Source organism: Massilia timonae (assembly GCF_001866515.1).
GTDB classification, from domain to species: Bacteria; Pseudomonadota; Gammaproteobacteria; order Burkholderiales; family Burkholderiaceae_D; genus Telluria; species Telluria timonae.
Map to the genome: position 1 here is coordinate 2,251,723 of NZ_JRYB01000001.1, position 113,120 is coordinate 2,364,842.

The following is a 113,120-nucleotide window of genomic DNA, read 5'->3' on the forward strand; positions in this document are numbered from 1 at the left end:
ATGGAACAGGGTGGCGCCCGGCTCCTGGTCGAACTCGGCGGCCAGCGTGTCATCGGCGCTTCTTGCCTCCAGCGCCAGCACGCGGCTGGCGTGCAGCTTGCCGCGCGCGCGGATCTCGTCGGCGATGTTGCGGATCTCGACCAGGGTGCCCTGATACTTCTGGGGGGCCACATAGGTGCCCGAGCCCTGGCGCCGCACCAGCACCTGCTCGGCCGTGAGTTCGCGCACGGCGCGGTTGACGGTCATGCGCGAGACGCCGAACTGGCGCACCAGCGCCTGCTCCGACGGCACCAGCTCGCCCTCTTTCCAGCGGCCGGAGGCGATTTCGCCAACCAGGTAATCCTTGATCTGCTGGAAAATGGGCGACTTTTCCTGCATGCTGTCTTGCGCGGTCTGTGCTTCCAAACTCAATCTCCGAATGCCTGGCCTGTCGTGGCCACGCCTGATTCTAGCATCGGGGATTCGAAAGCAAGACCCGGAGTGCGGCCTGGCGGCGGCGGCTTCAGGATGTCGCTATTGCTGAAGGAGGACACCATCATGACGACATTGGATAGCGACGAGATCGACAGTATCGGCGACGATGCGCGCTGGGACGCCGTACAGCGGCGCGATGCCGGCGCCGACGGCAGTTTTTATTATTCGGTGCGCACCACCGGCGTCTATTGCCGGCCCTCGTGCCCGTCGCGCGGGGCCAAGCGCGCCAACGTCGCCTTCCACGCCAGCAGCCAGGCGGCCGAGGCGGCGGGCTTCCGGCCCTGCCTGCGCTGCGCGCCGCACCTGCCGCCGCTGGCCGAGCGCCAGGCGCAGGCGGTGGCGCGCGCCTGCCGCCTGATCGAGGAGTCGGAGGACGAACCGGATCTGGATGCGCTGGCCCAGGCCGCCGGCATGAGCCGCTTCCACTTCCACCGCGTGTTCAAGGCCCGCACCGGGATCACGCCCAAGGCCTATGCGGCGGCCAGGCGCGGCGCCCGGGTGCGCCAGGAACTGGCGGGGGCCGCCTCGGTCACCGACGCCCTGTACGGCGCCGGCTATGGCTCCAGCGGGCGCTTCTATGCGGCGTCGAACGAGGTGCTGGGCATGCAGCCGTCGAACTACCGCGCCGGCGGGCAGGGCGAGACGATCCGCTTCGCCGTGGCCGAATGCTCGCTGGGCGCCATCCTGGTCGCGGCCACCGAACGCGGCATCTGCGCGATCCTGATCGGCGACCAGCCGGAACCGCTGGTGGAAGACCTGCAGGCGCGCTTTCCCAGGGCCGAGCTGCGCGGCGCCGAAGAAGGCTTCGAGCGCACCGTGGCGCTGGTGATCGGGCTGGTCGAGCAACCGCGCATCGGCCCGTCCCTGGACCTGCCGCTCGACGTGCGCGGCACCGCCTTCCAGCAGCGCGTGTGGCAGGCCCTGCGCGCGATTCCTCCGGGCCAGACCGTGACGTATGCCGAACTGGCCGAACGGGTCGGCCTGCCCGATGGCGCGCGCGCCGTGGCCGGCGCCTGCGCCGCCAATCCGGTGGCGGTGGCGATTCCCTGTCACCGCGTGGTGCGTACCGGCGGCGCGCTGTCCGGCTACCGCTGGGGCATCGAGCGCAAGCGCGCGCTGCTCGAGCGCGAGGCGCAGCAGTGACCGTCATCGATTGGGATGACGTCGGCGCCCAGCTCGACGACGCCGGCTGCGCCGTGATACCCGGCCTGCTCGATGCGCGCCACTGCGCGCGCTTCATTGCCGCCTACGACGAGCGGCAGCGCTTTCGCAGCCGGGTGGTGATGGAGCGCCACGGCTTCGGCCGCGGCGAGTACCAGTATTTCGGGTATCCGCTGCCGGAGCCGCTGGCCGCATTGCGCGCGACCCTGTATCCGCCGCTGGCGCGCATCGCCAACCGCTGGCAGGCCGCGCTCGGGCTGGACGCGCGCTTTCCAGGCGAGCATGCCGACTTTCTCGCACGCTGCCACGCGGCCGGCCAGTTGCGCCCGACCCCGCTGCTGCTGCGCTACCGCGCCGGCGACTACAACTGCCTGCACCAGGACCTGTATGGCGAGCAGGTGTTTCCGCTGCAGGTGGCGGTGCTGCTGTCGCGTCCCGGCGAGGATTTCACGGGCGGCGAATTCGTGCTCACCGAGCAGCGGCCGCGCATGCAGTCGCGCGCCGAAGTCGTGAGCCTTCGTCAAGGGGACGCCGTCGTGTTCGCGGTCAACCAGCGGCCGGTGCAGGGCACGCGCGGCGTCTACCGGGTGGCGATGCGGCATGGCGTCAGCCGCGTGCGGCAGGGCCTGCGCCATGCCTTGGGGATCATCTTCCACGACGCCACCTGAAGGGCCGCCGCCCTCATGCAGTACACTCTCCACACCGTGCCCACGAAGCGCGGAAAACCATCTATCGGAGAGAAGAAAAAGCATGCGCGCGCGCCAGATTTCCCTGCAGTGTTCCCTATTTGTCCTGGCTGCCCTCGGCAGCCTGTCGGCACACGCCGACACCCTGGTCGACAACGCCAACGGCTATACCCTGAACGGGAAGGGCGAGCTGGTCCAGTTCACGGCGATCGCCTTCGACGACAAGGGCCGCATCATCGCCGTCGGCAGTGGCGCCGACGTCGCCGCCAGGGCGCCGAATGCGAAGCGCATCGACATGGGAGGCCGCACCCTGCTGCCGGGCCTGATCGACGCCCACGGCCACGTGTTCGGCCTGGGCCAGCAACTGACCCAGCTCGACCTGTTCCACAGCACCTCGCTCGACGGCGCCCTGAAGTCGATCGGCGACTACGCGCGCGCCAACCCAGGCCACGCCTGGATCCGCGGCCGCGGCTGGAACCAGGAGAACTGGAAGCTGGGCCGCTTCCCGATGGCGCAGGAGCTCGACGGCGTCGTCGCCGACCGCCCGGTATGGCTGGAGCGCGTCGACGGCCACGCCGGCTGGACCAATAGCCGCGGCCTGGCGCTGGCCGGCATCACCAGGTCGACCCCGGACCCGGTCGGCGGCAAGATCGTGCGCGACGCCAACGGCGAGGCGACCGGCGTGCTGGTCGACACCGCCCAGGAATTGTTGACCAAGGTGCTGCCGCAGCAGACCGAGGCCGAGGGTCGCGTCATGCTCGACCGCGCACTGGGCGAACTGGCGCGCGTGGGCCTGACCAGCGTGCACGACGCCGGCGTCGACGTGGCCCAGGACCGCCTGTACCGCGCCTATGCGGACCAGGGCAAGCTGACCACCCGCGTGTACGGCATGATCGCCGGCACCGACAAGGACTTCGACCAGCTGGCCGTCAAGGGTCCATTGAAGGACTACGGCAACGGCATGTATGCGCTGCGTTCTGTGAAACTGTATTCGGACGGCGCGCTGGGCAGCCGCGGCGCGGCCCTGATCAAGCCGTACAGCGACGAATCGCACTCGCACGGCCTGCTGTTCTACAAGACCGCGCAGATGGACGCCATGATGGCCAAGGCCATGCGCAAGGGCTACCAGGTCAATGTGCACGCGATCGGCGACGCCGGCAACAAGCAGATCCTCGACATCTACCAGAAGGAATTGAAGGCGACGGGCAGCGCGGCGCAACGCCACCGCATCGAGCACGCCCAGGTCGTGCTTCCTTCCGACATCCCGCGCTTCAAGACGCTGGACATCATCCCGTCGATGCAGCCGACCCACGCGACCTCGGACAAGAACATGGCCGAGACCCGTATCGGACCCGATCGCATCAAGGGCGCCTATGCCTGGCGCAGCTTCCTGCACCAGGGCTCGCGCATCGCCTGCGGTTCGGACTTCCCGGTCGAGTCGCCGAACCCGTTCTTCGGCATCCACGCGGCCGTCACGCGCCAGGATGCGCAGGGGCAGCCGGTGGCCGGCTGGTATCCGAACCAGGCGATGTCGCTCAAGGAAGCTTTCCGCTGTTTCACGCTCGATGCCGCTTATGCCGGGCATCAGGAGAAAGACCTGGGTTCGCTGGAGCCGGGCAAGCAGGCCGACTTCATCGTGATCGATCAGGACCTGTTCCGCATGCCGACCTACGACATCCACAAGACCGGCGTGCTGGAAACCTGGGTGGCGGGACGCCAGGTCTTCAAGAAATGATTTGACGAGGTTGTATAGACAACCTAGACTTCAGAGCAGCTTTGCGGCGCGCGCCAGTGGCGTGCGCCGTATCCACGACCGAAGGAGCCGCCATGTCCCAAGATACCCGTCCTCTCGACGACCCGCGTTTCGACCCGACCCGCGTCATTCAAGCGCCACGCGGCAGCCAGCTCAGCTGCAAGAGCTGGCTGACCGAAGCCGCCTACCGCATGATCCAGAACAACCTCGACGCCGAGGTCGCGGAAAACCCGCAGCGCCTGGTGGTCTATGGCGGCATCGGCCGCGCCGCCCGCAACTGGGAATGCTATGACCAGATACTGGCGTCGCTACGCGCGCTCGAGGATGACCAGACCCTCTTGATCCAGTCCGGCAAGCCGGTCGGCGTGTTCCAGACCCACCCGGATGCGCCGCGCGTGCTGCTGGCGAACTCGAACCTGGTGCCGAAATGGGCCGACTGGGAACATTTCAATGAACTCGATCGCAAGGGCCTGTTCATGTACGGCCAGATGACGGCCGGCAGCTGGATCTATATCGGCACCCAGGGCATCGTGCAGGGCACTTATGAAACCTTCGCCGAAGCCGGGCGCCAGCACTTCGGCGGCGACCTGGCGGGCCGCTGGGTGCTGACGGCGGGCCTGGGCGGCATGGGCGGCGCCCAGCCGCTGGCCGCCACCTTCGCCGGCGCCGTCTCGCTGACCGTCGAATGCCAGCAGAGCAGCATCGATTTCCGCCTGCGCACCCGCTACCTGGACAAGCAGGCGCGCGACATCGACGAAGCGCTCGCCATGATCCGCCAGCACAAGGACGCGCGCGAGGCCATCTCGATCGGCCTGCTCGGCAATGCGGCCGAGGTGCTGCCGGAGCTGGTGCGGCGCGCGAAAGAGGGCGGCCTGGCGCCGGACCTCGTCACCGACCAGACCTCGGCCCATGACCTGATCAACGGCTACCTGCCGATCGGCTGGAGCGTCGAACAGTGGAAGGCGGCGCAGCAGGACCCCGCGCAACACCCACGCCTGAAGGCCGAAGCGGCGGCATCGTGCGCCATCCACGTGCGCGCCATCCTCGACTTCAAGGCGCTCGGCGCCCATGCCGTCGACTACGGCAACAATATCCGCCAGGTGGCCAAGGACGAGGGCGTGCAGGACGCCTTCGACTTCCCGGGCTTCGTGCCGGCCTATATCCGCCCGCAGTTCTGCGAGGGCCGCGGCCCGTTCCGCTGGGTGGCGCTGTCGGGCGACCCGGAAGACATTTATAAAACCGACGCCAAGATCAAAGAGCTGTTCCCGCACGACGCGCGGGTGCACCGCTGGCTCGACATGGCGCGCGAACGGATCGCCTTCCAGGGCCTGCCGGCGCGCATCTGCTGGCTGGGCCTGGGCGAGCGCCACCTGGCCGGCCTGGCCTTCAACGAGATGGTGCGCACGGGCGAGCTGAAGGCGCCGGTGGTGATCGGCCGCGACCACCTCGACACCGGCTCGGTGGCCAGCCCGAACCGCGAGACCGAGGCCATGCGCGACGGCACCGATGCCGTCTCGGACTGGCCGCTGCTGAACGCCTTGCTGAACACGGCCGGCGGCGCCACCTGGGTCTCGCTGCACCACGGCGGCGGCGTGGGCATGGGCTACTCGCAGCATTCCGGCGTGGTGATCGTGGCCGACGGCACCGAGGCCGCGGCCAAGCGCCTGGCGCGGGTGCTGGTCAACGACAGCGCCTCGGGTGTGATGCGTCACGCCGACGCCGGTTATGACAGCGCCATCGACTGCGCCAAGCGCAATGGCCTGAACCTTCCAATGATCAAATAAACGCAGCAGCAACCATGAACGACACTATTCAACGCCTCACCCTGCAACCCGGCGAACTGGCGCTCAGCGACCTGCGCGCCGTCTGGGCCGGCCACCAGCGGCTGGACCTGGCCGCCAAGGCCTGGGACGACATCGCGGCCTCCGCCGCCACCGTGGACGCCATCGTCGCCAAGGGCGACCCCGCCTATGGCATCAATACCGGCTTCGGCATCCTGGCCAAGGCCCACATCCCGGTCGAGCAGCTGGCCACCCTGCAGCGCAACCTGATCCTGTCGCATGCGGTCGGCACCGGTGAGCTTCTTTCGGACACCATCGTGCGCCTGATCCTGCTGACCAAGATCGGCAGCCTGGCGCGCGGTTATTCGGGCGTGCGTCCGGTGATCGTCGAAACCCTGATCGCCCTGTACAACGCCAACATCATGCCGGCCATTCCCTGCCAGGGTTCGGTCGGCGCCTCGGGCGACCTGGCGCCGCTGGCCCATATGACGCTGGCGATGCTGGGCGTGGGCCAGGTGCGCCACGATGGCGTGCTGGTGGAGGCGAGCGACGCGCTGCGCGCGGCCGGCATCGAACCGGTGACGCTGGCGGCGAAAGAGGGCCTGGCCCTGATCAACGGCACGCAAGTCTCGACCGCGCTGGCGCTGCACGGCCTGTTCATGGCCGAACGCCTGCTGGAGGCGGCGATGGTCACCGGCTCGCTGTCGGTCGATGCGGCGCGCGGCAGCGATGCGCCGTTCGATCCGCGCATCCACGCGGTGCGCGGCCAGCCGGGCCAGATCGCGGCGGCGAAGATCTACCGCGAACTGGTGGCCGGCAGCGCGATCCGCGCCTCGCACCTGGTGGGCGACGAGCGGGTGCAGGACCCGTACAGCCTGCGCTGCCAGCCGCAGGTGATGGGCGCCGTGATGGACCTGATCGCTAACGCCGGCCGCACCCTGCTGATCGAAGCGAATGCCGTGACCGACAACCCGCTGTTGTTCGAGGGCGGAGAAATCATTTCTGGCGGCAACTTCCACGCCGAGCCGGTGGCCTTCGCCGCCGACACGCTGGCGCTGGCGATCGCCGAGATCGGCGCGCTGGCCGAGCGCCGCATCGCGCTGCTGATCGACGCCAACCTGTCCGGCCTGCCGGCCTTCCTGGTGCGCGAACCGGGGTTGAACTCGGGCTTCATGATCGCCCACGTCACCGCCGCCGCGCTGGCCTCCGAAAACAAGTCGCTGGCCCATCCGGCCAGCGTCGACAGCCTGCCGACGTCGGCCAATCAGGAGGACCATGTGAGCATGGCGACCTTCGCTGCGCGCCGTCTCGACCAGATGGCGCACAATACGGCGGTCATCGTCGGGATCGAGCTGCTGGCAGCAAGCCAGGGCATCGAATTCCACCGCCCCTTGAAAAGCTCCGATACGCTGGAATCGGTGCATGCCCAGCTGCGCCAGCACGTCGCGCCCTACGATGCCGACCGCTTCTTCGCGCCCGATATCGAGGCCGCGCGCAGGCTGGTGGTCGACGGCGCGCTGTCGGCGTCGTGCAAGGAATTGTTTACCGTACTGCACCCGTAAACACAAAGGAGGCAAGATGGAGTTCCGGTTCAAGGCAGGCAGGCTTCCCATGCTGGTGTCGATGCCGCATGCGGGCACCGACATCCCCGACGAGGTGGCGGACACGCTGGCGCCCTGCGCCGCGGCGCGCGCCGACACCGACTGGCACTTGCCGGAACTGTACGGCTTCCTGGAAGAGATGGGCATCTCGACCATCTCGGCGCGCTGGTCGCGCTATCTGATCGACCTCAACCGCCCGCCCGAGAACACCAACCTGTATCCGGGCCTGGACACGACCGGCCTGTGCCCGCTCGACACCTTCGGGCGCGAACGTCTTTACCGGGAGGGCATGGAGCCCGACCAGGCCGAGGTGGGGCGGCGCCTGGAACGCTACTGGCGGCCATATCACGCGCAGCTGCGCGCCGAACTCGATCGCCTGAAGGCCGAACATGGCCGCGTGGTGCTGTGGGAAGCGCATTCGATCGCCTCGATCGTGCCGCGCTTTTTCGAAGGCAAGCTGCCCGACCTGAACTTCGGCACCGCCGAAGGCAAGTCCTGCGACCCGGGACTCGAGGAGGCCGTCCTGGGCGTGGCGCGCGCCCAGGAGCGCTACACGATCGCCCTGAACGGCCGCTTCAAGGGCGGCCACATCACGCGCCATTACGGCCAGCCGTCGCACGGCGTGCACGCGATCCAGCTCGAGAAATGCCAGTGCCTGTACATGAACGAGGCGGCGCCGTTCGACTACCGTCCTGACGTCGCCGCTCAATTGCAGCCGCTGCTGCGCGACATGGTCAAGGCCGCGGTGAACTGGGTGCGTCCATGACGACAGCCCTGTTCGCGCGCCATGCGCTGCTGCCGCAAGGCTGGCAGCGCGACGTCCTGCTCGAATGGGATGCGCACGGCGACCTGACCCGGGTGGCGCCCGGCGCCACCGCTTCCCCCGGCATGCGGCACGCGCAATACGTCCTGCCCGGCATGGTCAACCTGCATTCGCACGCCTTCCAGCGCGCGCTGGGCGGCCTGACCGAACGCGCCGGCGACGGGCCGGACAGCTTCTGGACCTGGCGCGACCTGATGTACCGCTTCGCCGCCCGCATCACCCCAGGCCAGATCGAGGCCATCGCGGCCCAGTTGTTCGCCGAATGCCTGCGCCACGGCTACACCTCGGTGTGCGAGTTCCACTACCTGCAGCGCGACGCCGACGGCGCCGCCTATGCGCGCCCCGCCGAGACGGCCGAGCGGGTGGCCGCGGCGGGACAGGCGACCGGCATGGGATTGACCCTGCTGCCGGTGCTGTACAGCCATGCCGGTTTCGGCGAAAAGCCGCTGGCGCCGGCGCAGGCGCGCTTTCGCACCGACGTCGACGAGGTGCTCGGCATCGTCGAGGCCCTGGGCCCGCTGCGCGGCGGCCAGCTGGAGGTCGGCGCCGCGCCGCACTCGCTGCGCGCCGCCACCATCGATCAGATCCGGGCGCTGGCGGGCGGCTTGCCGCCTGGGCGTCCGCTGCACATCCACATCGCCGAGCAGCAGGGCGAGGTGGAGCAGTGCCTGGCGCATGCCGGCCGGCGCCCGGTCGAATACCTGATGGACCACGTCGCGCTCGATGCGCGCTGGTGCCTGGTGCATGCGACCCATGTGAACCAGACCGAAGTCGTGGCGCTGGCAAGCAGCGGCGCGGTGGCCGGCCTGTGCCCGACCACCGAGGCCAACCTGGGCGACGGCCTGTTCCCGCTGGCGCCCTTCATCGAGGCGGGCGGGCGCTTCGGCGTCGGCAGCGACAGCCACGTGTCGCAAAGCCCGGTCGAAGAGCTGCGCTGGCTCGAGTACGGCCAGCGCCTGTTGCACCAGCAACGCAACGTGGCGCACACCCGCGAACGGCGCGACGTGGGCGACTATCTGTGGCAGGCGGCGCTGCAGGGCGGCGCCCTGGCGACGGGGCGCCGCGTCGGCCTGCTCGAGGCTGGCCGGCGCGCCGACCTGCTGGTGCTGGACGAGCAGCATCCGAACCTCGATGGCGTGATTGAATCCGAAGTGCTCGGACGTGTTGTATTCTGTGGCAACGACAACCTGGTGCGCGACGTGCTGTGCGGCGGCCGCTGGGTGGTGCAAGACGGGCGCCACATGGCGCAGGACGAGGTCGCCCAGCGCTACCGCCAGGCGCTCAGGGATTTGCGCGCAGTGACCCAGGAGGTGTGAAATGACAGTCTTGATTCCGTTTGCAGGCTTGGCCCCGGCGCCATGGAAGAACGGCGGCGGCAGCACGATCGAGATCGCGATCGGCCCGCCTGACGCCGGCTTCGACGATTTCGACTGGCGCGTCAGCCTGGCGACCATCGCCGAGGACGGCGCGTTCTCGCGCTTCCCCGGCGTCGACCGCACCCTGGCGCTGGTCGACGGCCATGGCCTGACCCTGCAGATCGACGGCGAGCCGACCCTGATCAGCGACGCCGAGCCGGTGATCGCGTTCGACGGCGATTCCGAGGTGCAGGCGCGGCTCAATCGCGGGCCGACCCTGGACTTCAACGTCATGTCGCGCAGCGAGCGCTGCTGGCACCAATTCGGGCGGCGGCGCCTGAGCGGCGACTCCACCTTCGTCGCGCGCGCCGAGGTGACGGTGCTGTTCCTGGCCGAGGGCGACAGCCTGCAGCTGGCCAGCGACGACGAGCGCATCGGCCTGGTGCGCTACGACGCCGTGATCCTCGACCAGGGCACGGTGTGGTCGCTGGAAGCGGGGCAAGCCACGATCTTCATCGTCGACGTCCACTATTATTCGGAAGACGACGACGCAGAGATGTATGACTGAGGGGCGGCCCGACTGCGTCTTCACCAACGTCCACCTGGCGACGATGGAGGACGGCTACGGCGAGCTGCCGGACGCCGCGCTGGCGGTCAAGGATGGCCGCATCGCCTGGATCGGCAAGCGCCTTGATGCCCCGCCGGCAAGCCGGGTGCACGATTGCGGCGGCGCCTGGATGACGCCGGGCCTGGTCGACTGCCATACCCACGTGGTCCACGCCGGCAACCGCAGCAACGAGTGGGAAGCGCGCCTGAACGGCGCCACCTATGAAGACATCGCGCGCCAGGGTGGCGGCATCATGTCCACCGTGCGCGCCACGCGCGCGGCCAGTGTCGACGACCTGGTCGCGGCCAGCCTGCCGCGCGTGCGCGCCCTGCTGGCCGAGGGCGTGACCACGCTCGAGATCAAGTCGGGCTATGGCCTCGAACAGGGCGCCGAAGAACGCATGCTGCGCGCCGCGCGCCGCATCGGCGAGCTGCTGCCGGTGCGGGTGGCGACCACCTTCCTCGGCGCGCACGCGCTGCCGCCGGAATTCGCCGGCCGCCAGGACGACTACGTGACTGAAGTGTGCGAGCGCATGCTGCCGGCGCTCGCCGGGCAAGGCCTGGTCGACGCGGTGGACGCCTTCTGCGAACGGATCGGTTTCACGCGCGCCCAGACCGAGCGCGTGTTCGACGCCGCGCGCAAGCTCGACCTGCCGCTCAAGCTGCACGCCGAGCAGTTGTCGGACCAGGGCGGGGCGGAACTGGTGGCGCGCTACGAAGGCCTGTCGGCCGACCACCTGGAACATCTGAGCCCGCAAGGCATCGCGGCGATGGCGCGCGCCGGCACCGTGGCGGTGCTGCTGCCGGGCGCCTATTATTTTTTGCGCGAGACCGTGATGCCGCCGGTCGACGCGCTGCGCGAAGCCGGCGTGCCGATGGCGGTGGCCACCGACTGCAATCCCGGCACCTCGCCGATGACGTCGCTGCTGCTGGCGATGAATATGGCGTGCACCTTGTGGCGCCTGACGCCGCGGGAAGCCCTGCTCGGCGCGACCGCCTATGGCGCGCTGGCCCTGGGCCTGCAGGCCGAGATCGGCACCCTGACGGTCGGCAAGCGCGCCGACCTGGCCTTGTGGAACATCGCCCGTCCCGCCGACCTGGCGTATGCGATCGGCTTCAATCCCTGCCAGGCCGTGGTCAATGGCGGCGTCCTGCGCGCGCCCCAACTTCCCGTGTAATTTGGCAACACTTGTCCCTTTGTCGCAACACTCGCAGCCACGGTGGGTAAGTGCTTGATCACCCTCAAGCCTGGCTTTCTTGCCTGGCCGATGATGGATTCAACACGCGATAACAACAAACGGTTACTACGGCAGTTACAGCGGTAAGCAAATGTAAGCCTTAATGGATCATTAAGAATGGCCAACTATAGTCATTCATGTGATTCCCATCTCCCCTCCCCATTTGCCAAAATGGGTTTGCCCACGGTGCCAAGGCCCGTGGGTTTTTCTTTGGGGCGTCGCTTTTATCGCGTGATTCAGCTGCGCTGCGCGAGCGACAGCAGGCTGTCGCCGGTGACGCGGCAGATGCGCCAATCCGGCATGACGTCCGCGCCCATGGCTTGGTAAAACTGGATGGCCGGTTCGTTCCAGTCCAGCACCGACCATTCGAAACGTCCGCAGCCGCGTTCGACCGCCAGCTGCGCCAGGCGTTGCAGCATCTGCGTGCCATAGCCCTTGCCGCGGTGCGCCTGTTTTACATACAGGTCTTCCAGGTACAAGCCCTTCTTGGTGAGGAAGGTCGAGAAGTTATGGAAGAACAGGGCGAAGGTGACGACTTCACCGTTTTCTTCACCAACAATCGCTTCGCACGATGGGCGCGCGCCGAACAGGCCTTCGTGCAGCAGGGCTTCGGTGGCGACCACCATGTGTTCGAGTTTTTCGAACACCGCCAGCTCCACGATCATGGCGTGGATGTGGGCGACGTCTTGCGGCTGGGCGGGGCGGATGGAAAAGGCGGTGTTAACATTCATGGCGATTCGATGGCATTGTTCAGGTTAGCGGATTGCACGCTCCTGGCGGCAGGCGCGCGCACGGCCCAGGCGACGCTGGCCAGGCACAGCACCATGCCCAGGAATTCGAGGAGGCCGGGGCGGTAGTCTTCGAGCTGGACCGACAGCAGCACCGACAGCACGGGCGTGACGACGCCGATGTAGACGGCCTTGTTGGCGCCGATGCGGCCGATCAGCGTGAAATAGGCGAAGAAGGCGATGACCGAGCCGAAGATCGACAGGTAGACCAGGCCCGCCCAGTAAGTGGGGCTCTCGGGCAGGGTAAAGGCATTGCCGTTGGCAAGCGACCATACCGCCACCATCGACGCGCCCCACAACATCGACCAGGCCATCGTCAGCGGCAGGTTGGACGATTGTTCCTTGACCTTGTTGACCACGATGCTGCCGGCCGAGCTGGCCAGGGTGGCGGCCAGCGCCAGCACCACGCCGGCCAGGAAATGGCCGTCGCCGCCCGTCTTCAATTCTTGCCAGGCATCGCTGATCGAGTGCCAGAACAGCAGGGCCACGCCGACGGTGGCGACGGCGCCGCAGGCCCAGGTGCGGCGACTGATGGTAGTGCCGAAGAAGACGCGGCTCCAGATCGGCGTCCAGAACACCATCAGCGCGAACATCACCGCCACCAGGCCCGACACGATGTGCTGCTCCGATTCATAGGTGCAGATATACGAGATGCCGAAGGTCAGCCCGCCCTGCAGCGCCATCCAGCGATGGGTGCGCCAGGGCAGGCGCAGGCTGTCGCGGCGCACCAGGCAGATGGCGAACAGGGCGGCGGCGGCCAGGAAGAAACGGTAGGCCACCGACACGGCGGGAGCGGTATGTCCCAGCTGTAAGGTGATGGCCCAGAAGGTCGAGCCCCAGATCAGTGAGGCGACGATGAAGAGGACGGGAGAAGACATTCGCGGGAGTATAGTCCTCCCGCTTTGTTCCTGCCGGCATCTTTTACAGCGATGGGGCGCTCCGCTGTATCAAAAGCGCAACATCGCCGTCTGGTGATCAATAGGCCAGCCGCATTCGCCGATACAGGAAGCTCAGCACGAACAATGGCCCGATCAGCAGGAAGCGCAGGTCGTCGAAGAACGATGGTTTCTTGCCCTCGATATGGTGGCCGATGAATTGCCCGATCCAGGCCAGCACGAACACCCCGATCGAGGTCACCAGCACGGTGCCTTCCGGCAGCATGTTCAGCAGCCCCAGCATCACGGCGGCCATCGCCGCCATGCCGAGCGCGAACGGCCTGGACAGCCTGATGTAATAGACCAGCGCGGCGCCCACGACAGCCAGGGCCACAAGCGGGTGAATTGCCCACAGGATGCCCAGCAGGCTGAACACGATGGCGGGGATGCAGACGAAGTGGATCAGTTCGTTGACGGGATTGCGGTGGCTCTCGGCATAGCGGGCCAGCAACACGTCGATATCGCGCGGCGTAGAGGAAAATTCCATGACGGCGGTCTCCAGTTGTGTAACGACGATTCTACGCCCGCATCAGTCTCCTTGTCCGGTCTGCCGCGCATTCGACGGCAGCGCCGGCACGGGCGCCGCGGTGTCGGCCGGCTGCAGGCGCAGGTTCGGATGGTTCGCGAACAGTTCCGAGATCCATTCGACGAACACCCGCACCTTGGCCGACAGGTGGCGGTTGTGCGGATAGACGACGTGCACCGGCAGCGGGTCGCAGCGCCATTCGGGCAGCAGGCGCACCATCTTGCCGGTGGCCAAGTGCTCGTTGAGCAGGTAATCCGTCATATTGATCACGCCCAGCCCCGACAGGCCGGCCTGGATATAAGCGCTCGAATCGTTCAGGGCGATCACGCCGGGCAAGGTCATGTCGATGCGCTCGCCGTCGCGGGTGTAGTCCCAGCTGGAGATCTTGCCATTCCTCGCCGAGAAATAATTCACGCAGCGGTGCCGCTCCAGGTCGCGCGGGTGCATCGGCATGCCGTAGCGCTCCACATAGGCGGGAGAGGCGCAGGTGACGAAGTTGATCACCCCGACGCGGCGTGCAATGAGGTTGGTATCGAGCAATTCTCCGCCGCGCACGGCGCAATCGACGCCTTCTTCGACCAGGTCGACCGGGCGGTCGGTGGTGCCGAGTTCGAGCGTGATGTCCGGATAGCGCTCGAAGAAGTCGGGCAGGGCGGGAATCAGGATCTCGGTCGACAGGCCGGTCGGCGCATCCACCCGCAGCCGTCCGCTGGGGCTGAAGCGGTGGCGCGACAGCGATTCCTCGGCGTCGCGCACGTCGGACAGGATGCGCACGCAGCGCTCGTAATAGGCAGCGCCGTCCGAGGTCACCGACACATGGCGCGTGGTGCGGTGCAAGAGCTTGGAGGCAAGCGAGGTTTCCAGCGCCTGTACCAGGGTCGACACCGTTGCCTTGGGCAATTGCAGGGTCTCGGCGGCGCGCGTGAAGCTGCCGGCATCGACCACTTGCACGAATACTTCCATGGCCTGGAGTTTGTTCATATCGTCTTCTTCGGATTAAAACAGTGCGATTGTTCAGCAATCCGAACAATCAATTCAGTATTGCCATCTTTATCTGATTGTAGATGAAGACTATTATGTGTGCATCGCAACAATGTATTGACCAGGAAGACGGAGCCGGCCATGAGCCATCGGAACATTCAGAACGGAATCTTTACCACGGTAGCAGTCGCCCTGAGCGGCGTCGCACTGGCGGCACTGCTCTGCACCGATGCCTACTCGCGCGCCGCCGGCGCCGAGGCGCGTGGTTTCCATGCGCTGTCCCTGGAAATGCAGATGAGCTGCGCCGGCGATTGCGCCGACGTCGACGAGCGCATCGTCCAGCTCCAGAAAGATGGAGCGGCCCGATGAGCGCCGTGCTGGACGCCGTCGACCGCAGCCTCAAGGTACGCGACCTCGAGGCAGGCGGCGCCGCCGGCCCCCTGGCCGCGCGGCTGTATGCCGCCGGCCCGGTCGCCAAGCGCGACCTGCTGGTGGTGTACTTCCACGGCGGCGGCTTCGACAGCGGCGACCTGGACGAGTGCGACGACTTCCTGCGCAGCCTCGCAGAATGCGACCACCTGCCGCTGGTGCTGGCTTCGACCTATACGCTGGCGACCGTGAGCCCGTTCCCGGCCGCGGTCGAGGACGCCCATGCGGTGCTGCAGTGGGCCAAGAAGAACAAGACCAAGCTGGGCTGGAACGGCAAGCTCCTGGTGACGGCCGGCATCGAAGCCGGCGCCAACCTGGCGGCGGTATGCGCGCTGATGTCGCGCGACCGCGGCGGCCCGGCCCTGGCCGGCCAGATCCTGGTCATGCCGATGCTCGACCCGGCGCTCTCCACCGGTTCGATGCGCCAGATGACCTATTGCGCCGATCGCGAGAAGGCGGCCACCGTCTGCGCGGCCGCCTATCGCGGCTACCTGCCGCATGCGGCCGACCGCTCGCATCCGTATGCGGCGCCGCTGCACTCGAGCCGTCTCAAGAACCTCGCGCCGGCGCTGATCCTGTCGGCCGAAGACGATCCATTACGCGACGAGGCTGAACAATACGGCGCCAAACTGATCAACGCCGGCATTTGCACCACCGTGCGCCGCATGGCCGCACCCGACCTGCAGGATCCGAACGGGCGCAACGAATGCGCCTGCAAGGTGCAGGCGATGCTCGAAATTTCCAGCTTCCTCGCGCGGCTGGAAGGGCGTGGAGGCGCCTGACACCTCAGCATCAACCACCTGATCCCGGCCACGCCGGATACAGCAAGCGTATCGCAAGACACCGTGCCCGGCGCACCGGTGGGGGACCCGTTGTAACTGCGTCTTATGCAGTCTTGATGGGTAAGTAAGAGTCAATCGAAAATGGAGGGTCGCCATGAATCACAACGAGCAGGCACAGAACCGGCAGTTGCAGGCAGCGCGCGACTGTCCCTGGGGCTAGGCCCGGCGCCGCCGGCATGAACTGACCGGCCGCGTTTCACTTATTTCCTGATTTTTTCCGCGCCACGGCGCGGAAGGGGATGTTTTTCGCCAGCGTTTCGCTCGACTCGACAAGTCGACGACGCCGGACGGGGTTTTATTGTCTTTTCAATCGTCGTTAATAAGAAAGGTTAATCATGAATAACCAGCCAAAACAGGGCAAACTACCGGGCAACCTGCGCGTGATCGTGGCCGCACTGGCTCTCAGTGGGCTCGTCGGCGCCGGCCTGACCGGCTGCGCCGATGCCAACAGCAACGATGCACCGGCAGCGCCGCCCGCGCCGCCGGTGTCCGCCGCCGTGGTCGTGCAAAAGCCCGTCCTCGAGACCCAGGAATTCTCGGGGCGCCTGGAAGCGATCGACGTGGTCGAGATCCGTTCGCGCGTCTCGGGCTACATCACCGCCGTCAACTTCAAGCCCGGCGCCGAAGTCAAGAAAGGCGACGTCCTCTTCGTGATCGACCCGCGTCCTTACCAGGCCGAGGCCGACCGCACCCAGGCCGCCGCCGCCGCCGCCCGCGCCAGGGCCGACCTGGCGCGCCTGGAACTGCAGCGCGCCGAGCGCCTGCTGGCCGATAAAGCCATCGCCCAGCGCGAATTCGACGAACGCGACGCCGGCCAGAAGGAGCTCGACGCCAGCGCCCGCGCCGCCGCCGCCGAGTACGAAGCCGCGCGCCTGAACCTGGCCTATACCCGCGTCACCGCGCCGATCGACGGCCGCGTCTCGAAAGCCGAAATCACCCTCGGCAACCTGGTCGATGCCAGCGCCGTGCTGACCTCGGTCGTGTCGCTGGACCGCATCTACGCCAGCTTCGACGGCGACGAAAGCACCTATCTGCGCGTGAGCCGCCGCACCCATGCCGGCCAGCCGGTCGACGTGAAGGTCGGCCTGGCCGGCGAGGAAGGCTTCCCGCACAGCGGCAAGCTGGAATTCGTCGATAACCAGCTCGACAGCCGCAGCGGCAGCGTGCGCATGCGCGCCACCCTGGCCAATGCCGACCGCCAGCTGGCGCCCGGCCTGTTCGCCCGTGTCCAGATCGCCGGCGGTGCGCCGAGCCAGCAGATATTGATCGCCGACCGCGCCATCAACACCGACCAGGACCGCAAGTTCGTGTACGTGGTCGACAAGGACGGCAAGGCCGAGTACCGCGCCGTCAAGCTCGGACCGCTCGACGACGGCCTGCGCGTGGTGCGCGACGGCTTGAAGCCGGGCGAGAAGATCGTCGTCAACGGCCTGCAGCGCGTGCGTCCCGGCGCGCCGATCGCCGCGCAAACCGTGCCGATGGTGGCCCCTGCGGCCGCAGCCCCGGCGGCCAAGGACGCCAAAGTGGCGCTGGCCGACGTCAAGGAGTAATCGAACATGAACTTTTCCAGATTCTTTGTCGACAAGCCGATCTTCGCGGCGGTGCTGTCGGTGATCATCTTCGTCGGCGGCCTGATTTCGATCTTCCAGCTGCCGATCTCGGAATACCCGGAAGTGGTGCCGCCGTCGGTGGTGGTTCGCGCCCAGTATCCGGGCGCGAACCCGAAGGTGATCGCCGAAACCGTGGCCACGCCACTGGAAGAACAGATCAACGGCGTCGAGGACATGCTGTACATGTCCTCGCAAAACACGTCGGATGGCGCGCTGATGCTGACCGTCACCTTCAAGATCGGCACCAACGTCGAACAGGCCGAGACCGCGGTGCAGAACCGGGTCCAGCGCGCCTTGCCGCGCCTGCCGGAAGAGGTGCGCCAGATCGGCGTGACCACGGTGAAATCGTCGCCCAACATCACCATGGTGGTGCACCTGAATTCGCCCAATGGCCAATATGATGACCTGTACCTGCGCAACTACGCGGTGCTGAACGTCAAGGACCAGCTGGCCCGCATCGAGGGCATGGGCGAGGTGCAGCTGTTCGGTTCCGGCGAATACGCGATGCGGGTCTGGCTCGATCCGCAGAAGGTGGCCGAGCGTAACCTGACCGCGGGCGACGTGGTCGCGGCGATCCGCGAACAGAATGTGCAGGTCGCGGCCGGCGTGATCGGCCAGGGGCCGGCCAAGGACGCCGACTTCCAGTTGACCGTCAACACGGTGGGCCGCCTGCAGTCCGTCGAGGAATTCGGCGACATCGTCCTCAAGACCAATGCCGACGGCGGCACGACCCTGCTGAAGGACGTGGCGCGCCTGGAACTCGGTTCCAGCTCGTATGCACTGCGTTCGCTGCTGAACAACAAGTCGGCGGTGGCGATTCCGATCTTCGCCGCCCCGGGCGCCAACGACCTGCAATTATCAAGCAACGTGCGCGCCACGATGGACGAGCTGGCGAAGGACTTCCCGCAGGGCGTCGAGTATTCGATCGTGTATGACCCGACCCAGTTCGTGCGCGAGTCGATCGATTCGGTGATCAAGACCCTGCTCGAAGCCGTGGTGCTGGTGGCGCTGGTCGTCATCATCTTCCTGCAAACCTGGCGCGCTTCGATCATCCCGCTGCTGGCGGTGCCGGTTTCGGTGGTCGGCACCTTCGCCGTGATGCTGGCCTTCGGTTTCTCGATCAACACCTTGTCGCTGTTCGGCCTGGTGCTGGCGATCGGCATCGTGGTCGACGACGCGATCGTGGTGGTGGAAAACGTCGAGCGCAATATCGCCAACGGCTTGACGCCGCATGACGCGACCATCCAGGCGATGAAGGAAGTGAGCGGCCCGATCATCGCGATCGCGCTGGTGCTGTGCGCGGTGTTCGTGCCGATCGCCTTCGTCGCGGGCCTGACCGGCCAGTTCTACCGCCAGTTCGCCCTGACCATCGCGATTTCGACCGTGATCTCGGCCTTCGTGTCGCTGACCCTGGCGCCGGCGCTGTCGGCCTCGATCCTGCAGCCGCATCACGCGCCGAAGGATCGCCTGACGCGCATGATCGACGCAGTCCTGGGGCGTTTCTTTGCCGTGTTCAACCGCTTCTTCGCCCGTTCGTCCGAGAAGTACGAAGGCGGCGTGAAGGGCGTCCTGCGCCGCAAGACCGCCGCCATCGGCGTCTACCTGGCGCTGGCCGTGGCCGCCGTGTTCATGTTCAAGGCAGTGCCGCCGGGCTTCGTGCCGCAGCAGGATAAAGCCTACCTGATCGGCTTCGCCCAGCTGCCGGACGCCGCGTCGCTCGACCGCACCGAAGCCGTGATCCGCCAGATGTCGGCGATCGCCAAGGAGATCCCGGGCGTGGAATCGTCGATCGCCTTCCCGGGCCTGTCGATCAACGGCTTCACCAATGCGCCGAACGCCGGCATCGTGTTCACCAGCCTGAAGCCGTTCAAGGATCGCAAGGGCAAGGACATGAGCGCGGACGCCATCGCGGCCGAGATCAACAAGCGCATGGGCGCCGTCGAAGACGCCTTCGTGCTGGTGCTGTCGCCACCGCCGGTGAACGGCCTGGGCACCACCGGCGGCTTCAAGATGATGATCGAAGACCGCGGCAACGTCGGCTACGACGAGTTGAACAACGCGGTGCAGGCGCTGCAGGCACGCGCCTGGCAGACCCCGGAGCTGGCCGGCGTGTTCTCGGGCTTCCAGATCAACGTGCCGCAGCTGTTCGCCGACATCGACCGCGTGAAAGCCAAGCAGCTGGGCGTGCCGCTGTCCGAGATCAACCAGACCTTGCAGGTCAACCTGGGTTCGGTGTACGTGAATGACTTCAACCAGTTCGGCCGTACCTACCAGGTGCGCGTGCAGGCCGACGCCGAGTTCCGTTCGCACCGCGAGCAGATCGAGCAGCTGAAGGTGCGCAGCAACAGCGGCGAGATGATTCCGCTGTCGTCGGTGATGCGCGTGAAGGACACCTATGGTCCGGACCGCGTGACGCGCTACAACGGCTATGTCGCGGCCGAGATGAATGGCGGCGCGGCACCGGGCGTGTCGTCGGGCCAGGCGCAAGCCATCATGGAACAGCTCGCGAAAGAGACGCTGCCGAAGGGCGTGTCGTACGAATGGACCGAGCTGACCTACCAGGACATCCTGTCGGGTAACACCATGATCTATGTGTTCCCGCTGTGCGTGCTGCTGGTGTTCCTGGTGCTGGCCGCCCAGTACGAAAGCTGGACCCTGCCGCTGTCGGTGATCCTGATCGTGCCGATGTCGATCCTGTGCGCGCTGGCCGGCGTGAAGCTGTCGGGTGGCGACAACAATGTCTTCACCCAGATTGCCCTGTTCGTGCTGGTGGGGCTGGCCTCGAAGAACGCGATCCTGATCGTGGAGTTCGCGCGCGAACTCGAAGACCATGGCCGCACCGTGATCGACGCCGCCCTGGAAGCGAGCCGCCTGCGTCTGCGTCCGATCCTGATGACGTCGATCGCCTTCATCGCCGGCGTGGTGCCGCTGGTGTTCTCGAGCGGCGCCGGCGCCGAGATGCGCCACGCGATCGGCATCGCCGTGTTCTGGGGCATGCTGGGCGTGACCTTCTTCGGCCTGTTCCTGACGCCGCTGTTCTACGTGCTGCTGCGCATGCTGGCCAAGCGCTTTGAAAAACCTGCGAAGGCGCCCGCCGTGGCGCACAACGCGGAAGGAGTACATTGAGATGAATAATCCGTTCATTCGACGCGGCGTAGCCCCGTTGCTGGCAGCCTTGTTGCTGACCGCCTGCGCCACGCCCGATTTCGTCCAGCCGCAAGTGGCGACCCCGGCCGCCTTCCGCGAATCGCAGGCCCCCAAGGCGGCCGACGTGGAAGTGGCGGGCATCGACGGCGCGCGCTGGAAGCCGGCGCAGCCGGCCGAAGCCCAGCCGCGTGGCCAGTGGTGGCTGGCCTTCAACGACCCGGCGCTCACCGCGCTGATCGAGGAAGCCGCCGCCAACAACGCCAACCTGTCGGTCGCGGCCAGCCGCGTCAAGCAGGCGCGGGCCATCGCCGGCATCGCCGAAGCCGACCGCATCCCGCAAGTGGGCATCGGCATCGGCGCCCAGCGCGCGCGCCTGTCGCCGCTGGAGTCGGGCCAGGCGCAGGGCAGCGATACCGAGGCCCACACCAGCTACACGGCGCGCCTGTCGGCCAGCTACGAGGTCGACCTGTTCGGCCGCGTGGCGGCCAGCGTGTCGGCGGCGCGCGGCGACGCCGCGACCTCCGAGGCGAACTTCCGCTCGGTGCTGCTGGCGCTGCAGGCCGACGTGGCCCAGACCTATTTCAGGCTGCGCGCGCTGGACGCCGAACTCGTGACGGTGGACCAGACGGTGCGCCTGCGCGAAGAGAGCGTGGGCGTGACCCAGCGCCGCTTCGACCTGGGCGACATCGGCGAATTCGACCTGTCGCGCGCCCGCACCGAGCTGGCCACGGCGCGCGCCGAGGCGATCGGCGTGCAGCGCCAGCGCGCCACCACCGAGCACGCGCTTGCCGTCTTGCTGGGCAAGCCGGCGGCCGACTACGTGGCCGGCCCCAGCCCGCTGCTCGATGCGAGCCTGATGCCGGCGATTCCCGCCGGCCTGCCGTCGTCGCTGCTGGAGCGCCGGCCCGACATCGTCGCCGCCCAGCGCGCGATGGAAGCGGCCAATGCCCGCATCGGCGTGGCGCGCGGCGCCATGTTCCCGGCGCTGACCATCAGCGCCGATGGCGGCGGCGTGGGCAGCGTGTTCTCCGAGGTCTTCAAATGGAGCAGCCGTTCATGGGTGGTCGGCGCGCTGGCATCCATGCCGCTGATCGACGGTGGCCGCAACCGCAACAACGTGGTGCGCAGCGAGGCCGCGCTCGAGGAATCGGTCGGCGCCTACCGCCAGAGCGTGCTGGTGGCGTTCGCCGAGGTCGAGGACAGCCTGGCCGGCCTGCGCATCCTGGCCGGCCAGTCGGCCCAGATCGACGCCGCCGTGGTCTCGGCGCGCCGTTCGGCCGACCTGGCGCAGAAGCTGTATGACGCGGGCCGTTCGAGCTACCTGGAACTGCTCGACGCGCAGCGCAACCTGGCGGCGGTGGAACGCAGCGCGGTGCAGCTGCGCGGCGACCGCGCGCTGACCACCGTGGCGCTGATCCGGTCGCTGGGCGGCGGCTGGGATGCGCCGCAGGCGGAAACCACGACGCTGGCCCAGCGTTGATCTGATTCTTTACCTCCTGGCAGATTGTTTGCCCTTTGCGGCGGTGCGTGCGAGCGTACCGCCGCTTTTTTTGCTTGGTGTAGCAAAACTACACATTTCACCCGGATTCAATTGACACGTTTCTCGCTCCCGCAGAGACTCATCCTGTCGAACTCATCGGCAGCGAAGATTCTTGGAGGAAAAAGGTAGTTTATCTACCTTGACGGCCGCTTCCGATGGGCGTGACAGCACGCTGATTTTTGAAGAAACCAATCCAACTGCAAAAAATCGGAGGAGACATAACAATGAAGAAAAGCATCATCGTCATGCTGGCGGCAAGCGCCCTGGCCGTCTGCGCCGGCGCCAGCGCCGCCACCCCGCCGGCCCAGTCCGGCAACAGCCAGGCCGTCCTGCTGCAAGGCTTCCATTGGAATTCGTCGGGCTACCGCAGCCCGAACTGGTACAACACCTTGCTGGGCAATGTGGGCGACCTGAAAGGCATGGGCTTTACCCACGTCTGGTTCCCGCCGCCCTCGGATTCCGCCGCCTCCCAGGGCTACCTGCCACGCCAGCTCAACGTACTGAGTTCCAGCTATGGCAGCTCGGCCGAGCTGACCAACGTCGTGCGCGCCTTCACCAACAACGGCATCAAGGCGGTGGCCGACATCGTGGTCAACCACCGCGTCGGCACCACCAACTGGTCGGATTTCACCAATCCCAACTGGACCCTGCACACGATCGTCAACAATGACGAATGCAACTGCGGCCTGGGCAATCCCGACACGGCCCTCGGCTTCGACGGCGGTCGCGATCTCGACCACCGCAATGTGGGCGAAGTCCAGAACGGGATCATCAACTGGCTCAATTACACGCTCAAACCGGTGGGCTTCAGCGGCATGCGGATCGACTACGTGCGCGGCTTCAGCCCGAGCTATGCCGGCCAGTATGCCAACGCCTTCGGCGCCGAATTCTGCGTCGGCGAGCTGTGGAACGATATGAACCTGAACAATATCGACGCCCACCGCCAGGAAATCATGAACTGGATTAACGGCACGGGCAACAGCTGCGGCGCCTTCGATTTCACCACCAAGGGCCTGCTCAACGATGCGCTGGCCAACGGCAACTACTGGCGCCTGCGTGACGCTTCAGGCAAGCCACAGGGCGCGCTGGGCTGGTGGCCGGCGATGTCGGTGACCTTCGTCGACAACCACGATACCGGTCCGTCCGAAAGCTGCGGCAATGGCCAGAACTACTGGTCGGTGCCATGCGGCTCGGTGATGGAAGCGTATGCCTATGTGCTGAGCCATCCGGGCATCCCGACCGTGTATTACCCGCACATCTACAACTGGAACCTCAAGACGCCGATTGCCGCGCTGATGGCGGCGCGCCGTACGGCGGGCGTGCATTCGACGTCGCCGGTGGCGATCCAGCAGGCGACCCAGGGGCTGTATGCGGCGATCATCAGCGGCAATACGCGCCAGCTGGCGATGAAGATCGGGCCGAACAGCTGGAGCCCGGCGGGCAGTGGGTGGACGCTGCAGACCTCGGGGAATAATTACGCGGTCTGGATCAAGTAAAGCCGCATGTTCCGACCGGCCGTCGCGCATGGCGGCCGGCTGTCCCTGCAGTGAGCGCAGTGCGTGCACGGCGCCGCTACAATGCAGCCATGTCAATCCCACCTTCTTCCCTGCTGACCGGCCTCGCTCCCGTGCTCGATGCCGGCGTACGCATTCTCGTCCTGGGCAGCTTTCCCGGCGCGGCCTCGCTGGCCGCGGGCCAGTATTACGCCCATCCGCGCAACCAGTTCTGGCGCCTGATCTCCAGCGTCGTGGGCGAGGACCTGGCGGCGCTGCCTTACGCCGAGCGCCTGCCGCGCCTGCTGGCGCATGGCGTCGGGCTGTGGGACGTGCTGGGCGAATGCGAGCGGGTCGGCAGCCTGGATTCGGCGATCCGCAAACCCGCCGCCAATGACTTCGACCGGCTGCGGGAACTGTGTCCGCGGCTTGTCACGGTCGGTTTCAACGGCCAGGCCTCGGGCAAGTTCGCGCCGCAATTCGCAGCGGCTGGCTATCGCACCGTCGTGTTGCCATCGAGTTCGCCGGCGCACATGGCGATGTCGTTCGAGCAGAAGCTGGATGTGTGGTCGCGATTGCGGGACGACGAGCAGCGCGGCCCGACGGTATCGCAGTCGCCGCTGTTCTGATGACGCCAGCATGGCGGGCGGCGCGGTCAGCGCAGCCGCGTCCCCGTCGTCGCCACCCTTCTTAAATGCGCCAGCTTGGCCGAGTACACCTCGCGCATATCCCCCCGCGTGCTGTGATCGACCGCCAGCGCGATATGCTCGCGCGCATCGCCCAGGTGCCCGAGCTTGAGGTGCGCGATCCCGAGCCAGAACCTGAACTCGTCGTTGTAGGGCGAGCGTTTCACCTCGCGCGCGAAGAGCGCCACGGCCGCGTCGAAGTCGCCGGCCTTGAGCGCCGCCATGCCCTTGTCGAAATAGTGGTACGGCGGCGTTGGCTCGATCGCGGCGATGCGTTTGGCCAGCGCCTGCGCTTCCAGCGGCCGGCCCAGCGTCACCAGCAGCGGCTCCAGGTTGCGCAGCACCGCCAGGTTCTCGGGCTCGCGCGCCAGCGCGGCCTGATAGGCGCGCTCGGCCAGCGCCAGCTCGCCGTGGCGGTGGTAGATCACGGCCAGCGTATTGAGCGTGGTCGCGGTGCCGGGACGCGCCGCCACCGCCGCGCGCGCCCACCAGTAGGCGTCAATGATGCGGTCCTGTATCAGCGCTTCGGCGGCGCGGTTGTTCAGGTAGAGGGCGACGACGTCTTCTTCTTCCAGCGCGCGGGTGCGCAGGCTCGCCGCTTCCTCGCGCGGGATGAAGTCGACCACCAGCACCCGCTCGGGATCGTAGCCGCGCAGGACCTCGGACGCATGTTGCCCCAGGCCGATGTTGATGTGGGCGCTCGACAGGTAGATGCCGGCGCTGCGGCTCCAGCTGTCCGCGACCTCCACGCTCTGGAAGCGCACCGGCATGCCGAGTTCCTTCGCGAAGGCGGCCGTCATGATGACCAGCGACAGGCAGTTGCCCATGCGCGCCTCATAGGTTTCGCTGGCGGTGCGCGTGATGCGCGATTCGTATTCGAGTTTCAGGTCGGTCTTGCTGTACAGCGCGTCCAGCAGGCCATGGCGCATGCCCTTGCTGCGCAGGCGCTGGGTGAAGGCGGCGCTGTGCAGGTAGTCGCGCATCGCGGGACTGAGCGCGAACAGGCCCTGCGCGCCGACCGGTTCGGACGGCGGCGCGAAGCGCTCGTCGGCGAACAGCGCGGATGATGGCGGGGAGGTGGGAGCGGTGCTGGCGCAGCCGCCCAGCAGCAGGGACAGCGACAGCAGTCCGGTCACGAGGCGCTTCATGTCTCCTCCCTGTACGCGCGGGTATTTACATCCCAGTATCCGCTCGCGTCAGGCAGAAGTCAAAAGGCTTCAGTCTTCGTGGAAGGCTTCCAGCAATTCGTCCAGGATCTCGGCGGTTTCTTCGCTCGACAAGCCCAGATAGGCGCAGGCCGCGGCGCCGCCCTTGTTCCACTCGGTCGATTCGGCGTGGCCCTGGTAGCGGCAGATCGCGTTCTCGGCCAGCAGCGACAGCGCGACCAGCGAGCGCACCGGCGATGCCGTCGACGCGTCTTCGATCACGGCGTAGTCATGGTGGTGCAGGATGGCCCACGACACGTGGTCCGACAGCCCCCAGTTACGCGCCAGCAGGCAGCCGACGGCGGCGTGGCTGGTGTCGTGGCGCTCGACTTCGAGCGCGGTGAAGGGACGGACCGCTTCGAGCGAGGCCGCGCCATAGGTGACGTTGTAATCCTTGAAACGCTCCATCAGCAGCGGCACGCCGGTGTCGCAGAACAGGCCGAAGGTGTGGGCCACGTCCGCTTCGCCCATGCGCAGGCGGCGCGACAGGAACACCATCGCCTGCGCGCGGCGGGTGGAGATGTCCCAGAAGCTGGCCAGGGCCGCGCTGTTGGCGGGAATCGCCTGGCGCGCCAGCAGGCCGGTCATCATGGCCGCGACCTGGTTAATGCCGAGGAACAGGATGGCCTGCTCGATCGACTTGGCCTTGCGCCGGCCGCCATAGATGGCCGAATTGGCAAGTTTCAGGAGGGCGCCGGACATGCCGACGTCGCTCGCCACGATCTTGCCGATGGCGTCCAGCGACGGATCTTCCGCCGCCAGTTCGCGTTGCAGGTCGGCGAGCAGGCTGGGCCGAGGCGGGATGCGGATCGATTTGATCAGGGCATCGACCTGGTCGATCTGCGGAATGGGCTCGACGACGGTGTTCATGGAGATGGAGGCGCGAATAGGCTTCGCGGAAATGCGGAGGACGCTGCCACTATACCCGAGTCATTTCGTTATTGCAGCAAGGCAATGCCATTATCACTCTATTCTTGTGTCAATTTCACCAAAACGGCGGGTCATGCTGTCCCGCGCTAGAATCGGCGCATGGCTATTTCTACAATTGCAGGGATCGATTTTTCAAAGCCGGCAGAGACGGTTGCGCAGCAGCTGATCGGCGTCACGGTGCTGGTCGACGGCGTCGGCGGCCGGATTGTCGAGACCGAAGCCTATGACCATGAAGACCCGGCCTCGCACGCGTATTCCGGGCCGACCGAGCGCAATGCGTCGATGTTCGGGCCGCCCGCGCATGCTTATGTCTACCGGTCGTACGGCATCCACTGGTGCCTGAATTTCGTGTGCCAGGAGGCCGGGCACGGCGCCGGCGTCCTGATCCGGGCGCTCGAGCCGGTGGCGGGCCTGGACCTCATGCGGGTGCGGCGCGACGCGCTGGACGAGCGCCTGCTGTGTTCCGGGCCGGGCAAGCTGTGCCAGGCGCTAGGCGTGACCCGTGCGCACAATGGCATGGCGTTGTCGGAACAACCATTCGAGCTGCTCCCGGCAGAGCCGGGGTTGGCGCTCGTGGCCGGGCCGCGCATCGGCATTTCGAAGGCGGTCGACGTGCCGTGGCGGTTCGGGCTGGCCGGCTCGCGTTTCGTCAGCCGGCCGTTCCGCTAGCCGAACCATATTTCAGGCGCGCCGCCGCGCGGGCGCCGCGGGCAGGGCGCGCACCGGGCCGCCGCGCATCGCGCTGCCCGATGCGCGCCGTTCGCCCACGCCCTGGAAGCCGGATTCCGGCGCTTCTTCCGCGCTCGCCTCCTCTTGCGTTTCGACGCCCGCCGCATCGGCGTCCAGGCCAGGCGCGACGCGGAAGATCGCCACCGCCTTCGCCAGGTTCACGGTCTGCTCGTGCAGGCTTTCGGCCGCCGCCGCGGCCTGTTCGACCAGGGCCGCGTTCTGCTGGGTCATGCCGTCCATCTGCCCGACCGCGCGATTGACCTCGGCGATGCCGTCGGCCTGCTCGGTGCTGGCGATGCTGATGCGGCCGATGATGTCGTTCACCTGGCGCACCGAGGACACGATGTCGCCCATGCTGGCGCCGGCTTCGCTGACCGAGGCGTTGCCGCGCTCGATGATGTTCACCGAATCGGCGATCAGGCCCTTGATTTCCTTGGCCGCCGCCGCCGAGCGCTGGGCCAGGGTGCGCACCTCGGAGGCCACCACCGCGAAGCCGCGTCCCTGTTCGCCGGCGCGCGCCGCTTCCACCGCCGCGTTCAGGGCCAGGATATTGGTCTGGAACGAGATGCCGTCGATGACGCCGATGATCTCGACGATCTTGCGCGAGCTGGCCTGGATCGATTCCATCGTCGTCACCGCCTGCTGCACCGCCTGGCCGCCGCGCGACGCCAGTTGCGACGCTTGCGCCGCCAGCTCCGAGGCCTGGCGCGCATTGCTGGCATTGTCCTTGACCGCCGTGGTCAGGGTCTCCATGGTGCTGGCGGTCTGCTCGAGCGAGCCGGCCTGCATCTCGGTGCGGGTCGAGAGGTCGAGGTTGCCGCTGGCGATTTCCTGCGACGCGGTGTCGATCGAGCGCACCGCGTTCATCACGCTGTGCAGGGCGGCGTTCAGGCGCGCGATGGTGTGGTCCAGCGCCCGTGCGGTGTCGTCGATCTCGTCGCGGCCTTTCGCATGCAAGGGCGGCGCGTCGAGCCGGCCTTCGGCCAGTTCGCCGACCGTGCGCGCGATCGCGTTGATCCCGCCCAGCATCGAGCGCCGCACCAGCATCGTCACCGCCAGCGACAGCCCGATCGACAGCAGCACCAGGCCGGCCATGCTCAAGCCCAGGCTGCGGAACTCGGCCTTGGCGGCGGCGTGGGCATCCTCGCTCATCTTTTTCTCGAGCTGGGCCAGGCGCGTCAGTTCGGCATCGAGCGCGACGAACTGCTGCTCGGCCTTCTGCATCGAGTTGGTGGCGATCGACTGGTCGACCGAGGCTATCTCGATCGTCTCGCCGACCGCCTTGCGGTAGCGCGTCAGCGCCGCTTGCGAGGCCTCGATCGGCGCGCGCTCGTGCTGTTCGGCCTCCTGCGCGAACTTGCCCAGCTGGTCGCCGATGGCGGCATGCCTGCGCTGGATGTCGGCGGTCAGGGCGCTCAGCCGGTTCTGGGCGAAGCTGCCGTTGACCCAGGCCAGCAGCTGGTAGGCGTTGGCATGCGCGAAGCGCGCTTCGCCGGCGACGTCGGCCACCGCCTGCAGGCGCGCGGCGCGCACCTGCACCATGTGTTCGAGCGAGGCATTCTGGCGCACCATGCCATAGTAGGCGGCCGCCGAAAGCAGGGTCAGCAGGACGAGCACGAGTCCCGGGGCCAGCAGCAGTTTCTGGCCTATCCGCAGTTTGTTCAGCATGGGAGTCACTCCTAGAGACGCGTGCGGCGGACGGATTCACCGTCCACCGCACGCCAACGGCAATCACTTCTTGTAGATGCCGGCTTCCAGCACCACGTCGTCGACCAGCAGGATATAGGTGGTCTTCGGCTCGATCTTGCCGGTGGTCGGGTTCTTGTACTGGTAATCGACCCAGCCCTTGCCCTTGGCCGCAGCCAGCTCGATGATCTCGCGCCGGTATTTCTTGCCGTTCGCATCGGGCACGTCGGTCAGGTCCTTGCCGACGATCGACGGGTTGTACGGATGGGCCAGCACGATGCCGGTCTTGACGTCGCGCAGGTCGACGTACAGCGAGCCCTGGACGAAGCTCGGATCCTTGGCGTTGATGAGTCTCATCATCTCGGCCTTGCCCTTGGTCTTGATGACGGTGGCGCCGCGCTCGGCCATCGCGATGGCGTCCTTCGCGGTCGGTTCGTTGGCATGGGCGGCGGTGGCGGCCAGCCCCAGGCAGAGGGCGGCGGCGGTGGCGATCATCTTCATGGGTGGCTTTCCTTTCGGGTGTGTTCGGTAGGATATTTCTCAAGTGCACGCACTAATGTACCGAGCCGTGACGGTGCCGGATTGCGTTCGCACAACGGCAGGAGCTGCGCGCCGGTCGCGTTGTGTCCTTGCCTCATTTCGCCAGGTTGCGTCGCGGGTTTGTTCTAAACACGGTCCGAGAAACAGTGAGGTTGATTGAAGGCAATTCCTGTTGCATACAGGCTCCCTAATATGAGTGCTTCCCGGCAACTTGCCGCCTGTCATCTCACTGGAGAATTCTCGTGACCACGACTGCATCGACGCCTTCCAAGTTCAAGCCGTATACGCGCCAGTCCATTGTTACTGCGCGCCAATGGGAATGGCTCACACCCGAGCTGCAGGAAGCCGTACAAGTGGTATCGCACGTGCTGCCGTTTCGCACCAATGCCTATGTGATGGATGAGCTGATCGACTGGAAGCGCGTGCCCGACGATCCGATCTACCGCCTGACCTTCCCGCACCGCGACATGCTGCCGGCCCATGAATACGAGCAGCTGCGCGAGCTGGTGCTGCACAAGAAGGACGACGCCGCCATCGCGCGCCTGGTGCACGACATCCGCATGCGCATGAATCCGCACCCGGCCGGCCAGATGACGCACAACGTCCCGCGCGTGAACGATGCGCCGCTCAAGGGCCTGCAGCACAAGTACAAGGAGACCGTGCTGTTCTTCCCCAGCGCCGGCCAGACCTGCCACGCCTACTGCACCTTCTGCTTCCGCTGGCCGCAGTTCGTCGGCATGGACGAGATGAAGTTCGACGCGCGCGAGTGCGGCGAGCTGGTGTCCTACCTCAAGATGCATCCGGACGTGACCGACGTCCTGATCACCGGCGGCGACCCGATGATCATGAACACCCGCTCGCTGGCCGAATTCCTCGAGCCGCTGCTGGCGCCCGAGCTGGAACACATCCAGAACATCCGCATCGGCACCAAGTCGGTCGCCTATTGGCCGCAGCGCTTCGTGTCGGACAAGGACAGCGACGACCTGATGCGGCTGTTCGAGAAAGTGGTGGCGAGCGGGAAGAACCTGGCCATCATGGGCCACTACAACCACGCGGTCGAACTGCGCGCGGCCGTAGCCCAGCAGGCGGTCAAGCGCATCGTCGGCACCGGCGCCACCCTGCGCATGCAGGGCCCGCTGATCCGCCACATCAACGAAGACCCGAAGAGCTGGGCCGAGCTGTGGACCACCGGCGTGCGCCTGGGCGCCATTCCCTATTACATGTTCGTCGAGCGCGACACCGGCCCGCGCGACTACTTCTCGCTGCCGCTGGCGCGCGCCCACGAGATCTTCCAGGAGGCCTATTCCATGGTGTCGGGCCTGTCGCGCACCGTGCGCGGGCCGTCGATGAGCGCCTTCCCCGGCAAGGTCGTGATCGACGGCGTGGTGACCATCAATGGCGAAAAGCTGTTCGCCCTGCAGTTCCTGCAGGCGCGCAATCCCGAGTGGGTGCGCCGTCCGTTCTTCGCCAAGTTCGACCCCAACGCCACCTGGCTCGATCATTTGAAGCCCGCGTTCGGGCGCGACCGCTTCTTCTTCGAGGTGGAAAGCGGCGGTCCGCTGCGCGGCCCCGGCGGACGGGTGATCCCGCTGGTGCCGGCCGGCCAGCGCGGCGAAGCCCAGCCCGACGCGGCCTGATGTCAGGCGCGGGTCCGACGATGCAACCAGGCGCCCTGGCGTCCGTAGCGCCCCTGCGCCTGTCCGGCGTGGGGGTGTTCTTCTACGTGTTCCTGCCGTTCGCGCTGGGGCACTTCCTGTCTTCGCTGCTGCGCAACGTGAACGCGGTGCTGGCCTCGCACCTGGTGGGAGCGCTGGCGCTCACCCCTAGCAAGCTCGGACTGCTGACCAGCGCCTTCTTCTTCGCCTTCGCCCTGGTCCAGCTGCCGGTCGGGATGGCGCTGGACCGCTACGGGCCGCGCCGGGTGCAGGTGGCGATGATGCTGCTCGCGTCCTGCGGCGCGCTGCTGTTCGCGAACTGCAGCGGCTTTTATGGCCTGCTGGCGGCGCGCGCCATCATGGGCTGCGGCTTGGGCGGCTGCTTCATGGCGGCGGTCAAGGCGATCTCCACCTGGATCGCGCCGGACCGGCTGCCGTCGGTGCACGGCTACCTGATCGCGGTCGGCGGCATGGGCGCCGCCAGCGCCACCATGCCGGTGCGCGCCGTGCTGGAATACACCGACTGGCGCGGCCTGTTCTGCCTGCTGGCGGCGCTGGTGGCCTGCACCGGGTTGTTGATCGCGCTGCTGTATCCGAAGGCCGAGGGCCCGGCCGCGCAGCGCGGTCCGCTGCTGCCGGCCCTGCGCGAAGTCTGGCGCGCGCCGAGCTTTCGCGCGGTCGCCTCGCTGGTCTTGATCCCGCATGCGGTGTTCTTCGGCGTGCAGGGCCTGTGGGTCGGGCGCTGGCTGTCCGATGTGGGGCGCTACCCCGAGCCCGCGGTCGCCTATCTGCTCTACCTGGGGATGGCGGCGGTGGTGTTCGGCGCGATCGCGGTCGGCATGGTCACCGAATGGGCCGGGCGGCGCGGCATGCCGCCGCTCGACGTGGCGGCGGCCGGCATCACGTTTTTCGTGCTGGTGCAGGCGGCCATGGTCATCGGCTACCGGCCCGGTGTCGCGATGCTGTCGGTGATGTTCACGCTGGTGGGCACGATCACCGGCATCGAGTACGCCATCGTGGCGCAGTCGATGCCGCGCGAATTGACGGGACGCGCCGCGACTTTCCTGAACCTCTTGATCTTCATCGGCGCCTTCCTGGTGCAGGCCGGCTTCGGGCTGGTGATCGGCCTGTGGCAGCCCGACCTGCTCGGCCGCGCGCCGCCGGAAGCCTATCGCGCCGCTTTCGCCCTGCTGGTGGCGATCCAGCTGCCCGGCCTGTGGCGGTTCGCGCGCCGGCGCACGGCTGAGCGTTCTCAGCCGTAACGTGCATGGGTGGCTTTGTCATATACACTTCCCCAGTCCATACTCTTGGGGAAAGTCATGCGCAAACCACTCCCGTTCATGTGCGCAGGCGCCATGCTCCTGCTGGCCGCCTGCGGCGACAAATCGACCTTGCCGGCCGGCGCCGACATGGGTTCGCAGCCGACCCTGAAGGAGCCGAACAAGACCCTGATCCCGACCGTTCACATCGCCCCGGCCAAAGGCTGGCCGGCGAACACGACGCCGGTCCCGGCGCCCGGCCTGGCGGTGAACGCCTTCGCCACCGCGCTCGACCATCCGCGCTGGGTCTACGTGCTCCCGAACGGCGACGTGCTGGTGGCCGAGACCAATGCGCCGCAGCGTCCGGCGAAGAGCGGCATCGGCAACTGGGTGACGGGCAAGGTCATGGCGCGCGCCGGCGCCGGCGTGCCGAGCGCGAACCGTATCAGCCTGCTGCGCGACGCCGATGGCGACGGCGTGGCCGAGCTGAAGCGCGTGTTCCTGAAAGACCTGAATTCGCCGTTCGGCATGGCGCTGGTGGGCGACACGCTGTACGTGGCCAATACCGATGCGGTGGTGCGCTTTCCGTACAAGCAGGGGGTGACCGAAATCCTCGACAAACCGCAGCAGGTGGCGCCGCTGCCGGGCGGTCCGCTGAACCACCACTGGACCAAGAACATCATCGCCAGCAAGGACGGCACGAAGCTGTACGCGACCACGGGCTCGAACAGCAACGTCGCCGAGAACGGCATGGACCAGGAGAAGGACCGGGCCGCGATCCTGGAGATCGACCTCGCCAGCGGCAAGACGCGCGTGTTCGCGTCGGGCCTGCGCAATCCGAACGGCATGGCCTGGCAGCCCGAGACCGGCGTGTTGTGGACCGTGGTGAACGAGCGCGACCTGATCGGCAGCGACCTGGTCCCGGACTACCTGACCGCGGTGAAGGACGGCGGCTTCTATGGCTGGCCGTACAGCTACTTCGGCAAGAACGTCGACACGCGCGTCAAGCCGCCGCGTCCCGACCTGGTGGAAAAGGCGATCGTGCCGGATTACGCGCTGGGCGCCCACGTGGCGGCGCTGGGCCTGGCCTTCTACGAAGGATCGCTGCTGCCGGGGCAGTACAGGAATGGCGCCATCATCGGCAACCACGGCTCCTGGAACCGCAAGCCGCGCTCGGGCTACAACGTGGTGTTCGTGCCGTTCAAGGATGGCCGGCCGAACGGCAAGCCGCTCGACATGCTGACCGGCTTCGTCAACCAGGATGGCGAGGCCCATGGCCGGCCGGTCGGCGTCGCGGTCGACAGGAAGGGCGCGGTGCTGGTGGCCGACGACGTCGGCAACGTGATCTGGCGCGTGGCGCCGGACGCGGGTTGATGCGCCGTCAGGCGCATCCACTGACCAGCAGGACCGGCATCCCGGTCCACGCGATCGCCACGAAGGCCAGCACCGCGCTGGCCGCCGCCACGTAATCCACGAACTCGGTCGACCCCTGCCGCAGGCGCTTGCCGGCGGCGGCGCCGCTCCACACGCACACGGCCAGCGCCAGCAGCGTGGCGCCGCCCAGCAGCCACGGGTTCGGCCCTTCCGGCCGCCAGGCGCCCGGCGTGCACTGGGCCGCGGCCACGATATAGCTGAAGCCGAAGTGCGCGGCCCAGGCCAGGAGGGGAAGCGAGGCGCGCGTGGCGCGCCGGAAGAATCGGTCGTCCATGTTCAATCCATCACCAGCAGCAGGCCGCGGATCACCACCATGGCGGTGATGCCCTGCAGGGTCACGTAATGCCAGATCAGCGCGATATTGTCGCGCGTGGCGCGGTTTTCGGGCTTGACCAGGCCGCGCCAGGCGCGCACGCACAGGTAGGGCGCGGCCAGCAGCAGCACGAACAGCATCACGCCCTGGAAGCCGAGCATGATCGCGATCGAGGCGTTCCAGGCATCCTTGGTGCCATCGAGGTGCACCAGGCGCCAGCTGTGCACGTCGAGCAGGAAGGCGGCCGTGGTGCAGGCCAGCGCCGCCAGCGTGGTCCAGGCCATGCCGTGGCCCTTCAGGCGGCCGCCGAACCAGACCAGGGCGGAACCCGCCAGCAGCAGGGCGGCGGCGGCGATGGTGTACGTTCCGTCGGGCAGCGAGGCGCCCGGCGGCGGGCAGATCTCGAGCCGCATCGAGGTGTGGATGTAGGTGTAGGCGAAGGACCAGAAGATCCCGTAGATCACGATCAGCATGATGAAGGTGCCCCACCACGAATGCGAGGCGACGCCGACCGCGCCGATCGGCAGCCTGATGCCGCCGCCGATCGGGGCGTGGCTCATGTTGACGCTGCGGTCCGATTGCCACAGCCAGCCGATGATGCAGGCGACGGCGACGACGCCGCAGATAGTGGCCAGCGCCATCGCCTTCACGGTCAGCAGCAGGAAGAAGCCGGCCGTGCCCGCGGCGCCGATCACGGTCAGCCAGCTGTCGCCGGGCAGGATCATCAGGTAGTTGGGCGTCGCGCTCACCGGGCTGGTGGCGATCGTCTCGCGGCGGCCGGTGACGGTATTGGGCAGGTAGTGGCGGCCTTCTTCGACCTCCTTCGACAGGGTCGGCTGGTCCCACAGCGGGTCGTCGGACGTGACGATCGGGATGCTGCGGTTGCCGTAGTCCTCGGACGGCAGCCACTCGAGCGTCGCCGCATTCCACGGATTGCCGACTTCCTTCGTTGGCCGGCGCAGGGTGCGGGCGGCGTCCACGATCATGCCCACGATGCCGAGGGCGAACATGAAGGCGCCGACGGTCGAGAGCATATTGAGCCAGTCCCAGCCCATCTCGTGCGAGTAGGTATAGACGCGGCGCGGCATGCCGTACAGGCCGGTGATGTGCATCGGGAAGAAGGTGATGTTGAAGCCGCCGAACAGCAGCCAGAAGATCGGCTTGGCCCAGCGCTCCGACATCTGGTTGCCGTTGATGAGCGGCAGCCAGTAATAGATGGCGGCGAACACCGGGAACACCATGCCGCCGATCAGCACGTAGTGCAGGTGGGCGACGATGAAATAGGTGTCGTGCACCTGCCAGTCGAACGGGACCACGGCCACCATCACGCCGGTCAGCCCGCCCAGCACGAAGATGAACATGAAGCCGAGCATGAAAAGAGTAGGAGCATTCAGCTTGATGCGCCCACTCCACAATGTGGCGATCCAGCCGAACACCTGGATGCCGGTGGGGATCGCCACCGCCATGCTGGCCGCCGAGATCAGGCTCATCTCGAGCACGCCCAGGCCGGCGGTGAACATGTGGTGGGCCCACAGGCCGAAGCTGAAGATGCCGACGCCGACCAGCGCCACCACGATCACGCGCCGTCCCACCAGGCGGTTCTGGGCGATGGTCGGGATCATGGTCGAGATCATGCCGGCTGCCGGCAGGAAGATGATGTAGACCTCGGGGTGGCCGAAGAACCAGAACAGGTGCTGCCAGATCAGCGGGTCGCCGCCACGCTCGGCATCGAAGATCGGCATGTTGAAGGCGCGCTCGAGTTCGAGCAGCGCGGTGCCGGCGATCACGGCCGGGAAGGCGATGATGATCATCACGCCCACCACCAGCATGGCCCAGGCATACACCGGCATGCGGCGCAGGGTCATGCCCGGCGCGCGGGTGAACAGGATGCCGACGATCAGCTCGATCGCGCCGGCGATCGCCGAGATCTCGATGAAGCCGATCCCCAGCAGCCAGAAGTCGGCGTTCAGGCCGGGCGAATACTTCATGCCGGTCAGCGGCGGATACATGAACCAGCCGCCGTCCGGCGCCAGGCCCCAGAACAGGGTGCAGAAGAAGGCCAGGCCGCCGAAGGCATAGGCCCAGAAGGCGTAGGCCGACAAGCGGGGGAAAGGCAGATCGCGCGCGCCCAGCATATTGGGCAGCAGGTAGACCGCGATCGCCTCGACGATCGGGATCGCGAACAGGAACATCATCACGGTGCCGTGCATCGTGAAGATCTGGTTGTAGGTGCTGGCGGCCACCAGGTCGTTGTCCGGCACCGCCAGCTGCACCCGCATGATCAGGGCCAGGATGCCGGCCAGGATGAAGAACAGGATCGCCGTCCCGATGTACATCAGGCCGATATTGGTGTTGTTGACCGACTTGAAGAAGCGCCAGCCGCTGGGCGTTTCCCAGATCTGTTCGAGGCGGGTCAGCTCCAGCGGTGGGCGGGGCAGGGGATTCGGCAAAGCGTCGTCGCGCGTCGTCATTTCAGGTGCTCGAGGTAGGTGGCCAGCGCGCGCAGGGTTTCGCCGTCCAGGTCTTGTGAAGGCGGCATGAACACGCCCGGCTTGATGGCTTGCGGGTCGGCGATCCAGCCGGCCAGCGTGCCGCGGTGGTTGCGCAGGGTGCCGGCCGCGATCTCGCGGCGGCTGCCGACGTGGGTCAGGTCGGGCCCGAGGCGCGAGGTGTCGGCGATGCGCGCCTGCTCCGAGAACGGCGGCACGTCGGTGACGCCGCGGATCGTGTGGCAGGCCTGGCATTGCTGCGCCAGGAAGGCCTCGCGGCCGCGCTGCAGCACGGTGGTGTCGGCCGGCAGGCTTGGCGCCGCCTGGCGCGCCAGCCAGGCGTCGAATTCGGGGCGCGGCAGGGCGATCACGTGGAAGGCCATGCGCGCGTGCTGCTCGCCGCAGTATTCGGCGCATTGGCCGCGGTACACGCCCGGCTTGTCGGCGCGCAGGGTCAGGCCGGTGACGCGGCCCGGGATCATGTCGCGCTTGCCGGCCAGCGACGGCACCCAGAAACTGTGGATGACGTCGGATGCCGTCATGCCCAGGTAGACCGATTCGCCGACCGGGATGTGGATCTCGTTGGCGCTGATGATCTCGCGATTGGTGGCCGGGTCGCGGTAGCGCACCTCCCACCACCACATCTTGCCGGTGACCGAGATCGTCAACGCATCGTGTGAGGTCTGCGGCGCCAGCTGCGCGCTGCGCCAGGTGCTCCAGGCCAGGAGGGCGGTGAGCACCACGACCGGGAAGGCGATGCCGGCGCCGAAGATCCAGACGGCGGGCCGGATCGGGCGCGCCTGGCGCCGCATGGCCAGGGTCAGCAAGGCCATCACGAAGATGAAGATCAGCGTGCCGCCGACGAACAGCACCCAGCTGAACTGGTGGATGATGGCGGCGTCGGCGCCGGCCGGGTGGAGGACGGATTGCAGGTCGTTCATTTCAGGGTGTACATGAAGGCCGCCATGTGGCGCGCCTCTTCTTCGGAAATGCCGAGCGCCGGCATCAACGTGCCGGGCTTGACCGCGGGCGGATTCCGCAGGAAGCGGACCATGTTCTCGGGCTGGTTCGGGATGCTGCCCGCGATATAGCTCAGGCGGCCCATGTATTGCAGCGACGGACCGGCGTCGCCGTTCGTGCCCTGTACCTCGGGAATGAAATGGCAGGCAGCGCACTGGTATTGCTGGGTCAGCAGGCGGCCGCGCTCCGGATCGCCCCCTTCGACGCGGCTCCGCTTGTCCTGGCTGCCGCAACCGCTCGCCAGCAGCGCGCACAGCAGCACGGCGCTGGCGCGTAGAGGGAATGGACGGCCGTATTGACAGATATTCATGCGCACGGTTGGTTTTTCGTGAAAAAGCTGTGGCTTTTATAATACAAGAAATTAGATGTCATTTTTTTAACTGAACGCCCTAGGTTATGCTATCCAATCGCGCACGACTTATTGTCAAGACCATGGTGCTGACCCTGCTGGGGGCAGGGCTGATCGGCGCCGCCATCGGCCTGATCGTCCTGCGCGGCGGCTTCTACAATATCGCCGCGACCGCGCAGCACTACCCGCTGATCTACACCGTGTTCGAGGAAGGCTTGCAGTACTCGGTGCAGAACCATGCGCGCGACATCCAGGTGCCCGCCGGGCTGGGCGCAGCGGAGCAGGTGCGGCGCGGCGCCGCCGTCTACGGGGCCAACTGCATCCAGTGCCACGGCGGGCCGGGCGTCGCGCCGCTCCAGCAGGGCATGAGCATGCAGCCGGTGCCCGGGCCGCTGGTGGACGCCGACCTCAATTGGGAAACGCGCGAGCTGTACTGGATCACCCGCAACGGCATCAAGATGAGCGGCATGCCGGCCTGGGAATACCACTTGAGCGATAACGATATCTGGGCCGTGGTGGCGTTCGTGTCGGCCATGCCGAACATGACGCAGGAAGACTTCCGCCGCATGACCTCCACCGAGGCCGCAACCGTAACCCAGGGGGAGGCGCCATGACAGCAGCACGCATTCCCGCCATGATGGCGCTGGCCATGCTGGTGGCGGCCTGCGGCCCGACGCGGCCGGCGCCCGGCATCCAGGGCGACCCCGAACGCGGCAAGATCGCGCTGACCCAGTACGCCTGCCACTCCTGCCATACGGTGCCGAGCATCGCCGGCTCGAAGGTCTACGTCGGCCGTCCGCTCGGCGACATGGCCGAGCGCCGCTACATCGCCGGCAAGGTGCCCAATACCCAGGACAACCTGGTGCGCTGGATCATGGATCCGCAGGCGATCGATCCGGGCAACGCGATGCCGAACATGGGCGTGAGCGAGCGCGATGCGATCGACATCAGCGCCTATCTGCTCAGTCAATAGCCGATCCTTGGTATCATCGCCGGTTTGACGCGGACCGCCACGGTCCGCGCGTTCACGACCGAGGAAGAATCATGAGATTGGTGCGCTATGGCCGCCCGGGCAAAGAGAAGCCGGGCCTGTTCGACGAAGAGGGCCGCCTGCGCGACCTGTCCGGCATCATCGACGACATCGATGCGTCGGTGTTGGGCGACAAGGCGCTGCGCAAGCTGGCCAAGATCGACCACAAGACCCTGCCGCTGGTGCGCGGCAATCCGCGCCTGGGCGTGCCGGTCAAGGGCGTCGGCAAATTCATCGGCATCGGCATGAACTACGCCGACCACGTCGCCGAAACCAAATCCACCACCCCGAGCGAGCCGGTGTTCTTCACCAAGGCGATCAGCTCCCTGAACGGCCCGGACGACGCGATCGTGCTGCCGAAAGGCGCGAAGAAGACCGACTGGGAAGTCGAGCTGGGCGTCATCATCGGCGCGCGCGCGCAATACGTGAGCGAAGAAGAAGCGCTGAAGTACGTGGCCGGCTACTGCGTGGTCAACGACGTCTCGGAGCGCGCCTTCCAGTTCGAGATGGGCTCGCAGTGGGATAAAGGCAAAGGCTGCGACACCTTCGGCCCGGTCGGCCCGTTCCTGGTCACGCGCGACGAGATCTACGACGTGCAAGACCTCGACTTGTATCTGGAACTGAACGGCAAGCGCATGCAGACCGGGAACACGGGCAGCATGATCTTCAGCGTGGCGCAGATCGTCAGCTACGTGTCGCGCTTCATGACCCTGGAGCCGGGCGATATCATCACCACCGGCACCCCGCCGGGCGTGGGCATGGGCCGCTCGCCGCAGCGCTTCCTGAAAAAGGGCGACCAGCTGCGCCTGGGGATCGCGGGCCTGGGCGAGCAGCAGGCCGAAGTGGTCGCCTTCCCCAAATAAGCGTCGCCCCCGCGAAGGCGGGGGTCCAAGTACATCTTTGACCCTAATCCGGCATGCGCCACGCGCCCGCCTCGGGCACGCTGGTGCGCGCCGTGTTCATCACCATCGCGAGCAGGGTGTAGTAGCCGTTGATCCCGATGAGGTCGACCACGCCCTGATCGCCGAACAGCGCGAGCGCGTCGGCATACACCCGGTCCGACACCGCCTTGTGCTCGTGCAGCTCGACGCAGAAGTCGTGCACCACCGCCTCGTCCACCAGCATGTCGCCCGGCCGCTCGCGCGCCGCGATGGCCGCGATGACCGACGACGGAATTCCCACCTGGGCCGCGATCGGCGCATGGATGGCCCACTCCACCTGCTGGTCCCACTGGCGCGCCGTGACCAGGATCGCCAGTTCCGACAGGCGCGCCCCGATCGCGCTGCGGTAGCGCAGGTATTCGCCCATGCGCTGCGCATGGCTCATCAGCTCGGGACTGCGCAGCAGCGGCACGAAGGGGCCGTAGACGGCGCCGCGCGGGCCGGCGACGATTTCCCGCGCGGCGGCGCGCTGGGCGTCGTTCAGTTCATGGTCGGGGATGGGGCCCAGGCGCTCGCTCATGTGCGCACTCATCTGTTGCTCCAATAATGATCCTAAGAAAATATTCGCACGGTCTGCGCTAAAAATCAAAAGAAGCCGACCCTCCCGCGCTTATCGTCAAGTGTCGTCCCTATCGGAGATCGGAGGTAAGCTTTCATGAGCCACATCATCCACCGCAGCCTGCGCCAGGTGCCGCCCCTCGCGGCCGGCGGCGAGGGTATTACGCTCGTCGACACCAACGGCAAGACCTATCTCGACGCCAGCAGCGGCGCCGCCGTCTCTTCGCTGGGCCACGGCCACCCGGACGTGATCGCCGCCATGCACCGCCAGATCGACCGCTGCGCCTATGCCCACACCGCCTTCTTCACCACCGACGTGGCCGAGCAGCTGGCCGCGCGCCTGGTCGAGGGCGGGCCGGAAGACATGGGGGGCGTCTATTTCGTCTCCGGCGGCTCCGAGGCGATGGAGACCGCGCTCAAGCTGGCGCGCCAGTACTGGGTCGAGATGGGCGAGCCGCAGCGCACCCGCTTCCTGGCGCGGCGCCAGAGCTATCACGGCAACACGCTGGGCGTCCTGGGCGTGGGCGGCAACGAGTGGAGAAAACGCGCCTTCGCCCCGCTATTGAAGGATGCGCTGCGGGTGTCGGCCTGCTACGAGTACCGCGGCCGCGCCGACGGCGTCAGCGTCGACGACTACACCGCCGGCCTGCTGGACGAACTGGAGACCACCATCCTGCGCGCCGGCCCCGAGAACATCATCGCTTTCGTGGCCGAGCCGGTGGTGGGAGCGACCGGCGGCGCGATCCCGCCCACGCCGGGCTACTTCCAGGGCGTGCGCGAGATCTGCGACCGCCATCGCATCCTGCTCATCGCCGACGAAGTCATGTGCGGCATGGGCCGCACCGGCACCATGTACGCGATCGAGCAGGACGGCGTGGCGCCCGACATCGTGGCCGTGGCCAAGGGCCTGGGCGCCGGCTACCAGCCGATCGGCGCGGTGCTGGCGCACAAGGCAATCGTCGAATGCCTGCGCAGCCGCAGCGGCATGTTCCAGCACGGGCACACCTATATCGGCCATCCGGTCGCGGCGGCCGCGGCGCTGGCGGTGCAGCAGGTGATCGAGCGCGACGACCTGCTGGCGCGGGTGCGCAGCCGCGGCGCGGTGCTGCGCCGCATGCTGGGCGACGTGTTCGGGGTGCACGAGCATGTCGGCGACATCCGCGGACGCGGGCTGCTGCTGGCGCTGGAGTTCGTGCGCGACCGGGAAACGAAGGAGCCGTTCGCGCCCGAGCGCAAGCTGCACGCGGCGATCAAGGCCAAGGCGATGGCGCGCGGCCTGCTGGTCTATCCGATGGGGGGAACGATCGATGGGCAGCACGGCGACCATGTGCTGCTGGCGCCGCCCTTCATTGCGACGCCGGCGGATCTGTCGGAGATCGTGTCGCGCCTGAGCGATGCGGTGGAGGCGGCGCTGTCGACGTGACCGCGCCGCCGATGGAGTCAGGCGTCAGGCGACGACCTTGCGAATCCACTTCGCGATGTCCTGCACCTCTTCCAGGCACAGCGTGTGCTGCATCTGGTAGGCATGCCACTCGACCTGGTAGCCGAGCGATTCGAGCACCTTGCGCGAATCTTCCGCGCGTGCGAACGGCACCACCGGATCCTGCACGCCATGCGCCATGAAGATCGGGGTGGACAGGCTGGCGTCATGGCGCTCGGCGCCGGCCACGCCCGCCAGCGGCAGGTAGCCCGACAGGCACATCATGCCGGCCAGCGGTTCCGGGTGGCGCAGGCCGGTCTGCAAGGTCATCGCGCAGCCCTGCGAGAAGCCGGCCAGGATGATGCGCGAGGCCGGGATGCCGCGTTCCTTTTCGCGCGCGATCAGCGCCTCGACCTGCAGCTGCGAGGCGCGCAGGCCGGCTTCGTCTTCGCGCCGCACCAGGTCGGTGGCGACGATGTCGTACCAGGAGCGCATCACGTAGCCGCCGTTGATCGTCACCGGCATCGTGTTCGCATGCGGGAACACGAAGCGGATGCCGGGCAGGCCCGACAAGTCCAGTTCGCGCACGATCGGCACGAAGTCGTTGCCGTCGGCGCCCAGGCCGTGCAGCCAGACGATGGCAATGGACGGGTTCGGCGCGGTTTCGATCTCGATATTCTCAAGCAGCTGGCTCATGGCTTCCTTCAATTAGGCGACAGGCGGACGCAATGCCGATTTGGGGCGGAAAGTCTTGCTCACCGCCGGATTGGTTTCCATGTACGGGCCGCCGATCAGGTCGATGCAATAGGGGACGGCCGCGAAGATGCCGCCGACGACCGTGTTGCCGGCGTCGTCCTTCAGCCCTTCGAGGGTTTCCTTGATCGACTTCGGCTGGCCGGGCAGGTTCATGATCAGGGCCGCGTGGTCCGCCGTTTCGCGAATTACCGCGGTCTGGCGCGACAGGATCGCGGTCGGCACGAAGCGCAGGCTGATCTGGCGCATCTGCTCGCCGAAGCCGGGCATCTCCTTGGTGGCGACGGCCAGCGTGGCCTCGGGCGTGACGTCGCGCCGCGCCGGGCCGGTGCCGCCGGTGGTCAGCACCAGGTGGCAGCGTGCGCTGTCCACCAGGTCGACCAGGGTCGCTTCGATACTGGCGCGGTCGTCGGGGATCAACCGGGTTTCGACGCGAAATGGCGTGGTGATCGCTCCCGCCAGCCACTCGTTCAGCGCCGGGATGCCCTTGTCTTCGTAGACGCCGCCGCTGGCGCGGTCGGAGACCGACACCAGGCCGATCACCAACTCCTGATTACTCGTCGTCGGATTCGTCATCGTTGCCTTCTTCTTCGGCGTCGGCGTCGGCTTTCTTCTTCTTGCTCAGGTCCTTCAGGATCTGGAAGATCTCGCGGTAGGCCTTTGGCGGCTTGGATTCGGCCACTTCCTTGCGCGCGTTGCGGATCAGGGTGCGCAGGTGCTGGACGTCGAGCTCGGGATTTTCTTCGAGCAGGACGGTCAGGGCCTTGTCGTCGGCCAGCAGCTTCTCGCGGCGGCGCTCGAGCGCGTGCAGGGCGGCGGTCTCGGACTTCGAGGCGCCTTTCCAGCTGTCGATGGCGCGCTGGATGGCGGCGACTTCTTCCTCGTCCAGGGTGCGCATCTTCTTGCCCACGAACTGCAGGGCGCGGCGGCGGCCTTCGTGGTTGGTGATGGTCTGGGTTTCGAGGATGACATCGCGCACGTCTTCCGGCATCGGCACGCGCTTGACGCGGTCGCGCGGCGCGTCGACCAGTTGCTCGCCGAGCTTTTGCAGCTCGTTCGACTGGCGCTTGAGTTCCGACTTGGAAGGACGGTCGTATTCGGGTTCGAACTCGTTCGACTGGAAGCCGACCGAGCCGCGATTTGGATTAGGCATGATATGAATGGATTTGATTGGCGCGGGGCCGATCAGTGAAAACTGTAAACGGCTGCTATGATAACTGTTTTAGGGCCTGCCACGAAAAACACCTATGAACGACAACGCTTTTACCCACACCCAGGATCAGCTCAAACAGCTGGCGCGCGACGTGCTGGCGTTCGCCCGCGAGCAGGGCGCGACCGACGCCTCGGTCGAGATCAGCGAAGGGAGCGGTTTGTCGGTTTCTGTGCGTAAAGGCAATATCGAGACGATAGAGCAAAACAAGGACAAGGGCCTGGGCGTCACCGTCTACGTGGGCCAGCGCCGCGGCAATGCCAGCACCTCCGATTTCTCGACCTCCTCGCTCAAGGCGACCGTCGAGGCGGCGGCCAACATCGCCCGTTTCACCGCCGAGGACGATTGCGCCGGCCTGCCCGACGCCGATCTCCTCGAGCTCGCGCCGCGCGACCTGCGCCTGTTTTACCCGTGGCAGATCGGCACCGAAGAAGCGGTGGAGCTGGCCAAGCGCTGCGAAAACGCCGCCTTCGAGGTCGACAAGCGCATCACCAACAGCGAAGGCGCCAGCGTCTACGTCCAGCAATCGCATTTCGTCGGCGCCAACTCGCGCGGCTTCATCGGCGGTTATCCATTCTCGCGCCACACGATCTCGGTGGCGCCGATCGCCGGCAAGGGCAATCAGATGCAGCGCGACGACTGGTACACCTCGTCGCGCAATCCCAAGGAGCTGGCCAAGCCCGAGAAAGTGGGCCGCTACGCCGCCGAGCGCGCGCTGGCGCGCCTGAACGCGCGCAAGCTCAATACCCGCACCTGCCCGGTGCTGTTCGAGGCGCCGCTGGCCGCCGGTCTCCTGGGCGCCTTCGTGCAAGCCGTGTCGGGCGGCGCGCTGTACCGCAAGTCGACCTTCCTGCTCGATACCCTGGGCAAGCAGGTGTTCCCGTCGCACATCCAGATCGTCGAAGACCCGCACCTGATCGGCGCGGTCGGTTCGGCGCCGTTCGACGAAGAGGGCGTCAAGACCGTGCGCCGCAAGGTGATCGCCGACGGCGTGCTGCAGGGGTACTTCCTGTCCTCGTATTCGGCGCGCAAGCTGGGCATGCAAACCACCGGCAATGCCGGCGGCTCGCACAATCTCGAGATCGTCTCCAAGGACACCCGCCGCAGCGACGATTTCGAAGGCATGCTGCGCAAACTCGGCACGGGCCTGCTGGTCACCGAGCTGATGGGCCAGGGCGTCAACTACGTGACCGGCGACTATTCGCGCGGCGCGTCGGGCTACTGGGTCGAGAACGGCGTCATCCAGTATCCGGTCGAAGAAATCACCATCGCCGGCAATATGCGTGAGATGTTCCAGCAAATCGTTGCCGTCGGTAACGACACCCTCGTACGCGGCAACAAGACCACCGGCTCGATCCTGATCGAGAAGATGGTCGTGGCCGGCAACTGAAGAGGAGAGCGCCATGGGCCGATTCGTCCGCATCGACAAGGAAAGCAGCCCCAAGACGGTGCTGCTCAATCTCGACCTGGTGGCCACCGTCGAGCTGGCCCCGCAATCCGACCTGCTCAGTTCTAGCGGCGCGGACAGCCGCAAGGTGTATGCCACCTTCCTTGCGCCCGATAAAACCGCGATCGCGACCCTGCACTTCGACAGCAGCGCGGATGCGAACGCCTGGGTCAACACCCATCTGGGCGTCGCACTCTGAACGTGGCGCCGTGCGGGATTGTTGGTCGATACTGAACTGACAATCCTCTTTCGGTATCTTTATCCCTGCAGCGCAGGCCGGCAAGATGGGCCGGTCTTCCACCACGCGCAAGGACCAGCGATGCCAACGACAGCCCCCGAGACCAGTTCGCCGATGGCGCGCGAGCGCCTGCTGCTGCCCCAACTGGACGCCTTCTACCGGCGCGCCGAACCCATCCTCTACGCCCTGCTGCGCTTCGTGTTCGGCGTCGTCATGTTCACCCACGGCCTGCCCAAGGCGCTGGGCATCCCGCACGGCTCGATGGCCGATCCGATGGCCGGCTCGACCCGGCTGATCCAGGACGTGATGGGCTTGCCGTTCGCGCCGCAACTGGCCTTTCTCGTCATGCTGCTCGAGACGATCGGCGCGCTGATGCTGGCGCTGGGATGGTGGGCCAGGCCGGTCGCGCTGCTGATCGCCCTGCAGATGGCCGGCATCTGCTACGCGCTCGGCCCCACCTGGCCGTGGATCGACCGCGGCATCGAGTTTCCGTTCCTGATGGGCTTCCTGGCGCTGTATATCGGCGTGCGCGGCGGCGGGCGGTTTGCGCTGGATCGGCGCTTCGGCGTGGCGGTCTGACCCTGGCGTGCCAATAAAAAACGCCCCGGCATGCGGGGCGTCGTCGCGACAGCGGGGCGTGCTTACTTGATCGCGCGGATCGCGTTCAGCACCGGCTGCAGCACCGCCGCGCCCAGGCGCGCGCTGCGGGCGCCATCCCAGCCCACTTGCGGATCCGGATCGTTGGCGTTGTCCTTGAACGGCAGTTCCAGCGTGAGCGAGAGGCAGCCGAAGGCGTGGGTGATGTGCGGCGAACCCATGGTCAGGGTCTCTGCGGTGTACGGCGTGGCGCCGTAGCCGTGCACGTCCTGGAAGTCCGGGCTGGCGATCTTGAAGTCGGCGATGAAGCGGTCCTGCGCTTCGCCTTGCTCCTTGGTGAAGTTCGGCAGCGATTCGCTGCCGGCCACGAACACATAGGGCAGGCCTTCGTCGCCGTGCACGTCCAGGCACAGGTCGACGCCGGTTTCATGCATCTTCTGCAGCACCAGGAACACCTCGGGGCTGCGCTCCATGCTCGGATTGAGCCACTCGCGGTTCAGGTTTGCGCCGGCCGCATTGGTGCGCAGGTTGCCGCGCACCGAGCCGTCCGGGTTCATGTTCGGCACCACGTAGAACACCGACTCTTTCAGCAGCTGGCGCCCGAACGGGTGGGCCGGATCGAGCAGCGCGTCGAGCATGCCCTCGACGAACCATTCGGCCATCGTCTCGCCCGGGTGCTGGCGCGCGATCACCCACACCTTCTTCTTGCCGTCAAGCGGTTCGCCGATCACCAGCATGTTCAGGTCGCGGCCGTCGACGGTCGAGCCCAGGTCGAGCATGCGCACGTTTTCCGACATCTGGGCGCGGTCCAGCAGCTCCAGGTGGCGTTCCCACGAATACGGCTCGAAATAGGCGTAGTAGACGCTGTCCATGCCCGGGGTGTGCTCGATGGTGAGCACCTGGCCATCGAAGGTGGTCGGCACGCGGAACCAGTTCACGCGGTCGTAGCTCGCCATCGCCTGGTAGCCTTCCCAGCCGGCCGGATAGGCGGCCTTGCCGGCGTTGAGCAGGCGGATGGAGCAGGCTTCGCCCTGCGCGCCCTGCAGGCGGAAGTAGAACCACTGGATGATGTCGGCGTGCGAGTCCTTGCGGATGTTCAGGTCGATGGCGTTGGCGCTGGTGGCGTTCACGACCTCGATGGCGCCAGCGTCGAATTGGCTGCTGATCTTGATAGACATGGTGTTGTCCTGTGTTGGGAAAGGCGTCAAAGCGTCGATGATACCCGCTTTTGGACGTGTTCTTGTGCGCCGGGCCTCAGTCCCGCAATCCGCCGAAGCGGCCGTAATAGGCGGCGTCGGCATCAAGCGTCGCCGCGTCTTCCTTGCGCAGCATCGCCAGCACGTGCTCCTCGGCGCGCGCGTGGCACAGGCGGTAGATCTCGCGCGCCAGCGCATAGGCGTCGGCACCTGGCCACGGCTGCGGCAGCAGGGCCAGCGGCAGCATCGGGTCGTGCAGCTGCACGCGGCGGTAGGCGTGGATCAGCAGGGTGCGGATCGCGAACGCATGCTCGGGCGTCACGTCGTCCTTGCCCAGCATGTCGGGCAGCGGCGCGAAGCGGTCGATGAAGCCGCGATAGGCGCCCACCACCGCATCCAGGTTCCAGCAGTCGCCCACCAGCTCGGGCAGCGGACGCGCGTCCATGCCGGGCAGCTCGTCGACCTGGCACACGAACACCTTGTCGGTGGCGTCCGCGCGCGCCAGGATCTCGCGCAGCGTGTCGCGCTCGGGCGCCGGATGCGCCATCACCCCCGTCGCCAGCATCGCGAAACCCTCCCACTCGAGTTCCTTGCGCAGCAGGGTGCGCAGCTCGCTGTCGATGCTGCCGCTCTTGCCATGCGGCGCCAGCACGAAGGTCCAGCGCCCGTCCCAGTCCAGGCCCGGCGCCGAATAGATGCGGCGGTTGGCGCGTTCGAAGCGCGGCAGCGCCTTCGGCTCGATCGCATAGCGGCTGCGCCGGCCTTCGCGGCTGGCCGTCAGCCAGCCTTCCTGCACCAGGCGGAACACGCTGGTGCGCACCAGCCGGTCGCCGACGCCCAGCGGGCCCACCAGCTCGATCATGCTGCCCAGCCAGAAGGCGCCGCCGTGCGGGGCGATCGTGTCCCCGCACACGGTCACCACCAGCGACTTGTGGCGCGGCGGATCGAGGGCCAGGTCGTGGGCGATCCACTCAGTGCTGGACAGTCGTTTCATGATTCCGGTCAATTTTTGGTGCTGCGATATGATTCAAAATTATTGTGTACATCAAGTTTTTTGTATCGTATTATGATTTGGACGGGTTTGCAATTGTAGAGAACCACGGGGGAAGCTATGTACGCACAGATGGTGGAGACCGGCCTCAAGAAAGTCCGCACAGAACAGGACATGAGCGCCGAAGAACAGGCGTTCCAGGCGCGCATCGACGCCGGGATCAAGATCGAACCGAAGGACTGGATGCCGGAAGCGTACCGCAAGACGCTGATCCGCCAGATTTCGCAGCACGCGCATTCCGAGATTGTCGGCCAGCTCCCGGAAGGCAACTGGGTGACGCGCGCGCCGACCCTGCAGCGCAAGTCGGTCCTGCTGGCCAAGATCCAGGACGAGGCCGGCCACGGCCTGTACCTGTACAGCGCCGCCGAGACGCTGGGCGTCTCGCGCGACGAGCTGCTGCAGGCCCTGCATGCCGGCAAGGCCAAGTACTCGAGCATCTTCAACTATCCGACCCTGAGCTGGGCCGACATGGGCGCGATCGGCTGGCTGGTGGACGGCTCGGCCATCATCAACCAGATCCCGCTGTGCCGCTGCTCGTATGGGCCGTATGCGCGCGCCATGGTCCGCGTCTGCAAGGAAGAATCCTTCCACGCGCGCCAGGGCTACGACATCATGATGGCGCTGGCCAGGGGCACGCCGGAGCAGAAGGCGATGGCCCAGGATGCGCTCAACCGCTGGTGGTGGCCGTCCTTGATGATGTTCGGTCCGTCGGACGCCGAATCGGTCAACAGCGCGCAATCGACGGCCTGGCGCATCAAGCTGTTCTCGAACGACGAGCTGCGCCAGCGCATGGTCGACCAGACCGTGCCGCAAGCCGAATACCTGGGCCTGACGATTCCCGATCCCGACCTCAAATGGAACGCCGAACGCGGCTCCTACGATTTCGGCGAGATCGACTGGTCCGAGTTCCATAACGTCCTGAAGGGCAACGGCCCGTGCAACCGCGAGCGTCTGCGCACGCGCGTGAAAGCCTGGGACGACGGCGAATGGTTCCGCGACGCCCTGGTCGCCCACGCCGACAAGCAAGCCGCCAAAAAAACCGCAGCATAAAAACAGCCGGAATCAGTGGGGTGGACGGCTCCGCCGTCCACGCGTTCGACCGACGCCCGCACACCGCAATAACGGAGACAACAATGAGCAAAGAATGGCCCCTGTGGGAAGTCTTCATCCGCAGCCAGCACGGCCTCGCCCACAAGCACGTCGGCAGCCTGCACGCCCCTGACGCCGAAATGGCGATCAACAACGCCCGCGACGTCTACACCCGCCGCAACGAAGGCGTCTCGATCTGGGTGGCGCGCGCCGCCGACATCGTCGCCAGCAGCCCTTCCGACAAGGAAGCGCTGTTCGAGCCGGCCAACAGCAAGGTCTATCGCCACCCGACCTTCTTCCCGATGCCGGAAGAAGTCAAGAACCTGTGAGCCCTGTGGAGACCAATGCGATGGACGCCAAATTCCAGTACCTGCTGCGCCAGGGCGACAACGCCCTGATCCTGTCGCAGCAGCTGTGCCAGCTGGTCGGCAAGGGCCCCGCGCTCGAAGAAGACATGGCGCTGTCCAACGTCGCCCTTGACCTGCTGGGCCAGACCCGCATGTGGCTGACGTATGCGGGCGAACTCGAAGGCAGGGGCCGCGACGAAGACCGGCTGGCTTTTCTCCGCGACGCCATCGAGTACCGCAACTGCCTGCTGGTCGAGCAGCCCAATGGCAGTTACGCCGACACCCTGACGCGCCAATTCTTGTTCGACACCTGGCACTACTTCCTGATGGACGGCTTGACCCGCTCGAGCGACGAGCGCGTCCGCGAAATCGCCGCCAAGTCGATCAAGGAAGTCACCTACCACCTGCGCCGCAGCGGCGACCTGGTGGTGCGCCTGGGCGACGGCACCGACAAGAGCCACGCCATGATGCAGACCGCGCTCGACGAGCTGTGGATGTACAGCGGCGAGATGTTCCTCTACGACGAGATCGACAACGCGATGGTGGAGCAGGGCGTGGCCCCATCGGTGGAATCGCTGCGCAAGCAGTCGCTTGACCACATGGCCGACATCTTTAACGAGGCCACCCTGACGATGCCGTCGCCGGACGCCTGGATGCAGCGCGGCGGCAAGCAGGGCCGCCACAGCGAACGCCTCGGCTTCATCCTGGCCGAGATGCAGTTCCTGCAGCGCGCCTATCCCGGAGCGGCCTGGTAATGACCGCGCTCGACGTCTCGGTCGAACAGGTGTGGGAATGGCTCGGCGAGGTTGCCGATCCGGAGATCCCGGTCATCTCGGTGGTCGACCTCGGCATCGTGCGCGCCGTACGCCTGGAGGGCGAGGCATGCGTGGTCACGATCACGCCGACCTATTCCGGCTGCCCGGCGATGGGGGTGATCGCCGATTCGGTCAGCGCAGCCTTGAACGCACATGGCATCGAGGATGTCCGCATCGAGAGCCGCCTGTCGCCCGCCTGGACCACCGACTGGATGAGCGCTGCCGGCAAGGCGGCATTGAAAGGCTACGGCATCGCGCCGCCGGTGCAGCAGGCGATCGACATCAGCGGCCTGCACGCCGGCATCCGCCGCCGCGCCGCGCCCGACGTCGCCTGCCCGCATTGCGGCTCGCCCCACACCCAACTGACCAGCGAGTTCGGCTCGACCCCGTGCAAGGCGCTGTACAAGTGCCTCGACTGCCGCGAGCCGTTCGACTACTTCAAATGCCACTGAGTTGTCCAATGAGGCCAGCATGAGCAAGTTCTATCCACTGACCGTGTCGAAGGTGAAGCACGAGACGCGCGACGCCATCGCCGTCACCTTCGACGTCCCGCCCGAGCTGAAGGACACCTTCGCCTACCGCCAGGGCCAGTACCTGACCCTGCGCACCACCATCGATGGCGAAGACGTGCGCCGCTCGTACTCGATCTGCTCGGCCGTGCAGGACGCGCAGTTGCGGGTGGCGATCAAGCGCTGCAGCGGCGGGTTGTTCTCGGGCTGGGCCAATGAAAGCCTGCAGCCCGGCGCCACGCTGGATGTGATGCCGCCGAGCGGCAACTTCAACGTGCCGCTCGACGCGGCCAGCAGCCGCCACTACCTGGCCTTCGCCGCCGGCAGCGGCATCACGCCGATCCTGTCGATCGTGAAAACGACCCTGCAGGCCGAACCCGGGAGCCGCTTCACCATCGTCTATGGCAACCGCGCCTCGTCGAGCGTGATCTTCCGGGATGAATTGACCGACCTGAAAGACCAGTACATGGGCCGCCTGCGCCTGGTGTACGTGATGAGCCGCGAGCAGCAGGATATCGAGCTGTTCAACGGCCGCATCACCGAAGACAAGTGCAGCCAGTTCCTGCGTCACTGGATCGACATCAAGGACATCGACGTCGCCTTCATCTGCGGCCCGGAAGACATGATGCACGGCGTCTCGCGCGCGCTGCAGGGAGCGGGTCTGCCGAAGGAACAGATCCGGATCGAACTGTTCGCCGCCAGCGCGCCGGCGCGCGAGCGCAAGCCGCGCGCCGCGCAAGCAGAGGCACGAAACCTGACCGAAGTGACCGTGATCATGGACGGCAACGCCGCCAGCTTCACAATGGACAAGGACAGGGAATCGCTGCTGGACGCCGGCCTGCGCGCCGGGCTGGACATGCGCTACTCGTGCAAGGGCGGCGTGTGCTCGACCTGCCGCTGCAAGGTGCTCGATGGCGAGGTCGAGATGGACGTGAACTACGCGCTCGAAGACTACGAAGTGGCGCGCGGCTTCGTGTTGAGCTGTCAGAGCTTCCCGGTCACCGACAAGGTCGTCGTCGACTTCGACATCCACGAATGAGCATCGAGACGTCATGAAACCAATAACGGAGACAGACATGACTTACGAATCCATACAGTTCAAGATCGAGAACGGCATCGCGCTCCTGACGCTGAGCCGGCCCGACCGCCTGAACAGCTTCACCCAGGCCATGCACCTCGAAGTGCGCGATGCGCTGCAACGCGTGCAGGCCGACAGATCGGTCCGCGTGCTGGTCCTGACCGGCGCCGGCCGCGGCTTCTGCGCCGGCCAGGACCTGTCCGACCGCGCCGTCGACCCGGGCGCGCCCAGCGTCGACCTGGGCGAATCGGTCGAAAAATTCTATGCCCCGCTGGTGCTCACGCTGAAGAACCTGCCGATGCCGGTCATCTGCGCCGTCAACGGCGTGGCCGCCGGCGCCGGCGCCAACCTGGCGCTGGCCTGCGACATCGTGCTGGCCGCCAAATCGGCCAGCTTCATCGAGGCCTTCAGCAAACTGGGCCTGATCCCGGACACCGGCGGCACCTGGCACCTGCCGCGCCTGATCGGCCATGCCCGCGCCATGGGCCTGGCCATGCTGGGCGAAAAGCTCAGCGCCGAGAAGGCCGAAGAGTGGGGCCTGATCTGGCGCTGCGTGCCCGACGAAGCCCTGATGATTGAAGCGATGGCGATGGCCGAGCACTTCGCCGCCGCGCCAACAAAAGGGCTGGCCTTCACCAAGAAAGCCTTCCAGGCCAGCCAAGCCAACTCGCTCGAAGACCAGTTGCAGCTCGAGGCCGGCATGATGCGCGAACTCGGCTACAGCCACGATTACCGCGAAGGCGTCGCCGCCTTCATGGCCAAGCGCACGCCGCATTTCAAGGGAGAGTGAACATGCACGCCATCCCTCCAGGCAGCACGGTCGCGGTGATCGGCAGCGGCGCCATGGGCGCCGGCATCGCCCAGGTGGCGGCCACCGCCGGCCACCAGGTCCTGCTGTTCGATACCCGGCCTGACGCCGCCGACAAGGCCATCCTCGAGATCGGCAAGACCTATGCGAAGCTGGTCGAGAAGGGCCGCATGGGCGCGGTCGAATCCGACCTGGCGCGCGAACGCCTCAAGCGCATCGCGTCACTGCAGGAAGCCGCCGGCGCCGTCCTCGTGATCGAGGCCATCGTCGAGAACCTGGACGCCAAGCGCGCCCTGTTCGCCGAGCTGGAAGGCGTCGTCGGCCGGCACTGCATCCTGGCCACCAATACCTCGTCGATCTCGGTCACGGCGATCGGCGCGCAACTGCAGCATCCCGAACGCCTGGTCGGCATGCATTTCTTTAACCCGGTGCCGCTGATGGCGCTGGTCGAAGTCATCAGCGGCCTGGCGACCAGCCGCGACGTCGCGAACGTCGTCCACGCCGTTGCGGAAAGCTGGGGCAAGAGCCCGGTGCACGCCAAGTCGACGCCCGGCTTCATCGTCAACCGTGTCGCCCGGCCGTATTACGCCGAAGCCCTGCGCCTGCTGCTCGAGCAAGCCGCCGACGTGGCGACGCTGGACGCCGTGATGCGCGACTGCGGCGGATTCCGCATGGGGCCCTTCGAGCTGATGGACCTGATCGGCCACGACGTCAACTTCTCGGTCACCAACTCGGTGTTCGCCGCCTATTACAACGACCCGCGCTTCACGCCCTCGATCCTGCAGCAGGAACTCGTCAGCGCCGGCTTCCTGGGCCGCAAGACGGGGCGCGGCTTCTACCGCTATGGCGACGATGTCCCGAAGCCGGCGCCGCAGACCGAGGCGGCGGGCAGCAAGCCGTCGGCGGTGCGCTACGCCGGTGCGCGAGGTGCGGTCGATGCGGTCGCCGGTCGCCTGCGCGGCGCCGGCCTGGAACCGGTCGCCATCGAAGCGGCGCCGGGCCTGTATTGCGAAGGCGCCGCGATCTACCTGACCGACGGCCGCAGCGCCACCGAGCGCGCCGAGGCCGACGGCCACCGCGACACGATCCTGTTCGACCTGCTGCTCGACCCGGCGGGCGCCACCCGCATCGCGCTGGCGCGCGCCGACCAGTGCGGCGACGCCGCCTGGCAAGCCGCGGCCGGGCTGTTCCAGGCCGCCGGTTTCGCGGTGACGCGGCTGGACGACGTGCCCGGCATGGCCGTGATGCGCACCGTGGCGATGCTGGCCAACGAGGCGGCCGACGCCGTCAACCAGGGCGTGTGCAGCGCCCGCGCGGTCGACATCGCGATGCAGAAGGGCGTGAACTACCCACGCGGCCCGCTGACCTGGGCCGACACGATCGGCCTGCGCCAGGTCGTCACCGTGCTGGCCAACCTGGCCGCCACCTATGGCGAAGACCGCTACCGCGTGTCGCCGCTGCTGCGCCGCAAGCTGGCTGCCGATCCGCAGGGAGCGCGTTTCCATGCACAGTAGCGCACAAGGACTGGCCGAACTGGCCGGCCGCACGATGTACGAACGCGATCCGGCCAGCCAGGGCCTGGGCATGCAGCTGCTCGAGATCCGCCCCGGCTATGCGCGCATGTCGATGAAGGTGCGCGACGACATGCTCAACGGCCACGCCACCTGCCACGGCGGCTACATCTTCATGCTGGCCGACAGCGCCTTCGCCTTCGCCTGCAACTCGCACAACTTCAATACCGTCGGCGCCGGCTGCACCATCGACTACCTCGCGCCCGGCCGTCCCGGCGACGTGCTGGTGGCCGAGGCGGTGGAGCAGGCGCTGCAGGGCAAGACCGGCGTCTACGACGTCGCCGTGACGGACCAGGACGGGCGCACGATCGCGCTGTTCCGGGGCAAGTCGCACCGCGTCGCCGGCACCCTGGTGCCGCTGGACGCGTGAATCAACACGTATAAAGGAGATCGAGATGGTCCAACGCATTCCGCTTGATGGCGAGCTGGAACCGATCGAACGCGCCAGCCGCGACGAGCTGCAGGCGCTCCAGCTGCAGCGCCTGCAGTGGACGCTCAAGCACGCCTACGAGAACGTGCCGCACTACCGCGCCGCCTTCGACGAAGCCGGCGTGCACCCGAGCGACCTGAAGACGCTGGCCGACCTGGCCAAATTCCCGTTCACCGAGAAAAAGACGCTGCGCGACAACTACCCGTTCGGCCTGTTCGCCGTGCCGCGCGAGCAGGTGGTGCGCGTGCACGCTTCGTCGGGCACCACCGGCAAGCCGACCGTGGTCGGCTACACGCAGAACGACATCGACACCTGGGCCAGCGTCGTGGCGCGCTCGATCCGCGCCGCCGGCGGGCGCAAGGGCGACCTGGTGCACATCTCCTACGGCTATGGCCTGTTCACGGGCGGCCTGGGCGCCCACTATGGCGCCGAGCGCCTGGGCTGCACCGTGATCCCGATGTCGGGCGGCCAGACCGAGAAGCAGGTGCAGCTGATCTGCGACTTCAAGCCATCGATCATCATGGTCACGCCCTCGTACATGCTCAATATCGTCGAGGAGTTCGCGCGCCAGGGCATCGACCCTGCCACCTCGTCGCTGAAGGTCGGCATCTTCGGCGCCGAGCCGTGGACCGACGCGATGCGGCGCGAGATCGAGGCGCGCGCCGGCATCGATGCGGTCGACATCTATGGCCTGTCCGAAGTGATGGGGCCGGGCGTGGCCAGCGAATGCATCGAGAGCAAGGACGGCCCCGTGATCTGGGAAGACCATTTTTATCCCGAGATCATCGACCCCGACACCGGCGAAGTGCTGCCGGACGGCGCAGAGGGAGAACTGGTATTCACCTCGCTCACCAAGGAAGCGCTGCCCATCATCCGCTACCGCACGCGCGACCTGACCCGTTTGCTGGCGCCGACGTCGCGCGCGATGCGCCGCATGGGCCGCATCAGCGGCCGTTCGGACGATATGCTGATCATCCGCGGCGTGAACGTGTTCCCGAGCCAGATCGAAGAATTGATTCTCAAGATGCCTGCGCTGGCGCCGCAGTACCAACTGGTGGTGGCGCGCGACGGCCATCTCGATACGCTCGAGGTGCTTGGTGAGCTGCGTGATGCCAGCCTGCCTTCGGACAGTGTCGACGCGCTGTGCCGCGACCTCCAGCACTGCATCAAGACCTATGTCGGCGTGACCACCCGCGTGACCCTGCTGCCGCCGCAAGGCATCGAGCGCACCCTGACCGGCAAGGCCCGGCGCGTTGTCGACCGCCGTCCAAAACCATAACTGGAGATTCTCATGATCGACGCCTTCATCGTTGACGCCGTCCGCACCCCCTTCGGCCGCTACGGCGGCGCCTTGTCCAGCATCCGCGCCGACGATCTTGGCGCGCTGCCGATCGCGGCGCTGATGGCGCGCAACAAGGATGTCGACTGGACGGCGGTCGACGACCTGTTCTATGGCTGCGCCAACCAGGCCGGCGAAGACAACCGCAACGTCGGCCGCATGGCCGCGCTGCTGGCCGGCTTGCCGCAAGACGTGCCGGCCAACACCATCAACCGCCTGTGCGGCTCGGGCATGGACGCCGTCGGCACCGCCGCGCGCGCCATCAAGGCCGGCGAGGCGCAACTCGTAATCGCCGGCGGTGTCGAAAGCATGACCCGCGCGCCGTTCGTGATGGGCAAGGCCGATAGCGCATTCTCGCGCGCGGCCAAAATCGAGGATACGACCCTGGGCTGGCGCTTCGTCAATCCGGCCATGAAGGCGAAGTACGGCATCGATTCGATGCCCGATACCGCCGAGAACGTGGCGCGCGAGTTCGGCATCGCCCGCGCCGACCAGGATGCGTTCGCGCTGCGCAGCCAACAGCGCTGGGCGCGCGCGAACGAAGAGGGATTCTTCAGAGACGAGATCGTGCCGGTGACCGTTCATGGCAAGAAAGGTGAGTCTCGTGTAGTGGATACCGACGAGCAGCCGCGCCCCGACACCAGCATCGAAGCGCTGGCCAAATTGAAGGGCGTGGTGACGCCGGACGGCTCGGTCAGCGCCGGCAATGCCTCGAGCCTGAACGACGGCGCCTGCGCGCTGCTGCTGGCGTCGAGCGAAGCCGCCGGCCGCCACGGCTTGACCCCGCGCGCGCGCGTGGTCGGCATGGCCACCGCTGGCCTGGCGCCGCGCATCATGGGTTATGGACCGACGCCGGCAGTGAAGAAGCTGCTGGCCCAGACCGGCCTCTCGCTCGACCAGATGGACGTGATCGAGCTGAACGAAGCCTTCGCCGCCCAGGGCCTGGCCGTCACGCGCGCCCTCGGCCTGGCGGACGACGACATTCGCGTCAACCCGAACGGCGGCGCGATCGCCATCGGCCATCCGCTAGGCGCCTCCGGTGCGCGCCTGGTGATGACGGCCGTGAACCAGTTGCACCGCACGGGTGGCCGCTACGCCCTGTGCACGATGTGCATCGGCGTCGGCCAGGGCATCGCCCTGATCGTGGAGCGGGTGTAATCGATGGTAAAAGTGTACGAAATCGACGGCGTGCGTCCGGTCGTGCATCCGAGCGCCTACGTCCACCCGTCGGCGGTATTGATCGGCGACGTGATCGTCGGCCCGCGTTGCTATATCGGGCCGCTGGCCTCGCTGCGCGGCGACTTCGGCCGCCTGATCCTGGAAGAGGGCGCCAACCTGCAGGATACTTGCGTGATGCATGGTTTCCCGAGCGAAGACACCGTCGTCGAGGTCGACGGCCATATCGGCCACGGCGCCGTGCTGCACGGCTGCCGCGTCAAGCGCAACGCGATGGTCGGCATGAACGCCGTCGTGATGGACAAGGCTGTCGTCGGCGAAGAATCGATCGTGGCCGCGATGAGTTTCGTGAAGGCAGGCATGGTGATTCCGCCACGCTCGATGGTGATGGGCACACCGGCCAAGGTGATGCGCGAACTCACGGACGAAGACGTGCAATGGAAGAGCTTCGGCACCCGCCAGTACCACGAATTGGCCGTGCGCTCGCTGCAGACCATGCGTGAGGTCGAGGCGGATACCGAAGTGGAGCCGGACAGACAACGCATCGCATTCGACGCTGACGGCATGCACAAGCCGAGAGTCTGAAGAGATAAACGAGGAGACAGAACATGGGTGACATCCCGACACTACAAAGCCTGATCGCCGGCCGCTGGCACGGCCAGGAAGCGCACACCGCGCTGCACAGCGCCCTCGACGACGCGCTGATCTATCACACGCATGCGGAGAAGATCGATTTCGACGAGGCGCTCACATTCGCGCGCAAGACGGGCAACAAGAGCCTGATGCGTCTCGACTTCCAGAAGCGGGCGCAATGCCTGAAGGCGCTGGCGCTCTACCTCATGGAGCGCAAGGAAGAACTGTATGACATCTCGCACCTGACCGGCGCCACACGCCAGGACAGCTGGGTCGACGTCGAAGGCGGCATCGGCACCCTGTTCGCCTATGCCAGCATGGGCTCGCGCGAGCTGCCGTCGTCGAACGTGTTGCACGAAGGCCCGGCCATGGCGCTGGGCAAGCGCGGCGGCTTCGCCGGCACCCACATCCTGGTCCCGCGCGGCGGCGTGGCGGTGCACATCAATGCCTTCAATTTTCCGATCTGGGGCCTGCTCGAAAAATTCGCGCCGAGCTTCCTGGCGGCCATGCCCTGCATCGCCAAGCCGGCCACCGCCACCAGCTACCTGACCCACGCCATGGTCAGGATGATGATGGAGTCGACGCTGCTGCCCGATGGCGCGCTGCAGCTCGTGATCGGCAGCACCGGCGACCTGCTCGATCGCCTGCAGGGCTTCGACGCCGTCACCTTCACCGGCTCGGCCGACACCGCCGCCAAGCTGCGTTCGAACCAGAACCTGATCCGCGCATCGGTGCCGTTCACGGCCGAAGCCGACTCGCTCAACTGCGCGATCCTCGCGCCGGACGTCACGCCCGACGACCCCGAATTCGACCTGTTCGTGAAGGAAGTGGCGCGCGAAATGACCGGCAAGGCCGGCCAGAAGTGCACCGCGATCCGGCGCGTGATCGTGCCGGAGGCGCTGGTCGATGCGGTCGGCGCACGCCTGCGCGAACGCCTGGCGAAGATCACGGTCGGCAACCCAAAAGTGGAGGGCGTGCGCATGGGCGCCCTGGCCTCGAAAGACCAGCACCACGACGTGAGCGAGCGGGTCGAGCTGCTCGCGCGCGGCAACGAGGTGCTGTTCAGCGCGCGCGACGGCTTCAATCCGGTTGGCGACAACGTCGCCGGCGGCGCCTTCTTCGCGCCCACCTTGCTGCTGTGCCGCAACGCCATGGACAACGACGCCGTGCACGACGTGGAAGCCTTCGGCCCGGTCAGCACCCTGATGACTTACCGCGACATCGACGAAGCGCTGGAGCTGGCCGCGCGCGGCAAGGGCAGCCTGGTGACGACGCTCGCCACCAAGGACCCGGCAATCGCGGCGCATGCGGTGCCGGTTGTCGCGGCCTCGCATGGCCGCGTGCTGATCCTGGACCGTGAAGCCGCGGTGGACAGCACCGGCCACGGCTCGCCGCTGCCGCAACTGAAGCACGGCGGTCCGGGCCGCGCCGGTGGCGGCGAGGAGCTGGGCGGCATCCGCGCCGTCAAGCACTTCCTGCAGCGCGCGGCGGTGCAGGGTTCGCCGACCATGCTGGGAGCGGTCACTGGCGAGTACGTGCGCGGTGGCGCCGTCAAGGAAAGCGAGATCCATCCGTTCCGCCGCTACTTCGAAGACCTGGAGATGGGCCACTCTCTCTTGACGCACCGCCGCACGGTGAGCGAAGCCGACATCGTCAATTTCGGCGGCGTCTCGGGCGACTACTTCTACATGCACTTCGACGAGATCGCGGCCAAGGACACGCAGTTTGGCCAGCGCATCGCGCACGGCTACTTCGTGCTGTCGGCGGCGGCCGGCCTGTTCGTGTCGCCGGCGCCGGGCCCGGTGCTGGCCAACTACGGCCTGGACAACCTGCGCTTCGTGGCGCCGGTGGCGATCGGCGACACCATCCGCGCGCGCCTGACCTGCAAGCGCAAGGTCGACCGCAACCGCGCGGACGAGCAGGGCAGGGGACAGGGCGTGGTGGCGTGGGACGTGCAGGTGACGAACCAGCGCGACGAGCTGGTGGCGAGCTACGATATCCTGACGCTGGTACTGAAGCGCGCCTGAGCGCGCGCCTTATTCATTCAGGGCAGCCGAAAGGACGTGCGATGTCGAGACTCGATCTGAACAGTATTCCGGTGTTGAGCGGCACCGGCTATCCGGCGCCATTTCATGAGGCGGTGGACGGCCGCACGCGCCAGGCGCTGGGCGATGCAGGCGGCCTGACGCAATTCGGCGTCAACCTGGTCGAGCTGCAGCCTGGCGCCGCATCGTCGCAGCGCCACTGGCACTCGCACGAGGACGAATTCGTCACGGTCATCTCGGGGGAACTCGTGCTCGTCACGGATGAGGGAGAGACCGTGATGCGCGCGGGCGACCACGCTGCTTTCCCGGCCGGGCGTCCCGATGGCCACCAGTTGGTCAACCGCAGCTGGGGACCGGGCGTGTTTCTCGTGATCGGGTCGCGCAACAAGGCCGACGTGGTGACCTATGCGGACATCGACATGCGCTATGAGCAGGCGTCGAACGCTTATCTGCACAAGGACGGGACGCCTTATCCGAAACGGGACGCCTAGCGTCCGGCTTCAGTCCAGCTTGCGCGCGTAACGGTCGCGCACATGCTGGCTGATGTAGGTCGACAGGCCTTGACCTTCGCGCGCCAGTTCGCGCATCCGCGCGATATGGTCGGCGCCGGTGCTGCCCACGTCGTACAGGTAGCGGTCGCCGCCCGTGAATTTCACCGTGATCGAGTCGGTCCCGAGTTCATAGGCGACGACGCCGGAATGGCCGCTTCGGTTGGCGTAGCGCTGCATGATCCAATTTCCACAATGCGGTAGTTCCCGTTATGGAAACACGTCCTGCATCATGCAGGAGCACGATTCAGGAGCGCGTGCGCTGCAGGCGCAGCAGGCCTTCCGGCGTGCGGATGGCGCGCAGGTCGTCGTAATCCGGCACGCCGGTGACCTTCGTCTCGAGCGGCTGGTGATGGGTGGCGGTGACGACGATGCTGTCCATCCCGGCCGCCTCGGCCGATTGCAGGCCTGCCAGCGTATCCTCGAACACCAGGCAGTCCTGCGGGCGCATGCCCAGCTTCTCGGCGCCTAGCAGGAAGGGATCCGGCGCCGGCTTGCCGCGCTGGACGTCTTCGGCGGCCACCATCACCGGCGGCGTCGGCAGCCCGGCCGCGGCGATGCGCGCCTCGGCCAGCGCGCGCGGGGCCGACGTGACGATGGCCCAGCGGTCGGCCGGCAGGGTGGCGAGGAAAGCCGCCACGCCGGCGATCGCCTCGATGCCCTCGACGTCCTCGATCTCGGCCAGCGTGATGCGCTGCGCCTCGGCTTCCGCATCGATATCGGGCAGGCCGGCGCCGCGCACCGTGTCGATGCTGCGCTTGCCGTGGATGGTCGGCAGGAAGACGTCGACGTCCAGGCCGTGGCTGCGCGCCCAGGCGGCCCAGACGCGCTCGGCGGCGATGATCGAAGTGAGGATGGTGCCGTCCATGTCGAACAGGAAGGCGGCGTAGTCGCGTGCGGGCAGGGCGGTCATTGAGTCGTCAATCGATAGTGGAAATGAAAAGCGGGCCGGCACGCGAAGAGCGCCGGCCCGCCGGAAAGGCGAGAGCTTACTCTGCCAGCTGCTGGCGCACGCGCACGATCGCCGCGCGCACCTGGTTCGGCGCGGTGCCGCCCACGTGGTCGCGCGCCGCCACCGAACCCTCGAGGGTCAGCACCTCGAACACGTCCTGCTCGATCAACGGCGAGAAGCCCTGCAGCGTCTCGAGCGACATCTCGGACAGGTCACAGCCCGCCTGGTCGCAGGCGCGCACGGCATGCGCTACGGCTTCGTGGGCGTCGCGGAACGGCAGGCCTTTCTTGACCAGGTAGTCGGCCAGGTCGGTCGCGGTGGCGTAGCCCTGCAGCGCCGCCGAGCGCATATTGTCGGCCTTGACCGTGATGCCCGACGCCATGTCGGTGAAGATGCGCAGCGTATCAAGGACGGTGTCGATGGTGTCGAACAGCGGCTCCTTGTCTTCCTGGTTGTCCTTGTTGTAGGCCAGCGGCTGGCCTTTCATCAGGGTCAACAGGCCGGTCAGGTGACCGTAGACGCGGCCGGTCTTGCCGCGCGCCAGTTCCGGCACGTCCGGGTTCTTCTTTTGCGGCATGATCGACGAGCCGGTGCAGAAGCGGTCGGCGATGTCGATGAAGCCGATGCCCGGGCTGATCCACATCACCAGCTCTTCCGAGAAGCGCGAGACGTGCATCATCAGGATCGAGGCCGCGGCGGTGAATTCGATGGCGAAGTCGCGGTCGGACACGGCGTCCAGCGAGTTGTGGCAGACGTCGTCGAAGCCCAGCGTTTTGGCCACGCGCAGGCGGTCGATCGGGAAGGTGGTGCCGGCCAGGGCGGCGGCGCCCAGCGGCAGGCGGTTGACGCGGCGGCGCGCATCCTGCATGCGCTCGGCGTCGCGGCCGAACATCTCGACATAGGCCAGCATGTGGTGGCCGAAGGTGATCGGCTGCGCCACCTGCAGGTGGGTGAAGCCCGGCATGATGGTGTCGGCGTGGCGTTCGGCCAGGTCGGTCAGGGCGCCGCGCAGGCCGTTCAGCAGGGCCAGGATGTCGTCGATGGCGGCGCGCACGTACAGGCGGATGTCGGTCGCGACCTGGTCGTTGCGCGAGCGGCCGGTGTGCAGGCGCTTGCCGGCGTCGCCGACCAGTTCGGTCAGGCGCTTCTCGATGTTCAGGTGCACGTCTTCCAGGTCGAGCAGCCATTCGAAGCTGCCGGCCTCGATCTCGGACCGGATCTGGGCCATGCCGCGTTCGATCTCGGCACGGTCGTGTTCGCTGATGATGCCCTGGGCCGCCAGCATCTCGGCGTGCGCCAGCGAACCCTGGATGTCGTATTGCGCCAGGCGCTTGTCGAAGAACACGGACGCGGTGTAGCGCTTGACGAGATCGGAGACGGGTTCGGAGAAGCGGGCCGACCAGGCTTCGGCTTTTTTGGAGAATTGTTCGGTCATGGTGGAATTCCGGTTGGGGATTCGAAGATTATAAACCGCGTCGCCGCTACGTCTTCCGGAGGGCAGATTACCTGGAGAAAGCTAGCGAAAAAAAGCCCGCTGCAGAGCGCAATCGAAACCGATCCGGGGGCCAAACGGCGCTAGAATGGTTTTTTTGCCAGCTTTGCAAGCCCAATGATTACGAACGATTCCAGCTTCCAGGTCAGTACCGACCAGTCCCGGCTCGATATCCCGATGATCTACCGCTTCCTCAGTGAGCAGTCGACCTGGGCCGTGGGCATTTCCCGTCCGATCGTCGAGCGCGCCATCGAGAATTCGCTGTGCTTCGGCGGCTACCTCGACGGCCGCCAGATCGCGTTCGCGCGCGTGATCACCGACTACGCCACCTTTGCCAACCTGGTGGACGTGTTCGTCGTGCCCGAGTACCGCGGGAACGGCTACGGCAAGCAACTGATCGGCGTGGTGCTGCGCCACCCCAGCCTGCAGAAACTGCGCCGCTTCACCCTTGCCACCACCGACTCGCACGAGCTTTACGCGCGCTTCGGCTTTACCCCACCGTTGCGTCCAGAGACATTGATGGAGCGGTATTTTCCCAACATCTATTTGTCCTGAGCGGACTCAACATGGCGACGTGAATCTGGAATCAGGCTTACGCTGATGGCTCATCAGAGGAAGTCTTATGCTCCAGATCGTCGTCCATGCCATTCTCGCGTTGGCATTGCTGGCGAGCAGTGCCAGCCATGCCGCCGACGCGGAACCCACGCCACCGAAAGGTTCGCTCGTCATCATCGGCGGCGCCCTGCGCGCCGATAATGATGCCGTGTGGGAACGTATCGTCGAACTCGCGGGTGGCAAAGGCGCACGCGTCGCCGTGTTCGCCTCCGCCTCGGCGAGCCCTGAACGGGCCGGCAATTATCTCGTCGAGCGCCTGAACCGCTATGGCGCCGACGCCTTCTTCGTCCCGGTCGCCGAGCGCCTGGACGGCGCCGACGGCCGCGCCGCGGCCGACGATCCCAAGCTGGCCGAAGCCGTGCGCACGGCCGGCGGCGCGTACTTCTCGGGCGGCGACCAGGGACGCATCACGGGCGTCTTGCGCCGGGCCGACGGCAGCAACACGCGGGTGCTCGACGCCCTGTGGGACATGTACCGGCGCGGCGGCGTGATCGCCGGCTCGAGCGCCGGCGCCGCCATCATGAGCAGCACCATGTTCGGCCACCCACGCTCGATCCTGTCCACCCTCCAGCATGGCGTCGACGACGGCCGCCAGATCACACGCGGCCTGGGCTTCATCGGCGACGACGTCTTCATCGACCAGCACCTGCTGGTGCGCGGGCGCTTCGCGCGCATGCTGCCGGCCATGCTGGCCAAGGGCTACAAGATCGGCCTGGGGATCGACGAGAACACGGCGATGGTGGTCAATGCCAGGCGCGACGTCGAGGTGATCGGCTACCGCGGCGCGCTGCTGGTCGACCTGAGCGAGGCCGCCACCCGCGACGGCAGCTTCAATCTCGCCAACGGGCGCCTCAGTTACCTCGACAATGGCGACCGCTTCAACCTGGCCACCAAGACCTTCATGCCGGCGCCCGAGAAGGCGCATGGCAAGGTCGACGCCAAGAAACCTTACTGGCGCGGCCCGCTGTTCTCGGCCGACATCCTCGGCAACGGCACGGTGGTCGACCTGATGGCCAAGCTGATCGACAGCGACCAGGTCGACGCGATCGGCCTGTCGCTGGACAGCCCGAACGCCGAGCGGCCCGACCTGGGCTTCGAGTTCAAGCTCAGTCGCGTGAACGAGAGCGTGGGTTACCAGTCGGCGTTCAGCGAAGCGTATTCGGTGTATAACGTGCGGCTCGATATTCGGCCGATCGTGGTGCAAAGACCCTTGTACCAATACCGGTAGTCGCCACGATAATCAGTCGCAGCGCCACCGCAGGCGCTCGGCCAGCACCTGTTTCTGCGCGTCGATCAGCGGCACATTCGGGTCGTGGCCGGCGCGCGGCGCCTCGACCAGCGACTTGTCCGGCGCGCTGATCGACTCGAACCAGCGCCGCGTGACCTGCGGCTCGGTCAGCAGGTCTTCCTTGCCCTGCACCAGGTGCACGGGCAACTCGAAGCGCGGGCCGAGGCGATACAGGTCGGTGGTCGACTCCATGCCGTCGCCCTTCCAGCCGACGTACTTCAGGAACGAATAATCCTCGCCGGCCGTGTAGTCGGCCAGCGCCTGCGGCGTCGCGTAGCGCGGCAGCACCTCGTACCAGGCGCGCGGTGTCGGATCGGTCACCTGCGCCTCGTACTTGCGCACGGCTCGGCGCACGACGCCGAAGTTGCGCGGATTGGTCCATGGCGGCGGCCCGAGCGCTTCGAGCTGGGTGACGGTTGCCGTGTCGCCGGCGGCGCGCGCACGCTCGAGCACCGAGCCCCAGGTGGTCATGTTCGCGCGATGGCCGACCAGCTGGGCCACGCCAACGTAGGCGCAGAACAGCGCCGGACTTTGCTTCGCCATGTGCACGCCGACCATCGACCCCCACGAGCTGCCCAGCAGGATCACCTTGCGCTTGCCGAAGCGCTGCGCCAGGTAGCGCGCCACCTCGATGCCGTCGTCGCGGATCTGCTCGACGCTCAACGGCACATCCTCGTCGGGGCGATGGCGGCTCCAGGTCATGCCGCTGCCGCGCTGGTCCCACTGTGCCAGCGTGACGTGCTTGCGCCACGGCGCATAGGGGCCGGCGCCGTAACGCGAGGTCGGGTTGCCCGGGCCGCCGTGCACGTACAGCAGCACCGGATTGGCGCAGTCCTCGCCGCTGACCGTGACCCATTGCTCGATGCCGCCGATCGTCACGAAGCCGCTTTCGTCGACGGGTTGGCCGGGCTTGCAGGCGGGAGCGGCGTGGGCGACCGAGGCCGCGAAGAGTGGGGCGAGGAGGATGGCGCGCAGGCGGGGCATGGACATACCGATTGGCAGAGAGGATCGATCGATTCTGGCGGCGGCGCATTCCCGCGTCAATGCGTCATGCATGGCGGTCGAAAAAGAGGGACTGTCGCGGCGGTGGATGCCAGGCTTACAATATCCCGATCTACTTTCAAGGAATCGCAATGCGCCTGTTCCACTCCTTCGTCGCGCTGCTGCTTGGCGCACTGGCCTCCATCGCCAGCGCCGCCCAGCCGGCCACGGTCCGTCTCGACTACACCCACAGCGGCAATGCACTACAAGACGCCTACGCCATCGAGCGCGTGGTGATCGAACCGCTGCCCTGGCCGGGCAGCATGGCGCGCAATCTCGACGACACCAACCGCGGCCAGAACCGGGTCGAGGTGGTCGATGCGAAAACCGGCGACCTGCTGTACTCGCGCGGCTTCTCGACCGTGTTTGGCGAATGGCGCACCACCGAGGAGGCGAACCGCATCAGCCGCTCGTTCCAGGAATCGGTGCGCTTCCCGCAGTTCGCGCAAGCGGTGCGGGTGCGCATCCTCAAGCGCGACGAGCGCAACCAGTTTTCGGTGGCCTGGAGCGTCGACGTCGATCCAAATGCGCAGGACGTCATCCGGCGCCAGCCGCCGGCGCTGGCGACACCGATTGCGATCCACTCCAGCGGACCGTCGGCCGACAAGGTCGACCTCCTGATCCTGGGCGATGGCTATACGCAGAAGGACATGAAGAAGTTCGAGCAGGATGCGCGCCGCCTGACGAAGCACCTGTTTTCGGTGTCGCCGTTCCGTGAACGCGCGAAGGATTTCAATGTCTGGGCGATGGCGGTGCCGACCGAAAAGTCGGGCATCAGCCGGCCGTCGACCGGCGTGCACAATCCGTCCGCCCTGGGCACGCGCTACGACATCTTCGGCAGCGAACGCTATGTGCTCACGCTCGACAACCGCGCGCTGCGCGATATCGCCCAGCATGCGCCGTATGAATTCATCGAGATCCTGGTGAACAACGACACCTATGGTGGAGGCGGCATCTTCGGCCAGTTCAGCACCGCGGCGGCGGGCAATGACTGGGCCGACTACCTGTTCGTGCACGAGTTCGGGCACCACTTCGCCGGCCTGGCCGACGAGTACTACACCTCGCCCGTGGCTTATCAGCCGGCCAGCGGCCGCATGGAGCCGTGGGAGCCGAACGTCACCGCGCTGCGCGACCCCGCCAACCTCAAGTGGAAGCGCCACGTGAAGGACGGCACGCCGCTGCCGACGCCGTGGCCCAAGGCCGAATACGAACAAGAGTCGCGCGCCTACCAGAAGAAGCGCGCCGCGCTGCGCGCCGAGAATCGCCCGGAATCCGAAATGAGCGCGCTGTTCCATGAAGACCTGAAGCGTACCAACGCATTGTTCGCGCAGCAGCCGCACCGGCATACGATCGGCGCCTTTGAAGGCGCCAACTACGAAGCCAGCGGCCACTACCGGCCGGCGATGCAATGCCTGATGTTCGATCGCAGCGACAAGTTCTGCCCGGTGTGCCAGGACGGTATCGGCGACATCATCGATCTCTATGCTGGGCCTGCTCAGCGGTAATCTTTGCTTACAACTCTGACAATTTGACTGTGGGCTGTCTAACAGACCCGGCGCTGCGATAAGCCTATTCTGGAATCACTGAAGAACAACAACGACTGCACAGGCAACCCCGCACTGTGTAGACCACCAGAAAGGAAACACATCATGAACAAACTGCTCGCTACCCTGATCGCCGGCCTGATGGCTACCGCTGCTCACGCACAAACCACCGCGCCAGCCACCACCGCCGCAGACAACCGGATCGTCAAGGCGGAAGCCAATGCCGAGAAAGACGTGATCAAGGCAGAACAGAAGGAAATCAAGACCGCCATCAAGGCGGACGAAAAAGTGAACAAGACCATGGCCAAGGCCGCCGAGACCAAGTCGAAGGCCCACGCCGACCTGGTCGAGTCGCACACCGACGCAGCTGCAAAAGTGGCCAAGGCCGATCCGGAAGACCGCGCCAAGGCGATGGCCAAGGCTGAAGAGAAAGTGGCCGACGCCAATCTGAAAGCCGAGAAGAAAATGATCAAGGCCGACGAAAAAGTGCTGAAGGCACAGGTTGATGCGGCAGCCGACAAGGCGACCGCTGCAGCCAAGACCGATCAGGTGCGTGCAGAAGCACAAGCCGACGTGCACAAGGCTGCTGCCCGCAACTAAGCCCAACGTTCGCTGACACCGCGCCTTCGGGCGCGTCGAGCCCCAAATCCGGATGACGGTTTTGGGGCTTTTTCCGTTGGTGTTGCAATCGCGGCGTTTTGGCGTGAGGCATGCGGCAGCGCAAGTCATCGGTTTCGGAGTGGGTATCCAATCAGGTGTCCGATGCCTCCAGGAACTGCCATGCTTGCAAAGGCCAGCTCACTATTCCAGCACTTTACGCAATCGCGCAGGCTGCTGCGATTGCACACGCCTCTCGGGCCGGATGTGTTGCTGGCCGAATGCGTGCGTGGGGAAGAGGCGCTCGGTGAAAACTATGCGTTCACGATCAGTGCCTTGTCCGAGGAGGCCGGCTTATCGCTGCGGCGATTGCTTGGCCAGCCTGCGCTGCTCGAGCTGGAGACAAGCGGCAGCGGACCCAGGCATTTTCATGGTCACCTGACGTCGGTCGGCATCAATGGCGCGAATGGCGGGATGGCGCGTTACACCCTGGTGCTGCAGCCATGGTGCGCATTCCTCGCACACGGGCGGGATAGCCGGATATTCCAGGACAAGAACGTCTTCGACATTCTCGACGCCGTCTTTCGTGTCTGGCAAGGCCGGGGAACCCTGGCGCCGGCATGGCGCTTCGATATCGTGGACAGGAGCATGTATCCCGTCCACAGCCTGAGCACGCAATATCAGGAAAGCGATTGGGCGTTCGCGCAGCGCCTGATGAGCGAGGAGGGGCTGTTCTATTACTTCGAGCACCAGGGTGACGCGGGCAACCGTGGCCTGGGCAGTCATCAATTGGTGATCGCGGATCACAACGGCGCATTCAGGACGAATACGCAGGCGGAAGTCCGGTTCACCCGGCCCGGCGCGGTCATGCGCGAGGACAGCATGGATCGCTGGCGCCATGAGGCACGCCTGCTCGCCACCGGCGTCGCCATGCAGAGCTGGGACTATCGCTCGGGCGGCAAGCGTCTGGTCTCGTCCGCAGCGATGCAAGCGGGGCCGATCAGCATGGTCAGCAGCGATGCGCCGGGACAGTATGCCTATCCCGATCGCGATCGGGGACAGCGCATTGCCGACAACCAGATGGAAGCGCTGGAAACCCGCAGCGAAAGCTTCGTCGGCGCCGGGACCGTGCGCACGATGGCGCCGGGAACGGTGTTTGCGTTGACCGGTCATGCCTGCCACGACAAGGAAACAGGGCGCGACGCGCGCCGTTTCATCGTGACGCGCGTGCGTCATCTGATGCACAACAACCTGACCGCGCAGATGAAGGCCGGAATAATCCAGGCGCTCGGCAATTCCCGGCTGGCGGAGACCATCGCCGCCGAGCAGAAAGACAGCCTGCACGCGGCCGGACAGCATGCCGGGGAGCGCCCGGTCTACAGGAATCGCGTCGATGCGATCCGGGCGCAGGTGTCCTACCGGACCAGCCGCAGCGACGGGCAGGGGCTGTTGCTGCATCCACGTCCGACGATCCACGGGCAGCAGACCGCCATCGTGGTCGGGCCCCGCGGCAGTGAGATTCATACGGATCGGGATCACCGGGTGAAGATCCAGTTTCATTGGCAGCGAGGCAGGGCGGGTCAGCCGAGTCACAGCCGTCTCGAGCATCCTGCCCCCGATGGCCATGCCGGCGCGCCCGGGGACGATACCGCGGGCACCTGGGTTCGCGTCCTTGCCGGGCTCGCGCCGGTGGCTGGACCCAATTGGGGCGGTCATGCCGTGCCGCGCGTGGGGCAGGAGGTGCTGGTCGATTTCCTGGATGGCGATATCGATCGGCCGGTCATCGTGGGCGCGCTGTACAACGGGCGCGGGGCCGTGGATGCCCAGCACAACCAGGCCATGCACGGGCCGGGTGCATCGACCGGGAATGCGCCGTCCTGGTTCGCTGGCGAGGCAGGCGGGCACGGCCATCCTGCCGTCTTGTCCGGCTTTAAAAGCCAGGCGATGGGGGCGAGCCAGGAGGGACTGGGAGCTTATAGCCAGCTCGTGTTCGACGACAGTGCGTCACAGGCGAGACTGAGCTTGCAGCGGCATGCTGCCGGTCATCGGGACAGCGATGAGCTCAGTCTGGGGCATCTACGGCATCAGACCGATAACCAGCGCCTGCAGACCGTGGGGCTTGGGAGTGAACTGAAAACCGGACACGCGGCGGCATTGCGGGCCGGAGGTGGAATGTTGCTGTCGACGGACCGTTCGCGCATGGCGCAGATGGATTCCAGCGCGGCGCTGGCACAGCTTGGCGAGAGCGAGAGTCTGCAGCGGGTGTTGGCGTCGACTGCGCGGCAGCATCTGGCGATGCTCAAGGGGGCAGGTGAGGGAGCCCAGGCCGGGCAAGACGACTTGCCGGCGATCGCGCAACTTGCGCACACGGCAGAAGTGCTCAACGGCTTGGCCGGCGACGCGTCGGGGCGCGGACAGGCCACGGCGTATCAGGAGCCGCATCTTCAGCTATCCAGTCCAAAGGGGATCGTCGCCGCGACTCCCGCGAATGCGGTGTTTTGCGCAGGGCTCACCTCGAACATCAGCGCTGGGCAGGATATCAATTTTGCCGCGCAGGGCGCGTGGCATCACGTCACGGCGAGCGGGATCAGTCTGTTTACGTATGGGAAGGCGAGCAATGGTAGCAAGCCAAATCAGGAGACTGGGATCAAGTTGCACGCTGCCAGCGGCAAGGTGAGTTGCCAGAGTCAGTCGGATGCGACGCGGATTATGGCGGACAAGGCGATCACCGTTGCGAGTGTCACCAAAACGGTAACGGTGGCGGCGAAGACGCATTTGTTGATGACGGCGCAGGGGGCGATGCTCAAGCTTGAAGGGGGCAACATCATGTTGCATGCGCCTGGGAAGGTCGAATTTAAGGCTGGCAAGAAGGAGTTGGGTGGACCAGTCAGCGTTTCAAATGCGGAGATCGCCAAAAAAATTCATGAACTCAATGTGAAGCGTGATTTAACCATCGAGTATGTGGATGCCGATGGAAATGCACTTACAAATGAGCTCATAAATATGAAATTTCAAGGAAATCAGTCCGAAACTGTTAGCTTGGATGGAAATGGCAAGGCCGTTTTGCGCAATGCGCCACTTGGTCCTTACCGCGCCGCACAACCTGACCGCAGATAGGTGATGCCATGTCTGAAAATTCTGCCCAATCCAAAAAATCGAGCGTGCAGGAATTGTGTATTGATTTGCCTGGAGAGTCCGTGCAATGCTGGCGCTCCGCTGATAATATCAGAGTCATCTTGCGAAAACATCGCGATGTGATTTTCGATCTAAAGCTGGCTGATAGGAATATTTATACAATCGAGGCCACGCATTCAGATTTCTATAATCCTAGGGATAAAAAACTCATATCCGTCAAGTCCCGGGATTCTGTCGCCTTTAAAGATGGTGAGAGAATGCACGTGTGGGTTTCGCGTGAATTCAGTGGGGCATTGCTTTTGAAATGTAGAGGTCAGGTATTGATGAGGTTAGAGCCAAATAGGCTAGATAATCACCAATATGACAAGTCTCCGCATACTAAGCCAGCTCCCATCATTGTGGCGTTTGATTCACAGGGAGCAGTATCGCTTTCATCAAGACATAATCCGCAAAGTTCGACGCCCGCTGTCCCACATGCCGCCGCTGCACCCGTCCATGAGGACATTGCGACCATTTGTGTGCTGGATAAAGCAGTTAACGATATTCCGGAAGAGATATTGGACTATTTCGGAAAGGGAGGCGGCAGCGCCGGCTTGGTTGAAATAGATGTATTTAATATCGCAAATAGAAACTGGTTGTGGGCGCAGGCGGCAGGGGCTGCGGCCTATATTGGAGATAATTGGGATTGGCTGCGAGCGAGTATTGATAGGCGAACTCACGATGGGCTTCGACTCGTTTCTGTCAAGGCGCACCATATTCGCGGGAAAATACGTTTTTATTTTTCTGGTTATAGTAAATATAATTCAGTGTTTGGACCCGGTGGGTTCGGGCCTGGACATGAAAGAATCTTGAATATATTTGGTGGTGCAGGAAAACTATCGACTCAGTTTGTTGCGGCGGGAACGTCGATCATGGGAACCCTAAAGGGAAACGCATTGGTTGCCCTTATATTTGGCTCAGCTATCTCAATTGCTGAATGGAAGGAAGATCTTCGAAAGGATGGCTTTGATCTTGCTGCAGCATTACTGACAAATCTGTTCAAAGTGATGCTTACAGCATTTATCACGTCATTGATTGTTGGTGCTATCGTTGTCTTCGTTTTAGTGGTTCTTAAGGCCGGCCTTTCGGTCCTGGTCATTGGTGGCGCAACGCTCGTCGTCGGCTTCGGTATTGGTTATGGAATTGATTTGTCCGATAAGCTGCTAGCAAAAGCAATTTCAAATAAAGACGATGCAAACAGTATTGCGGAGATAGTTGCTCCCGTGTTAAGGGCGGCAGGCGAAAAGGTGATAAGCCATTGGAACTATTTTGTCTGGAAATTCAAGTCAGATTATAGGGTGGAGGTATTTTGAGAAATCTTGATCAGATCAATCTGGCATTGCTCAGTCCTTCACGCACCGCAGTTTGGACATCCATATTCCCTCTCTTTTCAGGATTGTTTAGCCTGGCACTGGCTGGACAGACCCTGCCAGGTCCTTTATGGGGGAATCCATTTCAGATTGCCGGATTAGTGGTGTTTTCTGCTGCTTGTCTTGGCTTTCTTGTGCCATGGATTTTTAAGTGGGATTGGCAGGCAAAGTTCTTTGGGGTGTCTTTTATTTTTCTTGGAACACTCTCAATGATTTGCATTGTTCCATTTTTGCTTCTCGTTTTTTATGGTGAATTGTGGTGGGTCTTTCGATTTTTGATATTTTTTTTGTATTTTTCAATGCATGTTGTTTGGTGTCGCCGATTTTTTGTATTTTATAGAGGCATAGCTGATTCGAACGAATTGTTTTCGATGCTGTATGTCGAGGACGAAGATGCAGTATATTATTTGCAGGAGGTGGATCGGTATTTAATCGAAAAGGTTTTCAAGTTCAGGCAAATTCCATCGGATTTATTTGTTGCCGTGCCAATGGTGATTGCGTTAAGCACGTGCCTCGCCATTGAATTTGTCAGAGAGGTGGTCGGCTTATCATTCGTTCACATATTTATGGCGATAGCGGGACTCCCGATCAGCCTGATGTGTTTCGGAATCGCTGCCAAGGCCGTATTGGTTTTCTACTATTATCCCATAAAAATACGTTCTCGTACTGGAAAGCGAGTGTACGTAGATATGAATACATTGCCAGATAATCTTGGCGGGACTATGAGGAAATGGAAAGGAGCGAATCTGAGAAAATGAGGAGATATGGAATGCAAAAAAAACGCCGACTGCAAGTCGGCGTTCTCTTTCAAGTCACAGCGGTTGATTGCGAACTTAACCTCCTTCGCTGGCCCGCATCGCCAAATCCTGCGCCTTCAACCTCGCCGACAACGCCTTGCCCTTGCGCGCCCGCTTGCCAAAGTGCGGCTCCAGCCCCGACGCGAACAGTTCGACCGTCCGCGCCTTGTCACCCGACCAGGTGCCAATCACGTTCACACCCTTCTGCGTGATCGGCTGCGCCGCCAGCATCTTCTCTTTCGGCTCCAGCTCCATCAGGATCACACCCCGACCGCCATTGGTCAGCACCTTCATCTCGTCGATGCCGAACACCAGCACGCGGCCCTTCTCCGACAGGCAGGCAACCGCGCCGGCGTTGTCGGTGACGACCCGCGGCGGCAACGGCGCCGCGCCGTCGTTCAGGGTAATGAACGACTTGCCCCCCTTCAGGCGGCTGACCATATCGCCAGCCTTGGTAATGAAACCAAACGCATCCGAGGTCGAGATCAACAGGCGCGTCTCTGGATTGCCCGCGAAGTAGTGCAGGATCCGCACGCCGCCCGACAGATCGACCAGCGTCGTGATCGGCACGCCGTCGCCACGCGAACCAGGCAGCGCATTCACCGGCACCGAATACACCTTGCCGTTGTCGCCGATGCCCAGCAGATGATCGATCGTGCGGCACTCGAAGGCTTTATACAGCGAGTCGCCGGCCTTGAAGGTGAACTGCGCCGGATCGTGGCCGATGCCGGTGCGCGCGCGCACCCAGCCTTTTTCCGACACGATCACGGTCACCGGCTCGTCGATGACCTTCTGCTCGGCCACCGCGCGTTGCGCTTCCTCGATGATGGTGCGGCGGTCGTCGCCGTACAGCTTGGCGTCGGCTTCGATCTCGCGGATGATCAGGCGCTTCATCGACGATGGATTCTCGAGGATGTCCTCGAGCTTCTCCTTCTCGTTGCGCAGTTCGGCCAGCTCCTGCTGGATCTTGATCGCTTCCAGGCGCGCCAGCTGGCGCAGGCGGATCTCGAGGATGTCCTCGGCCTGGCGTTCGCTCAGGCGGAACTCCTCGATCAGCGCCGCCTTCGGCTCATCCGAATTGCGGATGATGGCGATCACCTTGTCGATGTTCAGCAGGACCGTCTCGCGGCCTTCCAGGATGTGGATGCGGTCGTTGACCTTGCCCAGCTTGAACTCGGTACGGCGGCGGACCGTCACGAAGCGATAGTCGATCCATTCCTGCAGGATCGAGCTCAAGCCCTTCTGGCGCGGACGGCCGTCGCCGCCGATCATCACCAGGTTGATCGGCGCCGAGCTTTCGAGCGAGGTGTGCGCGAGCAGCATCAGCATGAACTCGCCCTGGTCGACGTTCTTCGACTTCGGCTCGAACACCAGGCGCACCGGGGCGTCGCGGCCCGATTCGTCGCGCACCGCGTCGAGCGCGCCCAGGATCGTGTTCTTCAGCGCCAGCTGTTCCGGCAGCAGCGCCTTCTTGCCGGCCTTGACCTTCGGATTGGTCAGCTCTTCGATTTCTTCCAGCACGCGCTGCGACGAGCAGCCCGGCGGCAGTTCATGGACCACCGCCTGCCACTGGCCGCGCGCCAGCTCTTCGATCTTCCAGCGCGCGCGCACCTTCATCGAGCCGCGGCCGACCGCGTACATGTCGGCGATCTGCGAGGCGGGGGTGATGATCTGGCCGCCGCCCGGGAAGTCCGGACCGGGGATGTAGGTCATCAGCTCGGCGTGGGTGATCTTGGGGTTGCGGATCATCGCCACCGCCGCCGCCGCGACCTCGCGCAGATTGTGCGACGGGATCTCGGTGGCCAGGCCGACCGCGATGCCCGAGGCGCCGTTGAGCAGCACCATCGGCAGGCGGGCCGGCAGCGTACGTGGTTCGGTGGTCGAGCCGTCGTAGTTGGGTTGAGAGTCGACCGTGCCCATGTCGATCTCGTCCATCAGCAGGCGCGAGATCGGGGTCAGGCGGGCTTCGGTATATCGCATCGCCGCGGCGCCGTCGCCGTCGCGCGAGCCGAAGTTGCCCTGGCCGTCGATCAGCGGGTAGCGCAGCGAAAAGTCCTGCGCCATGCGCACCAGCGCGTCGTACACCGACTGGTCGCCGTGCGGGTGCAGTTTACCGAGCACGTCGCCGACCACGGCGGCCGACTTGCGCGGCTTGGCGGTCGGGCCCAGGCCCAGTTCGTTCATCGCATACAGGATGCGGCGCTGGACCGGCTTCTGGCCGTCCGACACGTCCGGCAGCGCGCGGCCCTTGACCACCGAGACGGCGTAGTCGAGGTAGGCGCGCTCGGCGAAGGTGGACAGGGTGAGCGTCTCGACGTCCGAGGGCTCGTGTTGTTGCTCAAAAAGGCTTGCTTGATTCGTCATGATGTCTGTTCGGTTGCTCGCGAGTTGCCGCGGATTAGATATCCGCCTCGGTCTCGTTCCCGTGTTCCTCGATCCACGCGCGACGCGCGGCGGCTTCGCCTTTGCCCATCAGCATATTGAAGCGCGATGCCGACTCGGCCACGTCGTACTGGCCGAACGATACCGGCAGCAGGCGGCGCGTGTCCGGGTTCATGGTGGTTTCCCACAGCTGCTCGGCGTTCATCTCGCCCAGGCCCTTGAAGCGCGAGATGCTCCACACGCCTTCCTTCAGGCCTTCTTTTTTCAGCTTGTCCTCGATCGCCAGCAGCTCGCCATCGTCCAGCGCGTACAGTTTCTGGATCGGCTTCTTGCCGCGCGCCGGCACGTCGACGCGGTACAGCGGCGGACGCGCGATGCAGATGTTCCCGTTGCGGAACAGGGCCGGGAAGTGCTTGAAGAACAGCGTCAGCAGCAGCACCTGGATGTGCGAACCGTCGACGTCCGCATCCGACAGGATGCAGATCTTTCCGTAGCGCAGGCTGGTCAAGTCGGGCGAATCGTTCGGTCCATGCGGATCGACGCCGATCGCCACCGAGATATCGTGGATCTCGTTGTTGGCGAACAGGCGGTCGCGGTCGGTTTCCCACGAGTTGAGCACCTTGCCACGCAGCGGCAGGATGGCCTGGAATTCCTTGTCGCGGCCCATCTTGGCCGAGCCGCCGGCCGAGTCGCCCTCGACCAGGAACAGCTCGTTGCGCGTGATGTCGGTCGATTCGCAATCGGTCAGCTTGCCCGGCAACACCGCCACGCCGGACGATTTCTTCTTCTCGACCTTTTGCAGCGAACGCAGGCGCGACTGGGCCTGCTTGATGACGAGTTCGGCCAGCTTCTTGCCGTATTCGACGTGCTGGTTCAGCCACAGCTCGAGCGGCGGCTTCGTAAACGTCGACACCAGCTTGAGCGCGTCGCGCGAATTCAGGCGTTCCTTGGTCTGGCCCTGGAATTGCGGGTCCAGCACCTTGGCCGACAGCACGAACGAGACGCGCGCGAACACGTCTTCGGGCAGCAGCTTGACGCCCTTCGGCAGCAGGCCGTGCAGCTCGACGAAGTTCTTCACCGCGCCGAACAGGCCGTCGCGCAGGCCGGCTTCGTGGGTGCCGCCGCTCACGGTCGGAATCAGGTTGACATAGGACTCGCGCACCACGCCGCCTTCTTCGGTCCAGGCCACGACCCAGTCGGCGCCTTCGCCTTCGGCGAAGCTGTCGTCGCCTGCGGCGGCAAACTGCGCGCCTTCGAACAGCGGGATCAAGGTCTCGCCGTTGGAACTTTGCGCCAGCGCCTCGTTCAGGTAGCCGCGCAGGCCTTCGTCGTAGCGCCAGGTCTGGACGTCGCCGGACTTGCCGTTGGTGAGCGTGACCGTCACGCCCGGCAGCAGCACCGCCTTCGAGCGCAGCAGGCGCTGCAGGTCGCCCAGCGGGATGTTCGGGGAATCGAAATACTTGCCGTCCGGCCAGGCGGTGACGCGGGTGCCGTTCTTCTTGCCGCCACGTTCGGCAGGGCTGGACGTGAGCGGCTCGATTACCTCGCCGTCGGCGAACACCAGCTTGTGCTGGCCGTTGCCCTGGTCGTCCTTGCGCCACACCTCGATCTCGAGGCGCTTCGACAGCGCATTGGTGACCGAGACGCCGACCCCGTGCAGGCCGCCCGAGAAGGCGTAGGCGCCGCCCGAGCCCTTGTCGAACTTGCCGCCGGCGTGCAGGCGGGTGAACACGATCTCGACCGTGGACACGCCTTCTTCCGGGTGGATGCCGACCGGGATGCCGCGGCCGTCGTCCTCGACCGTGATCGAACCGTCCGGGTTCAGGGTCACGCCGATGTTCTTGCAGTGACCGCCCAGCGCTTCGTCGGAGGCGTTGTCGATCACTTCCTGGATGATGTGGAGCGGGTTCTCCGTCCGGGTGTACATGCCCGGGCGCTGTTTGACAGGTTCGAGTCCCTTGAGGACGCGGATGGATGATTCGCTATAGTCTGGAGCGGGTTTCTTGGAGGCCATCTTGAAGATTGTTTGTCGAATGCTCCGGCATTCTAACTTGTCGGGAGGAAAAGGTTAGGCTTTTTTACTGTTTAAATATACAGTAGTTTGCGCTGTGACGTGCTTTTCGCTTTGCACGTTTGTGCTAGATTAAGCCGGATAACCACGGCAATGCCAGGGAGGGGCGTTACCGATGCACTTGTCCAGCTATCCGTTTTCCGTACGCCTGATCGGGTTTACCCCGGGCGAAAGCGCGCGGCTCGAAGTCCTGCTGGCGCGGGCGCCGGGCGTGGGGCCGTCGTATTCTTGCCTGCACGACGACAGTTTGCAAGAGCCGGACCTGTATATCGCCAACGGCGACAGCCCGACCGCGCTGACCCGGCTCGGCTGTCTGCCGCCGGGATCGCTGCAGCCCGCGCTCGTCATCGGTAACCCCGGCAACCCCGAGGCCGGCCCTTGGCGCACCCTGGCGCGGCCGGTCGATCCCCTGCAACTGCATGAAGCCCTGGCCGAACTGCTCGATACCCGGGTCCAGGCGCTGGTGCAGCAGAGCACCCGCACGGTCCGGCGCGTGCTGGCCGAGCGCCGCCGCCGCCCGCGCCTGGCGCCGGATTGCGAAACGCCGGCATTCTACACGCGCCTGCGCCGTGGTCCCGTAGATGGGGCCGTTCTGATCGTCGACAAGGAGTGCAAGCTGCGTAACCAGGTGGCGCGCGTGCTCGGCCCGCGCCGGGTGCCGGTGGAATGGACCGACAGCCTGTGCGCGGCGGTGCGCCTGTGCGACGAAACGCCGGTAGCGCTGGTGCTGATCAACACGGCGGCGGCCGGCATCGAACCGTATGAGGTGTGCAGCTCGATCAAGTCGCAGGATGGCGCGCAGCGCACGCCGGTGGTGTTCCTGGTCGAGCAATCGTTTCACTACGACAGCGTGCGTGCGCGCCGCGCCGGGGCGCGCGGCCTGCTCACGACGCCGGTCGCCGGCCGCCACTGGATGCTGACCTTCCAGAAGCTGCTCGACCTGCCGGTGTAGGCGGAACGCGACGTTTTGTAACAACTTTATATTGTGCGCAGCGGTGGCGAAGTTATATTAATAGCCATGGCTGAAGATGATCAAATCAAGCGCAACGATGATCCCGCGGCGGACGTGGACGAGCGCCGCGAGACCCGCGTGCGCGTGCCCGAACGCCGCGCCAGCGGCGGCCAGTCGCGCGGGCCCGCCCGCTACCTGCGCGATGGCGATAATGCCGTCGCCCTGGCCGGCCGGGTCATCACCTCGCGTTTTCGCTCGCTGCGCGAACGCTTCAACCGCGATTTCATGCAGCGCACGCTGCACATCGGCGTCTCGGCCCGCATCTTTCACCCGGCCGCCGGCGCCAAGGGGCTGCTCAGCAAGAACCTGCAGTATCTCGAGGAATCGATTGCCCAGTGGGTGATGTCGCGCGACGTGCTGGTGTTCATGATCCCCACCGTGAATACCAACGGCCTGCTGCACCCCAGTAATATCACCTTGCGCCACTATGCGCGCCACCTCGACGGCCTCGTGCTGCAGGGCGGGGCCGACGTGGCGCCGCAAACCTATTCCGAAACCCCCACCCGTCCCGAATGGAGCGGCGACCGCGCGCGCGACGTCTATGAACTCGAACTGCTGCACGAATTCGTCGACGCCGGCAAACCGGTGCTGGGCGTGTGCCGCGGCTGCCAGCTGATCAATGTCGCCTTCGGCGGCACCTTGCACCAGGACGTCGCCACCGACATGCCCGAAGCCCTGGCTCACGTGCACGACATCTATGACGCGCACCGCCACGCCATCGTCTTCCCCAAGGGCTCGTCGCTGGGCCGCATGTTCCCCAAGGTCGAGCGGGCGGTAGTGAACTCGATCCACCACCAGGCGGTCAAGGATCTCGGGCGCGACATCCGCATCGAGGCCATGTCCGAGCCGGACGGCGTCATCGAGGCGATCCGCTACCAGCGCGCCAACTTCGTCATGGGCCTGCAGTGGCACCCCGAATTCCACCGCGCCGGCGGCGTCGACCTGCTCGATTGCACGCCGGTGCTCGACGAATTCCTGCGCGCGGCGCGCGAAACCCGGCTGTAATTTCCGCTCTCAATTGCTGTCAGGAATCACTCGTCGCCAGACCTCATCCGGACTGCGATTCGATTGCCGAAAACGCTTGCTTTCGCCGCGCGAGGCGTGAATAATGAAATGAGAATCATTCGCATCTTGTGCGAATCTCGACTCTTCACGTCCGATCGTTGCCGACCGCAACCGCTTTTTTGGGAGACGCTTGCATGACCATTTCCACCCCCCGCACGACGCCGTCGGAACCGCGCAGCCAGGACGCATTGCTGGTCGCGTCGCTTCTGCACCTGATGTCCAACTACACGACCCGTGGCGATGGCGAGCAGCCGTGCGTCAAGCTGGCGTCGGTGATCGAGCGCCACCTGTGCGCGCTGTCGCGCCTGCCGAACATCGATCCGGTGCTGCGCGCTACCTGCGAACAGCTGGCCGACCAGTGGGCGGTGGTGGTCGACGCCAAGCTGCCGCCGCCGGCGCCTGTGCGCCAGCCCTTGCTGGCGCGCTTCATGAAAGGCGGCTGGACCGGCAAGGCCGCGCCGCTCGCCGGTTGATGCCGCGCGCTAGCTCGCGCGGCCGCCGCGGAAGTGCTGGATCGCAGCATTGACCATGCCCTCGACGCTGCCTTCGCGCTCCACATGGCGGCGCAGGATGGTCGCGTCGCTGCCGTCGTGCACCGCCGCCGCCAGGTGCTTCAAGGCGTCCACGCTGCCCAGCGCCTCGGCATGCGGCAGCATGGTTTCGAGCGTGGCCAGGATGTCGTCGCGCATCGGCACGTTGTCGTAGGTCTTCGGATGCGTGATGCTGCCGTCCAGGCCGAAGCGGCAGGCCTGGAAGCGGTTGTAGTTGTAGACCAGATAATCGTCTTCTACCGGGGCCTCTTCCTTCCGTTCCAGCAGATGCCGGCACAGCGCCTGCAGGTAGCCGGCCAGCGCCGCCGCCCGCTCCACCGTGAGCGGCGTGTCGCACACGCGCAGTTCGATGGTGCCGTACTCCGGCTTGGGCCGCAGGTCCCAATAAAAGTCCTTCATGCTCTTGATGATGTTGGTGCGTTCCATCTTGGCGAAGTAGACGTCGGTGAACTCTTGCCAGCTGAGCGTGAACGGCGCGCGGCCGCTCATCGGGAAGGCGAACACGGAATTCAGGCGCGCCGATTCGAACAGGCTGTCGTGGCCCTGCACATAGGGCGACGATGCCGACAGCGCGATGAAGTGCGGCAGGTAGCGGTTCAATGCATGCAGCAGATACAGCGCGTCGTCGCCGTTGGCGCAACCGATGTGCACGTGCTGGCCGAACACGGTGAACTGCTTGGCCAGGTAGCCGTACAGCTGCGACAGGTATTCGTAGCGCGGCTTGGCCGAGATGCGCTGGTCGGACCAGTGCTGGAACGGGTGCGTGCCGCCGCCGGCGATGCCGATATTGAGCACGTCGCTGGCCGCCACCAGGGTGTCGCGGATCTCGGTGAGTTCCGCCAGCAGCGGCGCGTAGGCCGTGTGCACGCTCGAGTTAATCTCGATCATGCTCTCGGTGATCTCGGGCGTGACGTTGCCCGGGAACGGCTTGCGCTTCAATAAGTGCATCAGGTCGGGGCTGGCCGCGGTCAGGTTGAAATCCGACAGGCTGACCAGTTGCAGCTCCAGCTCGACCCCGAAGGTGAGCGGCTGCGAAGGGTTGAAGGCTTCAAGCGACATGGGTCGACTCCGGTGCTTCGCGCGCCCAGATCAGCGCGCGCTGGATGATGATCGGGCCGAAGACTTCGAGCAGCATCGTCACGGCGGCCATCGCATACAGTTCTTCGACCACTTTCAGGCCGGCATAGCGCGCGTGCTCGAGCAGCAGGATCACGAACACGGCCAGCGGCGCCAGCCCGAGGCCGGTGAGCGCCCCCTTGCGCCAGGTGACGCCCGACAGGTGGGCGAACGCCGTCACCCCGGCCACCTTGGCGAACATGCGCGCCACCACCACGCTGATGGCGAGCAGCGCGCCGGCGGCGACCAGGCGCCAGTCGAGGGTCGAGGCGGCGTACACGAACAGCAGCACGGTCAGCACCTCGCCCAGCGCGCCGAAGTTGCGCTGGGTCTGGGTAAAGGCGACGCGCCGGTAGCGCACCGTCAGGCCGAAGGCGAGCGCCGCCACCACCGGCGTCAGGCCGGCGCTGTCGCACACGGCCACCAGCAGGATGATCGCGAGGGCGAAGGCGACGGTGGTGTCTTGCTGCGGATTGCCGATCGCGCGCAGCAGGGCCGGCACCACCACGCCGAAGATGGCGCCGATCAGGATCGAGCCGGCCAGCATCACCAGGCTTTGCCACAGCGCTTCGCCGACGGCGTCGTAGGTGCGGAACAGCCAGATGCCGATGATGGCGTTGAAGGCGAACACCGACAGCACGCAGTTCAGGGCCGACAGGTGCAGCACCCGCTCCGTCATCTGGCCCGAGCTTTTCTGTTCGTTGACGACCCGCACCACGGTGGCGGGCGAGGTCGCCATCGACAGCGCCGCCATCAGCAGGGCGGTCAGGCGACCGACCCCGAAGGCGCTGGCGACGACATACACGAGGATGAAGGTCAGCGCCGCCTCGACCAGGCCGGCCACGCCGATCCAGGGATTGTTGACCAGCCAGCGCAGGTTGATGCGGTTGCCCAGTTCGAACAGGATCAGGCCGAAGGCGACGTTGGCCAGCAGCGAGACCGGCCCCATGTCGGGGGCGGGCAAGGCGCCGATCTGGGTGCTGCCGAGGGCGAAGCCGACCAGGCCATAGAAGCTGATGCGCGGCAGGCCGGTCCAGCGCTGCCCAAATTCGCCGGCCAGCCAGGCGAGCGCGATCGCCAGCGGCCACGCGAGACTCGTCAACAAGGACAGCAGGTCTGGCATTCGTTTTCCCCTCTAGTCTTTTATATGGTGCGCGCTTGCCGCCGACGTCCGCGGATTCTACAAGCGGACGAGGCACGCACGATTGTCCTGGCTCGCCCGTCCACGCGCCTTGTGTCGAGACACGGCGAGCGGCGGGCGAGTGGCTCGATCATAGCGATTCCAGCAAGGCCGTCCGTGTCCGCACTAACACAGTGCGTAAAGACATTATTTGTCTAGGGGAATTACTTACTGAGCAGGCGCATTGCCCGTTCCAGGCCGTCCAGCGTGATCGGGAACATGCGGTTGTTCATGATCTGGCGGATCAGCGCGATCGACTGCCGATACTGCCACAGGTGTTCTGGCTCCGGATTGAGCCAGGCGAACTTGGGAAAGGTCGACACGAAGCGCGCCAGCCAGGCCGCGCCCGGCTCTTCGTTGTTGTACTCGACCGAGCCGCCCGGCGCCATCACCTCGTACGGGCTCATGGTGGCGTCGCCGACGAAGATCAGGCGGGTGTCGGGCGGATACTTGCGCAGCACGTCCCAGGTGTCGAAACGCTCGCTGTGGCGACGGCGGTTGTTCTTCCACAGGTAATCGTAGACGCAGTTGTGGAAGTAGTAGAACTCCATGTTCTTGAACTCGCTGCTGGCGGCCGAGAACAGTTCTTCGGTGCGCTCGATGTGGTCGTCCATCGAGCCGCCCACGTCGAGCAGCATCACCACCTTGATCCGGTTCTTGCGCTCGGGCCGCATGCGGATGTCGAGCCAGCCGGCATTGCTGGCGGTGGCGCGGATGGTGTCGTCCAGCGCCAGCTCGTCCGCCGCGCCCTGGCGCGCGAAGCGGCGCAGGCGGCGCAGCGCGACTTTCAGGTTGCGCGTGCCCAGTTCGCGCTCGTCGTCGTAGTCGCGGAAGGTGCGCTGCTCCCATACCTTGACCGCGCTGCGGTTGCGGCCCGTGCCGCCAATGCGGATGCCTTCCGGATTGGTGCCGCCGTGCCCGAAGGGCGAGGTGCCGCCGGTGCCGATCCACTTGCTGCCGCCGGCATGGCGTTCCTTCTGCTCTTTCAGCAGCTCTTGCAGGCGCTGCTGCAATTTGTCGTAACCGAATTTTTCCAGCTGCGCCTTCTGTTCCAGCGTCAGTTCGCGCTCGAAGCGCTTGATCAGCCACTCCAGCGGAATCTCTGCCTTCTCGTCGAACACCGCATCCACGCCCCTGAACCAGGCGCCGAACACGCGATCGAACTTGTCGAAGTGGGCTTCGTCCTTCACCAGCGTCAGGCGCGCGAGGTAATAGAACTCGTCGAGCGAGGGCAGGATCACCTGGCGCTGCAGGGCTTCGAGCAGGGTCAGGAATTCGCGGATCGAGACCGGGACCTTGGCCTCGCGCAGGGCGCGGAAGAAGTCGATCAGCATCGCTTGACCTTGGGGGCGATGGGCGAGACGGCGATCATCGCCGGCTCTTCGCCATGGCCATCAGGCGGTCGAACAGGGCGATGTCCTGCTCGTTCTTGAGCAGGGCGCCGTGCAGCGGCGGCGTTGCATTCTCGGCGCGCAGCGCTTCGGCCGGCACGTCCTCCGCCAGCAGCAGCTTGAGCCAGTCGAGGAATTCCGAGGTCGACGGCTTCTTCTTGATGCCGGGGACGTCGCGCAGCGCATAAAAGCTTTGCAGCGCGGCGGCCAGCAGGTCTTGCCTGAGCGTCGGGAAGTGCACGCCCACGATGTCGGCCATCGTCTCGCGGTCCGGGAACTGGATGTAATGGAAGAAGCAGCGGCGCAGGAAGGCGTCGGGCAGTTCTTTTTCGTTGTTGGAGGTGATGATCACCAGCGGGCGGTGTTTGGCCACCACCATCTCGCGCGTCTCGTAGACGTAGAACTCCATGCGGTCGAGTTCGCGCAGCAGGTCGTTCGGGAACTCGATGTCGGCCTTGTCGACTTCGTCGATCAGGAGCACGACCGGCTCGGGCGACGTGAATGCCTGCCACAGCACGCCCTTGACGATGTAGTTCTGGATGTCGCGCACGCGCTCGTCGCCCAGCTGCGAATCGCGCAGGCGCGAGACGGCGTCGTATTCGTACAGGCCCTGCTGGGCCTTGGTGGTCGACTTCACGTGCCACTGCAGCAGCGGCATGTTCAGCGCGGCTGCTACCTCTTCGGCCAGCATGGTCTTGCCGGTGCCCGGCTCGCCCTTGATCAGGAGCGGGCGGCCCAGCGTGAGCGCGGCGTTGACGGCCAGTTTCAGGTCGGCAGTGGCGACGTAGTTGTCGCTGCCTTCGAAGCGGGGAGAAGCATGCATGGCGGATGACGGGGAAATCGAAGAAGATGGGCCGAGTATATGACAAACTTCGCGCCTGTAGCCTGTCCTGCGGCGGACGCCGGTTTGTAGACTGGTGTCAAGTCTTCAGATAGAATCGGCCCGTTGGTAAGCCTTTGCTAAGTTTTTGTGCGGTTGCGGTTTTCGAAATATAACTAACGAGACGCCCATGAAAAAAACTCTGGTACCACTGGCGCTGGCGCTCCTTGCCGGCGCCGCCGGCAGCGCCCTTGCTGCGGAAGTGGTTGGTAATCCCCAGGCGGCCACCGCCAAGATCGAGATGTGCATCGGCTGCCACGCCATCCCCGGCGGCTACAAGACGGCATTCCCCGAGGTGTACCGCGTGCCGATGATCGGCGGCCAGTCGGCCAGGTACATCGAATCCGCACTCAAGGCCTATCGCAAGGGCGACCGCAAGCATCCTTCCATGACCGGCATCGCGCGCTCGATGAGCGACCAGGACATCGCCGACGTGGCGGCCTATTATTCCCAGCAAACGTCGACCCAGACGACCGCCAAGCGATGAGGACCGCCATGAAGAACACGATGCTCCTGCTGGTCCTCGGCGCTGTGTCTTTCGGCGCATCCGCCAACGACGTCAAACGCGGCGAAGCCCTGGCCCAGAAATACAACTGCGCCTCCTGCCACGGCGCCGACTACAACAAGCCGATCGACCCGACCTATCCGAAGCTGGCCGGCCAGCATGCCGACTATCTCACGCATGCGCTGCGCGCCTACAAGCGCGGGGCCGGCGCCAACGGCCGCGTCAATCCGATCATGGCCGGCATCGCGCAGCCGCTCTCGAACCAGGACATGGCCGATCTCGGCGCCTACCTCGCCAGCCTGCCGTCGCAGCTGGTGGTCAAGAAGTAGCAGGGCCGCCACACGCCCGCGGGCGCCAACTGGTAACATGCCATCCCCTCTGCTGCGGTGCAGCGAGGGGATCGTCATTTTGCCGCTGGAGCCGCCGTGCCGTCCCTTACCCCCGCTTACCTGAAGATCAACCTGCTGGCCGGCCTGACCGTCGCGCTGGCGCTGGTGCCCGAGGCGATCGCCTTCGCCCTGGTCGCCCACTTGTCCCCGCTCACCGGCCTGTACGCGGCGGTGATCGTCGCCTTCGTCACCTCCGCCTTTGGCGGCCGGCCCGGCATGATCTCGGCCGCCGCCGGTTCGCTGGCGGTGGTGATGGTGGCGCTGGTGGTGCAGCATGGCGCGCAATACCTGCTGGCCGCCGTGGTGCTGATGGGCGTGCTGCAACTGCTGTTCGCCGCCGCGCGCCTGGGTAAGTTCATCCGCATGGTGCCGCATCCGGTGATGCTCGGCTTCGTCAACGGCCTGGCGCTGGTGATCTTCCTGGCCCAGTTCAACCACTTCAAGGAGCCGGGTCCGGACGGCGCGGCGCAGTGGATGGCCGGTCCCGAGCTGGCGGTCATGGCCGGCATCATCATCGTCACGATGGCGGTGATCTACCTGACCCCGCGCCTGACCAAAGCGGTGCCGTCGACGCTGGTCGGCATCCTGGTGGCAAGCGTCGGCTGCGCGCTGCTCGGCATCGACACCAAGACCGTCGGCGACCTCGGTTCGATCGCCGGCGGCCTGCCGGGCTTCGCGCTGCCCGACGTGCCGTGGAACCTGGAGACGCTGCGCATCGTCTTTCCTTATGCGTTAGTGATGGCCGGCGTCGGCCTGATCGAGTCGCTGCTGACGCTCACCCTGATCGACGAGATCACCGACACCCGCGGCCAGCCGAACCGCGAATCGCTGGCGCTGGGCGCCGCCAACGTCGTGGCCGGCCTGTTCGGCGGCATGGGCGGCTGCGCGCTGATCGGCCAGAGCATGATCAACGTGAACAGCGGCGCCACCGGGCGCCTGTCGGGCATCGCGGCCGCGCTGTTCCTGCTCGCCTTCATCCTGTTCGGGTCCGGCTGGATCGAGGCGATCCCGCTGGCGGCCCTGGTCGGCGTGATGTTCGTGGTGTGCGAAAAGACTTTCGAGTGGGGCACGTTCCGCCTGGTTGGAAAAGTGCCGCGCGCCGACCTGTTCGTGATCGTGCTGGTGGCCGGCATCACGCTGGTGTTCGACCTGGCGCTGGCGGTGATCGCCGGCGTGATCGTGTCGGCGCTGGTGTTCGCCTGGCAGCACGCCAAGCAGGTACGGGCCGCCGTCTCGCACGACGAGCAGGGCTGGAAAATCTATGCGCTGGAAGGCACGCTGTTCTTCGCCTCGGTGACGCCGTTCCAGTCGCTGTTCGCGCCAAAGGACGATCCGCAGGACGTGATCATCGACTTCCTGCATGCGCGGGTGGTCGACCACTCGGCGATCCAGGCGATCGACGCGCTGGCCGAGCGCTACCGCCTGCTGGGCAAGCGCCTGCACCTGCGCCACCTGAGTCCGGACTGCCGCGAGCTGCTGGACAAGGCGCAGGGGATGGTCGAGGTCAACCTGCTGGAAGACCCGCGCTACCGGGTCGCGGACGACAAGCTGGCTTGAATATGGCGCCGGGTCAGGCGAATGCGCGCCGGCGCACGCATTCGATATAGGCCTCGGTGTCCGGCGGCACGCCGTTGCGTTGCGACGCCCAGATCATCTCGCCCAGGCACTCCATGATCTCGTGGTGGGCGTCGTGCTCGCCGCGCCGCGCCACCAGGGCGTCGTGGGCGGCGCGGATGCCGCGCGGCTGGTCGATCGAGATCTGCTCGGCGATCGACAGGTGCATCGACAGGTGCAGGAAGGGATTCGCCTTGCCGCCCTCGACCGAATAGTCGGCCGCGATCGCCGCCTCGACGTCCTCGAACTGCTCGTGGTATTCGGGATGCTGGACGATCCAGTCGGCCGCGATCGCGTCCATCGGGGTCAGGATTTCGCCGTTGCGGTGCTTGCGATAGGCTTCGCAGAAAAAGCGGCGCACGTCGTGCGAGGACGGAGTGAACATGGCGGAATGCGGCAGGAAGGGGAGGGAGCCGGCATTGTAGCGCGATGCCGGCCCGCCGTCACAGCGCCATGTCCGTGCCCGCGCCCGCGCTCTGGTACTGTTCGCGTATCGCCTTGCAATCGTTGGGCAGGGCGACGCTGGCCGGCTTGCCCAGTGTTTCCTCGTGCAGCAGGACCAGGTTGGCGGCAAAGCAGGCGCGCGCCGGCGTATCGGACGCAGCCAGCAGCTTGCCGCCGTCGATCTTGTCCAGGAAGTAATCGACCACCGGACGTGGCCAGTCGCTGTGTTCCTTGAAACGCGCTTCCAGTTCGGCGCGGGCTTGCGGGTCGCCGGCGCGCAGTTGGGCCAGGTAGAGCCACAGGGCGCCATTGCGGCCGGTGTGCCCTTCGCCCAGGCTCGCACGCAGGAGCGTGGCCGCCTGCTCCGGCTTGCCCTGCACCAGCATTCGTACGCCCAGCGACAGGCTCGCCTCGCGCTGGCCCAGCGCCGCCGCCCGCTCCAGATAAGCTTTCGCGGCCGCCGGATCCTTGTTCATGGCGCGCTCGGAAACCGCCATGCCGGCCATCGTGTACCAGGCGTCGGCATTGCCGGCTTCGGCTTCCTGGCGCATCCAGGGCCTGACTTCGCGCCGCGAATCGAACGGCTGGCCGCCGAGGTAGGACACGTACAGCTTGCCCTGGCTCATGGCGAACAGCACGCGGTGCGTGCGCAGGAAGTCGACGCCCAGCAGCACGTCGACGCTCAGCTGGCTGTCGATCACGTCGAACTCGGGGTCGTGAACGGTGGCGTCGCCGATCTTGAAAGTGTCTGCCCTGGCGATCCAGGCGCCCACCGACTGTTTGCCGACGCCGTGGGCATTGGCCACGCGCTGCGCGCGCGGGCCATCGAGGTCGATGCCGGCCCGATGCGCCGCGCGCCTGGTGATGGTCGTGATCGATGCGCCGCTGTCGATCATGGCGGTCAGGCGCGCGCCGTTGATGTGGACGAAGAACTGCGGGTTCGCCGTCAGTTCTTCGTGCTGGCGGAAAGGGATCACGCTCGCGTTCTTGTCCCAGTAGGCCAGCCAGGTGCTGCCGCAGCGTTGCGGACGGAAGAAGCGCAGTTCCTTGGTCGCCAGCGAGAATTCGAGGTCGCTCTGCAGCAGGAAGGCGGCGCCGACGATGGCGTCGAACCGCGGCGTAAACGAGGTTTCGCCGACGACCGACAGGTACAGGTCGCGCGCGCGCACCGGCCCGACGGTGAACTGCGCCACCCTGGCTTCGTACAGCCGCGACTTGCCGGCCACGCCCTGGACGTAGCGGCCGGTGGGCCGCTGGGTCAGGCCATGGCGTTCGACCCCGGTGCGGGTCAGGTAAGTGACCCCGGCGCCGGTGTCGGGCAGCAGCGTGGCGCGCTTGTCATTGATCTCGCCGGTCATCGTCAGTCCCAGGCCCGAGCCGGCGTAGTGCAGCGGCACCTGCGCTACCTGCAGGAACTGGCACGACGTTTGCGCCGCGGCAAGCAGGGGGAGGAAAAAGAGAAGGGGAGCGAGAAAAACGCTGAGCATCGAGGCAATAGAAGTCATGCCCCATTCTACTGGCACTAGTTGCTTTCGAAGCAATGCTCTGCGCATGAAATAGTGCGCGGGAGGGAAGTCTGGCGGAAACGGCGGCGCGGGCCACCGTTTCCGTAAAGACAAAAATTACTTGTTCGGCGAGAGCACCAGCGATTCCGGTCCCGCCGGACTGGCGCCGCCCGCCACCGCGACCATGTCTTGGGCCGGCTTGGCCCCTTGCGACCTGCCATGCGGCTGGCGCAGGTAGCGCGCGCTGTGGCGCCGCTCGCCTTGCTGGCCCCTGGCCGGCCAGGTGACGAAGCGCGACAGTTCCTGCAGGGCGCGCTGGTAGACGTCGCGCTTGAACTCGATCACGACATCCAGCGGCACCCAGTAATCATGCCAGCGCCAGGCATCGAATTCCGGGTGGTCGGTCAGGCGCAGGTTGACTTCGTTGTCGCGCGCAATCATGCGCAACAGGAACCAGATCTGCTTCTGGCCGCGGTAATGGCCGCGGATCTCGCGCTTGATGAAGTGGTCGGGCACCTCGTAGCGCAGCCAGTCGCGGGTTCGCCCCATGATCTTGACGTGCTCCTGGCGCAGGCCGATTTCTTCCTCAAGCTCGCGGTACATTGCCTGTTCTGGCGTTTCCCCGTACTTGATACCCCCTTGCGGAAATTGCCATGAGTGCTCGCGCACCCGCTTGCCCCACCAGACCTCGTTGTTAGCGTTCAGCAGGATGATGCCGACGTTGGGCCGAAACCCTTCACGGTCGAGCATAAGTGCACCTCGATACTTTCTGCCGGCGGATCGTCCCTTATGTTTTTACCTACAAATTCTGTACGCCCGCGGGGTGTCGGCGCCGTTTGTACGGCACATGCTGCTGGTTCCGGACCCTGTTTGTAGAAAGATTGGACGCATCAGCCGGCTAATCCTTTAAAATTAGGTCGATTATAACCCTCTCTTTTTAAAAAGAATTCACTGATATGCGCGCCTCACGATTTTTTATTTCAACTCTTAAAGAAGCGCCTTCCGATGCCGAGATCGTCAGCCACAAGCTGATGATGCGCGCCGGGATGATCAAGCGCCTGGGTTCCGGCATCTATACCTATATGCCGGTCGGGTTGCGCGTCATCCGCAAGGTCGAGGCGATCGTCCGTGAAGAAATGAACCGCGCGGGCGCGATCGAACTGCTGATGCCGCTGGTGCAGCCGGCCGAACTGTGGCAAGAGACGGGCCGCTGGGACAAGATGGGCGACGAGCTGATGCGCGTCAAGGACCGTCACGGCCGCGATTTCGCGATCCAGCCGACCTCCGAGGAAGTGGTCACCGACGTCGTGCGCAGCGAACTGAAATCGTACCGCCAGCTGCCGATCAACTTCTACCACATCCAGACCAAGTTCCGCGACGAGCGCCGTCCGCGCTTCGGCCTGATGCGCGGCCGCGAATTCACGATGAAGGACGCCTACTCCTTCGATCGCGACCTGGAAGGCATGCAGAAGTCCTACCAGACCATGTTCGACGCCTACACCAAGATCTTCAACCGCTTCGGCCTGAAGTTCCGCGCGGTGGCGGCCGACAACGGCGCCATCGGCGGCACCGGTTCGCATGAATTCCACGTCATCGCCAGCACCGGCGAAGACGCGCTGGTGTACTGCCCCGACTCGGACTACGCGGCCAATATGGAAGCGGCCGAAGCGGTGGCCAGCGGCACCCGCGGCGCGGCGACCCAGGCGCTGGCCAAGACCCCGACCCCGGGCAAGACCAAGTGCGAGAGCGTGGCCGAGCTCTTGAATCTGCCGCTGTCGCAGACCGTCAAGACCATCGCCCTGACCGTCGAGAGCGAAGAAGGCAAGAAGAGCTTCTGGGTGCTGCTGCTGCGCGGCGACCATGAGCTCAACGAGATCAAGGTCTCCAAGGTCGCCGGCCTGAAGGACTTCCGCTTCTCCACCGAGGCCGAGATTCTCGAGGTGTTCGGCACCGTGCCGGGCTACCTGGGTCCGATCAACACCAAGCTGCCGGTCAACGTCGTGGCCGACCGCACGGTCGCCAACATGGCCGACTTCGTGTGCGGCGCCAACGAGGCCGACTTCCACTACACGGGCGCCAACTGGGGCCGGGATCTGCCAGAGCCGGTCGTGGCCGACCTGCGCAACGTGGTCGAGGGCGACGCTTCGCCGGACGGCAAGGGCGTGCTGGCGATCGAGCGCGGCATCGAAGTGGGCCACGTGTTCCAGCTCGGCACCGCCTATTCGGAAGCGATGGGCGCGACCTTCCTCGACGAAGGTGGCCGTCCCGCGCCGCTGCAGATGGGCTGCTACGGCATCGGCGTGACCCGCATCCTGGGCGCGGCGATCGAGCAGAACTTCGACGACAAGGGCATCGTGTGGCCTGACGCCATCGCGCCGTTCGAGCTGGTGCTGTGCCCGATGGGCCTGGACCGCAGCGAGATGGTCAAGGAAGCCACCGAGAAGCTGTACGCCGACATGCAGGCAGCCGGCATCGACGTCATCGTCGACGACCGCGGCCTGCGTCCGGGCGCGATGTTCGCCGACTGGGAGCTGATCGGCGTGCCGCACCGCGTCGTGATCGGCGAGCGTGGCCTGAAGGAAGGCAACCTGGAATACCAGGGCCGCCGCGACGAAGCGGCGAGCAGCGTGCCGGTGGCCGACATGGTCGCCTTCATCAAGGGCAAGCTGGGCAAGTGATGCGTCTGCGCCTCGCCTCCTGGATCGGAGGCGCCGTGCTCGCATGCGCCTTCGGCCTGGGTGGAGGAGAGGCGTTCGCCGGCAACCAGAAGGAAGAAGCGCTGTCGGATTCGGTGCGCCTGGCCCTGGCCAATGCCATCGCCGACGCGCGCCCGCCGCGGCCGACTTTCCGCACCGAGGCGGCGCGGGTGCGCTACCAAGCCTGGTTCCAGGAGATGTCGGGCCGGCTCGCCAAGCGCCTGCCCGACGTCCAGACCCGCACCGAATTCCTCGAAACGGTCTGGTATGAATCGACCCGCGCCGGCCTCGATCCGGGGCTGGTGCTGGGCCTGATCCAGGTCGAATCGGCCTATCGCAAGTACGCGATCTCGATTGCCGGCGCGCGCGGCTATATGCAGGTGATGCCGTTCTGGACCAAGGTGATCGGCGACGGCGACCGCCGCCGCCTGTTCCACATGCAGACCAATCTGCGCTATGGCTGCGCCATCCTGCGCATGTATATCGACATGGAAGCCGGCAACCTGTACCTGGCGCTGGGCCGCTACAACGGCAGCCGGGGCAAGCCGCAATACCCGAACGCGGTGCTGGCGGCGTGGAAGAAGTGGGAATTCAAGCACGGTATCTAGACCGGGCATGCTGTACAAAACCCCAACATTTCAGTTCACCAACGTGTCACCTTAGCAGTGTAGACTTTCCGCTTTCCCAAGCAGAGGACTGCATGCGACCGACCACTCTTGCCTCCGCCGCGCTGCTGGCGGCACTCGCCGGCTGCGCGACAACGCCGCCCGCGTCGAATCCATCCACCGCCGCCACCGCGCAGGGCGTCAACGCCGTCGACCAGCGCGCGAAGAACGTCATCTTCTTCCTCGGCGACGGCATGGGCATCAACACCCTGACCGCGGCGCGCATCTTCGCCGCCGGCGAAGACGGCGAGCTGGCGATCGACAAGCTGCCCGAGTCGGCCTTCGTGAAGACCTTCTCGAACGATGCCCAGGTCACCGACAGCGCCGCCTCGATGGCGGCCTACATGACCGGCGTGAAACAGAATAACAATGTCGTCTCGATGTCCTTCGGCACCCGTGCGATCGCGCCGGGCAAGGATGCCAACGGCAACGCCCTGGTCAGCCGCTGCGAGAACGGCACCGCCGCAGTCACGCTGCTGGAACTGGCCAAGCGCCGCGGCATGGCGGTCGGCGTGGTCACCAATACCAGCGTCACCGACGCCACCCCGGCCTCGACCTATGCCCACGCCTGCCACCGCAAGCTGGAAACCGACATCGCCGCCAGCCTGGTGCCGGGCGGCGCCGGCTACAACCCGGCGCTCGGCGCGCGCGGCCTGGACGTGCTGTTCGGCGGCGGCGCCCAGCACTTCACGCCGTTCGCCAAGGGCGGCAAGCGCGCTGATAACCGCGACCTGCTGGCCGAACTGGGCTCCAAAGGTTTTCGCGTGGTGAGCGACACCGCGCAATTCGATGCCTTGCAGCCGGGCCAGCCGGCGGTCGGCCTGTTCGCGCCGAACCACATGAACTTCGACGCCACCCGCGACCCGGCGCGCCAGCCGGCCCTGCCGGCGATGGCGACCAAGGCGATCGACCTGCTGGCTTCGAACAAGAATGGCTTTTTCCTGATGATCGAGGGCGGCCTGATCGACCACGCGCTGCACGCGACCCTGGGCAAGCGCGCCCTGCAAGAGACGGTGACGTATAACGCGGCGCTGCAGGCGGCGATCGACCGCATGGAAGCGCTCGATCCGGGCCTGAAGCATACCCTGATCGTCGCCACCGCCGACCATGACCACACCCTGATCCTGAACGGCTACGCGGCCCGCACCGGCAAGACCACGCCGACCAACCCCGGCGTGATCGGCCTGGTGCGCAACGCCGACGGCAAGCCGGCCCTGGACGGCAAGGGCCAGCCATATACCATCATCGGCTTCGGCACCGGCGAGCAGCGCCACGCGGGCGACCGCACGGCGCACCTGACCGACGAGGTCGTGACGCGCGACGACTACCACCAGGAAGCGGTGGTGCGCACCCGCACGGGCGCCGAGACCCATGGCGGCAGCGACGTCTACCTGGGCGCGACCGGCGCCAACGCCGAACTGTTCCGCGGGACCATCGACAACACCCGCGTGTTCAACCTGATCAAGACCGCCGCCGGCCTGTAAGCCGCGACCAGGAGCCACCATGACTTTCACACGTTTTACTCCGCTGCTGCTCGCCGCCTGCTGCTGCGCTGCATTCTCCACCCCGGCCGCGGCCCAGCAAAAGGCCAAGAACATCATCTTCTTCCTGGGCGACGGCATGGGTCCGTCGGTGATCACCGCCGCCCGCATCTATCGCGGCGGCGAGGACAGCCTGCTGCATTTCGAACGCCTGATGGAGCGCACCGCGCGCATCAAGACCTATTCGGCCGACTACCAGACCACCGACAGCGCGCCGTCGATGGGCGCCTACATGACCGGCGTGAAGATGAACAACGACGTCATCTCGCAGGCCGGCGCGCGTCCGATCGATCCGAGCAAGGACGGCGTCGACCAGTGCGGCGCCAACAACGGCACGCCGGCCGTGACGATCCTGGAACTGGCCAAGGCCCGGGGCAAGGCGACCGGCGCCATCACCACCACCGAACTGACCCACGCCACGCCGGCATCGACCTTCGCGCACAGCTGCAGCCGCGACGCGGTCTATGCCATCGCGCAGCAGATCGTGCCCGGCGGCGCCGGCTACAACCAGGCGCTGGGCGACGGCGTGGACGTGCTGATGGGAGGAGGGCGCAACCACTTCACGCCGCGTGACGCCGCCACCAATCCCAAGGGCCGGCCCGACGGGCGCGACCTGATGGCCGAATTCGCCGGCGCCGGCTACTACGTGGCCGGCACCCGCGCCGGCATGATGTCGGCGCAGCCGGGCCGCAAGTTCGTGGGCATCTTCAGCGCCACCAGCCATCTCGACTACTCGTACCAGCGCCGCCCGGAGCAGCCGACCCTGGCCGAGATGACCGGCAAGGCGATCGACCTGCTGTCGAAGAATCCGAACGGTTTCTTCCTGATGGTCGAAGGCGGCAAGATCGACCACGCCCTGCACGACACCCGCGCCAAGCATGCGCTGGAAGAGACGGTGGCCTTCGACGATGCCCTGCAGCTGGCGATCGAGCGCATGCGCGCCATCGATCCGGGCCTGCAGAATACGCTGATCGTGCTGACCGCCGACCATGACCACACGATGCAGATCAACGGCTATCCGAAGCGCGGCAATCCGATCACCGACATCGTGCGCGACTATGCGTCGGGCGAGCCGAAGAAGGATGCGGACGGCAAGACTTTCACCACCCTGGTGTTCGGCAACGGCCCGAACCGCCCAGACGTGCGCGCCGACATCGACAGCGTGGTGGCGCAGAGCGACGATTACCATCAGGAAACCGGCGTGCACAAGTCGTCGGAAACCCATGGCGGCGGCGACGTCAAACTGTATGCGACCGGGGCCGGATCGGCGCCGTTCAAGGGCACGATCGAGAATACCCAGGTGTTTCACCTGATGAAAGCAGCGGCGGGCTTGTAATGGATTCGGATCGGGGCACAGCGTCGATCCGAAAGGTTATTAGCCGGTTGCCACTATTATTTACAGCCGAATAACAAAAAGCCCCGGGTTTGAAACCGGGGCTTTTTTAAGCTTGAAGCTTTTTGAAATAGCCGGTGGCTTATTTCAGGTGATCCGAAATGAGTTTGGTCATTTCGAACATCGAGACTTGTGCCTTGCCGCCGAAAACGGCTTTCAGCTTGTCGTCGGCATTGATCATGCGACGATTTGCTGCGTCTTGCAGGTCTTTCGACTTGATGTAATCCCAGACCTTCTTGGTCACTTCGGTGCGCGGCAGCGGCTTGTCGCCGACGACGGCGGCCAGCGTGGCGGACGGGGTCATGGCTTTCATGAAAGCAGCATTCGGCTTGCGCGCGGCTGCCGGCTTATCGGCCGACTTCGCTGCTGGTGCTGCCTTTTTTGCTGCCGGCTTGGCCGCTGCAGCAGGCTTGGCAGCGGCTTTTTTTGCTGGCGCTGCAGTGGTTTTTTTGGCTGTTGCCATCTTCGAGCCTCCTAAAACGAACACGTGGAAAAGTGCGTAATTTATCGCACGCCTATATTGGTAGCGTTTTACAGTTCGTGCAAGTCTTTTTCAAAACTTTTTCACTCGTAAAACCCGCCGAATGGGCGTTATCGCACACAACAACGCATGAGAACGAAAAAACGCTGACAAGCGGCGTAAAAAAAACCGCGCAAAGCGATACTTTGCACGGTTCTCGCCGATTGGCATGCGGATTAGCGCAAGCCGGGCATCATCCCCTTCATCCCGCGCATCATCTTCATCAGGCCGCCGCCCTTGAGCTTTTTCATCATGGTCTGCATCTGGTCGTACTGGTTCAGCATGCGGTTGACTTCCTGCACCTGCACGCCCGCGCCGGCCGCGATGCGGCGCTTGCGGTTGGCCTTGATCAGCTCGGGCTTGGCGCGTTCCGCCGGGGTCATCGAATCGATGATGCCGACCATGCGGCGCACCGATTTCTCGGCCTGGTCCATATTGGCGCCGCTCGCGGCCTGCTGGAACTGGGCCGGCAGTTTGTCCATCAGGCCGGCCATGCCGCCCATTTTCTTCATTTGCGTCAGCTGCGCCTTGAAGTCGTTCATGTCGAAACGGCCGCCGGCCTTGATCTTGTTGGCCATTTCGGCCGCGGCTTCGGCGTCGACGCCCTTGCGCGCTTCTTCGACCAGCGCCAGGATGTCGCCCATGCCCAGCACGCGGTTGGCCATGCGGGTGGGATCGAACGCTTCCAGGCCATCGAGCTTTTCGGACACGCCGGCGAACTTGATCGGCTTGCCGGTCACGTGACGCACCGACAGCGCCGCGCCGCCGCGCGAATCGCCATCGAGCTTGGTCAGCACGATGCCGGTCAGGGGCAGGGCGTCGTTGAAGGCCTTGGCGGTGTTGATCGCATCCTGGCCCAGCATGGCGTCGACCACGAACAGGGTCTCGATCGGGTTGACGGCGCCGTGCACGGCGGCGATCTCCTGCATCATCGCCTCGTCGATGCCCAGGCGGCCGGCGGTGTCGATGATCAGGACGTCGTGGTAATGCTTCTTGGCCCAGTCCAGCGCGTTGCGGGCGATGTCGACCGGCTTGTCGTTGGCGGTGGACGGGAAGAAGTCGGCGCCCACCTGCTTGGTCACCGACTCCAGCTGGGCGATCGCGGCGGGACGATAGACGTCGGCCGAGACGGTCAGGACTTTCTTCTTCTTTTGTTCCTTGAGGTACTTGGCCAGCTTACCAGTGGTGGTGGTTTTACCCACACCCTGCAGGCCGGCCATCAGGATGATCGCCGGCGGCTGCTGGGCGAAGGAAATCTGGGTGGCTTCAGGGCCGAGGTCGGCGCCCATCAGGGCGGCCAGCTCTTTCTGCACCACGCCGACCAGGGCCTGGCCGGGCGACAGCGAGCCGACGACTTCTTCGCCCAGGGCTTTTTCCTTGACCTTGGCGATGAATTCGCGCACCGCCGGCAGCGCCACGTCGGCCTCGAGCAGGGCCATGCGCACTTCGCGCAGCATTTCCGCGGTGTTCGCCTCGGTCAGGCGGGCCTCGCCGCGCATGGTCTTGACGACCTTGGCAAGGCGTTGGGTGAGGTTATCTAGCATGTCTACCTAATAGAAAGAAGCGCAAGAAAAAAGCGCAGTCGGATCTGGCGCAGGTCGCCAACGCATCATTTTACCTTGCAGCGCGGCCTCCCGGCATAGCGCGCCTGGCCGAACCTGGCCGAACCTGCCCTGTACCGACCATTTTTCCCAAATGCCGTCGCCTTTTGGGATAGCGCAAACACAAGCCGCGGTCGCCATGGTGTATTGCCTACTGGCCTTTCCGGCAAGCATTAGTGTTAACAATCGGTCCAAGGAGAACTGATATGAGGGAGATGTTTGGTAAGACATTGGTCGCGCTCACCCTGGTGGCCGCCGGCGGCAGCGCCACGGCCCAGGACGTGGTGCGGCTGGGGAATCTCAAGCTGGCGCATTTCGGCGCCGTGTCCTATATCAAGGAAATCGCCCCAAGCTGCGGCATCCGGGTCGAGGAAAAGATGTTCGCCAAGGGGCTGGACATCATGCAGGCCATCATCGCCGGCGAGCTGGACGTGGGCGCCACCGCGTCCGAGGCCGCGATCCAGGGCCGCGCCGGCGGCGCTCCGGTGGTGGTGGTGGCCGGCTTCGCGCGCGGCGGGGCGCGGCTGGTGGCGCGGCCCGAACTGAAGATCGCGTCCATCCTCCAGCTCAAGGGCAAACGCGTGGGCGTCACCCGCGGCGGCATCCAGGAAGTGCTCCTGATGGCCGAACTGGCGCGCAACAAGCTGAGCGCCGACACCAGCGGCCGCAAGGACGTGCAGCTGGTGTACCTGTCCTATCCGGAGCTGAACCAGGCGCTGCTGGGCCGGCACATCGACGCGATGATGCAATCCGAGCCGCAATCGTCGCAGGCGATCAATATGGGTTTCGGGAAGGAGGTCATGAAGCCCTACGGGACGCCGATCGGCGAGCCGGTGCGCACCATGGTCATGACCGAGAAGTTCTACCGCGAACGCCGGCCGCTGGCCGAGAAGTTCATGCGTTGCTTCGTCCAGGCCACGCGCACCTTCATCGACCGGCCCGACGTCGCCGAACACTATGTGCGCCAGTCGATGTTCAAGGGCCAGATCACGACCGCCGACTTCCGCGCGGCGATGGCCAATTCGCCGTACTCCTACGACATCACGCCCCAGCACATCCAGGTCACGACCGACGTCATGGCGCAGACCGGGGTGGGGCGCATGGCGCGTCCGCCGCTGGCCAGCGACTGGGTCCGCACCGACCTGCTGGCCTCGGCCAAGAAAAGCCTGAACATCCAGTAAGGGAGACGACATGGAACGCATCGAACGACGCAAGACGCCGCGCCGGGGTTCGCGCAATGCGCGGCTCCGATGGAACGACGCCACCGGCCTGGTGGTGCCGGTGCTGGCGATCGCGCTCTGGCAATGGGTGGCGGCCAGCGGCCTGGTCGACCGCCAGGTGCTGCCGGCGCCGCTGGACGTGTGGCGCAAGTGGGTCGACTACCTGCTTCCGCTCGAGCCGTTCGCGCAGTACACCGACGGCGGCTGGCTCAAATGGGCGCTGTCCGGCGAACTGCCGGTCGACGTCGTCGCCAGCTTGTACCGGGTGGTGGTGGGCTTCGCCATCGGCGCCGGGCTGGCGCTGCCGCTCGGGCTGGCGATGGGGGCCAGCCAGCGCGTGCACGCCTGGATGAATCCCCTGGTGCAGGTGCTGCGGCCGATCCCGCCGATCGCCTACATCCCGCTGGCGATGCTGTGGTTCGGGCTCGGCAATCCGCCGGCGGTGTTCCTGATCGCGATCGGGGCGTTCTTCCCGGTGTTGATGAACACGATCGCCGGCGTACGCCAGGTCGACGGCATCTATCTGCGCGCGGCGCACAACCTCGGCGCCGGCAAGCTGACGATGTTCCTGCGCGTGATCCTGCCGGCGGCGGTGCCCTACATCCTGTCCGGCGTGCGGATCGGGATCGGCACCGCCTTCATCGTCGTGATCGTGGCCGAGATGATCGCCGTGAACAGCGGCCTGGGTTTCCGCATCTCGGAGGCGCGCGAGTACTTCTGGTCCGACAAGGTCATCGCCGGGATGATCAGCATCGGCGTGCTGGGCCTGTTGATCGACATCGGTGTGAATCGGCTGAACAACTATCTGCTGCGCTGGCACCGCGGCCTGGAGCACTGACATGAACGACATCCATATCCGCATCGAAGGCGTCAATAAAGTGTTCGGCGCCGAAGACCATGAAGTGGTGGCCCTGCAGGGCATCGACCTGGAGATCCCTCGCGGGCAGTTCACCTGCCTGCTCGGCCCTTCCGGCTGCGGCAAGTCGACCCTGCTCAATGCGGTGGCCGGCTTCGCGCCGCCGTCCTCGGGCGCGATCCTGGTCGACGGCCGCCCGGTCACCGGGCCGGGGCCGCAGCGCGGCATGGTGTTCCAGGAATACGCGCTGTTTCCCTGGATGACGGTCGAGCAGAACATCCGCTTCGGCCTCGAGATCAAGCGCATGCGCGGACCGGAGATCGACCGCCGGGTGGACGACCTGCTCAAGCTGCTGTCGCTGGCCGACTTTCGCGCCCGCTACCCGAAGGACCTGTCCGGCGGCATGCGCCAGCGGGTGGCGATCGCGCGCGTGCTGGCGCTCGATTCGCCGATCCTGCTGATGGACGAACCCTTCGGCGCGCTCGACGCGCTCACCCGGCGCAACCTGCAGGACGAGCTGCTGCGCCTGTGGGCCGAGCTGAAAAAGACGATCCTGTTCGTCACCCACAGCATCGAGGAGGCGATCTACCTGGCCGACCGCATCGTCGTGATGACGTACCGGCCGGGAACGATCAAGCGCGACCTCCTGGTCGAGATCGCGCGCCCGCGCGACCCGGCGGCGCCGGAATTCAACCAGCTCAAGCGCGAGCTGGGGCTGATGGTGATGGAAGAGCAGGCGCGGCATCACAACGACGAGTTGCGGATGGCGGCGGTGGATTGAACATCCGCCATATATATATGTGGCGGCGCCATCGGCGGGGCAGAGGGGGGCTTCCCACCGGCGTTCGCCGATGGTGTAGACTCTTATTATGCAGAACTCCCTCTTCCTTGCCGCTGCCTTCCTGTACGCGGTATGCGCCCTGCTGCCGTCGCGGCTGGGCGCCGTCATCTCTGGCGTGACCGCCGGGGCCTGGGCCCTGCATGGCGTCGCGCTCGGCATGGACGTGATGGTGCCGGGACGGCTGCGGGTCGGCTTCGCCATCATGATTTCCAGCGCCTTGTGGGTCTCGGTGGCTGCCTACTGGTTCGAGAACCGCAATTTCGCCCTCGACGGCCTGCGCCGCCTGGTGATGCCGTTCGCGGCGGCGGCCACCCTGTTGCCGCTGCTGTTCCCGGGCACCCTGACGCCGCTGGCCGGCAAAACCGCCGCCTTCGGCTGGCATATCGCGGTCGCGGTGCTGGCCTACAGCACCCTGACCATCGCCGCGTTCCACGCCGTGCTGATGGCGCTGCAAGAAACGCGGCTGCATACCCGCACCGCCGGCGGCGGCTGGTTTGGCTCCGCGCTCGACCAGCTCCCGGCGTTGCTCACCATGGAAAAACTGTTGTTCCGTGTGATCTGGATCGGCTTCGTCCTGCTCAGCCTGACGGTCCTGTCGGGCTTCGTGTTCTCCGAACAGGTGTTCGGCCGGCCACTGCTGCTCGACCACAAGAGCGTGTTCGCGCTGCTCTCGTGGGCGCTGTTCGCGGCGCTGCTGGCCGGGCGCAAGTGGCAGGGCTGGCGCGGCAAGACCGCGCTGCGCTTCACGCTGGCAGGCTTCGCCACCCTGGCGCTGGCCTACGTCGGTAGTCGCTTCGTGCTCGAAGTCGTCCTGCACCGGGGAGTCTACTGATGCGTATCTTGTTCTGGATTGCCCTTATCGTCCTCGTGGTCTTCGCCGTGCGCAGCAAGCTGCGCGCGCTCGCCAAGCGCAACGGGGTTCCTCCGCATATGCAGCGCGGCCCGGCCGCGCCGACCGGCCAGATCGAGGCCATGGCCCAGTGCGCCCATTGCGGCGTGTATTTCCCGGCGTCCGAGTCGGTGCACGCCGACGGCCAGGACTACTGCTCGCCAGGCCACGTGCGCCTGCCGCCCAAGTAGTTGAAGCCCGCGTCCGGCAGGCTGTCGGCGGGCGCGCGCGTCACCCTGTGGCGTTCGCTCCAGACCTTCACCGTCACCCGCATCGTCATCGCCCTGGTGCTGCTGCTGTACCTGGGCGTCGACCTGGAAAGCGGACAGCTGCGCCCGGACCCGGTCAACACCGAAACCTGCGTCTTCTATGTGCTGTCCGCCGCGCTGTTCGCGCTGGCGGCGCGCTGGCAACGGCGCTTCCTGATCCAGCTCGGGGTGCAGATCGCGGTCGACCTGCTGGTGATTTCCCTGCTGTACCTGGCCGCCGGCGGCATGCGCAGCGGCCTGGGCATCCTCTATCTGTTCCCGCTGGCCGGCGCCGCGATCCTGGCGCCGCTGGTGCTGGCGCTGTTCTCGGCGGCGGTCGCGACCCTGTTCCTGCTGGGACTGAACGTCTGGCAGCTGGTGGTCGAGGGGCGCGACCCGCCGCTGATGCAGGCCGGGCTGTTCGGCGCCGCCTTCTTCGCCGGCGTACTGATGGTCAACCGCCTGGCGGCGCGCCTGCTCAAGCAAGAGGAACTGGCGGCCCGGCACGGCGCCGACCTGCGCATCCAGCAGGCGATCAACGAGATCGTGATCGCCGACGTCGGCGACGGCATCCTGGTGGTGGGGGAGGACGGCGCGGTCTTCACCGGCAACCCGGCGGCGCGCCGCATGCTGGGCCTGCAGGTCGACGCTGGTTTTTTGCTGCATGCCGTGCCGGCCTTCGAGCCGGTGGCGCTGGCCTTCGACGCCTGGCTGGCCGGTCCCGACAACGACAAGGCCTTCGTCACCCTGAAACCCTACCGCGAAGGCGACGGCGCCGGCGATGGTGAAGCCGAAATTCGCGGCCGGCGCGACCAGCCGGTGCACCTCAAATTGCGCTTCGCGCGCGTGGCCGACGGTGTCGATGCGGCCGGCCGCAGCGTGATCTTCATGCAGGACGTGAGCGCCATCGAAAACCAGGCGCAGCAACTCAAGCTGGCCTCGATGGGCCGCCTGACCGCCAGCATCGCGCACGAGGTGCGCAATCCGCTGTCGGCGATCGGCCACGCCACCGAGCTGCTGGCCGAAGACCTGCACGGCCCGGCCGAGGTGCGCCTGCTGAAGATCGTGCGCGACAACGTGACGCGCGTGAACCGCATGGTGGAAGACATCCTGCAGCTGTCGCGCAAGGCCCAGCCGAACGGCGAACCGGTGGCGCTCGGCCCGTTCCTGGAAGAGTTGAAGGCCGAATTCTGCGAAATCCACGGCCTGGCCGGTGATATAGTCTATATAGGCGATCCGGGCGGCAGCGCGGTGCGCTTCGATCCGCTGCACCTGCACGAGGTCTTGCTCAACCTGCTGAACAACGCGGTGCGCTACGCCAGCCGCCAGCCGGCCAGCATCCGCATCTTTCCGGCGCGCGACGCCGCCGGCCGGCGCGAGCTGCACGTGCAGGACGACGGCCCCGGCATCACGCCGGAAGTGCGCGACCACCTGTTCGAGCCCTTCTATACTACGTCGAGCAAGGGAACCGGCCTGGGACTCTACCTGGCGCGCGAACTGTGCCTGAACAACGATGCGAAACTCGATTATGAATACCGGTTCGACCCGTCCGCGCTGGGACCGCGCAAGGCCAGCGGCCGCTTTGTCATCACTTTCGCGCTGGAGTAAGCCATGAGCGCGCCCCGCATCCTGGTGCTCGACGACGAAGCCGACCTGCGCGAGCTGCTCGAGATCACCCTGCTCAAGATGGGTCTGGACGTCGACAGCGCCGCCACCCTGCGCCAGGCACGTGCCTTGTTCGAGGAACACGACTACGCGCTGGTGCTCACCGATATGCGCCTGCCGGACGGCCTCGGGCTGGAACTGGTGCGCGAGATCGCCGCCTCGGGCAAGGGCACGCCGGTCGCCGTGATCACCGCCTACGGCAGCGCCGAGAACGCGGTGGTGGCGCTCAAGGCCGGCGCCTTCGACTACATCGCCAAACCGGTGGCGCTCGACGCGCTGCGCGTAATGGTGCGCTCGGCCCTGAAACTGTCGGAAGGGGGCGCCGCGGCGCCTGACGGTGGAGCGATTGCTTCGCGCATGATCGGCCATTCCGCGGCGATGCAGTCGCTGCGGGCGCAGATCGCGCGCCTGGCGCGCTCGATGGCGCCGATCTCGATCACCGGCGAATCCGGCAGCGGCAAGGAGCTGGCGGCGCGCGAGATCCACGCCCAGAGTTCGCGTGCAGGTAAACCCTTCGTAGCGGTGAACTGCGGCGCGATCCCCGAAACCCTGATGGAGGCCGAGTTCTTCGGCTACCGCAAGGGCGCCTTCACCGGCGCGGCCGAGGAGCGCGACGGCTTCTTCCAGGCCGCCAACGGCGGCACCCTGATGCTGGACGAAGTGGCCGACTTGCCGCTGGCGATGCAGGTCAAGCTGCTGCGCGCGATCCAGGAGCGGCGCGTGCGCAAGATCGGCGCGACGAGCGAGGAGCCGGTCGACGTGCGCATCATCAGCGCCACCCACCAGGACCTGGCGCGCTGCGTCGAGACCGGCAAGTTCAGGCAAGACCTGTTTTATCGCCTGAACGTGATCGAGCTGGCGCTGCCGCCGCTGCGCGAGCGCCTGGACGACCTGGCCCTGCTGGCGAACGGCATCCTGGACCGGCTGGCCGGGCCGGGGCAGGCGTCGCTGGGGGCGGGCGTGCTGGAGGCATTGAAGGCGTATTCCTTCCCCGGCAATGTGCGCGAGCTGGAGAACGTGCTGGAACGGGCGCTGGCGTTCGCCAACGATGGCGTGATCCAGGTCGGGGACTTGTCGCTCAAGGCGGCGCGGCCGGTGGAAGGGGGGCGGAAGGACGACGGCGCCGCTGCGCCGGTTGCCGCAGCGGCGCCGACATTGGTGACCCCCGTCGCTGATCCGGCGCCGCCTGCACCCAAGGCGGCGCCTGCTCCGGTCGCCCTCGGCCCCGCCGAACTGCCGAGCAACCTGCCCGAATATCTTGAGCAGGTCGAACGCGACATCATCGGCCGCGCGCTGCAGCAGACCCAGTTCAACCGCACCCAGGCGGCGAGCCTGCTGGGGATCAGCGTGCGCCAGCTGCGTTATCAGATGCAGAAACTGGACATCAGCGCGCCGGACGATTGACGACATTCGTAGGGTTGGCGGCTCTGCCGCCGACGCGCTCAAGGGGCGCCAACGATCGCCGCGTCGGCAGGATCTGCCGACCCTGCCGATCGCCTCCAGTCACCTGGTTATGTTACTTTGTGGTAATTATTTTGGTGCATAATGCGCTGTGGCGGAGCATGCGCGCCTCGTTTTGATTCCTGCGTAATTTGCCCATTTGGTGCAGATTTTTCTGATGTTAGTGCTTGCTCACCGTGTGCTCCCCTTCTTTTGTACGACGCTGAAATGTCAAGACTGCGCACGCCAAAAAACAAAAAAAATGACCATTTATTAGCTTGCCTCGATCGCAAGCGAGGTACTACAATTAGTCTCATATCAAAGCTTGGCACTAGATGTAGTGGTAGCAGACCGAACGGTACTAGCATTTTGGCCAGCTGAGAGTTGTCCGCACGTTGTCCACAAGTTGCCCACAAATTGCCCACACGTTTGTTCAGCGACTTGTCTATTAAGCATCTGCTGACAAGCTTTATTTACATATTCTTAACCCTGCTTCTCTGGTTTGCCAGCATCGGCCACCGGCTGGCGGGGATTTGTTTTGCTTTTAATTTTGTTGACGGACCGCGGCGCCATTCGCCACCCGGTTCTCATGTACAAAGGCGGTCCGCCGCTCATCCTGGAGGCTCAATGCAAACAGCACAGAACATCTCGATCAACCAACACGTCACCCCAGGATCGGCGTCGACCAGCCCAACCCCGGCCGAGATCGTCGCGCGCGGCGATTACCGCGTCATCCGCCGCAACGGCGCCGTCGTCGCTTTCGAGCCGAACAAGATCTCGGTCGCGATGACCAAGGCCTTCCTGGCCGTGGCCGGCGGCCAGGGCGCGGTCTCGGCGCGCATCCGCGAACTGGTGGAACAGCTGACCGGCAACGTGGTGGCCGCGCTGGTGCGCCGCCAGCCGAACGGCGGCACCTTCCACATCGAAGACGTGCAGGACCAGGTCGAGCTGTCGCTGATGCGTTCGGGCGAACACGACGTCGCGCGTGAATACGTGCTGTACCGCGCCAAGCGCATGGACGAGCGCCGCGCGGCCAAGGAAGCTCTAGGTGGCGCGCCGGTCGCCGCGCCGCAGATCCACGTGGTCGACGGCGGCGAACGCCGCCTGCTGGACATCAGCGACGTCCACGCCCTCGTTAACGCCGCCTGCTCGGGCCTGGAAAAGCACGTCGACGCCGACGCGATCGTCGCCGAGACCCTGAAGAACCTGTACGACGGCGTGCCGGTCGAAGAGCTGTACAAGTCCGCCATCCTGGCTGCTAGAGCCCTGATGGAAAAAGACCCTGCCTACAGCCAGGTGACCGCACGCATCCTGCTGCACACCATCCGTAAAGAAGTGTTCGGCCACGAAGTGCCGCAAGCCGGCGCCGCCGCCGAATACCTGACCTACTTCCCGCAATACGTGGCGAAGGGCATCCAGGCCGAGCTGCTGGACGAAGAGCTGGGCAAGTACGACCTCGAGCGCCTGGCGAAAGCCATCGTCGCCGACCGCGACCTGCAGTTCGGCTACATCGGCCTGCAGACCCTGTACGACCGCTACTTCCTGCACGTGCGCGACGTGCGCATCGAAATGCCGCAGGCCTTCTACATGCGTGTCGCGATGGGCCTGGCCCTGCGCGAAGACGACCGCGAAGCGCGCGCCATCGAGTTCTACAACCTGCTGTCGTCGTTCGACTTCATGAGCTCGACCCCGACCCTGTTCAACTCGGGCACCCGCCGCTCGCAGCTGTCGTCGTGCTACCTGACCACCGTCGGCGACGACCTGGAAGGCATCTACGACGCCATCAAAGAGAACGCGCTGCTGTCGAAGTTCGCCGGCGGCCTGGGCAACGACTGGACCCCGGTGCGCGCGCTGGGCTCGCGCATCAAGGGCACCAACGGCCGTTCGCAAGGCGTGGTCCCGTTCCTGAAAGTGGTCAACGACACCGCCGTGGCGGTGAACCAGGGCGGCAAGCGCAAGGGCGCGGTCTGCGCCTACCTGGAAACCTGGCACCTGGACATCGAAGAATTCCTGGACCTGCGCAAGAACACCGGCGACGACCGCCGCCGCACCCACGACATGAACACCGCGAACTGGATTCCCGACCTGTTCATGAAGCGCGTGATGGAAAAGGGCAGCTGGACCCTGTTCTCGCCGTCCGAGACGCCAGACCTGCACGACCTGACCGGCAAGGCCTTCGAGAAAGCCTACCTGGCCTATGAAACCAAAGCGGCCAACGGCGAAATGGCGGTCTTCAAGAAGATCGAAGCCATGGACCTGTGGCGCAAGATGCTGTCGATGCTGTTCGAAACCGGCCACCCATGGATCACCTTCAAGGACCCATGCAATATCCGTTCGCCGCAGCAGCACGTGGGCGTGGTGCACTCGTCGAACCTGTGCACCGAGATCACCCTGAACACCAGCGCCGACGAAATCGCCGTCTGCAACCTGGGCTCGGTGAACCTGCCGCAGCACATGAAGGGCGATGGCCTGGACCACGTCAAGCTGCAAAAGACCATCCGCACCGCGATGCGCATGCTGGACAACGTCATCGACATCAACTACTACGCGGTGGAAAAGGCGCGCAATTCGAACCTGCGTCACCGTCCGGTGGGCATGGGCGTCATGGGTCACCAGGACTGCCTGCACATGATGCGCATCCCGTTCGCGTCGGAGCAAGCGGTGAAGTTCGCCGACGTTTCGATGGAAGCGGTCTGCTACTACGCCTACCTGGCGTCGACCGAGCTGGCCGAAGAACGCGGCCGCTACGAGACCTACACCGGCTCGCTGTGGGACCGCGGCATCCTGCCGCAGGACTCGATCAAGCTGCTGGCGGAAGAACGCGGCGGCTACCTGGAGCAGGACACCAGCGAATCGATGGACTGGACCCCGGTGCGCGAGCGCATCAAGCAGTTCGGCATGCGTAACTCGAACTGCGTGGCGATCGCCCCGACCGCGACCATCTCGAACATCATCGGCGTGTCGGCCTGCATCGAACCGACCTTCCAGAACCTGTATGTGAAGTCGAACCTGTCGGGCGAATTCACCGAGATCAACTCGTACCTGGTGCGCGACCTGAAGGCACGCGACCTGTGGGACGAAGTCATGATCGCCGACCTGAAGTACTTCGACGGTTCGCTGTCCAAGATCGACCGCGTGCCGCAAGACCTGCGCGACATCTACGCAACGGCCTTCGAAGTCGAGCCGAAGTGGCTGGTGGAAGCCGCCTCGCGCCGCCAGAAGTGGATCGACCAGGCCCAGTCGCTGAACATCTACATGGCCGGCGCCTCGGGCAAGAAGCTGGACGAGACGTACAAGCTGGCGTGGCTGCGTGGCCTGAAGACCACCTACTACCTGCGCACCATCGCCGCGACCCACCTGGAGAAGTCGACCACCCGCACCGGCGCCCTGAACGCCGTGCCGGTCTCGGGCGGCCTGCAGGCAGGTCATGCAGCGCCGGCAGCCGCTTCGGTGGCCGCCGCCGCGGCAGCGGCGCCAGCCGCACCGGAAGCCGAAGGCGCCGCCTGCTACCTGCGTCCGGGCGACGCCGGTTTCGACGAGTGCGAAGCCTGCCAGTAATGCTGTAACCGGGTGCGGGCCGACCGGACGGTCGCCCGCACCATCATCTCCGCTATCAACACATCATGTGGCCTCACCGCGCTTGTTCGCGCCAGGCCACGACAGAAGGAAATCACCATGCTCTCTTGGGACGACGAACCAACCAGCGCCCAGCGCGCCCCACAAGCCGCCAACCTTGACGCCGCTCCCGCCGCTGAAGTGGCCAAGCGCGTCAATGCCGACGACAAGCGCATCATCAACGGCGAAACCGACGTCAACCAGCTGGTGCCGTTCAAGTACAAGTGGGCATGGGACAAGTACCTGGCCGGCTGCGCGAACCACTGGATGCCGCAGGAAGTGAACATGCAGCGCGACATCGAGCTGTGGAAGAACCCGAACGGCCTGTCGGAAGACGAGCGCCGCCTGGTCAAGCGCAACCTGGGCTTCTTCGTGACCGCCGACTCGCTGGCCGCAAACAATATCGTGCTGGGCACCTACCGCCACATCACCGCCCCCGAGTGCCGCCAGTACCTGCTGCGCCAAGCATTTGAAGAAGCGATCCACACCCACGCCTACCAGTACATCGTCGAATCGCTGGGCCTGGACGAAGGCGAGATCTTCAACGCCTACAACGAGATCGAATCGATCCACGACAAGGACCAGTTCCTGATCCCGTTCATCGACGTCCTGACCAACCCCGACTTCAAGACCGGCACGGTCGAGAACGACCAGAAGTTGCTGAAGTCGATCATCGTCTTCGCCTGCCTGATGGAAGGCCTGTTCTTCTACGTCGGCTTCACGCAAATCCTGGCGCTCGGTCGTCAGAACAAAATGACCGGCGCCGCCGAGCAGTACCAGTACATCCTGCGCGACGAGTCGATGCACGTGAACTTCGGCATCGACCTGATCAACACGATCAAGATGGAAAACCCGCAGCTGTGGACCCCGGAATTCCGCGACGAGATCAAGGCCCTGTTCCTGCAGGCCGTCGACCTGGAATACCGCTACGCCGAAGACACCATGCCACGCGGCGTGCTGGGCCTGAACGCCCCAATGTTCAAGGGCTACCTGCGCTTCATCGCCAACCGCCGCGCGGTGCAGATCGGCCTGGAGCCGCTGTTCCCGAACGAAGAGAATCCGTTCCCGTGGATGAGCGAGATGATCGACCTGAAGAAGGAGCGTAACTTCTTCGAGACGCGTGTGACCGAGTACCAGACCGGCGGCACCCTGAGCTGGGATTGATTGCCATCGGCATCGCATGAATGACAAAACCCCGCAGCTGCGGGGTTTTGTTTTTCCGGACCGCCTCAGGCGCCGTCCACAGGCACGACGACGTTCACGATCCAGGTCACGCCGAAGCGGTCCTTCAGCATGCCGTACAGCGGCGACCAATCGGCTGCCGCCAGCGGCTGTTCGATATCGGCGCCGTGCGTCAGTCCATTCCACAGCGTCCTGATCTCGTCCTGCGATTCGCCGACCAGCGCGGCGAAGAAGGCATTGCGGCCCTGGTCCCATGGCTTGGCGGCTTCGACGTCGTAGGCCATGATATGAAAGCCACTCGGCGCCTTGACCTGGCCGTAGATGATGCGGTCGGCGTCCGCGGCATCGTTGACCTTGCCCGACTCGCCGTAGGTGACCTGCATGATCTCGCCGCCGAACACGGACTGGTAGAAGGCGAGGGCGGCGCGCGCCTGGCCCTGGAAATTGAGGTGGATGACTGCCTGGACCGACATGGTGAACTCCTTTGGGTGGTGGAAAAGACAGGTGCTACTATAGGAAATCGTCCTGCCAATTCCTGTCAGTAGCCATGTCCCGCCCCAATCGTCTTTTCCGCTTGCTCGATGCCCTGCGCCGCTTGCCGGCGCCGGTCACGGCGGCCCAGCTGGCGCAGGAGACTGGGGTTTCGGTGCGCTCGGTCTACCGCGACATCGAGAGCCTGCGCGCGAGCGGCGCCGAGATCGGCGGCGAGCCCGGGTTCGGCTACACCCTGGTCGAAGACGGCACCCTGCGTCCGCAGACTTTCAGCCGCATCGAGATCGAGGCGCTCACCCTCGGGCTGGCCGAAGTGCGCAATATGGGCGACCCCGCATTGGCCGCGGCGGCCGAGTCGGTGCTGGGCAAGGTGGCCGCGACCCTGCCGTCGCTGGGGCAGCAGCACCTGCTGCATGCGGTGTCGCGGGTCCACCATTTCAGCGAGCGTTTCGCACGCCTTCCCGACATGGCGCTGATCCGCGCCTGCTGCTGGCGCGAAGAGGCGCTCACGATCGATTACGTCGACCGCGATGGCGCCGCGACCAGCCGCACGATCTGGCCGCTCGCCATCGTCTACCTCGACCGGATGCTGGTGGTGCTGGCGCGCTGCTGCCTGCGCGACGACTTCCGGATGTTCCGCGCCGACCGCATCGCCGCGGTCGCGGCCACCGGCATCAGTTTCAGGCCGCGCCGCGCGGCGCTGCTGCGCGATTACGGCGCCAGGCTGGCCGACGAAGGATAAATGCGTGCGCAGGGATAACTTGCCCTATGATGGCGATTTTTCACGCCTGACCAGGAGACAACCTTGCAAGCCAACACCCTGACGCTGCATGCCCTCATGCTCGCCAGCCTGGCGACGGTATCCGTCGCTCATGCCGCCTCCGCGCCGCAAATCACCGCCGGCCGCACTATCTTCCAGAACAACTGCGCCAGCTGCCACACGGTCGATGCGAAGCTGTCGCCGCTGGCCGGTCCCGGCATGTTCGGCGTCGTCGGCCGCAAGGCTGCCGGCATCCCAGGCTTCGGCTATTCGGGCGCGCTGGCCAAGGCCGGCGCCGCGGGCCTGGTCTGGACCCGTGAAGAACTCGACGTGTTCCTGCTCGACCCGGCCAAGCGCGTGCCCGGCACCACGATGCCGGTCGGCGTGCCGGACCAGAAGATGCGCACCGCGCTGATCGACTACCTGGCCAGCCTGCAAGGCCCTGCCACGGCCGCCACCGCCACGATCGCGCCGGCCGCAGCCGCCAGGCCGGCGGACCGCGCCGGTTCCTGGGACGACACCCAGCCAGGCAAGATCTTCCACATCAAGCCGGGCGACCTGGCCAAGCCGTTCGCCACCGAGAGCGCCGGCAACAGCCCGCGCGTGCAGGCGCGTCCGAACGGCACGCTGCCGATCGTGATGCCGGGCTTCGAGGTGAGCGTGTTCGCCCAGGATGCCGACAAGCCGCGCGTGGCGTTGCGCGCGCCGAACGGCGACGTGTTCCTGGCCGCGACCGGCGCCGGTGAAGTCAAAGTGCTGCGCTCGAAGAACGGCGACAAGGCCGATACCGTCGCAGTGTTCGCCAGCGGCCTGTCGCGTCCTTACGGCATGGCGTTCTGGCCGTCCGGCGCCAACCCGCAATACCTGTACGTGGCGGGCGTCAATTCGGTGGTGCGCATCCCTTACCGCAACGGCGACCTGAAGGCGCGCGGGCAAGCCGAGGTGGTGATCCCCGAGCTGTCCGAGACCAGCGGCGGCCACACCACCCGCACCCTGGTGTTCTCGAAGGACGACAAGACGATGCTGCTGTCGATCGGCTCGGCCACCAACGTCGCCAGCGACATCGGACCAAAGCCGCCGCTGCCGCTCGCCGAGTGGGAGAAAAAGCACGGCGTAGGCAGCGCCTGGGGCGTCGAGACCGACCGCGCCACCGTGATGGCCTTCGACCCGGACGGCAAGAACCGCCGCACGTATGCGACCGGCCTGCGCAACTGCGTCGGCCTGCTGGTGTATCCGGCCACCGGCGACGTGATGTGCAATGTGAACGAGCGCGACGCGCTGGGCGACAACCTGCCGCCGGACTATCTGACGCGTGTGAAGCAGGGCGGTTTCTACGGCTGGCCGTGGTACTACATCGGCGACAACGAAGACCCGCGCCTGAAAGGCATCCGCCCCGACCTGAAGGGCAAGACGATCACCCCGGACGTGCTGCTGCAGGCCCACTCGGCGCCGCTGGGCATGGTGGTGTATCACGCGCCGAAGGGCGCCAAGCACGCTTTCCCGAAGGAGTACGAGGGTGAGGTCTTCGTCGCGCTGCACGGCTCCTGGAACCGCGGCGTGCGCACCGGCTACAAGGTGGCGCGCGTGTTCATGAAGGATGGCGTGCCGACCGGGCAGTACCAGGACTT

At 65.7% G+C, this 113,120-nt stretch carries 103 protein-coding genes (2 of these 103 only partly in view); 68 read left to right on the forward strand and 35 right to left on the reverse strand.

All coding sequences use genetic code 11. The features are described from left to right. A protein-coding gene (gene hutC, locus LO55_RS09700) for a histidine utilization transcriptional repressor HutC (protein ID WP_005665086.1) crosses the window boundary here: on the reverse strand, positions 1-378 show its 5' portion. The gene continues 324 nt to the left of window position 1, outside the view; only the first 378 of its 702 coding nucleotides appear in the window; its start codon is at positions 376-378; the stop codon falls past the left edge of the window. A 159-nt stretch (positions 379-537) separates the two neighbouring features. Between hutC and ada the strand changes: the two genes are divergently transcribed. The 9 genes from ada (at position 538) to hutI (ending at position 11,418) form a co-directional block, all read left to right on the forward strand. Further along, positions 538-1,617, forward strand: coding sequence for a bifunctional DNA-binding transcriptional regulator/O6-methylguanine-DNA methyltransferase Ada (gene ada, locus LO55_RS09705; protein ID WP_071363746.1), 1,080 nt, complete (start codon positions 538-540; stop codon positions 1,615-1,617). After that, positions 1,614-2,303, forward strand: a complete 690-nt coding sequence (locus LO55_RS09710; protein ID WP_143054492.1) for a 2OG-Fe(II) oxygenase — start codon at positions 1,614-1,616, stop codon at positions 2,301-2,303. The genes ada and LO55_RS09710 overlap by 4 nt, the downstream gene beginning before the upstream one ends. An 82-nt stretch (positions 2,304-2,385) precedes the next feature. Continuing rightward, positions 2,386-4,056: an amidohydrolase gene (locus tag LO55_RS09715; RefSeq protein WP_071361297.1), complete on the forward strand. Its 1,671-nt coding sequence runs from the start codon at positions 2,386-2,388 to the stop codon at positions 4,054-4,056. A 92-nt stretch (positions 4,057-4,148) separates the two neighbouring features. Beyond that, a complete protein-coding gene (gene hutU, locus LO55_RS09720) occupies positions 4,149-5,858 on the forward strand; it encodes a urocanate hydratase (protein ID WP_071361298.1) in 1,710 nt (569 codons plus the stop codon). 14 nt (positions 5,859-5,872) lie between these two features. Continuing rightward, entirely contained in the window at positions 5,873-7,417 is a 1,545-nt protein-coding gene (gene hutH / locus LO55_RS09725) for a histidine ammonia-lyase (protein ID WP_071361299.1), read from the forward strand. 16 nt (positions 7,418-7,433) lie between these two features. After that, entirely contained in the window at positions 7,434-8,222 is a 789-nt protein-coding gene (gene hutG / locus LO55_RS09730; RefSeq protein ID WP_071361300.1) for an N-formylglutamate deformylase, read from the forward strand. Further along, positions 8,219-9,595, forward strand: coding sequence for a formimidoylglutamate deiminase (locus LO55_RS09735; protein ID WP_071361301.1), 1,377 nt, complete (start codon positions 8,219-8,221; stop codon positions 9,593-9,595). The genes hutG and LO55_RS09735 overlap by 4 nt, the downstream gene beginning before the upstream one ends. Position 9,596: 1 nt before the next feature. Further along, positions 9,597-10,202 carry a HutD/Ves family protein gene (locus LO55_RS09740; RefSeq protein WP_005665102.1) on the forward strand — a complete coding sequence of 202 codons (606 nt, stop codon included), beginning with the start codon at positions 9,597-9,599 and terminating at the stop codon, positions 10,200-10,202. Beyond that, the gene (gene hutI, locus LO55_RS09745; RefSeq protein WP_071361302.1) at positions 10,195-11,418 is read left to right on the forward strand and encodes an imidazolonepropionase; all 1,224 of its coding nucleotides are present in this window, start codon (positions 10,195-10,197) and stop codon (positions 11,416-11,418) included. The genes LO55_RS09740 and hutI overlap by 8 nt, the downstream gene beginning before the upstream one ends. A gap of 296 nt (positions 11,419-11,714) precedes the next feature. Here hutI and LO55_RS09750 read toward each other — a convergent pair whose 3' ends face one another. The 4 genes from LO55_RS09750 to LO55_RS09765 all read right to left on the reverse strand — a co-directional run bounded on the left by LO55_RS09750 (position 11,715) and on the right by LO55_RS09765 (position 14,708). After that, the gene (locus LO55_RS09750; protein ID WP_071361303.1) at positions 11,715-12,209 is read right to left on the reverse strand and encodes a GNAT family N-acetyltransferase; all 495 of its coding nucleotides are present in this window, start codon (positions 12,207-12,209) and stop codon (positions 11,715-11,717) included. Further along, complete coding sequence (locus LO55_RS09755) at positions 12,206-13,144, reverse strand: DMT family transporter (protein WP_071361304.1); 939 nt, start codon at positions 13,142-13,144, stop codon at positions 12,206-12,208. Before LO55_RS09755 ends, LO55_RS09750 begins: the two co-directional genes overlap by 4 nt. 97 nt (positions 13,145-13,241) lie before the next feature. Then, entirely contained in the window at positions 13,242-13,688 is a 447-nt protein-coding gene (locus LO55_RS09760; RefSeq protein WP_005665110.1) for an Mpo1 family 2-hydroxy fatty acid dioxygenase, read from the reverse strand. A gap of 42 nt (positions 13,689-13,730) precedes the next feature. Then, complete coding sequence (locus LO55_RS09765) at positions 13,731-14,708, reverse strand: LysR family transcriptional regulator (RefSeq protein ID WP_071361305.1); 978 nt, start codon at positions 14,706-14,708, stop codon at positions 13,731-13,733. 141 nt (positions 14,709-14,849) lie between these two features. Between LO55_RS09765 and LO55_RS09770 the strand changes: the two genes are divergently transcribed. The 7 genes from LO55_RS09770 (at position 14,850) to LO55_RS09800 (ending at position 24,398) form a co-directional block, all read left to right on the forward strand. After that, positions 14,850-15,077, forward strand: coding sequence for a hypothetical protein (locus LO55_RS09770; protein WP_071361306.1), 228 nt, complete (start codon positions 14,850-14,852; stop codon positions 15,075-15,077). Beyond that, the gene (locus LO55_RS09775; RefSeq protein ID WP_071361307.1) at positions 15,074-15,919 is read left to right on the forward strand and encodes an alpha/beta hydrolase; all 846 of its coding nucleotides are present in this window, start codon (positions 15,074-15,076) and stop codon (positions 15,917-15,919) included. Before LO55_RS09770 ends, LO55_RS09775 begins: the two co-directional genes overlap by 4 nt. Before the next feature lie 395 nt (positions 15,920-16,314). Next, positions 16,315-17,529: an efflux RND transporter periplasmic adaptor subunit gene (locus tag LO55_RS09780; RefSeq protein WP_071361308.1), complete on the forward strand. Its 1,215-nt coding sequence runs from the start codon at positions 16,315-16,317 to the stop codon at positions 17,527-17,529. Between the two features lie 6 nt (positions 17,530-17,535). Further along, positions 17,536-20,715: an efflux RND transporter permease subunit gene (locus tag LO55_RS09785; protein WP_071361309.1), complete on the forward strand. Its 3,180-nt coding sequence runs from the start codon at positions 17,536-17,538 to the stop codon at positions 20,713-20,715. Between the two features lies 1 nt (position 20,716). After that, positions 20,717-22,216 (forward strand): efflux transporter outer membrane subunit, encoded by a 1,500-nt coding sequence (locus LO55_RS09790; protein WP_071361310.1) that lies wholly within the window; start codon positions 20,717-20,719, stop codon positions 22,214-22,216. Positions 22,217-22,500: 284 nt separating this feature from the next. After that, positions 22,501-23,772 (forward strand): alpha-amylase C-terminal beta-sheet domain-containing protein, encoded by a 1,272-nt coding sequence (locus tag LO55_RS09795; protein WP_071361311.1) that lies wholly within the window; start codon positions 22,501-22,503, stop codon positions 23,770-23,772. An 89-nt stretch (positions 23,773-23,861) separates the two neighbouring features. Continuing rightward, positions 23,862-24,398 carry a DNA-deoxyinosine glycosylase gene (locus tag LO55_RS09800; RefSeq protein WP_071361312.1) on the forward strand — a complete coding sequence of 179 codons (537 nt, stop codon included), beginning with the start codon at positions 23,862-23,864 and terminating at the stop codon, positions 24,396-24,398. A gap of 26 nt (positions 24,399-24,424) precedes the next feature. Here the strand turns inward: LO55_RS09800 and LO55_RS09805 are convergent, their stop codons facing one another. Both LO55_RS09805 and LO55_RS09810 read right to left on the reverse strand, forming a co-directional pair. Beyond that, positions 24,425-25,603 (reverse strand): tetratricopeptide repeat protein, encoded by a 1,179-nt coding sequence (locus LO55_RS09805; protein WP_071361313.1) that lies wholly within the window; start codon positions 25,601-25,603, stop codon positions 24,425-24,427. A 69-nt stretch (positions 25,604-25,672) separates the two neighbouring features. Beyond that, entirely contained in the window at positions 25,673-26,530 is an 858-nt protein-coding gene (locus LO55_RS09810) for an HDOD domain-containing protein (protein WP_005665126.1), read from the reverse strand. A gap of 159 nt (positions 26,531-26,689) precedes the next feature. Between LO55_RS09810 and LO55_RS09815 the strand changes: the two genes are divergently transcribed. Beyond that, the gene (locus tag LO55_RS09815) at positions 26,690-27,259 is read left to right on the forward strand and encodes a DNA-3-methyladenine glycosylase (RefSeq protein ID WP_071361314.1); all 570 of its coding nucleotides are present in this window, start codon (positions 26,690-26,692) and stop codon (positions 27,257-27,259) included. A 12-nt stretch (positions 27,260-27,271) separates the two neighbouring features. Here LO55_RS09815 and LO55_RS09820 read toward each other — a convergent pair whose 3' ends face one another. Together LO55_RS09820 and LO55_RS09825 are read right to left on the reverse strand one after the other, a co-directional pair. After that, positions 27,272-28,987 (reverse strand): methyl-accepting chemotaxis protein, encoded by a 1,716-nt coding sequence (locus tag LO55_RS09820; RefSeq protein ID WP_071361315.1) that lies wholly within the window; start codon positions 28,985-28,987, stop codon positions 27,272-27,274. 63 nt (positions 28,988-29,050) lie between these two features. Continuing rightward, a complete protein-coding gene (locus LO55_RS09825) occupies positions 29,051-29,506 on the reverse strand; it encodes a cache domain-containing protein (protein WP_005665130.1) in 456 nt (151 codons plus the stop codon). Between the two features lie 281 nt (positions 29,507-29,787). On the opposite strand from LO55_RS09825, the gene LO55_RS09830 reads away from it, so the two are divergent. The 3 genes from LO55_RS09830 to LO55_RS09840 are packed head-to-tail and all read left to right on the forward strand — an operon-like array spanning position 29,788 to position 33,833. Next, positions 29,788-31,182 carry a KamA family radical SAM protein gene (locus LO55_RS09830; RefSeq protein ID WP_071361316.1) on the forward strand — a complete coding sequence of 465 codons (1,395 nt, stop codon included), beginning with the start codon at positions 29,788-29,790 and terminating at the stop codon, positions 31,180-31,182. Between the two features lie 20 nt (positions 31,183-31,202). Next, positions 31,203-32,462, forward strand: a complete 1,260-nt coding sequence (locus LO55_RS09835) for an MFS transporter (protein ID WP_229410119.1) — start codon at positions 31,203-31,205, stop codon at positions 32,460-32,462. Between the two features lie 57 nt (positions 32,463-32,519). After that, complete coding sequence (locus LO55_RS09840) at positions 32,520-33,833, forward strand: PQQ-dependent sugar dehydrogenase (protein ID WP_071361317.1); 1,314 nt, start codon at positions 32,520-32,522, stop codon at positions 33,831-33,833. 7 nt (positions 33,834-33,840) lie between these two features. Here the strand turns inward: LO55_RS09840 and LO55_RS09845 are convergent, their stop codons facing one another. Genes LO55_RS09845 through LO55_RS09860 form a run of 4 tightly spaced genes read right to left on the reverse strand, consistent with a single transcriptional unit; the run spans position 33,841 to position 38,025 of the window. Further along, positions 33,841-34,167, reverse strand: a complete 327-nt coding sequence (locus tag LO55_RS09845; protein ID WP_005665134.1) for a hypothetical protein — start codon at positions 34,165-34,167, stop codon at positions 33,841-33,843. A 2-nt stretch (positions 34,168-34,169) separates the two neighbouring features. Then, positions 34,170-36,677, reverse strand: a complete 2,508-nt coding sequence (gene ctaD, locus LO55_RS09850) for a cytochrome c oxidase subunit I (protein ID WP_071361318.1) — start codon at positions 36,675-36,677, stop codon at positions 34,170-34,172. Further along, a complete protein-coding gene (coxB, locus tag LO55_RS09855) occupies positions 36,674-37,636 on the reverse strand; it encodes a cytochrome c oxidase subunit II (RefSeq protein WP_071361319.1) in 963 nt (320 codons plus the stop codon). The genes ctaD and coxB overlap by 4 nt, the downstream gene beginning before the upstream one ends. Further along, positions 37,633-38,025, reverse strand: coding sequence for a c-type cytochrome (locus tag LO55_RS09860; RefSeq protein ID WP_071361320.1), 393 nt, complete (start codon positions 38,023-38,025; stop codon positions 37,633-37,635). Before LO55_RS09860 ends, coxB begins: the two co-directional genes overlap by 4 nt. Before the next feature lie 86 nt (positions 38,026-38,111). Between LO55_RS09860 and LO55_RS09865 the strand changes: the two genes are divergently transcribed. The 3 genes from LO55_RS09865 to LO55_RS09875 all read left to right on the forward strand — a co-directional run bounded on the left by LO55_RS09865 (position 38,112) and on the right by LO55_RS09875 (position 39,957). After that, positions 38,112-38,678 carry a c-type cytochrome gene (locus LO55_RS09865; RefSeq protein WP_083415284.1) on the forward strand — a complete coding sequence of 189 codons (567 nt, stop codon included), beginning with the start codon at positions 38,112-38,114 and terminating at the stop codon, positions 38,676-38,678. Beyond that, positions 38,675-39,037, forward strand: coding sequence for a c-type cytochrome (locus LO55_RS09870; RefSeq protein WP_005665139.1), 363 nt, complete (start codon positions 38,675-38,677; stop codon positions 39,035-39,037). Before LO55_RS09865 ends, LO55_RS09870 begins: the two co-directional genes overlap by 4 nt. Before the next feature lie 71 nt (positions 39,038-39,108). Continuing rightward, positions 39,109-39,957 (forward strand): fumarylacetoacetate hydrolase family protein, encoded by an 849-nt coding sequence (locus tag LO55_RS09875; protein ID WP_071361322.1) that lies wholly within the window; start codon positions 39,109-39,111, stop codon positions 39,955-39,957. A gap of 43 nt (positions 39,958-40,000) precedes the next feature. Here LO55_RS09875 and LO55_RS09880 read toward each other — a convergent pair whose 3' ends face one another. Next, entirely contained in the window at positions 40,001-40,555 is a 555-nt protein-coding gene (locus LO55_RS09880) for a carboxymuconolactone decarboxylase family protein (protein ID WP_071361323.1), read from the reverse strand. Positions 40,556-40,690: 135 nt separating this feature from the next. Here LO55_RS09880 and LO55_RS09885 point away from each other — a divergent pair, with 135 nt between their 5' ends. Beyond that, entirely contained in the window at positions 40,691-42,016 is a 1,326-nt protein-coding gene (locus LO55_RS09885) for an aspartate aminotransferase family protein (protein WP_071361324.1), read from the forward strand. Positions 42,017-42,040: 24 nt separating this feature from the next. Here the strand turns inward: LO55_RS09885 and LO55_RS09890 are convergent, their stop codons facing one another. Genes LO55_RS09890 through yjgA form a run of 3 tightly spaced genes read right to left on the reverse strand, consistent with a single transcriptional unit; the run spans position 42,041 to position 43,919 of the window. Next, on the reverse strand, positions 42,041-42,709 hold the full coding sequence (locus LO55_RS09890) for an alpha/beta hydrolase (protein ID WP_071361325.1): 669 nt from the start codon (positions 42,707-42,709) through the stop codon (positions 42,041-42,043). Positions 42,710-42,721: 12 nt separating this feature from the next. Beyond that, positions 42,722-43,342 carry a molybdopterin adenylyltransferase gene (mog, locus tag LO55_RS09895; protein WP_071361326.1) on the reverse strand — a complete coding sequence of 207 codons (621 nt, stop codon included), beginning with the start codon at positions 43,340-43,342 and terminating at the stop codon, positions 42,722-42,724. Further along, a complete protein-coding gene (yjgA, locus tag LO55_RS09900; protein WP_005665145.1) occupies positions 43,320-43,919 on the reverse strand; it encodes a ribosome biogenesis factor YjgA in 600 nt (199 codons plus the stop codon). The genes mog and yjgA overlap by 23 nt, the downstream gene beginning before the upstream one ends. Before the next feature lie 94 nt (positions 43,920-44,013). Here yjgA and pmbA point away from each other — a divergent pair, with 94 nt between their 5' ends. From pmbA to LO55_RS09915, 3 genes are all read left to right on the forward strand, one after another. After that, positions 44,014-45,366 carry a metalloprotease PmbA gene (gene pmbA / locus LO55_RS09905; RefSeq protein ID WP_071361327.1) on the forward strand — a complete coding sequence of 451 codons (1,353 nt, stop codon included), beginning with the start codon at positions 44,014-44,016 and terminating at the stop codon, positions 45,364-45,366. 13 nt (positions 45,367-45,379) lie between these two features. After that, complete coding sequence (locus LO55_RS09910; RefSeq protein WP_071361328.1) at positions 45,380-45,622, forward strand: hypothetical protein; 243 nt, start codon at positions 45,380-45,382, stop codon at positions 45,620-45,622. A gap of 120 nt (positions 45,623-45,742) precedes the next feature. Beyond that, entirely contained in the window at positions 45,743-46,240 is a 498-nt protein-coding gene (locus LO55_RS09915) for a DoxX family protein (RefSeq protein ID WP_083415285.1), read from the forward strand. Positions 46,241-46,302: 62 nt separating this feature from the next. On the opposite strand, the gene LO55_RS09920 is transcribed toward LO55_RS09915, so the two are convergent. After that, a complete protein-coding gene (locus LO55_RS09920) occupies positions 46,303-47,436 on the reverse strand; it encodes a M14 family metallopeptidase (RefSeq protein ID WP_071361330.1) in 1,134 nt (377 codons plus the stop codon). Positions 47,437-47,512: 76 nt separating this feature from the next. After that, positions 47,513-48,448: a phenylacetic acid degradation operon negative regulatory protein PaaX gene (paaX, locus tag LO55_RS09925; RefSeq protein ID WP_071361331.1), complete on the reverse strand. Its 936-nt coding sequence runs from the start codon at positions 48,446-48,448 to the stop codon at positions 47,513-47,515. Between the two features lie 117 nt (positions 48,449-48,565). On the opposite strand from paaX, the gene paaA reads away from it, so the two are divergent. The 13 genes from paaA to LO55_RS09990 all read left to right on the forward strand — a co-directional run bounded on the left by paaA (position 48,566) and on the right by LO55_RS09990 (position 60,836). Further along, complete coding sequence (paaA, locus tag LO55_RS09930; protein WP_071361332.1) at positions 48,566-49,555, forward strand: 1,2-phenylacetyl-CoA epoxidase subunit PaaA; 990 nt, start codon at positions 48,566-48,568, stop codon at positions 49,553-49,555. 83 nt (positions 49,556-49,638) lie between these two features. Further along, positions 49,639-49,923: a 1,2-phenylacetyl-CoA epoxidase subunit PaaB gene (gene paaB / locus LO55_RS09935; protein WP_071361333.1), complete on the forward strand. Its 285-nt coding sequence runs from the start codon at positions 49,639-49,641 to the stop codon at positions 49,921-49,923. A gap of 20 nt (positions 49,924-49,943) precedes the next feature. After that, entirely contained in the window at positions 49,944-50,696 is a 753-nt protein-coding gene (gene paaC / locus LO55_RS09940; RefSeq protein ID WP_071363748.1) for a 1,2-phenylacetyl-CoA epoxidase subunit PaaC, read from the forward strand. Then, entirely contained in the window at positions 50,696-51,208 is a 513-nt protein-coding gene (gene paaD, locus LO55_RS09945; protein WP_071361334.1) for a 1,2-phenylacetyl-CoA epoxidase subunit PaaD, read from the forward strand. Before paaC ends, paaD begins: the two co-directional genes overlap by 1 nt. A gap of 19 nt (positions 51,209-51,227) precedes the next feature. Continuing rightward, positions 51,228-52,304 carry a 1,2-phenylacetyl-CoA epoxidase subunit PaaE gene (gene paaE / locus LO55_RS09950; protein ID WP_071361335.1) on the forward strand — a complete coding sequence of 359 codons (1,077 nt, stop codon included), beginning with the start codon at positions 51,228-51,230 and terminating at the stop codon, positions 52,302-52,304. A 37-nt stretch (positions 52,305-52,341) separates the two neighbouring features. Then, positions 52,342-53,133 carry a 2-(1,2-epoxy-1,2-dihydrophenyl)acetyl-CoA isomerase PaaG gene (paaG, locus tag LO55_RS09955; protein WP_071361336.1) on the forward strand — a complete coding sequence of 264 codons (792 nt, stop codon included), beginning with the start codon at positions 52,342-52,344 and terminating at the stop codon, positions 53,131-53,133. 2 nt (positions 53,134-53,135) lie between these two features. Then, positions 53,136-54,665 (forward strand): 3-hydroxyacyl-CoA dehydrogenase PaaH, encoded by a 1,530-nt coding sequence (paaH, locus tag LO55_RS09960; RefSeq protein ID WP_071361337.1) that lies wholly within the window; start codon positions 53,136-53,138, stop codon positions 54,663-54,665. Further along, positions 54,655-55,092: a hydroxyphenylacetyl-CoA thioesterase PaaI gene (paaI, locus tag LO55_RS09965; RefSeq protein WP_071361338.1), complete on the forward strand. Its 438-nt coding sequence runs from the start codon at positions 54,655-54,657 to the stop codon at positions 55,090-55,092. Before paaH ends, paaI begins: the two co-directional genes overlap by 11 nt. A gap of 25 nt (positions 55,093-55,117) precedes the next feature. Continuing rightward, the gene (gene paaK, locus LO55_RS09970; protein ID WP_071361339.1) at positions 55,118-56,431 is read left to right on the forward strand and encodes a phenylacetate--CoA ligase PaaK; all 1,314 of its coding nucleotides are present in this window, start codon (positions 55,118-55,120) and stop codon (positions 56,429-56,431) included. A gap of 12 nt (positions 56,432-56,443) precedes the next feature. Continuing rightward, positions 56,444-57,649 carry a 3-oxoadipyl-CoA thiolase gene (pcaF, locus tag LO55_RS09975; protein ID WP_071361340.1) on the forward strand — a complete coding sequence of 402 codons (1,206 nt, stop codon included), beginning with the start codon at positions 56,444-56,446 and terminating at the stop codon, positions 57,647-57,649. 3 nt (positions 57,650-57,652) lie between these two features. After that, positions 57,653-58,252 carry a phenylacetic acid degradation protein PaaY gene (gene paaY / locus LO55_RS09980; RefSeq protein ID WP_071361341.1) on the forward strand — a complete coding sequence of 200 codons (600 nt, stop codon included), beginning with the start codon at positions 57,653-57,655 and terminating at the stop codon, positions 58,250-58,252. Positions 58,253-58,275: 23 nt separating this feature from the next. Continuing rightward, positions 58,276-60,327, forward strand: a complete 2,052-nt coding sequence (paaZ, locus tag LO55_RS09985; RefSeq protein WP_071361342.1) for a phenylacetic acid degradation bifunctional protein PaaZ — start codon at positions 58,276-58,278, stop codon at positions 60,325-60,327. Between the two features lie 41 nt (positions 60,328-60,368). After that, positions 60,369-60,836, forward strand: a complete 468-nt coding sequence (locus tag LO55_RS09990) for a cupin domain-containing protein (protein ID WP_071361343.1) — start codon at positions 60,369-60,371, stop codon at positions 60,834-60,836. A gap of 9 nt (positions 60,837-60,845) precedes the next feature. Here the strand turns inward: LO55_RS09990 and LO55_RS09995 are convergent, their stop codons facing one another. The 3 genes from LO55_RS09995 to argH form a co-directional block, all read right to left on the reverse strand. Further along, a complete protein-coding gene (locus LO55_RS09995) occupies positions 60,846-61,073 on the reverse strand; it encodes a hypothetical protein (RefSeq protein WP_071361344.1) in 228 nt (75 codons plus the stop codon). Between the two features lie 67 nt (positions 61,074-61,140). Continuing rightward, positions 61,141-61,806: an HAD-IA family hydrolase gene (locus LO55_RS10000; RefSeq protein WP_071361345.1), complete on the reverse strand. Its 666-nt coding sequence runs from the start codon at positions 61,804-61,806 to the stop codon at positions 61,141-61,143. Between the two features lie 76 nt (positions 61,807-61,882). Then, a complete protein-coding gene (gene argH / locus LO55_RS10005; RefSeq protein ID WP_071361346.1) occupies positions 61,883-63,280 on the reverse strand; it encodes an argininosuccinate lyase in 1,398 nt (465 codons plus the stop codon). A 174-nt stretch (positions 63,281-63,454) separates the two neighbouring features. Here argH and LO55_RS10010 point away from each other — a divergent pair, with 174 nt between their 5' ends. Continuing rightward, positions 63,455-63,892 carry a GNAT family N-acetyltransferase gene (locus LO55_RS10010; protein WP_071361347.1) on the forward strand — a complete coding sequence of 146 codons (438 nt, stop codon included), beginning with the start codon at positions 63,455-63,457 and terminating at the stop codon, positions 63,890-63,892. A 67-nt stretch (positions 63,893-63,959) separates the two neighbouring features. Then, entirely contained in the window at positions 63,960-65,180 is a 1,221-nt protein-coding gene (locus LO55_RS10015; protein ID WP_071361348.1) for a cyanophycinase, read from the forward strand. A 12-nt stretch (positions 65,181-65,192) separates the two neighbouring features. Here LO55_RS10015 and LO55_RS10020 read toward each other — a convergent pair whose 3' ends face one another. Next, positions 65,193-66,230: an alpha/beta fold hydrolase gene (locus LO55_RS10020; RefSeq protein ID WP_218145975.1), complete on the reverse strand. Its 1,038-nt coding sequence runs from the start codon at positions 66,228-66,230 to the stop codon at positions 65,193-65,195. A 143-nt stretch (positions 66,231-66,373) separates the two neighbouring features. On the opposite strand from LO55_RS10020, the gene LO55_RS10025 reads away from it, so the two are divergent. The 5 genes from LO55_RS10025 (at position 66,374) to LO55_RS26305 (ending at position 73,724) form a co-directional block, all read left to right on the forward strand. After that, complete coding sequence (locus tag LO55_RS10025; protein WP_071361349.1) at positions 66,374-67,786, forward strand: IgA Peptidase M64; 1,413 nt, start codon at positions 66,374-66,376, stop codon at positions 67,784-67,786. Positions 67,787-67,930: 144 nt separating this feature from the next. Further along, entirely contained in the window at positions 67,931-68,425 is a 495-nt protein-coding gene (locus LO55_RS10030) for a hypothetical protein (protein WP_005665197.1), read from the forward strand. Positions 68,426-68,605: 180 nt separating this feature from the next. Continuing rightward, complete coding sequence (locus tag LO55_RS10035; protein WP_071361350.1) at positions 68,606-71,539, forward strand: type VI secretion system Vgr family protein; 2,934 nt, start codon at positions 68,606-68,608, stop codon at positions 71,537-71,539. 8 nt (positions 71,540-71,547) lie between these two features. Further along, the gene (locus LO55_RS26300; protein WP_143054493.1) at positions 71,548-72,909 is read left to right on the forward strand and encodes a hypothetical protein; all 1,362 of its coding nucleotides are present in this window, start codon (positions 71,548-71,550) and stop codon (positions 72,907-72,909) included. Continuing rightward, positions 72,906-73,724 carry a hypothetical protein gene (locus LO55_RS26305; protein WP_143054494.1) on the forward strand — a complete coding sequence of 273 codons (819 nt, stop codon included), beginning with the start codon at positions 72,906-72,908 and terminating at the stop codon, positions 73,722-73,724. The genes LO55_RS26300 and LO55_RS26305 overlap by 4 nt, the downstream gene beginning before the upstream one ends. Before the next feature lie 75 nt (positions 73,725-73,799). Here the strand turns inward: LO55_RS26305 and parC are convergent, their stop codons facing one another. Next, a complete protein-coding gene (gene parC / locus LO55_RS10045; RefSeq protein ID WP_071361352.1) occupies positions 73,800-76,127 on the reverse strand; it encodes a DNA topoisomerase IV subunit A in 2,328 nt (775 codons plus the stop codon). A gap of 34 nt (positions 76,128-76,161) precedes the next feature. Continuing rightward, complete coding sequence (locus LO55_RS10050) at positions 76,162-78,159, reverse strand: DNA topoisomerase IV subunit B (protein ID WP_071361353.1); 1,998 nt, start codon at positions 78,157-78,159, stop codon at positions 76,162-76,164. A gap of 172 nt (positions 78,160-78,331) precedes the next feature. On the opposite strand from LO55_RS10050, the gene LO55_RS10055 reads away from it, so the two are divergent. From LO55_RS10055 to LO55_RS10065, 3 genes are all read left to right on the forward strand, one after another. After that, positions 78,332-79,168 (forward strand): response regulator, encoded by an 837-nt coding sequence (locus tag LO55_RS10055; protein ID WP_071361354.1) that lies wholly within the window; start codon positions 78,332-78,334, stop codon positions 79,166-79,168. A 66-nt stretch (positions 79,169-79,234) separates the two neighbouring features. Beyond that, the gene (locus LO55_RS10060; RefSeq protein ID WP_143054495.1) at positions 79,235-80,233 is read left to right on the forward strand and encodes a gamma-glutamyl-gamma-aminobutyrate hydrolase family protein; all 999 of its coding nucleotides are present in this window, start codon (positions 79,235-79,237) and stop codon (positions 80,231-80,233) included. 194 nt (positions 80,234-80,427) lie between these two features. Next, positions 80,428-80,766 (forward strand): hypothetical protein, encoded by a 339-nt coding sequence (locus tag LO55_RS10065; RefSeq protein WP_071361355.1) that lies wholly within the window; start codon positions 80,428-80,430, stop codon positions 80,764-80,766. 9 nt (positions 80,767-80,775) lie between these two features. Here the strand turns inward: LO55_RS10065 and LO55_RS10070 are convergent, their stop codons facing one another. The 4 genes from LO55_RS10070 to LO55_RS10085 all read right to left on the reverse strand — a co-directional run bounded on the left by LO55_RS10070 (position 80,776) and on the right by LO55_RS10085 (position 85,354). Beyond that, the gene (locus tag LO55_RS10070; RefSeq protein ID WP_071361356.1) at positions 80,776-81,903 is read right to left on the reverse strand and encodes a YbdK family carboxylate-amine ligase; all 1,128 of its coding nucleotides are present in this window, start codon (positions 81,901-81,903) and stop codon (positions 80,776-80,778) included. Further along, entirely contained in the window at positions 81,893-83,083 is a 1,191-nt protein-coding gene (locus tag LO55_RS10075; protein ID WP_005665216.1) for a cation:proton antiporter, read from the reverse strand. Before LO55_RS10075 ends, LO55_RS10070 begins: the two co-directional genes overlap by 11 nt. 221 nt (positions 83,084-83,304) lie before the next feature. Then, on the reverse strand, positions 83,305-84,474 hold the full coding sequence (locus LO55_RS10080) for a vWA domain-containing protein (protein ID WP_071361357.1): 1,170 nt from the start codon (positions 84,472-84,474) through the stop codon (positions 83,305-83,307). A 34-nt stretch (positions 84,475-84,508) separates the two neighbouring features. Then, complete coding sequence (locus LO55_RS10085; RefSeq protein ID WP_071361358.1) at positions 84,509-85,354, reverse strand: AAA family ATPase; 846 nt, start codon at positions 85,352-85,354, stop codon at positions 84,509-84,511. Positions 85,355-85,541: 187 nt separating this feature from the next. Here LO55_RS10085 and LO55_RS10090 point away from each other — a divergent pair, with 187 nt between their 5' ends. The 3 genes from LO55_RS10090 (at position 85,542) to LO55_RS10100 (ending at position 87,862) form a co-directional block, all read left to right on the forward strand. Next, the gene (locus LO55_RS10090) at positions 85,542-85,898 is read left to right on the forward strand and encodes a c-type cytochrome (protein ID WP_005665222.1); all 357 of its coding nucleotides are present in this window, start codon (positions 85,542-85,544) and stop codon (positions 85,896-85,898) included. An 8-nt stretch (positions 85,899-85,906) separates the two neighbouring features. Continuing rightward, complete coding sequence (locus LO55_RS10095; RefSeq protein WP_071361359.1) at positions 85,907-86,245, forward strand: c-type cytochrome; 339 nt, start codon at positions 85,907-85,909, stop codon at positions 86,243-86,245. Positions 86,246-86,341: 96 nt separating this feature from the next. Next, positions 86,342-87,862, forward strand: coding sequence for a SulP family inorganic anion transporter (locus LO55_RS10100; RefSeq protein ID WP_071361360.1), 1,521 nt, complete (start codon positions 86,342-86,344; stop codon positions 87,860-87,862). A gap of 13 nt (positions 87,863-87,875) precedes the next feature. On the opposite strand, the gene LO55_RS10105 is transcribed toward LO55_RS10100, so the two are convergent. The 3 genes from LO55_RS10105 to LO55_RS10115 form a co-directional block, all read right to left on the reverse strand. Beyond that, entirely contained in the window at positions 87,876-88,304 is a 429-nt protein-coding gene (locus LO55_RS10105) for a DUF1841 family protein (protein ID WP_005665227.1), read from the reverse strand. 58 nt (positions 88,305-88,362) lie between these two features. After that, positions 88,363-89,868: a retroviral-like aspartic protease family protein gene (locus LO55_RS10110; RefSeq protein ID WP_177185515.1), complete on the reverse strand. Its 1,506-nt coding sequence runs from the start codon at positions 89,866-89,868 to the stop codon at positions 88,363-88,365. A gap of 117 nt (positions 89,869-89,985) precedes the next feature. After that, positions 89,986-90,618: an RNA pyrophosphohydrolase gene (locus LO55_RS10115; RefSeq protein WP_005665232.1), complete on the reverse strand. Its 633-nt coding sequence runs from the start codon at positions 90,616-90,618 to the stop codon at positions 89,986-89,988. Between the two features lie 206 nt (positions 90,619-90,824). Between LO55_RS10115 and LO55_RS10120 the strand changes: the two genes are divergently transcribed. The 4 genes from LO55_RS10120 to LO55_RS10135 all read left to right on the forward strand — a co-directional run bounded on the left by LO55_RS10120 (position 90,825) and on the right by LO55_RS10135 (position 96,106). Then, complete coding sequence (locus LO55_RS10120; protein ID WP_071361362.1) at positions 90,825-92,546, forward strand: proline--tRNA ligase; 1,722 nt, start codon at positions 90,825-90,827, stop codon at positions 92,544-92,546. Next, positions 92,546-93,172 carry a lytic transglycosylase domain-containing protein gene (locus LO55_RS10125; RefSeq protein ID WP_005665235.1) on the forward strand — a complete coding sequence of 209 codons (627 nt, stop codon included), beginning with the start codon at positions 92,546-92,548 and terminating at the stop codon, positions 93,170-93,172. Before LO55_RS10120 ends, LO55_RS10125 begins: the two co-directional genes overlap by 1 nt. Before the next feature lie 92 nt (positions 93,173-93,264). After that, positions 93,265-94,713 carry an alkaline phosphatase gene (locus LO55_RS10130; protein ID WP_071361363.1) on the forward strand — a complete coding sequence of 483 codons (1,449 nt, stop codon included), beginning with the start codon at positions 93,265-93,267 and terminating at the stop codon, positions 94,711-94,713. Positions 94,714-94,732: 19 nt separating this feature from the next. Next, the gene (locus tag LO55_RS10135; RefSeq protein WP_071361364.1) at positions 94,733-96,106 is read left to right on the forward strand and encodes an alkaline phosphatase; all 1,374 of its coding nucleotides are present in this window, start codon (positions 94,733-94,735) and stop codon (positions 96,104-96,106) included. A 139-nt stretch (positions 96,107-96,245) separates the two neighbouring features. Here the strand turns inward: LO55_RS10135 and LO55_RS25810 are convergent, their stop codons facing one another. Together LO55_RS25810 and ffh are read right to left on the reverse strand one after the other, a co-directional pair. Next, the gene (locus tag LO55_RS25810) at positions 96,246-96,626 is read right to left on the reverse strand and encodes an SWIB/MDM2 domain-containing protein (RefSeq protein ID WP_005665240.1); all 381 of its coding nucleotides are present in this window, start codon (positions 96,624-96,626) and stop codon (positions 96,246-96,248) included. A 233-nt stretch (positions 96,627-96,859) separates the two neighbouring features. After that, positions 96,860-98,227, reverse strand: coding sequence for a signal recognition particle protein (gene ffh / locus LO55_RS10145; protein ID WP_071361365.1), 1,368 nt, complete (start codon positions 98,225-98,227; stop codon positions 96,860-96,862). Between the two features lie 263 nt (positions 98,228-98,490). Here ffh and LO55_RS10150 point away from each other — a divergent pair, with 263 nt between their 5' ends. The 9 genes from LO55_RS10150 to LO55_RS10190 all read left to right on the forward strand — a co-directional run bounded on the left by LO55_RS10150 (position 98,491) and on the right by LO55_RS10190 (position 110,222). Continuing rightward, positions 98,491-99,465, forward strand: coding sequence for an ABC transporter substrate-binding protein (locus LO55_RS10150; protein WP_071361366.1), 975 nt, complete (start codon positions 98,491-98,493; stop codon positions 99,463-99,465). Positions 99,466-99,475: 10 nt separating this feature from the next. Further along, positions 99,476-100,342 (forward strand): ABC transporter permease, encoded by an 867-nt coding sequence (locus LO55_RS10155; RefSeq protein WP_229410120.1) that lies wholly within the window; start codon positions 99,476-99,478, stop codon positions 100,340-100,342. Between the two features lies 1 nt (position 100,343). Continuing rightward, positions 100,344-101,141 (forward strand): ABC transporter ATP-binding protein, encoded by a 798-nt coding sequence (locus tag LO55_RS10160; protein WP_071361367.1) that lies wholly within the window; start codon positions 100,344-100,346, stop codon positions 101,139-101,141. Between the two features lie 88 nt (positions 101,142-101,229). Next, entirely contained in the window at positions 101,230-102,033 is an 804-nt protein-coding gene (locus LO55_RS10165) for a cytochrome C assembly family protein (protein WP_005665245.1), read from the forward strand. After that, a complete protein-coding gene (locus LO55_RS10170) occupies positions 102,033-102,281 on the forward strand; it encodes a PP0621 family protein (RefSeq protein WP_005665246.1) in 249 nt (82 codons plus the stop codon). The genes LO55_RS10165 and LO55_RS10170 overlap by 1 nt, the downstream gene beginning before the upstream one ends. Further along, positions 102,282-103,946: a two-component system sensor histidine kinase NtrB gene (locus LO55_RS10175; RefSeq protein ID WP_071361368.1), complete on the forward strand. Its 1,665-nt coding sequence runs from the start codon at positions 102,282-102,284 to the stop codon at positions 103,944-103,946. A 3-nt stretch (positions 103,947-103,949) separates the two neighbouring features. Then, positions 103,950-105,407 carry a sigma-54-dependent transcriptional regulator gene (locus LO55_RS10180; RefSeq protein WP_071361369.1) on the forward strand — a complete coding sequence of 486 codons (1,458 nt, stop codon included), beginning with the start codon at positions 103,950-103,952 and terminating at the stop codon, positions 105,405-105,407. A gap of 663 nt (positions 105,408-106,070) precedes the next feature. Continuing rightward, positions 106,071-109,001 carry a ribonucleoside-diphosphate reductase subunit alpha gene (locus LO55_RS10185; protein WP_071361370.1) on the forward strand — a complete coding sequence of 977 codons (2,931 nt, stop codon included), beginning with the start codon at positions 106,071-106,073 and terminating at the stop codon, positions 108,999-109,001. Positions 109,002-109,118: 117 nt separating this feature from the next. Continuing rightward, positions 109,119-110,222, forward strand: coding sequence for a ribonucleotide-diphosphate reductase subunit beta (locus LO55_RS10190; protein WP_071361371.1), 1,104 nt, complete (start codon positions 109,119-109,121; stop codon positions 110,220-110,222). Positions 110,223-110,287: 65 nt separating this feature from the next. Here the strand turns inward: LO55_RS10190 and LO55_RS10195 are convergent, their stop codons facing one another. After that, complete coding sequence (locus tag LO55_RS10195) at positions 110,288-110,713, reverse strand: VOC family protein (protein WP_071361372.1); 426 nt, start codon at positions 110,711-110,713, stop codon at positions 110,288-110,290. A gap of 74 nt (positions 110,714-110,787) precedes the next feature. On the opposite strand from LO55_RS10195, the gene LO55_RS10200 reads away from it, so the two are divergent. Next, positions 110,788-111,474: a helix-turn-helix transcriptional regulator gene (locus LO55_RS10200; protein ID WP_071361373.1), complete on the forward strand. Its 687-nt coding sequence runs from the start codon at positions 110,788-110,790 to the stop codon at positions 111,472-111,474. 63 nt (positions 111,475-111,537) lie between these two features. Then, positions 111,538-113,120, forward strand: partial view of a PQQ-dependent sugar dehydrogenase gene (locus tag LO55_RS10205; protein ID WP_083415288.1) — the 5' portion only. It continues 133 nt past the right edge of the window; the window shows 1,583 of its 1,716 coding nt (coding positions 1-1,583); it begins with the start codon at positions 111,538-111,540; its stop codon lies off the right edge, out of view.

Bases quoted from the DNA above. Each gene is read 5' to 3' on its own strand.
- LO55_RS09880 (WP_071361323.1), bottom strand. From the start codon at position 40,555: ATGAGCGAGCGCCTGGGCCCCATCCCCGACCATGAACTGAACGACGCC.
- LO55_RS09875 (WP_071361322.1), top strand. From the start codon at position 39,109: ATGAGATTGGTGCGCTATGGCCGCCCGGGCAAAGAGAAGCCGGGCCTG.
- LO55_RS09790 (WP_071361310.1), top strand. From the start codon at position 20,717: ATGAATAATCCGTTCATTCGACGCGGCGTAGCCCCGTTGCTGGCAGCC.
- paaD (WP_071361334.1), top strand. From the start codon at position 50,696: ATGACCGCGCTCGACGTCTCGGTCGAACAGGTGTGGGAATGGCTCGGC.
- LO55_RS10080 (WP_071361357.1), bottom strand. From the start codon at position 84,474: ATGCTGATCGACTTCTTCCGCGCCCTGCGCGAGGCCAAGGTCCCGGTC.
- LO55_RS10035 (WP_071361350.1), top strand. From the start codon at position 68,606: ATGCTTGCAAAGGCCAGCTCACTATTCCAGCACTTTACGCAATCGCGC.
- LO55_RS09835 (WP_229410119.1), top strand. From the start codon at position 31,203: ATGCAACCAGGCGCCCTGGCGTCCGTAGCGCCCCTGCGCCTGTCCGGC.
- paaY (WP_071361341.1), top strand. From the start codon at position 57,653: ATGGTAAAAGTGTACGAAATCGACGGCGTGCGTCCGGTCGTGCATCCG.
- LO55_RS10165 (WP_005665245.1), top strand. From the start codon at position 101,230: ATGCAGAACTCCCTCTTCCTTGCCGCTGCCTTCCTGTACGCGGTATGC.
- LO55_RS09820 (WP_071361315.1), bottom strand. From the start codon at position 28,987: ATGCTGAACAAACTGCGGATAGGCCAGAAACTGCTGCTGGCCCCGGGA.
- LO55_RS09920 (WP_071361330.1), bottom strand. From the start codon at position 47,436: ATGTCTATCAAGATCAGCAGCCAATTCGACGCTGGCGCCATCGAGGTC.
- LO55_RS09740 (WP_005665102.1), top strand. From the start codon at position 9,597: ATGACAGTCTTGATTCCGTTTGCAGGCTTGGCCCCGGCGCCATGGAAG.
- LO55_RS09735 (WP_071361301.1), top strand. From the start codon at position 8,219: ATGACGACAGCCCTGTTCGCGCGCCATGCGCTGCTGCCGCAAGGCTGG.
- LO55_RS09795 (WP_071361311.1), top strand. From the start codon at position 22,501: ATGAAGAAAAGCATCATCGTCATGCTGGCGGCAAGCGCCCTGGCCGTC.
- paaB (WP_071361333.1), top strand. From the start codon at position 49,639: ATGAGCAAAGAATGGCCCCTGTGGGAAGTCTTCATCCGCAGCCAGCAC.
- LO55_RS10065 (WP_071361355.1), top strand. From the start codon at position 80,428: ATGACCATTTCCACCCCCCGCACGACGCCGTCGGAACCGCGCAGCCAG.
- LO55_RS09760 (WP_005665110.1), bottom strand. From the start codon at position 13,688: ATGGAATTTTCCTCTACGCCGCGCGATATCGACGTGTTGCTGGCCCGC.
- argH (WP_071361346.1), bottom strand. From the start codon at position 63,280: ATGACCGAACAATTCTCCAAAAAAGCCGAAGCCTGGTCGGCCCGCTTC.
- LO55_RS10085 (WP_071361358.1), bottom strand. From the start codon at position 85,354: ATGCATGCTTCTCCCCGCTTCGAAGGCAGCGACAACTACGTCGCCACT.
- LO55_RS10105 (WP_005665227.1), bottom strand. From the start codon at position 88,304: ATGTTCACTCCGTCCTCGCACGACGTGCGCCGCTTTTTCTGCGAAGCC.
- hutG (WP_071361300.1), top strand. From the start codon at position 7,434: ATGGAGTTCCGGTTCAAGGCAGGCAGGCTTCCCATGCTGGTGTCGATG.
- LO55_RS09715 (WP_071361297.1), top strand. From the start codon at position 2,386: ATGCGCGCGCGCCAGATTTCCCTGCAGTGTTCCCTATTTGTCCTGGCT.
- LO55_RS10135 (WP_071361364.1), top strand. From the start codon at position 94,733: ATGACTTTCACACGTTTTACTCCGCTGCTGCTCGCCGCCTGCTGCTGC.
- LO55_RS10020 (WP_218145975.1), bottom strand. From the start codon at position 66,230: ATGTCCATGCCCCGCCTGCGCGCCATCCTCCTCGCCCCACTCTTCGCG.
- ctaD (WP_071361318.1), bottom strand. From the start codon at position 36,677: ATGACGACGCGCGACGACGCTTTGCCGAATCCCCTGCCCCGCCCACCG.
- LO55_RS10055 (WP_071361354.1), top strand. From the start codon at position 78,332: ATGCACTTGTCCAGCTATCCGTTTTCCGTACGCCTGATCGGGTTTACC.
- pcaF (WP_071361340.1), top strand. From the start codon at position 56,444: ATGATCGACGCCTTCATCGTTGACGCCGTCCGCACCCCCTTCGGCCGC.
- LO55_RS10030 (WP_005665197.1), top strand. From the start codon at position 67,931: ATGAACAAACTGCTCGCTACCCTGATCGCCGGCCTGATGGCTACCGCT.
- LO55_RS10050 (WP_071361353.1), bottom strand. From the start codon at position 78,159: ATGGCCTCCAAGAAACCCGCTCCAGACTATAGCGAATCATCCATCCGC.
- LO55_RS09755 (WP_071361304.1), bottom strand. From the start codon at position 13,144: ATGTCTTCTCCCGTCCTCTTCATCGTCGCCTCACTGATCTGGGGCTCG.
- LO55_RS10015 (WP_071361348.1), top strand. From the start codon at position 63,960: ATGCTCCAGATCGTCGTCCATGCCATTCTCGCGTTGGCATTGCTGGCG.
- LO55_RS10190 (WP_071361371.1), top strand. From the start codon at position 109,119: ATGCTCTCTTGGGACGACGAACCAACCAGCGCCCAGCGCGCCCCACAA.
- parC (WP_071361352.1), bottom strand. From the start codon at position 76,127: ATGACGAATCAAGCAAGCCTTTTTGAGCAACAACACGAGCCCTCGGAC.
- paaX (WP_071361331.1), bottom strand. From the start codon at position 48,448: ATGAAACGACTGTCCAGCACTGAGTGGATCGCCCACGACCTGGCCCTC.
- hutU (WP_071361298.1), top strand. From the start codon at position 4,149: ATGTCCCAAGATACCCGTCCTCTCGACGACCCGCGTTTCGACCCGACC.
- LO55_RS09780 (WP_071361308.1), top strand. From the start codon at position 16,315: ATGAATAACCAGCCAAAACAGGGCAAACTACCGGGCAACCTGCGCGTG.
- LO55_RS09810 (WP_005665126.1), bottom strand. From the start codon at position 26,530: ATGAACACCGTCGTCGAGCCCATTCCGCAGATCGACCAGGTCGATGCC.
- hutH (WP_071361299.1), top strand. From the start codon at position 5,873: ATGAACGACACTATTCAACGCCTCACCCTGCAACCCGGCGAACTGGCG.
- LO55_RS09770 (WP_071361306.1), top strand. From the start codon at position 14,850: ATGAGCCATCGGAACATTCAGAACGGAATCTTTACCACGGTAGCAGTC.
- LO55_RS09995 (WP_071361344.1), bottom strand. From the start codon at position 61,073: ATGCAGCGCTACGCCAACCGAAGCGGCCATTCCGGCGTCGTCGCCTAT.
- paaH (WP_071361337.1), top strand. From the start codon at position 53,136: ATGCACGCCATCCCTCCAGGCAGCACGGTCGCGGTGATCGGCAGCGGC.
- paaE (WP_071361335.1), top strand. From the start codon at position 51,228: ATGAGCAAGTTCTATCCACTGACCGTGTCGAAGGTGAAGCACGAGACG.
- LO55_RS10125 (WP_005665235.1), top strand. From the start codon at position 92,546: ATGCGTCTGCGCCTCGCCTCCTGGATCGGAGGCGCCGTGCTCGCATGC.
- LO55_RS10095 (WP_071361359.1), top strand. From the start codon at position 85,907: ATGAAGAACACGATGCTCCTGCTGGTCCTCGGCGCTGTGTCTTTCGGC.
- paaZ (WP_071361342.1), top strand. From the start codon at position 58,276: ATGGGTGACATCCCGACACTACAAAGCCTGATCGCCGGCCGCTGGCAC.
- LO55_RS09860 (WP_071361320.1), bottom strand. From the start codon at position 38,025: ATGAATATCTGTCAATACGGCCGTCCATTCCCTCTACGCGCCAGCGCC.
- LO55_RS09890 (WP_071361325.1), bottom strand. From the start codon at position 42,709: ATGAGCCAGCTGCTTGAGAATATCGAGATCGAAACCGCGCCGAACCCG.
- LO55_RS09845 (WP_005665134.1), bottom strand. From the start codon at position 34,167: ATGGACGACCGATTCTTCCGGCGCGCCACGCGCGCCTCGCTTCCCCTC.
- LO55_RS10195 (WP_071361372.1), bottom strand. From the start codon at position 110,713: ATGTCGGTCCAGGCAGTCATCCACCTCAATTTCCAGGGCCAGGCGCGC.
- LO55_RS10180 (WP_071361369.1), top strand. From the start codon at position 103,950: ATGAGCGCGCCCCGCATCCTGGTGCTCGACGACGAAGCCGACCTGCGC.
- LO55_RS10010 (WP_071361347.1), top strand. From the start codon at position 63,455: ATGATTACGAACGATTCCAGCTTCCAGGTCAGTACCGACCAGTCCCGG.
- LO55_RS09865 (WP_083415284.1), top strand. From the start codon at position 38,112: ATGCTATCCAATCGCGCACGACTTATTGTCAAGACCATGGTGCTGACC.
- LO55_RS10090 (WP_005665222.1), top strand. From the start codon at position 85,542: ATGAAAAAAACTCTGGTACCACTGGCGCTGGCGCTCCTTGCCGGCGCC.
- LO55_RS10160 (WP_071361367.1), top strand. From the start codon at position 100,344: ATGAACGACATCCATATCCGCATCGAAGGCGTCAATAAAGTGTTCGGC.
- LO55_RS09870 (WP_005665139.1), top strand. From the start codon at position 38,675: ATGACAGCAGCACGCATTCCCGCCATGATGGCGCTGGCCATGCTGGTG.
- LO55_RS10060 (WP_143054495.1), top strand. From the start codon at position 79,235: ATGGCTGAAGATGATCAAATCAAGCGCAACGATGATCCCGCGGCGGAC.
- LO55_RS09885 (WP_071361324.1), top strand. From the start codon at position 40,691: ATGAGCCACATCATCCACCGCAGCCTGCGCCAGGTGCCGCCCCTCGCG.
- paaK (WP_071361339.1), top strand. From the start codon at position 55,118: ATGGTCCAACGCATTCCGCTTGATGGCGAGCTGGAACCGATCGAACGC.
- LO55_RS09915 (WP_083415285.1), top strand. From the start codon at position 45,743: ATGCCAACGACAGCCCCCGAGACCAGTTCGCCGATGGCGCGCGAGCGC.
- LO55_RS10150 (WP_071361366.1), top strand. From the start codon at position 98,491: ATGAGGGAGATGTTTGGTAAGACATTGGTCGCGCTCACCCTGGTGGCC.
- LO55_RS09800 (WP_071361312.1), top strand. From the start codon at position 23,862: ATGTCAATCCCACCTTCTTCCCTGCTGACCGGCCTCGCTCCCGTGCTC.
- paaI (WP_071361338.1), top strand. From the start codon at position 54,655: ATGCACAGTAGCGCACAAGGACTGGCCGAACTGGCCGGCCGCACGATG.
- LO55_RS09805 (WP_071361313.1), bottom strand. From the start codon at position 25,603: ATGAAGCGCCTCGTGACCGGACTGCTGTCGCTGTCCCTGCTGCTGGGC.
- LO55_RS10075 (WP_005665216.1), bottom strand. From the start codon at position 83,083: ATGCCAGACCTGCTGTCCTTGTTGACGAGTCTCGCGTGGCCGCTGGCG.
- ffh (WP_071361365.1), bottom strand. From the start codon at position 98,227: ATGCTAGATAACCTCACCCAACGCCTTGCCAAGGTCGTCAAGACCATG.
- LO55_RS10000 (WP_071361345.1), bottom strand. From the start codon at position 61,806: ATGACCGCCCTGCCCGCACGCGACTACGCCGCCTTCCTGTTCGACATG.
- LO55_RS10110 (WP_177185515.1), bottom strand. From the start codon at position 89,868: ATGACTTCTATTGCCTCGATGCTCAGCGTTTTTCTCGCTCCCCTTCTC.
- pmbA (WP_071361327.1), top strand. From the start codon at position 44,014: ATGAACGACAACGCTTTTACCCACACCCAGGATCAGCTCAAACAGCTG.
- paaC (WP_071363748.1), top strand. From the start codon at position 49,944: ATGGACGCCAAATTCCAGTACCTGCTGCGCCAGGGCGACAACGCCCTG.
- LO55_RS10155 (WP_229410120.1), top strand. From the start codon at position 99,476: ATGGAACGCATCGAACGACGCAAGACGCCGCGCCGGGGTTCGCGCAAT.
- hutI (WP_071361302.1), top strand. From the start codon at position 10,195: ATGACTGAGGGGCGGCCCGACTGCGTCTTCACCAACGTCCACCTGGCG.
- ada (WP_071363746.1), top strand. From the start codon at position 538: ATGACGACATTGGATAGCGACGAGATCGACAGTATCGGCGACGATGCG.
- LO55_RS26300 (WP_143054493.1), top strand. From the start codon at position 71,548: ATGTCTGAAAATTCTGCCCAATCCAAAAAATCGAGCGTGCAGGAATTG.
- yjgA (WP_005665145.1), bottom strand. From the start codon at position 43,919: ATGCCTAATCCAAATCGCGGCTCGGTCGGCTTCCAGTCGAACGAGTTC.
- LO55_RS25810 (WP_005665240.1), bottom strand. From the start codon at position 96,626: ATGGCAACAGCCAAAAAAACCACTGCAGCGCCAGCAAAAAAAGCCGCT.
- LO55_RS09785 (WP_071361309.1), top strand. From the start codon at position 17,536: ATGAACTTTTCCAGATTCTTTGTCGACAAGCCGATCTTCGCGGCGGTG.
- LO55_RS10130 (WP_071361363.1), top strand. From the start codon at position 93,265: ATGCGACCGACCACTCTTGCCTCCGCCGCGCTGCTGGCGGCACTCGCC.
- LO55_RS10025 (WP_071361349.1), top strand. From the start codon at position 66,374: ATGCGCCTGTTCCACTCCTTCGTCGCGCTGCTGCTTGGCGCACTGGCC.
- LO55_RS09990 (WP_071361343.1), top strand. From the start codon at position 60,369: ATGTCGAGACTCGATCTGAACAGTATTCCGGTGTTGAGCGGCACCGGC.
- LO55_RS10170 (WP_005665246.1), top strand. From the start codon at position 102,033: ATGCGTATCTTGTTCTGGATTGCCCTTATCGTCCTCGTGGTCTTCGCC.
- LO55_RS09765 (WP_071361305.1), bottom strand. From the start codon at position 14,708: ATGAACAAACTCCAGGCCATGGAAGTATTCGTGCAAGTGGTCGATGCC.
- mog (WP_071361326.1), bottom strand. From the start codon at position 43,342: ATGACGAATCCGACGACGAGTAATCAGGAGTTGGTGATCGGCCTGGTG.
- coxB (WP_071361319.1), bottom strand. From the start codon at position 37,636: ATGAACGACCTGCAATCCGTCCTCCACCCGGCCGGCGCCGACGCCGCC.
- LO55_RS09910 (WP_071361328.1), top strand. From the start codon at position 45,380: ATGGGCCGATTCGTCCGCATCGACAAGGAAAGCAGCCCCAAGACGGTG.
- LO55_RS09825 (WP_005665130.1), bottom strand. From the start codon at position 29,506: ATGAAGATGATCGCCACCGCCGCCGCCCTCTGCCTGGGGCTGGCCGCC.
- paaA (WP_071361332.1), top strand. From the start codon at position 48,566: ATGTACGCACAGATGGTGGAGACCGGCCTCAAGAAAGTCCGCACAGAA.
- LO55_RS09775 (WP_071361307.1), top strand. From the start codon at position 15,074: ATGAGCGCCGTGCTGGACGCCGTCGACCGCAGCCTCAAGGTACGCGAC.
- LO55_RS09750 (WP_071361303.1), bottom strand. From the start codon at position 12,209: ATGAATGTTAACACCGCCTTTTCCATCCGCCCCGCCCAGCCGCAAGAC.
- LO55_RS10070 (WP_071361356.1), bottom strand. From the start codon at position 81,903: ATGTCGCTTGAAGCCTTCAACCCTTCGCAGCCGCTCACCTTCGGGGTC.
- LO55_RS10120 (WP_071361362.1), top strand. From the start codon at position 90,825: ATGCGCGCCTCACGATTTTTTATTTCAACTCTTAAAGAAGCGCCTTCC.
- LO55_RS09840 (WP_071361317.1), top strand. From the start codon at position 32,520: ATGCGCAAACCACTCCCGTTCATGTGCGCAGGCGCCATGCTCCTGCTG.
- LO55_RS10200 (WP_071361373.1), top strand. From the start codon at position 110,788: ATGTCCCGCCCCAATCGTCTTTTCCGCTTGCTCGATGCCCTGCGCCGC.
- paaG (WP_071361336.1), top strand. From the start codon at position 52,342: ATGACTTACGAATCCATACAGTTCAAGATCGAGAACGGCATCGCGCTC.
- LO55_RS09815 (WP_071361314.1), top strand. From the start codon at position 26,690: ATGGCTATTTCTACAATTGCAGGGATCGATTTTTCAAAGCCGGCAGAG.
- LO55_RS10115 (WP_005665232.1), bottom strand. From the start codon at position 90,618: ATGCTCGACCGTGAAGGGTTTCGGCCCAACGTCGGCATCATCCTGCTG.
- LO55_RS10185 (WP_071361370.1), top strand. From the start codon at position 106,071: ATGCAAACAGCACAGAACATCTCGATCAACCAACACGTCACCCCAGGA.